This is a genomic window from Soehngenia saccharolytica DSM 12858, from assembly GCF_059568515.1.
Genome location: NZ_JCANTN010000001.1, coordinates 57672 through 151361, shown reverse-complemented (window position 1 = coordinate 151361; position 93690 = coordinate 57672). Strand labels below are relative to the sequence as shown.

General features: G+C 31.8%; 89 protein-coding genes and 3 pseudogenes (1 of these 92 cut by a window edge). 83 read left to right on the top strand and 9 right to left on the bottom strand.

Annotation, left to right across the window (positions count from 1 at the left end; genetic code table 11):
- The 49 genes and pseudogenes from BO51_RS00755 to gnd form a co-directional block, all read left to right on the top strand.
- Positions 1–888: DegT/DnrJ/EryC1/StrS family aminotransferase (locus tag BO51_RS00755; RefSeq protein WP_496483088.1), on the top strand; the 888-nt coding region annotated here is incomplete at its 5' end.
- A gap of 1 nt (position 889) precedes the next feature.
- Positions 890–1579, top strand: a complete 690-nt coding sequence (locus BO51_RS00750) for a sugar transferase (protein WP_496483087.1) — start codon at positions 890–892, stop codon at positions 1577–1579.
- Positions 1576–1725: a PglD-related sugar-binding protein gene (locus tag BO51_RS00745; protein ID WP_496483086.1), complete on the top strand. Its 150-nt coding sequence runs from the start codon at positions 1576–1578 to the stop codon at positions 1723–1725. Before BO51_RS00750 ends, BO51_RS00745 begins: the two co-directional genes overlap by 4 nt.
- Positions 1685–2203, top strand: a complete 519-nt coding sequence (locus tag BO51_RS00740) for an acetyltransferase (protein ID WP_496483085.1) — start codon at positions 1685–1687, stop codon at positions 2201–2203. Before BO51_RS00745 ends, BO51_RS00740 begins: the two co-directional genes overlap by 41 nt.
- Positions 2204–2217: 14 nt before the next feature.
- Positions 2218–3339 (top strand): glycosyltransferase family 4 protein, encoded by a 1122-nt coding sequence (locus tag BO51_RS00735; RefSeq protein ID WP_496483084.1) that lies wholly within the window; start codon positions 2218–2220, stop codon positions 3337–3339.
- Positions 3340–3345: 6 nt separating this feature from the next.
- Complete coding sequence (locus BO51_RS00730; protein ID WP_496483083.1) at positions 3346–4455, top strand: glycosyltransferase; 1110 nt, start codon at positions 3346–3348, stop codon at positions 4453–4455.
- A 715-nt stretch (positions 4456–5170) separates the two neighbouring features.
- Positions 5171–6457, top strand: a complete 1287-nt coding sequence (locus BO51_RS00725) for a hypothetical protein (protein ID WP_496483082.1) — start codon at positions 5171–5173, stop codon at positions 6455–6457.
- Positions 6458–7498: 1041 nt separating this feature from the next.
- Positions 7499–7630, top strand: coding sequence for a hypothetical protein (locus BO51_RS00720; protein ID WP_496483081.1), 132 nt, complete (start codon positions 7499–7501; stop codon positions 7628–7630).
- Positions 7631–7759: 129 nt separating this feature from the next.
- Positions 7760–7906: an IS110 family transposase gene (locus BO51_RS00715; RefSeq protein ID WP_496483091.1), complete on the top strand. Its 147-nt coding sequence runs from the start codon at positions 7760–7762 to the stop codon at positions 7904–7906.
- A 350-nt stretch (positions 7907–8256) separates the two neighbouring features.
- Positions 8257–8424: a hypothetical protein gene (locus BO51_RS00710; protein ID WP_496483080.1), complete on the top strand. Its 168-nt coding sequence runs from the start codon at positions 8257–8259 to the stop codon at positions 8422–8424.
- Positions 8420–8545, top strand: a pseudogene (locus BO51_RS00705) (IS110 family transposase); the annotation flags it as partial. The gene BO51_RS00710 and the pseudogene BO51_RS00705, both read left to right, overlap by 5 nt.
- Positions 8546–8548: 3 nt before the next feature.
- Complete coding sequence (locus tag BO51_RS00700) at positions 8549–8725, top strand: hypothetical protein (protein WP_496483079.1); 177 nt, start codon at positions 8549–8551, stop codon at positions 8723–8725.
- Positions 8726–9169: 444 nt separating this feature from the next.
- Positions 9170–10132: a glycosyltransferase family 2 protein gene (locus BO51_RS00695; RefSeq protein WP_496483078.1), complete on the top strand. Its 963-nt coding sequence runs from the start codon at positions 9170–9172 to the stop codon at positions 10130–10132.
- Positions 10107–11246: a polysaccharide pyruvyl transferase family protein gene (locus BO51_RS00690; RefSeq protein ID WP_496483077.1), complete on the top strand. Its 1140-nt coding sequence runs from the start codon at positions 10107–10109 to the stop codon at positions 11244–11246. The genes BO51_RS00695 and BO51_RS00690 overlap by 26 nt, the downstream gene beginning before the upstream one ends.
- An 11-nt stretch (positions 11247–11257) precedes the next feature.
- Positions 11258–12460, top strand: coding sequence for a Coenzyme F420 hydrogenase/dehydrogenase, beta subunit C-terminal domain (locus BO51_RS00685; RefSeq protein WP_496483076.1), 1203 nt, complete (start codon positions 11258–11260; stop codon positions 12458–12460).
- Positions 12461–12572: 112 nt separating this feature from the next.
- Positions 12573–14456: a sigma 54-interacting transcriptional regulator gene (locus BO51_RS00680; protein ID WP_496483075.1), complete on the top strand. Its 1884-nt coding sequence runs from the start codon at positions 12573–12575 to the stop codon at positions 14454–14456.
- Between the two features lie 135 nt (positions 14457–14591).
- Positions 14592–14894 carry a UxaA family hydrolase gene (locus BO51_RS00675; RefSeq protein WP_496483074.1) on the top strand — a complete coding sequence of 101 codons (303 nt, stop codon included), beginning with the start codon at positions 14592–14594 and terminating at the stop codon, positions 14892–14894.
- Positions 14891–16048, top strand: coding sequence for a UxaA family hydrolase (locus tag BO51_RS00670; RefSeq protein ID WP_496483073.1), 1158 nt, complete (start codon positions 14891–14893; stop codon positions 16046–16048). The genes BO51_RS00675 and BO51_RS00670 overlap by 4 nt, the downstream gene beginning before the upstream one ends.
- Before the next feature lie 11 nt (positions 16049–16059).
- Entirely contained in the window at positions 16060–17013 is a 954-nt protein-coding gene (locus BO51_RS00665) for a 2-keto-3-deoxygluconate permease (protein WP_496483072.1), read from the top strand.
- Between the two features lie 12 nt (positions 17014–17025).
- The gene (locus BO51_RS00660) at positions 17026–18243 is read left to right on the top strand and encodes a four-carbon acid sugar kinase family protein (protein WP_496483071.1); all 1218 of its coding nucleotides are present in this window, start codon (positions 17026–17028) and stop codon (positions 18241–18243) included.
- Positions 18240–19205 carry a 4-hydroxythreonine-4-phosphate dehydrogenase PdxA gene (gene pdxA / locus BO51_RS00655; protein ID WP_496483070.1) on the top strand — a complete coding sequence of 322 codons (966 nt, stop codon included), beginning with the start codon at positions 18240–18242 and terminating at the stop codon, positions 19203–19205. The genes BO51_RS00660 and pdxA overlap by 4 nt, the downstream gene beginning before the upstream one ends.
- Before the next feature lie 448 nt (positions 19206–19653).
- Positions 19654–19776 carry a hypothetical protein gene (locus BO51_RS00650; RefSeq protein ID WP_496483069.1) on the top strand — a complete coding sequence of 41 codons (123 nt, stop codon included), beginning with the start codon at positions 19654–19656 and terminating at the stop codon, positions 19774–19776.
- Between the two features lie 117 nt (positions 19777–19893).
- The gene (locus tag BO51_RS00645; RefSeq protein ID WP_496483068.1) at positions 19894–20265 is read left to right on the top strand and encodes a hypothetical protein; all 372 of its coding nucleotides are present in this window, start codon (positions 19894–19896) and stop codon (positions 20263–20265) included.
- A 1364-nt stretch (positions 20266–21629) separates the two neighbouring features.
- The gene (locus tag BO51_RS00640; RefSeq protein WP_496483067.1) at positions 21630–22652 is read left to right on the top strand and encodes an FRG domain-containing protein; all 1023 of its coding nucleotides are present in this window, start codon (positions 21630–21632) and stop codon (positions 22650–22652) included.
- Positions 22653–23432: 780 nt separating this feature from the next.
- A complete protein-coding gene (locus BO51_RS00635; RefSeq protein ID WP_496483066.1) occupies positions 23433–24320 on the top strand; it encodes a formyltransferase family protein in 888 nt (295 codons plus the stop codon).
- Positions 24321–25053: 733 nt separating this feature from the next.
- Positions 25054–27168: a glycosyltransferase gene (locus tag BO51_RS00630; protein ID WP_496483065.1), complete on the top strand. Its 2115-nt coding sequence runs from the start codon at positions 25054–25056 to the stop codon at positions 27166–27168.
- A 419-nt stretch (positions 27169–27587) separates the two neighbouring features.
- Positions 27588–28730, top strand: coding sequence for a dTDP-4-amino-4,6-dideoxygalactose transaminase (rffA, locus tag BO51_RS00625; RefSeq protein WP_496483064.1), 1143 nt, complete (start codon positions 27588–27590; stop codon positions 28728–28730).
- Between the two features lie 58 nt (positions 28731–28788).
- Entirely contained in the window at positions 28789–29655 is an 867-nt protein-coding gene (gene rfbA / locus BO51_RS00620) for a glucose-1-phosphate thymidylyltransferase RfbA (RefSeq protein WP_496483063.1), read from the top strand.
- A gap of 16 nt (positions 29656–29671) precedes the next feature.
- Complete coding sequence (gene rfbB, locus BO51_RS00615; protein WP_496483062.1) at positions 29672–30727, top strand: dTDP-glucose 4,6-dehydratase; 1056 nt, start codon at positions 29672–29674, stop codon at positions 30725–30727.
- A 460-nt stretch (positions 30728–31187) separates the two neighbouring features.
- On the top strand, positions 31188–34076 hold the full coding sequence (locus tag BO51_RS00610; RefSeq protein WP_496483061.1) for a DEAD/DEAH box helicase: 2889 nt from the start codon (positions 31188–31190) through the stop codon (positions 34074–34076).
- Positions 34077–34282: 206 nt separating this feature from the next.
- Positions 34283–34909: a PrpR N-terminal domain-containing protein gene (locus tag BO51_RS00605; RefSeq protein ID WP_496483060.1), complete on the top strand. Its 627-nt coding sequence runs from the start codon at positions 34283–34285 to the stop codon at positions 34907–34909.
- On the top strand, positions 34882–35187 hold the full coding sequence (locus tag BO51_RS00600) for an AAA-type ATPase lid domain-containing protein (RefSeq protein WP_496483090.1): 306 nt from the start codon (positions 34882–34884) through the stop codon (positions 35185–35187). The genes BO51_RS00605 and BO51_RS00600 overlap by 28 nt, the downstream gene beginning before the upstream one ends.
- Positions 35188–35350: 163 nt before the next feature.
- Positions 35351–35617: a hypothetical protein gene (locus BO51_RS00595; protein WP_496483059.1), complete on the top strand. Its 267-nt coding sequence runs from the start codon at positions 35351–35353 to the stop codon at positions 35615–35617.
- A pseudogene (locus tag BO51_RS00590) lies at positions 35520–35831 on the top strand (4-hydroxythreonine-4-phosphate dehydrogenase PdxA). Before BO51_RS00595 ends, BO51_RS00590 begins: the two are co-directional and overlap by 98 nt.
- Before the next feature lie 763 nt (positions 35832–36594).
- Complete coding sequence (locus tag BO51_RS00585; protein WP_496483058.1) at positions 36595–38577, top strand: hypothetical protein; 1983 nt, start codon at positions 36595–36597, stop codon at positions 38575–38577.
- Between the two features lie 432 nt (positions 38578–39009).
- A complete protein-coding gene (locus tag BO51_RS00580; protein ID WP_496483089.1) occupies positions 39010–39117 on the top strand; it encodes a GDP-mannose 4,6-dehydratase in 108 nt (35 codons plus the stop codon).
- Between the two features lie 815 nt (positions 39118–39932).
- A pseudogene (locus BO51_RS00575) lies at positions 39933–40040 on the top strand (DUF2188 domain-containing protein); the annotation flags it as partial.
- Between the two features lie 361 nt (positions 40041–40401).
- Positions 40402–41406, top strand: coding sequence for a UDP-N-acetylglucosamine 4,6-dehydratase (inverting) (pseB, locus tag BO51_RS00570; protein WP_496483057.1), 1005 nt, complete (start codon positions 40402–40404; stop codon positions 41404–41406).
- 15 nt (positions 41407–41421) lie between these two features.
- A complete protein-coding gene (pseC, locus tag BO51_RS00565; RefSeq protein ID WP_496483056.1) occupies positions 41422–42612 on the top strand; it encodes a UDP-4-amino-4,6-dideoxy-N-acetyl-beta-L-altrosamine transaminase in 1191 nt (396 codons plus the stop codon).
- 8 nt (positions 42613–42620) lie between these two features.
- Positions 42621–43355, top strand: a complete 735-nt coding sequence (locus BO51_RS00560) for a cytidylyltransferase domain-containing protein (protein ID WP_496483055.1) — start codon at positions 42621–42623, stop codon at positions 43353–43355.
- 15 nt (positions 43356–43370) lie between these two features.
- Positions 43371–44849: a GNAT family N-acetyltransferase gene (locus BO51_RS00555; RefSeq protein WP_496483054.1), complete on the top strand. Its 1479-nt coding sequence runs from the start codon at positions 43371–43373 to the stop codon at positions 44847–44849.
- Entirely contained in the window at positions 44821–45864 is a 1044-nt protein-coding gene (pseI, locus tag BO51_RS00550; RefSeq protein WP_496483053.1) for a pseudaminic acid synthase, read from the top strand. Before BO51_RS00555 ends, pseI begins: the two co-directional genes overlap by 29 nt.
- Positions 45865–45967: 103 nt before the next feature.
- Positions 45968–47491: a murein biosynthesis integral membrane protein MurJ gene (gene murJ / locus BO51_RS00545; RefSeq protein WP_496483052.1), complete on the top strand. Its 1524-nt coding sequence runs from the start codon at positions 45968–45970 to the stop codon at positions 47489–47491.
- A 10-nt stretch (positions 47492–47501) separates the two neighbouring features.
- A complete protein-coding gene (galE, locus tag BO51_RS00540; RefSeq protein WP_496483051.1) occupies positions 47502–48518 on the top strand; it encodes a UDP-glucose 4-epimerase GalE in 1017 nt (338 codons plus the stop codon).
- Between the two features lie 8 nt (positions 48519–48526).
- Positions 48527–49168, top strand: a complete 642-nt coding sequence (locus BO51_RS00535) for an L-fuculose-phosphate aldolase (RefSeq protein ID WP_496483050.1) — start codon at positions 48527–48529, stop codon at positions 49166–49168.
- Positions 49169–49254: 86 nt separating this feature from the next.
- Complete coding sequence (locus BO51_RS00530; RefSeq protein WP_496483049.1) at positions 49255–50106, top strand: MurR/RpiR family transcriptional regulator; 852 nt, start codon at positions 49255–49257, stop codon at positions 50104–50106.
- Positions 50107–50206: 100 nt separating this feature from the next.
- On the top strand, positions 50207–51730 hold the full coding sequence (locus BO51_RS00525) for a gluconokinase (RefSeq protein ID WP_496483048.1): 1524 nt from the start codon (positions 50207–50209) through the stop codon (positions 51728–51730).
- 11 nt (positions 51731–51741) lie between these two features.
- Entirely contained in the window at positions 51742–53085 is a 1344-nt protein-coding gene (locus BO51_RS00520; protein WP_496483047.1) for a GntP family permease, read from the top strand.
- Between the two features lie 36 nt (positions 53086–53121).
- On the top strand, positions 53122–54018 hold the full coding sequence (gene gnd, locus BO51_RS00515; protein WP_496483046.1) for a phosphogluconate dehydrogenase (NAD(+)-dependent, decarboxylating): 897 nt from the start codon (positions 53122–53124) through the stop codon (positions 54016–54018).
- A 23-nt stretch (positions 54019–54041) separates the two neighbouring features.
- On the opposite strand, the gene BO51_RS00510 is transcribed toward gnd, so the two are convergent.
- A complete protein-coding gene (locus tag BO51_RS00510) occupies positions 54042–55283 on the bottom strand; it encodes an MFS transporter (RefSeq protein WP_496483045.1) in 1242 nt (413 codons plus the stop codon).
- A gap of 152 nt (positions 55284–55435) precedes the next feature.
- On the opposite strand from BO51_RS00510, the gene BO51_RS00505 reads away from it, so the two are divergent.
- From BO51_RS00505 to rbsB, 14 genes are all read left to right on the top strand, one after another.
- Complete coding sequence (locus BO51_RS00505) at positions 55436–56299, top strand: ComEC/Rec2 family competence protein (RefSeq protein WP_496483044.1); 864 nt, start codon at positions 55436–55438, stop codon at positions 56297–56299.
- Positions 56300–56308: 9 nt separating this feature from the next.
- Complete coding sequence (locus BO51_RS00500) at positions 56309–56524, top strand: DUF3006 domain-containing protein (protein WP_496483043.1); 216 nt, start codon at positions 56309–56311, stop codon at positions 56522–56524.
- A 12-nt stretch (positions 56525–56536) separates the two neighbouring features.
- On the top strand, positions 56537–57523 hold the full coding sequence (locus BO51_RS00495; protein WP_496483042.1) for a D-cysteine desulfhydrase family protein: 987 nt from the start codon (positions 56537–56539) through the stop codon (positions 57521–57523).
- A gap of 136 nt (positions 57524–57659) precedes the next feature.
- Positions 57660–58145, top strand: coding sequence for a peptidylprolyl isomerase (locus tag BO51_RS00490; RefSeq protein ID WP_496483041.1), 486 nt, complete (start codon positions 57660–57662; stop codon positions 58143–58145).
- A 14-nt stretch (positions 58146–58159) separates the two neighbouring features.
- Entirely contained in the window at positions 58160–58585 is a 426-nt protein-coding gene (locus BO51_RS00485) for a PPC domain-containing DNA-binding protein (RefSeq protein WP_496483040.1), read from the top strand.
- A gap of 10 nt (positions 58586–58595) precedes the next feature.
- Entirely contained in the window at positions 58596–59474 is an 879-nt protein-coding gene (galU, locus tag BO51_RS00480) for a UTP--glucose-1-phosphate uridylyltransferase GalU (RefSeq protein ID WP_496483039.1), read from the top strand.
- 4 nt (positions 59475–59478) lie between these two features.
- On the top strand, positions 59479–60294 hold the full coding sequence (locus tag BO51_RS00475; RefSeq protein ID WP_496483038.1) for a Cof-type HAD-IIB family hydrolase: 816 nt from the start codon (positions 59479–59481) through the stop codon (positions 60292–60294).
- A gap of 71 nt (positions 60295–60365) precedes the next feature.
- On the top strand, positions 60366–61601 hold the full coding sequence (locus BO51_RS00470; protein ID WP_496483037.1) for a M48 family metallopeptidase: 1236 nt from the start codon (positions 60366–60368) through the stop codon (positions 61599–61601).
- Between the two features lie 91 nt (positions 61602–61692).
- A complete protein-coding gene (locus BO51_RS00465; RefSeq protein WP_496483036.1) occupies positions 61693–62679 on the top strand; it encodes a LacI family DNA-binding transcriptional regulator in 987 nt (328 codons plus the stop codon).
- Positions 62679–63584 carry a ribokinase gene (gene rbsK, locus BO51_RS00460; RefSeq protein WP_496483035.1) on the top strand — a complete coding sequence of 302 codons (906 nt, stop codon included), beginning with the start codon at positions 62679–62681 and terminating at the stop codon, positions 63582–63584. Before BO51_RS00465 ends, rbsK begins: the two co-directional genes overlap by 1 nt.
- Before the next feature lie 11 nt (positions 63585–63595).
- Positions 63596–65089 carry a sugar ABC transporter ATP-binding protein gene (locus BO51_RS00455; RefSeq protein WP_496483034.1) on the top strand — a complete coding sequence of 498 codons (1494 nt, stop codon included), beginning with the start codon at positions 63596–63598 and terminating at the stop codon, positions 65087–65089.
- A gap of 1 nt (position 65090) precedes the next feature.
- The gene (gene rbsC, locus BO51_RS00450; RefSeq protein WP_496483033.1) at positions 65091–66026 is read left to right on the top strand and encodes a ribose ABC transporter permease; all 936 of its coding nucleotides are present in this window, start codon (positions 65091–65093) and stop codon (positions 66024–66026) included.
- 10 nt (positions 66027–66036) lie between these two features.
- Positions 66037–66435, top strand: coding sequence for a D-ribose pyranase (gene rbsD, locus BO51_RS00445; RefSeq protein WP_496483032.1), 399 nt, complete (start codon positions 66037–66039; stop codon positions 66433–66435).
- A 53-nt stretch (positions 66436–66488) separates the two neighbouring features.
- On the top strand, positions 66489–67406 hold the full coding sequence (gene rbsB, locus BO51_RS00440; RefSeq protein WP_496483031.1) for a ribose ABC transporter substrate-binding protein RbsB: 918 nt from the start codon (positions 66489–66491) through the stop codon (positions 67404–67406).
- 20 nt (positions 67407–67426) lie between these two features.
- On the opposite strand, the gene BO51_RS00435 is transcribed toward rbsB, so the two are convergent.
- Positions 67427–67915, bottom strand: a complete 489-nt coding sequence (locus tag BO51_RS00435) for a GNAT family N-acetyltransferase (RefSeq protein ID WP_496483030.1) — start codon at positions 67913–67915, stop codon at positions 67427–67429.
- A 162-nt stretch (positions 67916–68077) separates the two neighbouring features.
- Here BO51_RS00435 and BO51_RS00430 point away from each other — a divergent pair, with 162 nt between their 5' ends.
- The gene (locus BO51_RS00430) at positions 68078–69289 is read left to right on the top strand and encodes an FprA family A-type flavoprotein (RefSeq protein WP_496483029.1); all 1212 of its coding nucleotides are present in this window, start codon (positions 68078–68080) and stop codon (positions 69287–69289) included.
- 12 nt (positions 69290–69301) lie between these two features.
- Positions 69302–70132 (top strand): ZIP family metal transporter, encoded by an 831-nt coding sequence (locus BO51_RS00425; protein WP_496483028.1) that lies wholly within the window; start codon positions 69302–69304, stop codon positions 70130–70132.
- Between the two features lie 86 nt (positions 70133–70218).
- Here the strand turns inward: BO51_RS00425 and BO51_RS00420 are convergent, their stop codons facing one another.
- Genes BO51_RS00420 through yedE form a run of 3 tightly spaced genes read right to left on the bottom strand, consistent with a single transcriptional unit; the run spans position 70219 to position 71744 of the window.
- Positions 70219–70455: a putative Se/S carrier protein gene (locus BO51_RS00420; RefSeq protein ID WP_496483027.1), complete on the bottom strand. Its 237-nt coding sequence runs from the start codon at positions 70453–70455 to the stop codon at positions 70219–70221.
- 4 nt (positions 70456–70459) lie between these two features.
- Positions 70460–70669, bottom strand: coding sequence for a sulfurtransferase TusA family protein (locus BO51_RS00415; RefSeq protein ID WP_496483026.1), 210 nt, complete (start codon positions 70667–70669; stop codon positions 70460–70462).
- On the bottom strand, positions 70659–71744 hold the full coding sequence (yedE, locus tag BO51_RS00410; protein WP_496483025.1) for a YedE family putative selenium transporter: 1086 nt from the start codon (positions 71742–71744) through the stop codon (positions 70659–70661). Before yedE ends, BO51_RS00415 begins: the two co-directional genes overlap by 11 nt.
- A gap of 159 nt (positions 71745–71903) precedes the next feature.
- Between yedE and BO51_RS00405 the strand changes: the two genes are divergently transcribed.
- Positions 71904–73052: an aminotransferase class V-fold PLP-dependent enzyme gene (locus BO51_RS00405; RefSeq protein WP_496483024.1), complete on the top strand. Its 1149-nt coding sequence runs from the start codon at positions 71904–71906 to the stop codon at positions 73050–73052.
- Positions 73053–73062: 10 nt separating this feature from the next.
- Here the strand turns inward: BO51_RS00405 and BO51_RS00400 are convergent, their stop codons facing one another.
- From BO51_RS00400 to yqeC, 3 genes are read right to left on the bottom strand one after another with little or no spacing between them, the layout of a single operon-like run.
- Entirely contained in the window at positions 73063–73845 is a 783-nt protein-coding gene (locus tag BO51_RS00400; RefSeq protein WP_496483023.1) for an XdhC family protein, read from the bottom strand.
- Positions 73835–74641, bottom strand: a complete 807-nt coding sequence (yqeB, locus tag BO51_RS00395; protein WP_496483022.1) for a selenium-dependent molybdenum cofactor biosynthesis protein YqeB — start codon at positions 74639–74641, stop codon at positions 73835–73837. The genes BO51_RS00400 and yqeB overlap by 11 nt, the downstream gene beginning before the upstream one ends.
- A complete protein-coding gene (yqeC, locus tag BO51_RS00390) occupies positions 74622–75353 on the bottom strand; it encodes a selenium cofactor biosynthesis protein YqeC (protein ID WP_496483021.1) in 732 nt (243 codons plus the stop codon). The genes yqeB and yqeC overlap by 20 nt, the downstream gene beginning before the upstream one ends.
- Positions 75354–75554: 201 nt before the next feature.
- Here yqeC and BO51_RS00385 point away from each other — a divergent pair, with 201 nt between their 5' ends.
- The 11 genes from BO51_RS00385 (at position 75555) to BO51_RS00335 (ending at position 87351) form a co-directional block, all read left to right on the top strand.
- The gene (locus tag BO51_RS00385) at positions 75555–76409 is read left to right on the top strand and encodes a MurR/RpiR family transcriptional regulator (RefSeq protein ID WP_496483020.1); all 855 of its coding nucleotides are present in this window, start codon (positions 75555–75557) and stop codon (positions 76407–76409) included.
- Positions 76410–76430: 21 nt separating this feature from the next.
- Positions 76431–77327, top strand: coding sequence for an N-acetylmuramic acid 6-phosphate etherase (murQ, locus tag BO51_RS00380; protein WP_496483019.1), 897 nt, complete (start codon positions 76431–76433; stop codon positions 77325–77327).
- Positions 77328–77348: 21 nt separating this feature from the next.
- Positions 77349–78773, top strand: a complete 1425-nt coding sequence (locus BO51_RS00375) for a PTS transporter subunit EIIC (RefSeq protein ID WP_496483018.1) — start codon at positions 77349–77351, stop codon at positions 78771–78773.
- Positions 78766–79812, top strand: coding sequence for a MupG family TIM beta-alpha barrel fold protein (locus BO51_RS00370; protein WP_496483017.1), 1047 nt, complete (start codon positions 78766–78768; stop codon positions 79810–79812). The genes BO51_RS00375 and BO51_RS00370 overlap by 8 nt, the downstream gene beginning before the upstream one ends.
- A 12-nt stretch (positions 79813–79824) precedes the next feature.
- Positions 79825–80316 carry a PTS sugar transporter subunit IIA gene (locus BO51_RS00365; RefSeq protein ID WP_496483016.1) on the top strand — a complete coding sequence of 164 codons (492 nt, stop codon included), beginning with the start codon at positions 79825–79827 and terminating at the stop codon, positions 80314–80316.
- 82 nt (positions 80317–80398) lie between these two features.
- Positions 80399–81565: an N-acetylglucosamine-6-phosphate deacetylase gene (gene nagA, locus BO51_RS00360; protein ID WP_496483015.1), complete on the top strand. Its 1167-nt coding sequence runs from the start codon at positions 80399–80401 to the stop codon at positions 81563–81565.
- Between the two features lie 112 nt (positions 81566–81677).
- The gene (locus tag BO51_RS00355) at positions 81678–83099 is read left to right on the top strand and encodes a PTS mannitol transporter subunit IIBC (RefSeq protein ID WP_496483014.1); all 1422 of its coding nucleotides are present in this window, start codon (positions 81678–81680) and stop codon (positions 83097–83099) included.
- Positions 83100–83151: 52 nt separating this feature from the next.
- The gene (locus BO51_RS00350; RefSeq protein WP_496483013.1) at positions 83152–85224 is read left to right on the top strand and encodes a BglG family transcription antiterminator; all 2073 of its coding nucleotides are present in this window, start codon (positions 83152–83154) and stop codon (positions 85222–85224) included.
- A gap of 19 nt (positions 85225–85243) precedes the next feature.
- Positions 85244–85723 carry a PTS mannitol transporter subunit IIA gene (locus tag BO51_RS00345; protein ID WP_496483012.1) on the top strand — a complete coding sequence of 160 codons (480 nt, stop codon included), beginning with the start codon at positions 85244–85246 and terminating at the stop codon, positions 85721–85723.
- Between the two features lie 16 nt (positions 85724–85739).
- Complete coding sequence (locus BO51_RS00340) at positions 85740–86993, top strand: zinc-binding dehydrogenase (protein WP_496483011.1); 1254 nt, start codon at positions 85740–85742, stop codon at positions 86991–86993.
- Between the two features lie 94 nt (positions 86994–87087).
- Complete coding sequence (locus tag BO51_RS00335) at positions 87088–87351, top strand: HPr family phosphocarrier protein (protein ID WP_496483010.1); 264 nt, start codon at positions 87088–87090, stop codon at positions 87349–87351.
- A gap of 29 nt (positions 87352–87380) precedes the next feature.
- Here BO51_RS00335 and BO51_RS00330 read toward each other — a convergent pair whose 3' ends face one another.
- Positions 87381–88058 carry a metal-dependent hydrolase gene (locus BO51_RS00330; RefSeq protein WP_496483009.1) on the bottom strand — a complete coding sequence of 226 codons (678 nt, stop codon included), beginning with the start codon at positions 88056–88058 and terminating at the stop codon, positions 87381–87383.
- 165 nt (positions 88059–88223) lie between these two features.
- Here BO51_RS00330 and BO51_RS00325 point away from each other — a divergent pair, with 165 nt between their 5' ends.
- The 6 genes from BO51_RS00325 to BO51_RS00300 all read left to right on the top strand — a co-directional run.
- Positions 88224–89366: a sugar ABC transporter substrate-binding protein gene (locus tag BO51_RS00325; protein WP_496483008.1), complete on the top strand. Its 1143-nt coding sequence runs from the start codon at positions 88224–88226 to the stop codon at positions 89364–89366.
- Positions 89367–89447: 81 nt separating this feature from the next.
- Complete coding sequence (locus BO51_RS00320; protein ID WP_496483007.1) at positions 89448–90983, top strand: ATP-binding cassette domain-containing protein; 1536 nt, start codon at positions 89448–89450, stop codon at positions 90981–90983.
- Between the two features lie 23 nt (positions 90984–91006).
- Positions 91007–92188: a sugar ABC transporter permease gene (locus BO51_RS00315; protein ID WP_496483006.1), complete on the top strand. Its 1182-nt coding sequence runs from the start codon at positions 91007–91009 to the stop codon at positions 92186–92188.
- 36 nt (positions 92189–92224) lie between these two features.
- Positions 92225–92944 (top strand): lysoplasmalogenase family protein, encoded by a 720-nt coding sequence (locus BO51_RS00310; RefSeq protein ID WP_496483005.1) that lies wholly within the window; start codon positions 92225–92227, stop codon positions 92942–92944.
- Positions 92945–93004: 60 nt separating this feature from the next.
- Positions 93005–93262 carry a hypothetical protein gene (locus BO51_RS00305; protein ID WP_496483004.1) on the top strand — a complete coding sequence of 86 codons (258 nt, stop codon included), beginning with the start codon at positions 93005–93007 and terminating at the stop codon, positions 93260–93262.
- 57 nt (positions 93263–93319) lie between these two features.
- Positions 93320–93690, top strand: the 5' end (the start) of a protein-coding gene (locus BO51_RS00300) for an NADPH-dependent oxidoreductase (RefSeq protein ID WP_496483003.1). 379 nt of this gene lie beyond the right edge of the window; only the first 371 of its 750 coding nucleotides appear in the window; the start codon lies at positions 93320–93322; its stop codon lies beyond the right edge, outside the window.

Sequence of the window (93690 nt, the reverse complement as noted above, 5' to 3'; positions counted from 1 at the left end):
ACTTTTTCTGCTTCAGCAAATCCTATCATATATGAAAATGCTATACCAGTATTTATAGATAGTGATAAAAAAACTTGGAATATAGATCCAAATGTCTTAGAAAAAGCTATAAAAACACATCCAGATGCTAAGTACTTAGTATTAGTTCATTTATACGGTTTGTCTGCCGATTTAGATCCGATAGTAGAACTATGCAATAAACATGATATAACATTAATTGAAGATTCCGCAGAAGCTTTAGGAACAATGTATAAAGGCAAATATACTGGCACATTTGGGAAATATGGGGTTTTTAGCTTCAATGGAAATAAGATAATCACTACATCAGGTGGAGGAATGCTTGTAAGTGATAATGAAGAAAGAATTGCCAAGGTAAGATTTTGGGCTACTCAAGCTAGGGACAAGGCAAGACATTATCAACATAGTGAAATAGGCTTTAATTATAGAATGAGCAATATAGTAGCTGGTATAGGTAGAGGTCAGCTAAAAGTATTAGATAAAAGAGTAGCTAAGAAGAAATATATCTTTGAATACTATAAAAGAGAATTAGGCGAACTTGAAGGTATAGAATTCATGCCTATAAATGAGTGGAATGAGCCTAATTATTGGTTATCTTGTATAACATTAAATAACTGTCATTCTGAACGGAGTGAAGAATCTTATGTTTCACCATTAGATATTATGGAAGCATTAGAAAAAGAGAATATCGAATCAAGACCAATATGGAAACCAATGCATATGCAACCTTTCTTTAAAAAATATGATTATATAGGCGGAAATGTTAGCGAAAAATTGTTTACTACCGGGGTATGTTTACCATCAGACACAAAGATGACGGATGAAGATCTTGAAAGAGTATGTGGGATTATAAAGGGGCTGTGGAGTTAAGATGCAAACTGAAACCAAAAGGGATGATTTCTCTTCAAACTCTCCAACTGACCAACTGACCATCTCAAATGGCATATATAGAAGATATTTTAAAAGACCAATTGATTTTATATTATCTCTAATAGCACTAATAATATTAAGTCCACTATTAGTAATAGTTGCAATATTAGTTAGATTAAAATTGGGTTCTCCTGTCATCTTTAAGCAACAAAGGCCTGGATTAAATGAAAAAATATTTACAATATATAAATTTAGAACAATGACAGATGATAAAGACGAAAATGGGAATCTTCTCCCTGATAGTGAGAGACTAACACCATTCGGCAAATTTTTAAGATCTACATCTATAGATGAACTTCCGGAACTGTTTAATATTTTAAAAGGGGATATGAGCATAGTTGGTCCAAGACCACTGTTAGTTGAATATCTTCCATTGTACAATGCACATCAAAGACTAAGAAATAAAGTAAGGCCAGGGCTAACAGGACTAGCACAAGTAAATGGGAGAAATGCAATTACATGGGAAGAAAAGTTTGATTTAGATGTAAAATATGCAACAAATATTACACTCAAATTGGATATTATGATAATAATTCAAACAATTAGGAAAGTAATTATTAGAGAAGGAATAAATGCTAATGGTGAAAATCCTATGGAATTGTTTAAAGGGAATGCGGAGGTTAATAAATGAAAGACCTAATTATCATTGGAGCTGGGGGCTTTGGAAGAGAAGTTGCATGGCTTGTTGAAGAAATTAACAATAAACAACCAAAATGGAACATAGTAGGCTTTGTAGATGATAGTTTGTACGGAAAATACGAATATATATGGATATAAAGTATTAGGTAATGTTGATTGGTTAATGGATAAAAACTATTATTGTGTTATAGCAATTGGTGATTGTAACATTAAGAAACAAATATATGATAAATTAAAATTGACTGACAATAAGTTTGCCACACTTATACACCCAAATGTAATGCATTCAAAATATGTAGATTTAGGAGAAGGGTGTATAATTTGTGCAGGATCAATATTAACAGTTAACATACAAATTGGGAATCATGTAATAATTAATATAGATACAACCGTAGGCCATGATGTAATAATCAGAGATTTTAGTACCATATTACCAAGTGTAAATATCTCTGGTAATGTTACAATTGAAGAACAGGTGAATGTTGGCACAGGAACTGCAATTATTCAAGGTATTAATATTTGTGACAATGTAACCGTTGGGGCTGGCTCGGTTGTAATTAAAGATATAACTGAAACTGGGACTTATGTAGGAGTTCCTGCAAAAAGAATTAAATAAATAAGGAGAAAAAAATGTCTAAAATATTATTTGTAGCAACAGTTGATTCACATATAAAAACATTTCATATCCCTTATATTAAAATGCTAAAAGAAATGGGTAACCAAGTTGATGTTGCAAGCAATGGAGAAGAAAAGATACCATATACAGACAATAAATGGGAAATATCTTTCGAGAGAAGTCCATTTAAAAAACAAAATATAAAAGCATATCATGATTTGAAGAAAATAATCAAACAGAATAACTATGATCTAATCCATTGCCACACACCTGTTGGAGGCGTAATAGCTAGATTAGCAGCAAAAGAATATAGGAAAGACAAACTAAAAGTTATATATACTGCTCATGGATTTCATTTTTATAAAGGTGCACCACTAAAAAACTGGATAATATACTACTCAGTAGAAAAATGGCTTTCTAAATATACTGATTGCCTTATCACGATAAATGAAGAAGATTACAATATTGCTAAGGCAAAATTTAAAGCAAAAGAAGTGAAACTAGTAAATGGTGTTGGTATTGATTTAACAAAATTTAGTCCACAAACAACTGACAATAAAATTAAATTGAGAGAAAAATATGGATTTAATCAAAATGATTTTATATTATTTTATGCAGGAGAATTAAACTCGAATAAACATCAAGACTTTTTAATAGAAGTTGTTGGCAGATTAAAATCGAAAATTCCTAATATAAAATTATTGTTAGCTGGAAAAGGTATAAAGTTGAATGAATATAAGAGCTTAGTTGCTAAAATGAAATTAAATGATTCAATTTATTTTCTAGGATATAGAAATGATATAAATAGTTTATTGCAAATATCAGATGTTGCAGTATCTTCATCTAAAAGAGAAGGCCTCCCCGTAAATGTAATGGAGGCTATGGTTACAGGATTACCTCTTGTTGTGACAAATTGTAGAGGCAATCGAGATTTAGTAAAAAATGGAATTAATGGATATGTAGTAGACATTGATGATATTGAAGGGTTTGCTAATTCAATTTATAAAATTTATTCAGATGATACATTGTATAGAAAATTTAGTGAAGCTAGTTTAAATTTAATAAAGAGATATTCACTTGAAAATGTATCTAAAGATATGGAAGAAATATACACTAAGTATTTAACAGGAGAGTAGAAGAACATGAGGATACTTCATATAATCAACAACTTGGGATCAGGTGGAGCAGAACGATTAATTGCAGATTTATTACCCAGACTAAATAGTTATGATGAAATAGAATGTGAGCTGTTACTTTTAACCGATGAAAAAAATGTATTTGATAAAGAATTAATAAAAAATGGAATCAAAGTAAATGTGTTACAAAGGAGAAAAATATATAATCCACTCAATGCAATAGATATTGCTAAGTTTGTCAATAAAGGCAATTATGATATATTGCATGTTCATTTATTTCCATCACAATATTGGGTTGCTTTAGCAAAACCATTATTTAGGAATAAAAGTATAAAACTTGTGACAACTGAGCATAGTTCACATAATAGAAGAAGAGAAAAATCATATTTTAAGCATATTGATAAATACATTTATAGAAAATACGATAAAATAATCAGCATATCCGAGAAAACACAGGAAAATTTGATGAACTGGCTCAAGGTAAAAGAAAAGTGTAGAGATAAGTTTATAGTTATACATAATGGGATTGATATGGATAAATTTAGTAACGCTTTACCATATAAAAAAGAAGAAATAGTTAGCAAATTTAACGAAGAAACAAAGGTTATCACGATGGTTGCTAGATTTAGTGAAGCAAAAGATCAACCTACATTAATAAGAGCTATGAAAAAATTAAATTCAGATATTCACCTGGTTCTAGTTGGAGAAGGACCACTTTTAGAAGAATGTAAAAAGTTAACAAATGATTTAGGTATATCTGAACGAGTTCATTTTTTGGGATACAGAGAAGACGTAGCACGGATTATGAAAACATCTGATATAATAGTATTATCATCAAATTGGGAGGGTTTTGGCTTATCGGCAGCTGAAGGGATGGCATCTGGGAAACCTGTAATTGCAAGTAATGTTGATGGATTAAGAGAAATTGTAAGAGATGTTGGTTTGTTATTTGATACAGGGGATGAAAAAGAACTTAATAGATTGATAAAAGAGCTATTGGATAGGCAAGAGTATTATGTGAATGTAAGTGGTGAGTGTATAAAAAAAGCTCAAATGTATGATATTGAGAATATGATTAAAAAGATTTTATGTATATATAATAGCCTCTTCAGTTAATTTACAAAGAAATGACTACTACTAGCAAATATAATAGATAAAAGGTACTAACTTTGTTTCATCAATAATTTTATGATTGTCACTATAAACAAAAAAATTGAGTTAACTATCATGAAAGATAAGACTCATAACAGAATTTGTGGTAGAGTTGATAGACTTTTATAATATTAGATTACCGCGATTAATAAAATCTGAAAATAAATAATTTGAATATATGACTTGATATTTGTAAAAGAATGATCTCTAATGGTATGTAATAATGTGAAATATCCCGAGAAGCTGAGATATATGCCAGAATTCATTTTTTAGGCTTTCATAGAGATTTACCTAAAAAACTGAAGATTTTTAATATTGTTGTTTTATCTTTGTCTGAGAAGAATTGTGTTTATTCAGATTTTTAGAGATGTTAAATGTAAATCTACTGTAGCTAATTATTTGAGATGATTAAGAGAGGCAGCTTGAGATAAAGAGTTGATTTAAATTTATGGAATGATTAAGATTTTTAGACAAGATAGTAGAGACTTTTTTGGGAAATAATATAAACCTATTACTAGGAAAGTCATTAGGGAAGTAAATCATTGAACAAGAGATTCTTATATTCAGCATAGATAACAAAGTTAGAGAACCAATAAATTTAAATTGGACATATTTTAATAATATTTAGAGATATTAATATATTTTTTATCTCAATATTTATATTTGGGAGGACAGAAGATTGATAAAAAAAAACAAATCTAGAAATGCGAAGTTGATAAAATCATACATATATTTATATTTATTTTTTATATTTTATATGCCCCGTGTAAGTGATTTGTTAATTGGAGTTAAAATTGAAGTGTTTTCAGGTTTGCTTTTAATATTTATGTTAATACCGTGGATAACTACATGTAAATCTAAAGCTAGTCTTATTAAAGTTGATAAGAATATTTTTTTACTAATAATTGGAATATTTTTATCAGCATTATATTTTGCTATAAGAGCATCGTTAGATTCTTATGATATTCGAATAATGCAAAACTTGTTTATAGTTGTTCAAATATTTCATATTATTATAGCTATTGATTTTATGAAATATATTGGATTTGATAAATATGACATGATAAGAGTCTTACTAAACTTATCTTTATTACAAGGGTTTATTACAATTCTGATGATTTTATTTCCTTCTTTGAAGAATATTGCTTTGTCGTTGTATTATTTGAATCGTGAGGAAAATATATTTATATCTAGGATGAGGATATATGGCATAAGCGGAGATTATACATTTTTTACACCTATATATCACGGAATATTAGCTTCAACAGCTTTCTTTCTATCAATATTTAAAGACAGAAAGTACTTTGTTTACTTACCATTCATTCTTGTCACAATTTTATTAAATGGAAGATTTGGGTTGCTGATTTTCGGATTATCACCAATTGCAGTAGTACTACACTTTATTTTCAGAGGTAAAATATCATTTAAAATGATGCGAATATCCATTCTAACAATTATAATTATTATCCTAGGGATATTATCTTTAAGCATAATTTCTCCATTTACATATGATTGGATTGTAGGAGGAATTAAAGACACTATAAATTTAATTATATATAATGAAAAAACAGGGAATTATGTAGCTTTAGCGGGTTATTTTTTATCAGTACCAGAGGGATGGGGAATTATTTTTGGAGAAGGTTTTAGATTGTATGGTGGGCAAGGAACAATTATAGGCTATAATCCGTCAGATATTGGGTACGTAAATGATATGTTTATGGGGGGGATAATATATTTGTCTATTTTATATGGCTCGATAATACTATTTCTGCTCAGAAAGCCTATAATGAATAATCTTACAAGTAAATTTGACAATAATCTACATATGTTAATCTCAAAGTTTTTAGTAATTACGTTACTATTATCAAATTATAAGGGTGAGGTTATGCGAGGTGGTATAGTTCTTCTATTAGCGATATTTTTAAAAATTGTTATATCATATGAACCATACATTGAAGAGAAGTGAAAACAGCGATGAGATAGTTTCTGTGATTATACCAGTAATTAATGGTGAAGAGAGTATTTCTACTTTTTTAGACTCCTTATTTAAGCAAACATACTCATATATTGAGGTGTAATAATAGGCAATAGTAGTAAAGATGATATTAGCAAAGTTGTTCAAAAGTATACTTTCATAGTTGATAGATTCGAATATTATTATCAGACAAATGGAAGTGTTTCAGCAGATAGAGATCAAAGTTTAAATTTTTCACGATTGAAATATATTTGTTTCTAGATTCAGATGATTTCTATCAAATCTCTTTTATGGGAAAAATGTTTAAATATATAGAGAAGGTATATGCTGAAGCATGCTGTTGTTGATATAATACTGTTAGTCCCATATGAAAAATTAAATAAATACTAAGTTTAAATCAGCAGATATTCTAGTTGACTGCATTTTGGTGGGAACAGCAATTCATACAACTGAATGGATGATAAAAAATGTATTTAAGAAAAAATTAATGCAAAATTTCAAAAAAAAAGAGTATCACGAAATGATGCTTTTGAGTACTTTTGTGAAATTTTGGCTAGCACAAAAGGCTAACATTCGTAAAAGACTATTTAACAAATCATAGAATAGATTTTTATTATAATCGCCTTTCAACATTTAGCATCAATAAATTCGATATTGATTTTAAGCTGATTCAGCGAATAATTAACAATACAATAACAAATAAAACTGCTTCTGCCGAAAAGACATTAATAAAATATAGATTTTCTGCTCTCTTGAATATAGGCAATTAATAGCTGTTAAAAATAATGTAGGTGAAAAGAAATTTTAAATTATTATAAAAAAATACGAAATTATTGAATAAGAATAGTTGGAATAATAATATTATAAGTTTTAATTTGAAGTTAAGTAAGGTGAAATTATAAAAATTATGGGAATTATCAATAAAACTATATAACTTTCTGTGATATGGTGAAAATAGAAAACTACACAAATAAATTAAAGTATAATTATAATTGAAAGAAAACAATTTCTCAATTTAAAGGAGGATTCACTGTGAATTACAAACAAAATGCAAGATTGAATCTATTAACAGATGAAACTTTAATTGTTGGAGTTGACATAGCAAAAGAATTTTATGAGCAAGAGCACAAGATATTAGAAGGTTTAACTGGGGGAAACGATTAAATTTATTAATTCAATCTCGGGATATCTAGAGTTTGAGAATGGGATCAACGAAATCAAATTATCCGAAAATAAAAGTCATGTGATTAGTGGCATGGAACCTACTGGACATTACTGGCTAAATATAGCTAGATATTTAAAGATAATGATTATACTGTTGTTACAGTAAATTCAATGCATGTAAAGAATCCGAAGGAGTTTGCTGATAATAATCAAACAAAAACAGATAAAAAAGATACTAAAATCATCGCTCAATTAATCAAGGATGCTAGATACTAAAAGCTAAATCTACTAGAAGGAGAATATGAAGAGTTTAGGAATGCGAAGAATTTGAGGCGGACAGTAGTTAAGGATTTAACCCGTACTAAAAATCAAATACATAATTGGCTTGATATTTATTTTCCTGAATATAAAGTAGCATATGTAAATTGGGAATCAAAATCCTTTATCACAATAATAAAGCAACATAGCCTTCCATCTGAAATTGTAAAATTATCTCCAAATCAAATATATGAAATGTTGTCTTTAAAAATGAGAATGGGTGTGGGGATTGCAAGATAGAAAAGCTCGTAATAGGAAGCAAAAGAAGTATAGGTATAAAAGAAGGACATTCATTCGCAAAACTAGAATTGAAATTTCTTTTAGATAAATATGAAGGCCGTATAAATAAAATTGAAGAAATATATGATTGCATAACTAAGCTTTGCAATCAATTAGATGAAATAAAGAAGATAGTGCAAATTAAGGGCATTGGTCTTCTAACAGCAAGCGGCATAGTTGCAAAACTAGGATATTAGACAATACAAAAATCCAAAGCAAATTATAAAGATTGCAGGTCTTTCTTTAATAGAAAATAGCTCTAGGGAAAAGAAACTACAAACATCAACAATCAAAAAATGGTGCAAAGATCTTCGGAGATTATTGTATCAAGTAATACTCGGTATAATAAGAACAAATATTGCATTTAAAGAAAGGTATATCTACTATACCACAAGGCGAAAAAATCAGCTTACTGGGAAACATGCTATAATAGCACTATGCAGGAAATTATTAAGAATAATTCATACAGTAATTGTAAAAGAGATCGATTATGATTGAAGTAAAATGATGTCACAAATAAAAATCTAGAGGAGTTTTTAAATCTAGCTGTTTAATCCTATATTCTTCAGAGATTAAATTACTTATGAATTACTAGTCTTAAAGATTCTATTTGAAAATCTAGCTAAGATAGAATCAAAATTTACAAACTAAAATAATATAAAATATCGAAAGTGGCAATCCTTTAATTCCTCCATTAGGGTATAATCCTGTATACGAGCATGGCGGGACTCACATATAGATTAAGTTGGGCGAAGGAAGTTTGGGAGATAAATCCTGTTAAAAAGAAGCGAAAAGTTACTGTTAAAAAATATATATGTTACTTTTATTAAGTGAGGATTAAAATAGATATGAGCGTATTTTACTTTAAACAATCTATGAAAACAATAAAAATTTAAACACTAGTATTGAAAAATAATACTTGATTTAAAGAAGGGTGATTAAATGTCAAATGATAGTAAAGCAATTATTAGCATAATAATACCAGCTTACAATGCTGAAAAGACAATAAAAGACACAATTAATTCTGTTCAACAACAAACTTTTGATCAATTTGAAGCTATAATAGTAAATGATGGCAGTAAAGACCACACAGAAGAAATAGTAAAAGAAATAATTTCATATGATAATAGAATTAAATATTTTTTTCAAGAGAATTCAGGCGTTGCAGCAGCAAGAAATGCTGGGATATCTAATGCTACTGGAGACTACATATGCTTTCTAGACTCAGATGATTATTATGATAAATATTATTTAGAGAAGATGTATAAACAAATTATTGCCGAAGGAAGTGATATTTGCTATTGTGGCTATAATTTAATAAATGGTTCAGTTAAAAAGTGTAAGTCAAATTTTGGAACAAATGAATTACTGAAAAATTTTATACTAGGTAGAACAAGAATACATATATCATGTTTATTAATAAAAAAAGATTTTTTAAAAAAACAAAGCTTATTATTCCCTCTAGGTGTGCAATGGGGAGAAGATTTTGAATTCATCTGTTTATTATTATCAACAAAAGCAAAAATATCTTTTGTAAATGATTATCTATCGTATTATAGAGTTTCACATGATGAGAAACAGCTTTCAAGTTTTTCATTAGACAAAATAGATCTCGATTTCCATTCGATAAATCGACTTCTGTTAGAAGATCGAATTAATAAAAATACTGATATACTAGATGCTTTAATAAAATATAGGCTTAGAGCTCTGATAATTTATAGACTTTGCGATGCGGTAAATAGAAAGGCAAATAGTAAAGATATTATTGAATATTTCAATAAGTATAAAATCTATTTCAATGAAAAATATTACGGAAACGGATTACGAAGTTTAAAGTTAGAATTATATACTTTAAAGTTAAAACGATGGATGAAAAATTATGAAAGAAGGAAGTATAATGACTAAAGTAGGTATTATCACAATAATTGATTACAATAATTATGGAAACAGGTTACAAAACTATGCAGTTCAAGAGACTGTTAAATCTTTAGGGTATGATCCAATTACAATCATTAATTTTCCAACTTCAAGTAATAAAAACATTATAAAGAGAATTCAAAATAAAACTTTAAAAGATATTTTTAAATTTGGAATTATTAAAGCTAAAAACACATTATTAACAAATAAATATTCAGAAATCCAAAAACAAAGAATTGAAAATTTTAAAGTATGGAGTAATAAATACATAAATGAAACTGATTATATGATCAATAAAGATTTTTGTGATGTACGAGAAGAAGATTTTTCATGTTTTTTAGCTGGAAGTGATCAAATATGGAATCCAAACTTTAGAAGTGGATTTTGTGTTGACTTTCTAAAATTTGCTCCTATTGAGAAAAGAGTTGCGTATGCTCCTAGTTTTGGAATTGAAACTATTCCTGACCAATATGTGTCTATTTATAAAGAATGGCTTAGTGAATTTAAGGCACTTTCAGTAAGAGAGAAATCTGGAGCTGATATTATATTTGAATTAACAGGTAGAAAAGCGGAAATTTTATTAGACCCAACTTTAACTTTAAATAAAGAAAGTTGGATAGAAATATCTTGCAATGGTGAAATTCTACCTGAGAAAGATTTCATTATGACATATTTTCTTGGAGAAATGGACAATAATGTGAAAAAATATATAAATAAGATAGCAGAAGAAAATAATCTAGAAATTATAAACTTTGGGGATGTAAAAAATAAAGATACATATATATTAGACCCAAGTTCATTTATTGCACATATTAGAGAAGCAAAAATCATATTTACTGATTCATTTCATGGGGTTGCATTTTCGATTATATTTAATAAACCCTTCTTAGTTTTCGAGAGACTTAGTGAGGGGCCATCAATGTACACGAGGATCGATAATATCCTTAGTATATTTGGATTGCAATTTAGAGAATTCAAGGGAAATTATGATATTGATGATATTTTAAACGTAGATTATTCTGCTGTAAATGATATTTTAGAACACGAAAGACAACGTTCAATAAATTATTTACAGAAAGCTTTAGATTCTACTAGGAATTAGTGGGTGATAATATGATAGAAGATAAACTAACAAATAAGAATTTGTGTACTGGTTGTCATGCATGCATGAATATTTGTCCTCAAGATTGTGTTGAAATGAAATTTGATGAAGAAGGGTTTTTATACCCTAGAGTTAATATAGAATATTGCATTCAATGTAATAAATGCGTAAATATTTGTCCTTCACTTAAAAAATTGCCTGAGGCAATGGGTAACGAAATGTTAATAGCTTATGCATGCCAAGCAAAAGATGATAAAATAAGGTTAATTAGCTCTTCGGGAGGCATATTCTCTTTAATTGCTCAAGAAGTTATAAGTAATGAAGGAATAGTATTTGGAGCAGGTTTTGATAAAGAATTTAATCTTAAACACTTTTATTCTGATGATATGAATGTAATTTTAGATAAGTTTACTGGCTCAAAATATGTTCAAAGCAACATTGGTACTACATATAAGCAAGTTAAAGATTTTTTAGATAATGATCGTTTGGTCTTGTTTACTGGCACTCCATGTCAAGTAGCTGGACTAAAAAGTTATCTTGGTAAAGACTACGATAACTTAGTTTGTGTAGATTTAGTTTGTCATGGTGTTCCATCGCCATTTATGTGGAATAAATATAAAGAATACAGGGAAAGAGAAGCAAAATCAACAGCTAAGAGAATCTCTTTCAGACATAAGAAATATGGATGGAAGAGATACTCTGTATTATTTGAGTTTGCAAATAATACAGAGTATCTCCATACATTAGATAAAGATATGTACATGAGAGCATTTCTAAAAGACATAGCACTAAGACCATCGTGTTATAACTGCAAGTTTAAAGGATATAAAAGATATAGTGACATGACTCTAGCTGATTTCTGGGGCATAGAAGAAGTAACTGATTCATTTAAGGATGATTTAGGGACTTCACTAATAACATTGAACAGTCTTAAAGGCAAAAAAATATTTGAAACTTTAAATGACAGTGTGAAATCCGAAGAAGTGGATATAAAAAAAGCCCTAGAATATAATAAAGCTGCTCTAAAGTCAGCAGAAAAACACCCTTCAAGAGATGAATTCATGAATAGATTAAAGACAATGGAATTCGATGAATTGGTCGATTTGTACTGTAAAGATTCTTTTTCTTTGAGATTAAAATCAGTTATGATAAATTTACTTATTAAAACAAATACTTTTAATCTAGCAAAGAAAGTTCTGAAACGTAATAATTGATGACATATATTCATATCAATTCATCACAAAAATCCCTAATAAATATAGGGGTTTTTATTATTTTCTCCCATCATTTGATATAATACATATAGTATGTGAAAGTGGTGATTTAATGAAAGATATAGTGATTATTGCTCCTTTTATGGAGCTTTATGAGCTGGCGAATAAAGTAGTTGAAGATAAAAACTATGAAGATGTAGAAGTTATTTTTGGAGATTTGAGTCAAGGTGTGGTTGAGGCGAAAAAAGCTGTAAAAGAAGGTGCAAAGATAATCATATCTAGAGGTGGAACATACAGCATGATAAAAAAAGAGGTAGATATACCTGTTGTTGAGATTGCTGTGACTTCTTTTGATTTATTGAGAGGCTTCATTGAGCTTAAAGACTACAAAGGCAAGATCGGGCTTGTAGGTTATGGCAATGTAATATGGGGTTCGGATTTAATTAGCGAATTGCTAAATCTAGATATTGTAAAGATTGAGATAAATAAAGAAGAAAAAGCTGAAGAAGTCATAAAACCATACATTGACCAAGGTATAAGAGTGTTTGTCGGAGATACCATAGGAAGCAGAGTCAGCAGTAAGATGAATTGCAAAAGTTATGTGATTAAAACAGGGATAGATTCGCTTATCAGCGCTATTAAAGATGCACAAAGAGTGCTTATGCTGTCCAAGGCTGAACAAGAGAGAAATGAGAGGTTTAGAGCAATTGTTGATTTTGTACACGATGGCATAATCTCTATAGATGAAGATGAAAAAATAACTCTTGTAAATAACAAGGCTAAAGAAATGTTTAAGCTTGAGGAAAATGTAATTGGGATGAAAATTAAAGATGTCATACCATCTACTAGATTAGATCAAGTTTTAAAAAATAAGACAGCTGAGTTGGGCAAATTGCAAGATGTGAATGGTTTAAAAATTGCAACCAATAGGGTGCCAATCATTGTTGATAAAAAAGTAAAAGGAGTCGTAGCTACATTCAATGATGTAACTGAACTGCAAGAACTAGAAAACAATCTAAGGATGATGCTGTCAAATAAAGGATTTGTGGCTAAATACAATTTTTCAGATATAGTATATCAAAGTGAAATCATGAGAAACGCTATAGATATAGCTAAAAGATATGCTAAATACGATTCGCCAATTCTAATAACAGGATCTACTGGAGTAGGCAAAGAGCTATTTTCGCAGAGCATTCATAACTTCAGTGTGAGAAATAAAGGGCCTTTTGTAGCTATCAATTGTGCAGCATTGCCAGCTAACTTGATAGAAAGCGAGCTGTTCGGATATGTTGAGGGTGCATTTACCGGAGCAAGGAAGAAAGGAAAGCCAGGGCTGTTTGAGTTAGCGCATAAAGGCACGATTTTTTTAGATGAAATTAGCGAGCTGCCGATCGAACTTCAAGGAAGGTTGTTGAGGATTTTACAAGAAAAAGAGGTTATGAGAATTGGAGATGATAAAGTCCTTCCTGTCGATGTGAGAATTATATGCGGAACAAATAGAAATTTAAAGGAATTGGTACATGATGGCAAGTTTAGAAAAGATCTGTATTATAGAATCAACATATTGCCTCTTAATATACCGGATTTAAAAGAAAGAAGAAAAGATATAGTTGTATTATCTAAGCACTTTTTGGAGAAGTACTCTAAAAAGTACCATAAAAATATACGGTTCATCAATGACGATTGTTTGAATTACTTGCTTGATTATGATTACCAGGGGAATGTAAGAGAACTAGAAGCAATGATAGAGAGAGCTTGTATATTGACAGATACTGATGAAATAGATCTGACTCATATATGCGTGGAAAGTACAGACAAAGACTTAATTAGCGAAGAAAAAAGCGATAAATTTGTAGTCGACGAATATCTTAATTTAGAAGAGCTTAACAAGGAATACATGAAATACGTACTTTCTTCTAAAAATGGAAGTGTTAAGGAAGCTTCAAAAATACTCGGGGTAGATAGGACTACGATATGGAGAAAATTAAAAGAATAGTGTTATTTTAAAACATGTATGTTGCAAACTGCAACCTATATGTTTTTTTATTTTTATGATCCTCTTAATTTCAATATGCACTGATTGGCACGATAATTGCAATAATATATTGCAAAAATAAAAGGTGGTGTTTATATGTTAAAATTGGCAGTGGTTGCTCATAAAGATGACAATGTAGCTACTACAGTAAAAGATTTGTCGAAAGGAGAAAACGTTTTAGTGGATATCTTTGGAACTGAAAAGAATATCACGCTAAAAGAAGACATTCCATTTGGGCATAAGTTCGCTATAAAGGACATAAAAAAAGGTGAGGAGATTTTCAAATATGGCGAAGAAATAGGGCAAGCGACACAAGACATAGAAGAAGGAGAATACGTTCATGTACACAATGTAGTCAGTGAAAGAGGAAGAGGAGATTTGGAGGTTGATGCAAAATGAAATTAGAAGGATATAGAAGAGAAGATGGAAAAGTAGGTATAAGAAATCATTTGCTTATCATACCCGCATCAGTTTGTGCAAGTGAAGTTGCTAAGGCGATATCAGAGAGAGTAAATGGAGCGGTGTACATACCAAATCAACACGGGTGTTGTCAAATCGGCCCTGACTTAGAGTTAACTACAAAAGTACTTGTAAATTTTGGGAAAAATCCAAATGTAGGCGCTGCATTGGTTGTTGGATTGGGCTGTGAAGGGGTACCTACAAAAAAGGTAAGTGAAGAAATAGCTAAGACTGGGAAAATGGTTGATTATGTTGTCATACAAGAAAACAAGGGGACTGTAAATACTATAGCAGTTGGTGTAAAAAAAGCGAGAGAGATGGCTGAAAAATTGAGTTTGATGAAAAAAGAAGAGATTGATATATCAGAGATTACCATTGGGATAGAATGCGGTGGATCTGACACTACTTCTGGTCTTGCATCAAATCCAGCTGTAGGGTATGTGTCAGATAAATTAGTGGATTTAAATGGGACATCTATATTTTCTGAAACAACTGAATTTATTGGAGCAGAACATATATTAGCAAAGAGGGCTAGAAATGAAGAAGTAGCTCAAAAAATCATGAAGATAGTGCTGGATTGTGAGAAAAAAGCAAATACTATGGGAGTTGATTTAAGGAGTGGGCAACCCACACCAGGAAATATTGAGGGCGGATTAACTACTATCGAAGAAAAATCATTAGGTTGCATTTATAAAGGTGGTACGAGAACAATTGAAGATGTATTAGCATATGGAGATATGCCAAGTGGCAAAGGATTGTATATAATGGATACTCCAGGACAAGATATTGAATCAATCACGGGAATGCTTGCAGGTGGAGCTGTTCTTATAATATTTACCACAGGCAGAGGAACTCCTACAGGCTCAGCTATTGCACCGGTTATAAAAGTGTGCGGAAACCCAGAGTCTTATGAAAGAATGAAAGATAATATAGATGTAAATGCTGGGACAATCATTGACGGAACAAAGACAATTTCAGATGTAGGAGAAGAAATATATTCTCAAATGCTAGAAGTAATTAACGGAAAATTCACTAAAGCAGAATCACTTAATCACAGAGAGTTTGGCATATATAAGATGATATCTACATTTTAGGAGGGTAAGGGATGAAAATTTTAAAAAACATTCAAAAAATACCTGGTGGATTGATGGTTGTTCCACTGCTATTAGGCGCTACTATCAATACTCTCACACCACAAGCATTAGAAATAGGAGGTTTTACTACAGCTTTATTTAAAAATAGTGCAACTGCGTTGATTGCTTTGTTTGTATTGTGCAACGGTGCTCAGATAAATGTAAAGCAAGCAGGAAAACCTTTGTATAAAGGTGTAGTTTTAACAGCAGTCAAATTTATAGTAGGCGCTGTCATAGGGTGGTTTGTAGGTAAGACTTATGGCAATGCCGGAGTATTGGGGCTTACGCCGTTAGCATTAGTTGGAGCTATCACAAATTCAAACGGAGGGCTTTATGCTGCATTAGCAGGGCAATATGGAGATTCGACAGATGTAGGTGCAATATCTATATTGTCATTAAATGACGGACCTTTCTTTACAATGCTTGCCTTTGGCATAACTGGACTAGCACAAATACCTTTTATGGCATTTATAGCTGTATTAGTTCCAATAGCCATAGGATTTATATTGGGAAATTTAGATGAAGATTTAAGAGAATTTTTAGGGAAGGGCACAACTTTATTGATACCGTTTTTTGCTTTTCCATTGGGTGCTGCATTGGACTTTAGAACTATAATTGAAGCAGGATTGCCAGGACTGGTATTGGGTGTTATGGTTACAGTACTGACAGGGCTTGCAGGGTATTTTGCATCAGGATTATTTGGAGAAAGAAAAGCAGTCGGAGCAGCTATAGGTACTACAGCTGGAAATGCAGTTGGTACGCCTGCGGCATTAGCATTAGCTGACCCAAGTCTTGAAGCATATGTGGCTACATCAACAGCTCAGATAGCTGCCGCTGTCATAGTCACTGCGATTTTATGTCCACTGTTAGTGTCTTATCTTGATAAGAGAAAGATAAAAAAACAAGAGGCTCTTGTTAATAACTAAAGGTGGTGTATGATGGGCGAAATACTGATAATTGCAGATGATTTTACTGGTGCTAATGACACAGGAGTGCAGCTAAAAAAAAGAGGTATAAAGACTAAAGTCGTATTAAATGGTGCACACATCAAAAATGATGGGTATTCGTATGTTTTAGATACTGAATCTAGACCATTAACAGCAGGAGAAGCTAAGGATGAAGTTTTTTATGAATTAAAAAATGTAAATTTAGATGACTATGATTTAATTTACAAAAAAGTAGATTCTACTTTAAGGGGCAATATATCTAGTGAAATAAAAGCAATAGATGAGATCTGTTCTCCAGATATAATAGTATTTGCACCGAGTTTTCCAGACATTGGGAGGACAACTATAGGGGGGATACATTTAGTCAATGGAAAGAGAATCACCCAGACGGAGTTTGCAAAAGACCCTAAAAAACCTGTTTTAGTAGATAACTTAGAGGATTTATTTACTGATTTTGATAAAGAAGATATACAGGTAAATAGTTTAGATAAACTTAGAGCACATAACTTGAATTTGAGTGAAAAACGCATTCAAATATTTGATATTGAAGAAAATGACGATTTTCATTTATTAATTGATGAAGTTTTTAAAAGCCAAAGAAAAGTTTTATGGGTAGGCTCAGCAGGTTTAGCAAACGAGCTATTTAAGAAATTATATCCTCAGAAAAGTGCCATCGCAGTCGTAGGAAGTTTAAGTGATGTGAGTAAAGCACAAGTAAACTATGCTCTTAAAAAAGGAATAGATATCGTAAAAATAGAGATAAGTAAACTATTAGAAAATGGAGATATAAATAGTTATGTAGAAAAAATAAGGGAATTGATATCTTTAAATAAAGATCTAATAGTGACAACATCATATTCAGATGAATACTATATAAATGCTTTAAAAAAGGGAGAGGAGCTTTCTATGACAAAAGAAGAGATAAGTAACTTCACTCAAAAGATATTGAGTAAGATAGTTATCTCAGGCATAATGGGTTTAGACATCAGTGGATTATTTATAACAGGTGGAGATACGGCTATAGAATTTATTAAAGCTTTAAATGCTAGAGGGTCAATCATTGAAGAAGAAGTGATTACCGGCATACCATTGATGAGATTAGACGGTGGAGTGTATGATAAGATGAAAGTTATTACAAAAGCTGGTGCATTTGGAGATGAAAAGGCTATAGTTTATTCATTAGAAAAAATCAAGGAAGTGAGAGAATGAAATTTATTGGGATAACGATGGGAGATCCCGCAGGAATTGGGTGTGAAATAACTCTAAAAGCACTAAAAAATGATGATTATCGAAAAAAATCTATCATATTTGGAAGTGAAAAAATTGTTAACCACTTCATCAAATTATTAGGGATAAATAAAGAGGTCAATTTGATTAAAGATACTCTTGATTTTGATGAAGAAAAAATCAATGTGGTAAATGTAGTCGATATTGATTTAAATGATTTTGAGTTTGGGAAAGTATCAAAGTTGTGTGGTGATGCAGCATATAAATACGTAGAAACTGCAATCAAATGGGCATTAGATGGGAAAATTAAAGCTGTAGTCACGGCTCCTCTTAACAAAGAAGCACTCCATTTAGCAGGATACAATTACGATGGGCATACAGAAATATTCGCGCATCTTACCAATACTAAAAAGTACGCTATGATGCTTTGGAGTGAAAAACTTAAAGTGATTCATGTTTCTACGCATGTATCGCTGAGAGAAGCATGTAACAGAGTGAAAAAAGATAGAGTATATGACACTATAGTATTGGCAAATGACACATTAAAAAGAATGGGTATCGAAAACCCAAGTATCGCAGTTGCAGGGCTCAATCCTCATGCAGGAGAATCTGGCATATTTGGAAATGAAGAGATAGAAGAAATTTCACCAGCTATTTTAAAAGCAAGAGAAGAAGGAGTAGATGTAACAGGACCAGTCGCTCCAGACACAGTATTTTTAAAAGCCTATAAAGGTGAATTTGATATAGTGGTTGCCATGTATCACGACCAAGGGCATATATCTATGAAACTATTAGCATTCGACGAAGGGGTAAATATAACAGTAGGATTACCTATTGTAAGGACATCTGTTGACCACGGAACAGCATTTGGCAAAGCAGGAAAAGGCACAGCAAATGAATCAAGTATGATAGAAGCGATAAAAGCTGCAGATTATTTCGATTGATATTTTGATAAAAAGCATCCAAGTGAATTACTTGGATGTTTTTTATCGATTTCTTTTATATATTTAAAATTCAATAAAATATACGATATTATAAATATAAAAATATGCTTAGAACAATTAGTAAAAAGTGATTCTAAGCATATTAGACTTTGTAAACTAATATGATATAGAAATCCCAGTGCATATACAAAATAATTTGCAGTTATTGTTTGAAAAATTGAAGCAGTAGGTTAGTATCAAATTATGCGGTATACATATCAGATTTCTGGAAGGTTTGAATTTTACCATGCTTATTAACATATGTTGAGGATATAGAGAGAGGAGTTTTGTAAGAAAGACAAAGTTCTGCATCCACTGGAACTATTAACGCATCTAGTGTAAATATTGTAATAGGGTATGCGATTAATTCATCTTTAAGTGTTGATATTCGATTCATAATATTAAAGTAATGATAGATGAGAAGGATGGAGTTGATAAAGAAGAGCTTACTGCGTTATTGTATGAATTTAAAGAGTTTCTTGGTGATATAGAGGATTCTCATCATATTTTCCTAAGAATAAAAGATTTATAAATCGGGTTTTAGCTCATTTTAGATAAGCATGGTTGGTTTTATGCTGAAATAGTGGGTTTTATTGGAATGTAGCAATGAAAATATAAATTGGTAGTTGAGGAAAGGAAATGGTATAGAATGAATAAAGAAAAAAATGAAAAAAGTATATTAATGGAATATTACTCAAATGTTTTTAAAAAGGCTAATATAACATTTGTAATTAGCTGTTTTGGAGTTGTTATTGGCATTGCAATAATATTCAAATCTGTTATTTCTGGAGATCTTAATTGGCATAGTTTATCATCAAGTGTTATTATTGAAGCAGTATCATCATTGCTTTTTGTATTAGAAGATAGAATGAGAAAGACTGCACATGAAACGATGAGGCTTATTAGATTAGATAATAATAATTTGTATTGTGAAAGAATATTAGAAAAAATTCAAGATAAAGAAGTACGAGATGAGGCTATTTGTGACATCATTGAGGTAGTGATTGGAAAGACTAAGTAACTAATTATAAATTACATTAAATTATTACATATTGAAGGCTTAAAGAAATTCATTAGTAGGATCAGGGAAAAGTGCACGTGGATGTCACATGAATATTAACTTATTTAAATATTGGAATATCAATGGGTACAGTTGTAAAAAAAGAAATATTCAAAGAAAATTAAAAGTTCCGTGCTTGTCGCTTGAGTTAATGAGTTAATTGTAATCTAAGAAATTCGACTAGAACAGGCTTTTGAAGAATAAAAAAATCGTGAAGAATAGGAAAATGTGTGTTTGGCACCAAAAACTTGTTAGGTATGAGATTTAAATGAGCATTTCCTGGTATATTTTTGGGTAACTTGAGATTACTGGCATTTTGATAATGGGATCGAGTAATGGAGCATTAAAGATATTGGTGGGTAAAAGAGACATATTTATTTTAAGCCAGAAGGATATGAATTGTTTGAGTCTGCTTTGAAATATAAATTATAGATGATTACATCTCATAAACATAGTGTGTGAAGGGCAAGACTATAAAAAAGTGGCATACCTATGGAGGCTGAAGTGATATGAAAAAAAATAGGGAGCAATGAATATGACTTAATACTCATAGATACCAATATAATAAGAGAATTATTGAATTTCCAATCAAATACGAGAAAAGGATTTTTTCATAAAGCTTTTTTATCAGAAAATAAATATGCACCTTGTTCTTACATTTACAATGTTATTGAACTAATACCATAAAACGATTTATTTGAAAAATTTTTAGACATATTTTCTGAAATACCTTGTTTGATGCTATTTACGGCTAAACAGTTTATCAAGGCAGAATATGATGCTTTTATAAATGGAGATAGTTTGCAAATTAACTGCAAATTGGCTAATGCCTTTACGCCAGTTATTGATAATGAAAGTTATAATTTAAGGAAGTTTATTAATAAATTAAAAAAGACTCATCACTTATAACAGCTATCCAAAATGAAGTTTACAACCTGCCAAGTATAGCTAATGAATGGGAAGAAGGTAGACGCTTTAACAGTACAATAAGTGATCGTTTAAATGAAAAAGATTACTTAAAAAATGAAGCAAGGACTCTTCTGAAAGATATAACTAATTGGGGTATCAATCCCAAAGTAGAAATAAATGTTGAAAAACTTCCTGTATTAAGGATGAGGGCATATTCGCAGTTCATGAGAGTACATTTAACCCAAAAAAATTAAGCCAAATGATGTGATGAATGTGCACATAAGCTCAGCAATTCCATATGTTGATGCTGTCCTTACAGAGAATTACGCTGAACAACAATAACTTTACATTAGAAGAACTCAAGATTTAGGATATTTTCGTAAAAAATAATCCAGTTATGCGGAGGTAACACACATATGAGTGATAGAATGATATATGAAGATATCTTCGAAGCTATCCGAAAGCTTGAAGATGGGAATCCAATTATCAACCTCAAAGATAAATCATTTGGGTATTTAAAAAGAAATCTCCATTTTAATATAATGGAAATGCCAGATGGAACAATAGGTGCTTTTCCTCATAATATGTTTATCGGATATTTCAGAGGAGAGAACAATGACTATGATGATCTTTATCCCTGTGTCCCAAGCATATTCCGAATTAAAAGGCCAGAAGATGCTGGAAAAGATGGATATCGCAAACAAGATTTAATTGTTATTGATGAATTAAAAATATTAGAATTCGAGCTGATAATCAAACAATTTCCACAAGTAAATTATGCACTTCAAGATTATTGTGATGTTGACTTCATTGCACTCGCTCAGCACTATGAATTAAATACAAATTTACTTGATGTTACAAGTGATATTGCAGTAGCGGCATTTTTTGCAACTCATTATTATGATTCAGAGAAGAATGATTATTTGATAAAAGAAGATGGTATAGGGTGTTTAAGAGCTTATTATAATATTATGATTGAATATGATGAAAATCAACCATTTAAATTGATTGGATTACAACCTTTCAAAAGGCCAGGATTACAGTGTGCATTTGCGGTTAAGATGGGCAAAGATGAAAATTTTGCGAATTTTTCTAATAAGGTTCTATTTAAACAAAGTCCTAAATGGAATCAAAAAATACATGATTTATTTTATAATAATGGTAAAAATATATTATTTCCAGATGAAGAGATAGTTGAAGCTGCAAGAAAGGTAAAAGAATCAATGAAAATTTCAAAATACACAATTGAAAAATATTGTAATATTAATCAGAAATCAATAGAATATGTAAATAAAATACTCAACAACTATGGATATGATATTGTAGAGAACTTGAATTATAAATTATCAAGGCAGCAACGAAGAAAGCTTCAAAGAGAATATAAAGGAAGACCATATGGAGATGCGGTTGTGAGATCAAGACTAACTTATATACCGTAGTATATTTTAAAATCTAATAAATTAAAGGATTAAAATTTTATGAAATCATATAAATATCTATGTTAATTACTGAAATATAAAATAAGTAGGTCTAATTTAATATAATTGTTCATTTGAATCTCTATGTTAAGTAGCTTAGTGTAAAATAATTGTTGGACAAAAAACAAAAAAATATAGAGAATAATCCTCAATTTGATATAATGCAATTGCCCAAAAAACATAAAAAAACCTTAATCACTAGATTTGGGGAATTAGAATTTGAAAAGGTTTATTATAAAAACATAGAAAAAATAATTATGTATATATATTTGATGAATTACTAGGCATAGAGAAATATGAAAGGATAGAAAGTAATCTAAAAGGAAATATTTTAGATAAGTCTGCTGAAGTGAGTTAGAAAAAAAGCAGCAGTACTATCAATACCTGTGGATATTAGTAGAGAAACAGTGAAGAAAATCATAAGGGAAAATGGTGCAATAGATAACCTAGAACTAATAATAGGAGAGAAATAAAGAATAAATACAATATAAATATGTACAAAATGGTCTATTAACATAGATTCATTAAGATTAAGTAAAATTAAAATTACAAAATGGGATTATTATTTTAATATCATTTAGAAATTTATTTAATCATTAATTGACACTATCATGGTGCTTGCTCTACCTCACAATAAAAAAATTTGATTTAGAAAAGAATTATTGGGATGAATTTAAAATATTAAAAATGATGGATTTTTAAAGGAAAATAAATAGAATTAAACAATGGAGGTAAATACAGATGCATAAAGTAGTCTTATACTTAATGAATAAAAGAGGACTTGAAGTATTAAAAACATTAATAGAAAAATATTCAGCTGATATTATTGAATACGTGGTACTATCAAGAGATCCAGCAGTTCAAAATGATTATTTTGATGAATTATCGCTGCTGTGCGTTGAATCCAGGATAAAACATTTTAATAAAGATGACAATTATCCCAAATATGATGGCTATAAATTTGCAATTGGCTGGCGGTGGATGATTTCTGATTGCAAAAAACTAATAGTCCTTCACGATTCTATTTTACCTAAATATAGAGGTTTTTCTCCTCTCGTGAATATGTTAATTAACGGGGAAAGAGAAATAGGAGTTACAGCATTTTTTGCAAATGAAGATTTTGATAGGGGACCAATCATATTACAAAATAAAATGGAAATTCGATATCCCATTAAAATTTCGGAAGCAATTGATTTGATATCAACATTATATCAAAAAATCGTCTGTGAAGTTGTTGATAAAATACTTAATGAAGAGAGTATAATAAGAAACACTCAAAATGAGGATGAAGCTTCATATAGTGTATGGAGAAATGAAGAAGATTACTTCATAGACTGGTCGCAAAATGCTGATGTCATTAATAGGACAATTGATGCTTTAGGATATCCATATAGTGGTGCGAAAACAAATATTAAGGATGAAATTATTGTTATTGAAGAGGCAGAAGTTATTGAAGATGTTGTTGTGGAAAATAGAGATGTAGGAAAAGTTCTTTTTATACAAGATAGTTATCCAGTTATAATATGTGGAGTTGGATTACTCAAGTTAAAAAAAGCAAGATCAATTGATGGAAATTTTAACTTGTCTAAAATAAAATTTAGAACGAGATTTGGAGGAAAGCATTATTAGCTTTGATAAAACTTTGTGTATTTGGAGAAAAGGGTTAATAATCTTCTTTATACAATTTACAAAGAAGTAACTTCGTAAAGATAAATTTTTTATTAATCGATGCAACATTATTATTACTATATTGAAAAGAACTTTATCATATATTTAAAGTATTGTTAAATTTTTTTGTCACATTCACGAGAAACATTATTTAGCGTTAAATAATTGTTGGATAAAAAATATAGAGAATAATCCTCGGTTTGATATAATGTAATTGCTAAGAATATAAAAGATGGTGGAAAATGTTTTGCGAAAAATATTATGCAATTTAAAACAGAGAAAGTGAATAGATAAATTGTAAGGAAATTAATTACTGTTTTTTAAGGTGATTAAAAGATGAATTCATTAACAACTATAGGTTGAAAGATTATAGAATTAGGAAGCTATGTTAGCTAACTATGCCAGCTTGTCTAACAACATTAGAATCAAATTAAAAATTGGGATATTTTAATCATAAAAATATATACTAGATAAACTTAAACAATCTTAGAAGATCAGTGGATACGATCCAAGTGGATATTTTAAAATATTAGCTTTTATTACAATTTATTTACATATTTATTTTTAAATATAATATAGAATCTGGACAATAATTTCTTTTTATATAAAAATAGGAACTACTTAACTATCCTGTACTTAATCTAAAGATTTGTTTTATATAATGATAATTATTTTTTAAGGTGGTATGATTACGATGAAAAAGAAGGCTATTTTATGGTTTTATAAGGGGATAACAATAGAGGAAGACAATGACATTTTAGACGTTTTTGATTCTCAAGATTATGAAATACATATTTTTAACGATGTTAATGAGAATAATTTGTTATTCGATAACATATTTTATATAATAAATATTTTATTTAACAATAATTTAGATGATTATGAAATCTATATTGCTAGTAATGTTAAAGAATTTATATTAATTGAATATATTCTATATAAGCAGTGGATAAATGGTTTTTTATATTTAAACAATAATGGTCAACACATAAATACAAATAAATTTTATTCTTCAATATTAGACGAAACGATAAACAAAACAAATGGCAAAAATTTCTATGTAATAAAAAATGAGGAAGGATTATTTGAGGGTTATAGTGTTTTAAAGGATCCTTATGAATTCAATGATTCTGACAATAACTTTGAAAATGAGATTTACTATATAAATGGAGAAAACCATATTTTTTCATTTAAAACCAATATAGAAACAAATATTATAAAAATAGATAATTCGGATATTGATAAATGTAATAAATATGTTTTCCATTATAATATAGATTATGTTGACGATATAATAAATAAAATAAAATATTATTCTAGTATTTCAACAAAAGAATTTGCAAATAATTTTGGACATATTCAACAACTGTGGGAAGAAATTTATGAAGTACTAAATATTAAAAATTTATTTGAATTGAATCTTGCCAAGTTTAAATTAGAAAAGAGCCTATATGATTTTAATGAAAATGATAGATTCATAATATTATTATGTTCCGCATTAATCAACATATATCATGAATCAAAATATATAGATTTTTTTGTAGAAACATTAGTTAACAGTAAAACTCTTAGTAAAGAAAATAAATTTTTTTGTTACTATCAACTAAAAAGATATAATTTCCTAAATAAAAATGAAGATAATAAGATTTATAAATATCTTAAAATATTGTATGATAACATATATGATGACTATTTAGCACATAGAGCATTAGAAAGAGTACAAAAAAATCAAAGAGATGATCAATTTATATATGTATTTACAAGTCAATTTTTAAGTGAACACCATTCACCTACTAAAGTTGCACTAGACATATGCTATAATTTAATCAAGCATTTCAATAAAAAAGTTATTTTAATTAACACAAAAGAATGTTTAACTTTAGAGGGAATGATCCCAATGTTTAATATCACAAGAGGAAATGTAGTTGAACAATTCAGTTCAATAAATAGTATAAATTGGAAAGATACAATAATTCCATTTTATCAACCTTATGTTAATATGCCAGATGATCAAGAAATAGATATTATATTAAATTCTATACAAAAAAACAAACCATATTTAATTATTAACATTGGTCAGTCAATAGTTGGAGATATAGCGTCGAATATTATACCTGCAGTTACAGTACCTTTAGGGATGTATGAATATTCAAGATCTAATTTCTATGCTGTTAATAATGAACATGATAAAGAATTATATACTAAGCTTTATGATTTTAAGGAAGAAAATATGATTACTTCAAAATTAGCATTTGAGTTAAAAAATCAAGTTGAAAAATTTAATAAAAAGCAATTAAACATACCAAACAATAGATTTATATTAACCGTAGTAGGTAATAGGTTAAACTTTGAATTAGATGATGATTTTCTAAGAGTATTAGACATATGTTGCAATGAGTTAAATGCTTTTGTAGTCTTTATTTCGAATTACGAATTTAATAATGAGCAGAAAAAACAATATGAGTATTTGTTTAGAAATTTTAAAAACATGGGATTTCAAAAAGATCTATTAGCTATTATGGAACACGTTGATTTATTTATCAATCCAAGAAGGAAAGGTGGAGGTACATCAGCTATTTATGCACTGTATAAAGGTAAGCCGGTAATTACATTAAATTACGGAGATGTTGCAAAAAACGTAGGGGATGAATTTTGTTGTGAAACATATTCAGAGATGTATAATTTAATAAAAAAATATTATTTAGACAAAGATTTTTATATGAACCAAAGTAAAATTGCCAAAGAAAAAGCTCTTCAATTAACTAACACAAAAGTATTTATTAAAAATATATTAGATTTTTTTGAATAAAAGCAATTTATAAATTAACAGATTCAATTAAGGAAGAAGGCAGTATAAGCTAAAATTTTAGTAATTGTGTGTTCTTTCTTTTTCTCATAATAACTAATAAATACCCAATCTGATGATTACACTGAAAGAGTTTAACTAATCCGACTGTTCCTGATAAGTATAAACTTGAAACAAAAAAACAAGCAGTAAAAAAAAGCATGTAATAGTTGGTGCTGGTAGTATAATTTGCCCTGGAGTGATATTAGAAGAAGGGTGCTCTGTTGGCGCAATGTCTTTGGTAACAAGAAGTACTGAACCATGGAAGATTTATTCAGGTATACCTGCAAAACAAATTAAAGATAGAAGAAAGGATTTGTTAGTTTATGAGAAAAAATATTTGGAAGAGATTGAGTAAAAAGTGAGTGAAGGTGAATCTAAAGATGATTGATTTTAATGTACCACCCTATATTGGAAGAGAAATAGAATATATCAAAGAAGCAATAGAAAACAATCAAAAACTATGTGGAGATGGACCATTCACTAAAAAGTGCAATAATTGGATGGAAGAAAATTTCAATGTATCAAAAGTTCTGTTAACAACATCATGTACTCATGCATTAGAAATGGCTGCTATCTTAGCTGATATTCATCCGGGGGATGAGGTAATTGCACCATCATATACTTTTGTTTCAACAGTAAATGCTTTCGTGCTAAGGGGAGCAACCATAGTATTTGTGGATATAAGACCAGATACCTTAAATATTGATGAAAATTTGATTGAAGATGCAATAACTGAAAAGACAAAAGTTATCATTCCAGTTCATTATGCAGGCGTTTCATGCGAAATGGACAAAATAATGGATATAGCAAAAAAATACAATTTAATTGTTATAGAAGATGCAGCACAAGGAGTAATGTCAACATATAAGGGGAAAGCTCTTGGTGCAATTGGTGATTTAGGTGCATACAGTTTTCATGAAACTAAAAATTATTCAATGGGAGAAGGAGGAGCTTTAGTAATAAGGAACTCAAAATTTATTGAACGGGCTGAGATAATTCGCGAAAAAGGAACTGATCGAAGTAAATTTTTTAGGGGACAAGTCGATAAATATTCATGGGTAGATGTGGGAAGTTCATATTTACCTAGTGAATTAAATGCAGCATATTTGTATGCTCAACTTGAAGAAGCTATAATGATTAATGATAATCGACTTAAAACATGGGTCCAATATTATATTGGGTTAAAAGAATTAGAAGATGAAAAGTTAATTGATTTACCAGTAATACCTGAATATTGTACCCATAATGCCCATATGTTTTATATAAAATGTAAGAACCTTGAAGAACGAACATCATTAATTAATTACTTAAAGGAAGAAGGTATACATTCGGCATTTCATTATGTACCTCTCCATAGTTCTAAAGCAGGATTAAAATTCGGACGTTTTCATGGAAAGGATAACTATACTACTAGAGAAAGTGAAAGGTTAGTTAGATTGCCAATATATTTCGGATTAGAAACTGAGAAAACTAAATATATTATTGATATGATTCATAATTTTTACCAAATTAAGTCTAGATGAACTTAGAGTTCATAATAAATTATAAAATAAGAATTAGCAAAATTTAAGGAGAAAAATGATGAAAGGTATTATATTAGCAGGAGGGAATGGTTCTAGGCTTTATCCTATAACACAAGGAATTAGTAAGCAATTACTTCCAGTATATGATAAACCTATGATATATTATCCATTATCTGTCTTAATGTTAACAAAGATTAAAGATGTTTTACTTATATCCAATTCAGAGTACATACATTTATTTGAAAATTTATTAGGAGATGGGAATAGACTTGGAATGAAAATTCACTATAAAATTCAGGAAAAACCAAAGGGATTAGCAGATGCATTTATTTTGGGTGAAGAATTTATTGGTGAAGATGATGTGTGTTTAATACTCGGAGATAATGTATTCTATGGACAAGGGTTTGTTGATAAACTCATAAAAACATCAAAAAACAACAAAGGGGCAACTATATTTGGTTATTACTTAAATAACCCGAGTGATTTTGGGGTTGTTGAATTTGATGACAAAGGTAAAGTTGTTTCACTGGAAGAAAAACCAGAAAAACCTAAATCACATTATGCAATTCCAGGACTTTATTTTTATGATAACTCTGTAATTAAAAGAGCTAAGAGACTTAAACCATCTGCACGAGGAGAACTAGAAATAACAGATCTGAATCGAGATTATTTAGAGGAAGGCAGACTTTATGTAGAATTACTTGGAAGAGGTTTTGCCTGGTTAGACACAGGAACATATGATGGACTTGCAGATGCCTCTGATTTTGTAAAAACTATTCAAAAGAGGACAGGATTGTATGTAGCTTGTATTGAAGAAATAGCTTATAAAAATGGCTGGATTACTGAAGAAGAATTAATAAATATTGGAATACAATATCAAAAAACAGAATATGGGAAGTACATTCTTTCTCTAATTAGTGATTAAAGAAGGGAGAGATAATTTGGAAACTATTTTAGTCACTGGTGGGGCTGGGTTTATTGGAAGTAATTTTATTAAGCACATGTTATGTGAACATCAAGATAGCTACATAGTCAATTTGGATTTGCTAACATATGCTGGTAATCTAGAAAATTTAAAAGACATAGAAAACAATGAAAATTATACTTTCATTAAAGGAGATGTAAGAGACAGAGAATTAGTTGATAGTATTTTTGATAAATTTAGTATAAACAAAGTTGTTCATTTTGCTGCTGAATCTCATGTTGATAGAAGCATAGAAGATCCTGAAATATTTTTAAGTACTAATATTTTAGGTACTCAAGTGTTGCTTGATGCAGCAAAAAAACATTGGAAGATTAATCCAGATGATAAATATTGCAATGAATACATTGATAATGTAAAATATTTGCAAGTTTCAACAGATGAAGTATATGGTGCTTTGGGTAAAGATGGTAGGTTTAGCGAAGATTTACCATTGTTGCCAAATAGTCCTTATTCAGCATCAAAGGCAAGTGCTGACTTAATTGTAAGAGCGTACAATAAAACATATGGGTTGCCAATTAACATAACTAGATGTAGCAACAATTATGGACCATATCAATTTCCTGAGAAGTTGATACCTCTAATGATAATAAATTGTCTAAATGATAAAGAACTGCCAGTTTACGGTGATGGCATGCAAATAAGAGACTGGCTACATGTAAAAGATCACTGCAGTGCTATAGACACAGTATTGTACAAAGGAAAGAACGGAGAAATATACAATATTGGAGGAAATAATGAGAAAGCAAATATTGAGATAGTAAAATTAATCATCAGTAGATTAGGAAAATCAAGCAATCTCATTAAATATGTTAAGGACAGACCTGGACATGATAGGAGGTATTCCATTGATAATACAAAGATCATGACTGAACTTGGTTGGAAACCTTCTTATACATTTGAACAAGGTATGGAAGAAACTATAGATTGGTATTTAAATAATACTGAATGGATTAATAATATAATTTCTGGTGACTATACCAACTACTATGATATGATGTACACATGGGTTTAACTTGTTGGTGATGCATTGACTTATTTGTTTCTCAACCCATTAACCATCAAAAACTGTAGAACCTCATATAAGCATAAATGTGATCAGGATGGGTAGACGGTAAGGCTGTATAGTGAGATATTATGTTGGCGATGAAAGTGATGATTCATGTGATAGTTGATGTGATTGATTCCATGTGAGAGCTGATATAACAAACTCAGAGCTGATGAAATAAACTTTATGTGAGTTGCTGTGATTGGTTCACATATGCTGTGATAAACTTTATTTGTAACAAAGAGTATTGAATTAAAACGGGAATTTAAGATATGTAGAGTTGCCCATTTTATTTCTATATAGAGGTGTCAGAGTATTGTATTAATGGGCGAGATGTGGAATAGCTGATAAGTTTGTTGTATCGAGAATTTGTGAAGCCATATAAAAAAGTTAATTAGAACAGGAGCATACATGGGTGGGAATTAAGATGAATAGTTATTTTTCAAAAAATTACAGGAAAATAGAATATCCTAAGGCTGATGGGATGAATAGTGGATTAAGGAATGCACAGTTAGGTGCTATTCATTCAATTTCATCATTTTTTACACTGAATAAAGCTAAAGCAGCTATCGTTGTAATGCCTACCGGTTCTGGGAAAACTACTGTTTTGATGATGACTCCGTACGTTTTAGAATCCAACAAAGTTTTAGTTATTACCCCAAGTAAGTTAGTGCGAAGTCAGGTCTCTGAAGAATTTTCAACATTAAAAATACTGATTAAAGTAAATGTTTTTTCTGATAGAATAAATAAGCCAAGAGTATTTGAGATGAAAAGTCTTTACAAAGAAGATCATGATAATCAAATTGAAAATTCAGATGTAATTGTTGCAACACCTCAAGTTGGATTGAGCTTATCCAGAGCGGAGAATATTAGAAATAAATTTGATTTAGTATTGATTGATGAGGCACACCATGTCCCTGCAAAAACATGGACCGAAATATTAGAAAACGTAAATGAAGCAAAACACGTCTTATTTACTGCAACTCCATTTCGAATGGATAATAAGAGAATAAGAGGAGATTTTGTTTATAATTATCCACTATCTCAAGCTTATAAAGATGGTATTTTTGGGGAAATACAATACATACCTATATCAAATGCCCAAAACAAAGACTATCTTATTGCTAAAAAAGCAGAGTCAATTTTCCTTCTTGACCGTGAGAAGGGATATGAACATTTTTTAATGGTGAGAGCGAGCAGCAAAGATAGAGCTAAAAAATTACAAGGCTTATACAACTCTGAAACAATATTAAATTTACAAAGAATTGACAGTTCTATGAGTTCCAAGACAGTACATAAAATTATAGATCAGCTACGTAGTAAAGAGCTAGATGGAATAATATGTGTTGATATGCTTGGAGAAGGCTTCGATTTCCCAAATCTAAAAATTGCAGCAATACATGATCCGCATAAATCTTTAGCAAATACACTTCAATTTATTGGAAGATTTGCACGTACAAATGCTGATAATATTGATGTAGCAAAATTTATAGCAATGAATGATGAGGAGTTAGTAATCGAAAATAAAGCACTTTATAAGAGTGATGCTATTTGGCAAGAAATAATAATTGACTTAAGTGAAAATAAAATAAATAGTGAAGAAATAGAAAAAGAATATATTGGTGAATTTTTGGCTGATAATAATAATCAAATTGATCCAGACATGGATTTATCTCTGCATACTATTAGGCCTAATTGTCATGCGAAGCTATACAAGGTGACTGGTTTTGATATTCATGGGAATTTTCCAGAAATCTGCAATATCGATTATGGTCCATTTTTGAATAGCGAAGATAATACTATCGTTGCTATAGGGAAGGATTATGCAAATCCGAAATGGTATACTGGTAATAATGTAAAAGATGAAGAAAATATTTTATTTATAGTACACTATCAAAAACAGACAGGAATCTTATTTATATACTCACAAGTTAAAAGTGAATTTATCTATGACCAAATAGTAAAATCATTTTCTGATAGTTATGAGAAAATACCAAAGCATGAAATGCATAGGGTGCTAGGAAACTTAAAAGAATTCGAAATTTTCAACTCCGGAATGCAAAATAGATTTAATGAATCTGGAGAATCTTACAGGATATCTGCTGGATCTGATGTTAGCCAAGCAATCGATCCAAGTACAGGTAGGCTATATTCTGCAGGGCACGTGTTTTGTAAGGCAACACAAGAAGAACAGCAAGTTACTATTGGATATAGTAGTGGTTCAAAAATCTGGAGTAGTGCATATGCCAACTTAAAAGATTTTGTGTCTTGGTGCGATTTAAATGGTGTTAAAATATTTAATTCTGAAATGGTGGTAAAAACTAATACAAATTTTGACTTTTTATCTATTCCCAAAAAACTTGAAGAGTATCCCCAAAATATTTATTTTGCAGATTTTTCAGGAGAATCTTATACTAATCCTTCATTAGTGTATGATAATACTGGAAGTAAGCTCGGCATCATAACTGATCTTGAGATTAAGATAACGAACATAGAAAAAGATACAATTACTACACAAGCGTCGATTGACGAGATAGGGCAGAGTCTCATTTGTGACAAAGATGGTAATTACCTATCCGTAGAAGAAAAAATATTAATTTTTGAGGGGAGACAGAAAATTGGTTTATCTTCGTACCTATCAAATTATCCGTTGATATTCCGCACTACTGATGATGTTATGATTCAAGGGAATGAAATCAGCGAGGGAGATCCAAAAGCTATTGTTTTCACTAATGATAATATCGTGACAATCCCTTGGAAAGAAAAATTTAAAACGGATGTGAGTATTGAAATTAGAACAACAGAAACTAGCAAGATAGGTAAATCAATTCATGAGACACTCAAAGAGCTTCTTTCTGAGAATGTAGAACTTGATTACATTATATACGATCATAGTTCTGGAGAAATGGCAGACTTCATTACAATTCAAAGTAAAGAAATGGAGTATGAAGTTATTTTTTATCATGTTAAGGCAATGAGTGCAAAAAATTATAACTCAAGCATAGGAGATATATATGAAGTAGTGGGTCAGGCTATTAAGTCAACAATATGGCTAAAAACTAAGTCAATTTTTCTTCAGAAAATAAGGGATAGAAGAAAATCTGATCATTGTAAATTTATTAAGGGAGAATATGAGAAATTCCTGGAGGATATGAAAAAACAAGATAAAGTGCTGAGAGGTAAGATAATAGCAGTTCAGCCATCTATATGCAAGAACATGGACATGCCAGATAAGATCCAAGAAGTATTAGCGGCAACAAATTATTATATTAGAAATTCCGGCAAATTCAAATCATTTGAGATATGGGGAAGTTAAGATACCAGTCTATAAAAGTAGACATTGAAAATATGGAGAAACACATATTCATAGAAAACATAAACTAAATTAGATTGCAGAACAAAATGGAGCCAATTTATTTTTGCAATTAAATAAACAATTAATTTACACTACCGCTTTTAGTGACTTATTTTTTTCACCTATTTTTTGATATAATACATATAGTATTTGAAAGCGGTGATTTTATGAAAGATATAGTAATCATAACTCCATTTATAGAGTTATTTGAATTAGCAAAAAAAGTTGTTAATGAAAACGATTATGAAAATATCGATGTCATATTTGGGGATTTGAGTCAAGGAGTAATTGAAGCTAAAAGAGCTGTTTCATCTGGTGCGAAGATAATCATTTCTAGAGGTGGAACATACAGCATGATAAAAAGAGAAGTAAATGTTCCTGTTGTTGAAATTGCAGTGACTTCATTTGATCTTTTAAGAGGCTTTGTCGAGCTTAAAGGATACAAAGATAAGATTGGGCTTGTCGGATATCAAAATGTCATATCAGGTAGTGATTTAATAGGTGAATTACTTGATTTAGATATAGTTAAGATCGAGATAAATAGAGAAGATAAGGCAGAAGAAGTTATCAAACCATACATAGATCAAGGAATAAAAGTATTTGTAGGAGATACCATAGGCAGCAGGATAAGTAATATAGGAGTTGATGACAAAGCAAAGGTAGCTGTAGCTACATTTAATGACATAACAGAGCTTCAAGAGCTTGAAAATAATTTAAGGTTAATGCTCTCAAAAAAGAGAAGTACTCAGAAAAATACAATAAATCAATCAAATATATTTCAGAGGATTCTTTAGATTACTTAACTAATTATGATTACGATGGAAATGTCAGAGAACTTGAAGCAATGATTGAAAGGGCGTCTATCCTTACAAATACTGATAAGATTGAAAAAAATGACATATTCATTGAGCCAGAAAATACTGGTATACATGAGAAAAAAGATTTAGAAAAACTTTTAGTCGATGACTACTTAACTTTGGATGAATTAATTCAGCATTGGTGTAGTCAAATCGGTCCTGACTTAGCGGTGGATCCGGCACTACATCTGGTCTTGCAACAAATTCAGTTGTAGGGTATGTGACAGATAAATTAGTGGATTTAAATGGACATCTATATTTTCTTAAACAACTGAATTTATTGGAGCAGAACATATATTAGCAAAGAGGGCTAGAAATGAAAAAGTAGCTCAAAAAATTATGAAGATAGTGCTGAATTGTGAGTAAACAGCAAATACAATGGGAGTTGATTTAAGGAGTGGTCAACCTACACCAGGAAATATTGAAGGCGGGCTAACTACTATCGAAGAAAAATCATTGGGCTGCATTTATAAAGGTGGTACGAGAACGATTGAAGATGTATTGGCATATGGAGATATGACAAGTGGCAAAGGATTGCATATAAGATATAGAAGATATTTCAGCAGCTATTTTAAAAGCAAGAGAAGAAGGATTAGATGTAGCAGAACCAGTTGCACCAGACACAGTATTTTTAAAAGCCTATAAAGGCGAATTTGATATAGTGGTTGCCATGTATCACGACTAAGGTCATATACCTATGAAACTATTAGCATTTGACGAAGGGGTAAATATAACAGTATAATTACCTATTGTAAGGACATCTGTAGACCACAGGACAGCATTTGGCAAAGCAGGAAAAGGCTCAGCAAATGAATCTAGTATGATAGAAGCGATAAAAGCTGCAGATTATTTCGATTGATATTTTGATGGAAAACATCCAAGTGATTTACTTGGATGTTTTTAGCTTGATTTTATTTGCTCAAAGTATAGTAAGAATATAATGAATGCATATTATTAGATGTTGATTTTATCCTTCATATATATTAAGAGAACATCATAATACTTGTGAATTGAAAATAATAATTCATATTGCAATATTTATCATAAAAAATGAATATAATATTATGAGAGAGATTATAAAAGTAAATTAGCTAAAACTCAGTATATTGTGATTTAATAACAAATAAGCGGGAATAACTAAAAGAAAGAAAAAAATGTTTTAGAAAACGATGAAAAAGTTTATAAATAAGATAAATATAACATATTATTTTAGAAGTTACTTTATGTTTTTTTATAATTAATTGACTTTATCGAGGATAATGCCAAGATGGATATTATTACAATGTTTTGGTATAATACCTTTATCGTCAGTACAAAACTGTGCAGTTTAATAAACTATTATATTTTTTAGTTATGACACAATTACAGTAATTATTATCCACCTAAAAGAAATAAAAATTTTAAAAATGGGAATTTAAAATAAAATATAAAATAAATTTTCAAAGCTATACTATAGGTTATTCAGGGATATGCCATCCCATTCATATATCAATTAAGAGATGCTATTAATAACTGTAGATTTTTAATCGATAGCTGGATAATTGGAGAATTTTAACTAACGTTAAATGATAAAAGATATAAACTTGTTTCAAGAATTTAATTTATGAGGTGAAATAATAAATATGGTCTCAAATTATAACAATATAGATATTAGAAATCTGAATCTATTTATTAACAATGAGATAAAAAATAACAATGTTAACAATCTCGCTTTGATAGCTGTTAGGGATTTAGATGATGATCTATCTGTTATTCTCGAGCCTAATTTAGCATATAAAGACGTATATCATGGGTTGCATCCTAAATTTAATGTAGAGACGTTAAAAAAATTCATTTCTGATCTTAAAAATAATGATTATAATAGCTTTAAGGCTGAAATCAAACAGAGAAATAAAGAATTTAATTATATGAATCTCATTATAGATGAAGATTATCATGACGTATTTTTTACAAAAATATTTAATAGTATTGAATTTAATAATATTGATGAGAGAGAATCACTTGAGGAAGCATTGCTAGGCAAATGTATATTACAAATGTCTACTCACTACGGATATATAGTGAATACAAGAAATAATGAATCCATGTACAATTATGTAATATCGTTTTTAATCCTTAAAAATATAGAAGAAACTATATATTGGTCAAGGAATGATAAAGATTTACAGATAAATATTTTCAATATATGGCCAGAGGATTATATTAAAATACTATCTGGAGAATTTTCTTTTGTTGTTGAAAACAATTCATTGTTCATTGAGAAAGCATCAAACTGTTTTGATAATAAATTGATTATGGACTTTCTAAAGCATGACGGTGAAATTTGGGAAAAATATTATAAACTGATAGATACTGATACTTATTATTCTGGAGTAATGCCTTGCGTTAAAAGTATTAATTATGATATTAGCCAAATTCATAGTTTACCAACCAAAATCCTCACTTTTAAAGTTGTTAGAACAACTTATGCTACTGTAGATGCATTTGATAACTCTCTTATCAACAAACATGAATTTTTAAAAGGAACTGAATATGGGAGCCTAATTAACTCTTTCGACACATATGAGGATAAAATTCAAGACTCTATTTTACATAATGATATTTTAGATTTAATAGAATTCTCAAATAATTTTGATTATGAGAAAAAGCACATACATATAATTAATGAGTACTTGAAAACTTCATTGAATACTCATACTATAGCAGTTTCATCAAATTTAGTCACTACAGATGATTATTTAATAGTTGCAATAAGAGGAAATAAAAGCATAGACTCTGGAGAAATATATTGTTCTGTTAATGGACAATCAGAATTTGTTGACGAAAATGTACCATTCTATAGACAATCTGTATATGAGGACTTACCTACAATGGACTATTTTTCAAAAACAAGAGTAGACTTAAATTATGAAATACAGAGGGAATGTATAGCAGAATTAGGAATAACATCTTTCAACTATGGATGGAAGTATAATGGAGTTTCATATTTAAGTATTAATAATAGATCTGATTTATACATGGATATTAATTCAAAATCGAAGAATAACGGCCCAAATGATAATAATTATCCATATGTTAAACGAAGGATGCACTTCAATGTGTTATTAAATAATAGGGTGCCGTATACATTTTTTGAAGTGAAAAAAGCTTATAAAACAGCTACTGAATGTTTTGAAAATAAGTCATTAATTGGGATAAAAATAAATATTCATGAAAGTAAAATTAAATACCTGTTACAAAAGTCAATAAATTTATATAATTTTATAAGAAAAAACAAATCTGAGATTCTGATATTGGGTGTATTTATTTCTTTAATTTTAGGTAAAACCAATAAAAATAATCTGGGCAATAATTTTTATTTTGACTTAGTGATCTTTATTTTATACATAATAATTTTGATTAATGATAATGTAAGAAGTTTTAAAACGAAAAGAAATACATTATATGAAAAAAATGTATTTTTATTTAATACTAATAATAGTATTATTAAATATCGCAAAATACTTAATAAAATAAAAAAGATTAATGATAATTTTAAATTCAACGGTATTTTTTTAGTGCTGTTCTATTGGTATATAAAAGATTTATCAAATGATAATCAATGATGTTCACAAAATATTAATATTACTAGTTAGTTGTGTAAATGCAATAAGTAGTCAAAACTTTAAGAATGACAGGAAAACAGAGTAAAAATCAAACGCAAAATCTCGTATTAATATATTCAAATAATAAGTTATAGTTCTAACATATTAGTTTTTTTATCATTCTATAATCTTTTTAGATATTAATTTGAAATAAAATGATGAACTTGGACAATGATTTTATTATTATTTTTTACGAAAATCAATCTTAATTATAAATTCAGGATTTAATTTCAAAATTTATTTTATTATAATTATTATTTAAGTTGATGTGCTTAAAATGCAAGAAAATAATTGGAGAAATATATAATGTTGGAAGAAACAATAAGAAGACAAGTGTCGAGATAATGAAATTGATTATTAGTACATTAGGAAAATCACACAATCTTATAAAATATTTATTACAGACCTGGACATGATAGAAAATATGCAATTGACAATACAAATATAACAACAGAGCTAGGTTGGCAACCTGCTTATACTTTTGAACAAGGGATGAAGTAAACTATTGAATGGTATTTAAATAACGTTTAATAGATCGAAAATATGTTATCTCACGATTACATGAAGCATTATGAAGGATGAAGGCATGTATTCTGGAATAGAAGAAACTTCTGTTTTCAAATAAGAATTTTAATTTTTAAATATAAGCCTTTGCTTTAAAAGACAACATAGGTTGTGCATATTATTATAATATTTATCTAATGAGAATATGAAGACATTGAGAAATACAGAGTATGACTTGCGAAAGGTACTGAATCAGTAGTGCTATAATAAACTATATATCCATATAATAAATGGGCATTTTAAGATTTTAAGAATTGCCCGTTTAATTTATAGGAGTATATGTCAGATATTATATCAATAGTAGGAGAGAGATATGTAAAGTGAAAGATGTCATCGTTGATAACTGGATTTCAGTATGGGACCTTTACAATGAACCTATTAAATATTACAAATCAACTAGACTTAAACTTATTGAGGCACCACTATATTTAATGTTTCATCTCATTGGAAACTGACGACATGATAGATATAAGATTATAAATAAAGAAAATACATCTATACTGGCAGCGATATTTATGTTTTGAAATTTTACGTTATACACTATAAAATTGTAAATTGCATAAAGAGAGTCCTATTCTCAAACTCGAATGTAATAATCAAATTGCATACATTAAAATGGATTTGCTGATTAGCGTCATTGGAGCATTGAGAAAAAGATGAATAATAGCAAAAAGAAGATAATAATAAGGTAAGTGCATATCTCAAATTATAGGAGGTTTTAATGGGGAAAACAAGATTCACATCATGTATTACCAAATAAAGATGGCGGATGGGATGTTAAAAGGAGTGTTTCACAGAGAGTCAGTTACAATGCTGACACAAAAGCAGAAGGAATTATATTAGTAAGAGAGATGATCTGATGTAATGCTAGTTAGATAGTATTTAAAAAAAGATATTGAAGTAAAGGCTTTTATGAGATTATTTTTACTATTAATTCTATAACGAAAATTTCGAGAAGTAATTTTTGATATATATATCTAGGAACTTATTTTTAATTAATATCAATAGGCGAAAGGTAACTTAGAATAAATAGGGCACAAAATATATAAAATGAAAAACGTTTATTTATTTTAATTAATAAGTTGGAAGTGCTATATATAATATAATATAAAAAATACGATATAATAAGTAAATAAGCATTGAAATAAATGATATAATTATGTGCTTAAATATAATATATATTTATTTTATTCGAATTATAATTATAAGCGGGTGATAAATTTGTTAGAAGGGAAAACAGTATTAATAACAGGAGGAACTGGTTCATTTGGTAGAAAATTTACAGAGATTTTATTGGAGAGATATGACCTTAAGAAAATAATAATTTATTCTCGAGATGAATATAAACAAGATATGATGAGAAAAGAACTCTCATATAAATATGCAGATTCAATTTCAAAATTAAGGTTTTTTATTGGTGATGTTCGCGATAAAGATAGAATGTATAGAGCTTTTAAAGATGTAGATTATGTTATTCATGCAGCAGCTATGAAACAAGTCCCTACATGTGAGTATAATCCGTTTGAAGCTATAAAAACTAATATTCATGGAGCACAGAATATAGTAGATGTAGCCCTAGATTGTGAAGTAAAAAAAGTGATTGCCTTGTCAACTGATAAAGCAGTTAATCCAATTAATTTGTATGGTGCAACAAAGTTGGTTTCAGATAAATTATTTGTCTCAGCAAATTCATATCGTGGAGGAGAAGGCACTGTATTTTCTGTTGTTAGGTATGGCAATGTATCTGGAAGTAGAGGATCTGTAATCCCTTTCTTCAGAGAGTTACTTAACAATGGGGTTAAAGAGCTTCCAATTACAGATCCGAGGATGACAAGATTTTGGATGACTCTCGACGACGCAGCTGATTTAGTAATAAAAGCTTTAGAAGAATCCAAAGGTGGAGAAACATACGTATTCAAAAATCCTTCTTATAAAATTACTGATATAGCTAATGCTATGAATCCAGGTGGCAAGATTAATGTTGTTGGAATTAGAGAAGGAGAAAAACTGCATGAAGTTATGATAACTAGTGATGATTCTAGGAACACATATGATTATGGAGACCACTATATAATTTATCCGAACTATATTTGGTGGTCAATGGATCATTACTTTAAAGAAGGAGGCACTTTAATTGAAGAAGGCTGGGAGTATAATTCTGGAACAAATTCTGATTGGTTAGATGTAGAAACCTTAAGAAAGAAGATAGAAGAGTTAGGGCTATAAATTGGAGGAATGCATATGGATAAACTTGCTATATTTGGAGGAAGACCAGTAAGAGATACCTACTTACCATACGGAAAACAAACTATTGATGAATTAGATATTAAAGCCGTCATTAATGTATTAAAAGGGGATTATCTTACTACTGGCCCGGTAGTAAGAGAATTTGAACAATTAGTAGCTGACTATGTAGGAGCTAAATATGCTGTTGCTGTTTCAAACGGTACCGCTGCTCTTCATATGGCTTGTTTTGCAGCTGGGATAAAAGAAGGTGATGAGGTCATTGTCAGCCCTATGACTTTTGCAGCTTCGTCTAATGCTGTATTATACTGTGGAGGCACTCCTGTTTTTACTGATATTGATCCAATGACTTATAATATTGATCCGCGTAAAATTGAAGAGAAAATCACAAATAAGACTAAAGCAATTATCCCAGTAGATTTTTCAGGACAATCTGTTGACATGGATAGTATTAAAGAAATTGCAAATAAAAATAATTTAATCATAATTGAAGATGCTGCTCATGCATTAGGTAGCGAATATAAAGGGGAAAAAGTCGGAAGTCAAGCGGATATGGCTGAATTCAGTTTTCACCCAGTAAAAACTATAACAACTGGCGAGGGTGGAATTGTAACTACAAATAGTGAAGGCTTATATAAGAAAATGATGATTTTTAGAACTCATGGAATCACAAGAGATCAAGAGAACTTTAATGAAAATCATGGACCTTGGTACTATGAGCAACAATATCTTGGATATAATTATCGACTGACTGATATTCAAAGTGCACTTGGCATAAGTCAAATGAGTAAAATTGATAATTTTATCAATCGAAGAAGAGAAATTGTTAAACTATACAATGATGCATTTAAAGATCTAAAAGAAATTGCAACTCCATTCGAAGAAGAGTTTTCTAATTCAGGTTGGCACATTTATGTGATAAAAATTAAGCCTGATTTATTAACTACAACTCGGAAAGAAATCTTTGAAGCACTACAAGCGGAAAATATTGGTGTTAACGTTCATTACCTTCCTGTTTATCTTCATCCTTATTACAGAGACTTAGGATATGAAAAAGGGCTGTGTCCAAATGCCGAAGAATTGTATCAAAACATGATAACTTTACCCCTATTTCCCAGCATGTCAAATGAAGATGTTAGTGATGTTATAGCAGCCGTGAAAAAGGTAATTGATTTTTATCGAAAGTAGGGAAGAATATGAAAATAGGTGCAATTATCCAAGCAAGAATGGGCTCAACTAGACTTCCAGAAAAGGTTATGAAAAGAATACAAGGGAAAACTGTGTTGGGACATGTTATAGAAAGAGTTAGACAATCTAAACTTATTGATGAAATAATAATTGCAACAACAACTAATGAACAAGATAGAATAATAGAATCTGAGGCTTTAGGATATGGTGCAAAAGTTTTTAGAGGTAGTGAGGATGATGTTCTATCAAGATATTATTATGCTGCGAAAGAGAATAATATTGATATTATTGTCCGAATTACTTCAGATTGTCCATTGATAGATCCAATGATTGTAGATGAGATTATAGAATTTTATAACGATCATGATTTCGATATTGTTACCAATGCTGGTAATGATTTGTCAAACCGTACATTTCCGAGAGGATTAGATACTGAAGTATTTTCATTTCATTTTTTAGAAAAAGCATATAACAATGCTACTGAAAAATATCAGAGGGAGCATGTTACACCATACATCTATGAAACCTCAACTAATGTCTTTTATTACAAAAACAAAACTGATTATTCAAAGTATAGATGGACTTTAGATACTGAAGAAGACTTTGAATTAATTAAAAGAATATACGATAACTTATACCACGGAGTCCATGATTTTTATTTAAATGATATCATTAAATTATTTGATAAAATGCCAGAACTTTATGAAATAAATGCTCATATAGAGCAGAAGAAAATAAAGTAAGTAGGATTGATATCGATGAAAGTTATAATTTTAACTGAAGGTGGAAAAAACATAGGATTAGGACATTTATCCAGATGTATCGCATTATATGATGAAATTCAAAGTAGAAATATCAAGGTTGAATTAATAGTACATGGGGAAGTGAGCAACATACGAATATTGGAAGGAAAAGCATATAAAAATGTTGATTGGGCAAACATTGAATATTTAGATAATACCATATCCGATGAAGATTATGTCATTGTAGATTCATATTTGGCAAATTACGTATGTTATGAAACAATATCTTTAAAGTCTAAAAGAGCTCTATACATTGACGATATTGGTAGATTAAGTTATCCAAAAGGAATAGTGCTAAACCCATCTTTGGATTCGAGCCACATAGATTATTCTTATAAAACCGAGGCAGAGGTTCTTAAGGGAGCAAAATATGTAATTTTAAGATCGGCTTTTTGTGTTGATGATGAGAAGATTCTGAATAAAAATGTGAGTAGAGGATTAATCATTATGGGGGGAACAGATATAAGAAATTTAACGCCAATATTGATTAAGTATATATGTGAAAAAAATCCAGATATAAATTTTGATATTGTTGTGGATGCGTTTCAATATTCAAAATTAGTTTCATTAAATAAAATTAATAATGTATTATACCATAAAGATTTAACAGAAATTGATATGTATAAGATTATTTATAATGCAGACATAGCTATATCTGCTGCAGGGCAGACAATATATGAACTCCTTTCAACAAGAACTCCATTCATAGCAATTCAAGTTGCTGAGAACCAAAAAAATAATTTTGAATCACTTAAAGAGTATTTGAATTCTGAAATATTATTGAATTATGATGAAGATAATTTTATTATGAAACTTCAGGAAAAATTTTTTTATTTAAAAAAATATGAGAACAGAAAAAAAATATCAAAAGATATGGAGTATGTTATAGATAAAAAAGGGAGAAAAAGAATAATAGATGCTCTCTTAGGCAATATAATAAATACTGAGGAAATCTTTTTAAGAAAAGCACAAAAAAAAGATGTAATAGATGTTTTTGAGATTTCAAATGAGGATTTAGTGAGACAATATTCAATAAATAAAAATAAGATATCATGGAAAGATCATGTTGAGTGGTTTTTTAATGTATTAGAAAGTGAAAATACAGTTTTTTATGTTGTAGTCGATAACATGAATTCAGTACTAGGACAAATTAGATTTAAACTTGAAGGAAATAGTGCAATAATTAGTATAAGTTTAGCAAATAAACTTAGAGGGAGAGGATATTCAAAATCTATCCTAAAGCAAGGGATTGATAAATTGCTTTCAGAAAACAATCAAGTAATGGATATAATCGCTTATGTTTTAGAAAACAATATCGTTTCAATAATGTTATTCACAAGTTTAAATTTTGAAGAAATTGATAAGAATGGTAATGTGGTTAAATTCATACTCAGGAGGGTGGATTATGAAAATAAAGCACTTCAATATAGGTGAAGAGGTTTTTATCATAGCAGAATTATCTGCAAACCATGGCAATGATATTAATATCGCAAAGAAAACCATCGAAGCTGCTAAGGAAGCTGGTGCAGATGCAATAAAAGTACAAACATATACACCGGATACATTGACAATTGACTGCGACAATGAATATTTTAAATTAAATAATGGAACTATTTGGGATGGTAGAACTTTATATGATTTATATAATGAGGCATACCTGCCTTGGGAATGGCATGAAGAATTAAAAAAGCATGCCAATGATTTGGGTTTGGTTTTCTTTTCAACACCATTTGATAAAACAGCTGTTGACTTTTTGGAAAGTTTAGATGTTCCAGCCTACAAAATAGCATCATATGAAATTGTGGATATACCATTGATTGAATTCGTTGCTTCAAAGGGAAAACCAATAATTATATCTACTGGTGTTGCTTCCTTAAGTGATATTGAAGAAGCAGTGGATGCATGTAAACGTATGGGGAACAACCAGATTATTTTATTGAAGTGTACATCTGCTTATCCAGCAAAAATTGAGGACGCAAATTTGAGAACTATACCAAATATGAAAGAAACATTTGGAGTTGAGGTGGGATTATCAGATCATACGCTTGGAATAACTGTACCAATTGCGGCAGTTTCTTTAGGAGCAAGAGTAATAGAAAAGCATTTTATACTTGACAAATCAATCGGAGGGCCTGATTCTAGTTTTTCGCTAGATCCATATGAGTTTAAACAAATGGTTGATTCGATAAGAGATGCAGAGAAGGCATTAGGAAATATTGATTATAGTATAAACGAATCAAAAAAAGCAAACAGGTTATTAAGTAGATCTTTGTTTATTGTTGAAGACATAAAAGCAGGAGAAAAATTTACAGAAGAGAATGTGAAGTCTATAAGACCTGGGTATGGACTACCACCTAAATATATTAATGATGTGATTGGAAATTTGAGTACTTCTGATTTGAGAAAAGGAACTCCGCTAAAATGGGAACATATAAAGTTTGTAAAATGAAAAATTCAATTAACTTCTAATTAAAATCCTTCTCCTCAATTAACCATCCTTATGATATAATCTACTAAGTAACTTAGTAGATTATTTTAGATTGGAGCAGATTATGAAAAAAACAGCAATAATCATCATGATTATAACAGTGGTTTCAAAAGTATTTGGTTTTTTTAGAGAGTTAGTTTTGTCATATTTTTATGGCGCTTCAGCGATATCTGATGCTTACCTTATATCGCTTACTATACCTGCTGTGATATTTTCTTTTGTTGGGACAGGGCTTTCAACTGGCTTTATTCCCATGTTTAGCCAAATAAGAGAAAAGCATGGAGATAGTGAGGCAAATAAATTTACAAGCAATATCGTAAACATCTTATTGTTGATTTCTACTGTACTGGTAGTATTAGGGCTTATTTTTACTGAACCTATCGTAAAGCTTTTTGCATCAGGCTTTAAAGGACAAACCCTTGCCATGGCGATAAGATTTACTAAATTGAGTTTAGTAGGTATATATTTTACAGGCACTACATATATTTATAGTGCATATTTACAGCTTAACAATAGATTTCTAACACCTGCTTTGATAGGTGTCCCATATAATATAATTATCATCATAGCGATAGCTGTCAGTGCAAATAAAGATCCTCTGTTTTTGATATTGGGAAGTGTATTGGCAACAGCATCACAGCTATTTATTTTAATTCCTTCTATCAAGCGGTCTGGATATAGGCATAAATTCAGCATAAATTTTAAAGATGAACATCTAAAAAATTTAATGTTCATAGCTTTACCGGTAATTGTTGGAGTATCTGTAAACCAGATAAACACCTTAGTAGATAGGACTATAGCTTCGGGGCTAGTAGTTGGAGGGATATCTGCATTAAATTATGCAAACAGATTAAACGGCTTTGTTCAGGGACTTATAGTTACACCTGTCGCTACAGTACTTTATCCAAGTATCTCTAAGATGGCTGCAAATGATAATATAAAGGGATTAAAGGCTGCTATAAACGAGGCAATAAACTCAATTAGCATATTGATCATGCCTATTACAGTTGGGGCAATGTTATTTGCAGAGCCCATAGTTAAGCTGCTCTTTGGCAGAGGAGCATTTGATGCAAATGCAATTACATTGACCACAAGTGCTTTAGTGTTTTATTCAATCGGCATGATTGGATTTGGACTTAGAGATATCCTATCTAGAGCTTTTTATTCACAGCAAGATACTAAAACTCCAATGATTAATGGCTCAATTGCTGTAATTATGAATATCGTGCTAAACATTATTTTGTCAAGATATATGGGTATAGGTGGTCTAGCTTTAGCTACGAGCATTTCAGCTATATTTTCAACAGGTTTGTTGTTTGTTAACTTAAGAAAGAAAATAGGAGCTCTTGGCCTAAAGAAAATTGCGATAACTCTTGCAAAGATAACTTTTGCATCACTTGCTATGGGGGCCATTGCGTGGTTTATTTATCAAATGCTAATCACAAAGACAATAGAAGAGATTGCACTCATAGTGGCAATTATCATAGGAGCTATAGCATATTTTGGGATTATATTGACACTAAAGATTGATGAAGTCGACAGCATGATTAATTTAATTAAGACGAGGCTAAAAAGAATGATGAATTAGGAGGGATGAGATGGCACTTCTTGTTACTGGTGGGTTAGGCTATATCGGGAGTCATACTTGCGTAGAACTCTTAAATGCAGGGTATGAGGTAGTTATTGTAGACAATTTAAAAAATAGCAAAATGGAAGTATTAAAAAGAATTGAAGAGCTGACATGGAAAAAGCCAAAGTTTTATAGGGAAGACTTGCTCTATAAAGATGGATTAGATAGAGTCTTTAGCGAAAATAAGATCGATGCTGTGATACATTTTGCTGGACTAAAAGCAGTCGGAGAATCAGTAGAAAAGCCTCTTATGTACTATCAAAACAATGTCATAGGGACTTTAAATTTACTTCAAGTGATGAAAGGGCACAATGTGAAAAAAATAGTATTCAGTTCTTCAGCAACAGTGTATGGAGATGAAAATAAAGCTCCATTTACTGAAGATATGAGACTTAAGGCTACAAATCCATACGGTTGGAGTAAATTTATGATTGAGCAGATCTTAAAAGATCTATACGCAGCAGATAATTCATATAGTATATCAATTTTGAGGTATTTTAATCCAATCGGTGCACATAAAAGTGGAAGAATTGGCGAAGATCCAAATGGCATACCAAACAATCTCATGCCTTATATAACACAAGTAGCTTTGGGGAGAAGAGAGAAGCTGTATATATTTGGAAATGATTACAACACTCATGATGGCACTGGAGTAAGAGACTATATACATGTAGTGGATTTAGCTATAGGACATTTAAAAGCATTGGAAAAGATAAATAAAGAGGCTGGACTTTTTATATACAACCTAGGAACAGGAATAGGCTATAGTGTGCTAGATGTAGTCAAAGCCTTTGAAAAAGCCAATGGAGTAAAAATTCCATATGAAATAGTGGATAGAAGACCTGGAGATATTGACGTTTGTTTCGCAGACCCTACTAAAGCAAAATTAGAACTTGGATTTGAAACTCAATTTTCTTTAGAGACTATGTGCAGAGATTCGTATAACTGGCAGTTAAATAATCCAAATGGTTATGAAAGCGTGTAGGTGATAAAATGCTTTTATTGAATGAAAGAGAGCTGTTAGTTGAATACGGGAAAAAACTTATCGACAAAAACTTAACCAAAGGCACAAGTGGCAATCTCTCGATTTTTAATAGAGATAAAAAAATGTTTGCCATAACCCCAAGTGGGATTGATTACTATAATACTAAGATAGAAGATATAGTGATCATGGATATAGATGGAAATGTAGTAGAAGGCAGTAAAAAGCCGTCGAGTGAGCATAACTTACATAGGATTTTTTATGCAAATAGAGAAGATATAGGTGCAATAGTACATGCACATACTATTTATTCTACTGTTCTATCTTGCATGAATATGAGCTTACCTGCTGTCCATTATATGATAGCATCAGCGGGTAAAGATGTAAGATGTGCTAAGTATGCAACTTTTGGCACTGAAGAATTGGCAAAAAATGCTTATGATGAAATGAAAGATAGAAAAGCAGTTTTATTAGCAAACCACGGTGTACTAACGGGAGGAAAAGATATCTTTGAAGCTTTTAGCATATTAGAAGATGTGGAGTATGTGTCTGAACTTTATATAAAAGCTAAAAATATTGGTGAACCTGTAATAATAGATGAAATAGAGATGGAAAAAATAATAGAAAAATTTAAAAGCTATGGTCAAAAATAAGGGGATGAAAAATTCATCTCCTTTATTTTACTTAAGCTTTAGTTTTATGATAAAATAAAGAAAATATTTTTTATTGAGGTGCAAAAATGGCAAATGAAAAAGGCAGTTTAGAAAAAATAGTTCAAATATACAATGATTTAAATAAAGCTGAAAAGAAAGTAGCTAAATATATTTTAGAAAACCCGAGGGATATTATTCATTTCTCAATCACAGAGCTAGCTGAGTCAAGTGGAGTTAGTGAAACAACAGTATTTAGAGTGTGCAACAAACTTGGATATAAAGGATATCAAGATCTAAAGATAAACCTAGCTGGGGAGATCATAAAGCCGATAGAAAACATACACGAAGAAGTAAAAGAAGGGGATGATACATATTTAATAATGCAGAAAATACTAAAATCTAACATAAATAGCTTAGATAACACATTGAGATTAAATGAGCCTGAGAAAATAGCAGAAGCATCAAAAATTACATTAGAAGCTAAGCAACTTATGTTTTTTGGCATGGGCGGATCATTTTCACTAGCAGAGGATGCACATCATAAGTTTATAAGACTAGGGAAAACTTGCAGTGCTACATCTGATTCGCATTGGCAAGCAATGTTAATTTCTTTAGCTTCTAAAAATGATGTAGTGTATGCTTTTTCAAATTCCGGAAGCAACAAAGAGCTGCTTGATAATATTAGATTGGCTAAAGAAAACAACCTGAAAATCATTTCCATAACTGCAAATGCCAAATCACCAATCGCTAAGGAATCAGACATTTCATTGATTGCATATGGGAAAGAGTCATTATTTAGATCAGAAGCTATGGAGTCTAGGGTGTCAGCTTTGATGATAATAGATTGGATATATGTAAACAGTGCCATGACAAGTAAAGATGAAGCATTGGGCAATCTAGAAAAGATAAGAAAAGGAATAGCTTCAAAGCGATTATAAAAATAATTTTTATTTTACTTGATTAAATATTATATTATGCTATAATAAAGAAAATATCTTTTATAGCGTAATATAATATTTTTTTATTGGAGTGAGGAAAATGTTTTACATAGGAATTGATATTGGCACTACGAGTACAAAAGCAATTTTGTATGACGAATACGGAAATATTAAATCGAAATCATCTGTGCTTTATCCCATTTATTCTCCAAGACCAAATATGAGAGAGCAAGATCCTGAAGAAATTTTTAATGCGGTTTTAAAAACCTTAAAAGAAGTGAACTCTGAGGCGAAGAAATTGGGAGAGAAAGTTGAGTTTATCTCATTTTCATCAATGATGCACAGCTTGATATGTGTAGATAAAGAGGCTACTACTTTGACTAATTGCATCATATGGGCTGATAGCAGAAGCAGCGACTATGCAGAAAAATTTAAGGAAAATGGCATTGGGTTAGAAGTTTACAAACGAACAGGTACACCTTGTCATTCAATGTCACCTCTATATAAAATCATGTGGCTTAGAGACAACGAAACTGAGATATTCAATAATACTTTTAAGTTCATATCTATAAAAGAGTATGTCATTTACAAGTTGTTTGGTGAATATTTAGTAGATTATTCGATAGCTAGTGCTACAGGATTTTTCAACATTTACGATTTAAAATGGGACGATGAAGCATTGAACTTATGCGGCATAGATGAAAGCAAACTATCTACACCTCACCCTACAACATACATCGTAGAAGGGATGTTGAATCAATACCGCAAAGACTTAGATTTTAGCGAAGACATAAAAGTTGTGTTAGGTGCTAGTGATGGATGCCTTGCTAATCTTGGTTCAAACGGAATCGATTTTGGCACTGCGGTTGTTTCGATTGGGACTAGTGGAGCGGTAAGGACAGTTTCTGACAAACCAATTATTGATGATAAAGGCAGAACTTTTTCATATATATTAACAGACAATATGTATGTATCAGGTGGCGCTATTAACAATGGCGGAATAACTTATAGGTGGTTTAGGGATACATTTTGCAGTGAAGAGATTGAAATTGCATCAAAAATGAACATTGAAGCATATGATTTAATAAATGAGATGATTGAAAACGTTAAACCTGGTAGCGAAGGACTCATATTTTTACCTTTTCTTACTGGAGAAAGAGCACCATACTGGGATTCGAATTTGAGAGGTTCATATATAGGTATTTCGGATATGCATAAAAGAGAGCATTTCGCTAGATCAACTATCGAAGGTATATGTTTTGCAATAAATGATGTCTTTGAAGTATTAAAAGAAACAAACGACCACATTAAATGTGTGTATGTTAATGGTGGCTTTACAAAATCAAAGTGTTGGGTACAAACACTGACAGATGTAATGGATAAACAGATTATCATATCAAATAATTATGAAAGCCCAACTTTAGGAGCCTTGATGTTGGGACTATTAGCAATAGGAAAAGTAAATAGTTTAAAAGAACTTGATTTTATGTTGGAAGATGGAGAAGTGTATTTACCAACTCAAAATAAAGATAAGTATAAGGAGTTGTTTCAGATATACCAAAACGCTGTAAGTAGTATGAAAAATGTGTTAGGAGATTTAGCACATTTTCAAAATAAATTATAGGAGGTATTAAGATGTACGGTCAATTTTATTATGTTGCAGTATTATTGATTTCTATTGCATTGTTGCTATTTTTAATCATGAAGCTTAAACTCCATGCTTTTGTGGCATTGCTCATTGTGAGTATGGGGACGGCTGTTGCCGCTGGTATGCCTATAGAAAAAATAATGGGCACTATACAGAGCGGCATGGGTGGTACATTAGGTTTTATAAGTGTAGTGGTTGGGCTCGGTGCTATGTTTGGGAAAATGCTTGAAGTTTCAGGCGGAGCAGAAAGGCTTGCAAGGACATTGATAAGGAAATTTGGCAAAGATAAGGCTTCATGGGCTTTAGGGTTAGCCGGATTTATAGTTTCTATTCCAGTATTCTTCGACGTTGGGTTTATTATTCTTGTTCCTCTAGTTTATTCACTAGCGAAAGAGACTAAAAAGTCATTGTTACACTATGGCATACCATTGTTGGCTGGACTTGCGGTAACTCACGCATTTGTTCCACCAACTCCAGGGCCAGTTGCTGTAGCACAATTAGTGGGAGCAGATTTAGGTAAAGTCATATTATTTGGTATAATTATAGGACTACCTTCTATGATTGTTGCAGGGCCGATATTTGGGAAGTATATAGGCAATAAAATATATGCAGGAGTTCCTGATTATATGGAGCTTGATGAAAATGTAATTAAAGCAGAAGAGAAGGATTTGCCAAGTTTTAAACTGATAATTAGTTTAATTTTAATTCCAATTGTTCTCATACTATTAAATACTACTGCAGGGGTATTTTTAGAGGAAGGAAGTAGTATAAGAAATATATTGACTTTTATTGGACATCCATTTTCAGCTTTGAGTATATCAACTATATTAGCTTTTATAACTCTAGGAAAACACAAAGGTTTGACTAGAGATGAAGTAAACAATGTTGCTACAGCTGCGTTGGCGCCTACTGGTCTAATACTACTAGTTACAGGTGCTGGTGGTATATTTAAACAGGTTCTTATAGATAGCAACATAGGTACTGTCTTAGCTGAGGGGTTAGCTGATTCTAGTATGAACCCTATAATTCTAGCGTTTATAATAGCAACTGTAGTAAGAGTTTCAGTAGGGTCTGCGACAGTTGCAATGATGACTGCTGGAGGAATAATGGCACCACTATTGCCAGCATTTAATGTGGAACCAGCTTTGATAGTAATTGCAATTGCTGCAGGATCTACAGTGTTATCTCATGTTAATGATAGTGGATTCTGGCTTGTAAATAGATATTTTGGTATATCTGAAAAAGATACATTAAGATCATGGACTGTGATGGAAACGATAATTGGAATAGTTGGGTTAATAACTACACTTATTGTCAGTATTTTTGTATAATATAATGTGGTTACTTAACAAAAGGAGTGGTGACATATGAATATTGCTTTAGTAGGTCTTGGCAAAATGGGGTATAATCTTGCATTAAACATGCTTGATAAAGGCTATAAAATAAATGCATATGATATTTCAACGGAAAACATCGAAAGAGCACAGAAAGCAGGAGTAAACGGAGCAAAATCTATTAAAGAATTGATTGATATGACTCCGAAAAAAAGAACAGTATTTCTATTGCTGCCAGCTGGAAAGACAGTAGATGATACTATTGAAGAATTGATAGATCATCTTGATGAAGGAGATATAATTGTTGATTCAGGGAATTCACATTATAAGGATTCTATCAGGAGATATGAGTATTTAAAACAAAAAGGCATAGAGTTTTTAGATTGTGGAATTAGTGGCGGACCAAAAGGAGCATTAAATGGTGCCTGTTTAATGGTTGGCGGAGAAGAAGAAGTTTTTAAGTGTTGCGAGAAACTTTTTAAAGATATATCAGTTGATGAAGGAGTTCTTTATACTGGTAAACCAGGCAGTGGACATTTTGTAAAGATGGTGCACAATGGAATAGAATATGGAATGATGCAATCAATTGCAGAGGGATTTGAAGTCCTTTATAAATCGGATTTTGACCTTGATTATGAGAAGATTGCTCATGTATACAATCATGGTTCAGTCGTTAGATCTTGGCTGATGGAGCTAGTAGAATCTGCTTTCAGCAAAGACAAAGAATTAGATTCAATAAAAGGGATAATGTATTCTTCCGGAGAAGGCAAATGGACTGTTGAGACTGCTTTGGATCTAGGAGTACCTGCTCCAGTGATAGCTTTATCAGTTTTTATGAGGTATAGATCATTAGAAGATGATACTTTTTCAGGGAAAATTGTTGCAGCTTTGAGAAATGAATTTGGTGGACATGAAGTAGAATTAAAATAAAGAGAGGCCATCCTCTCTTTATTTTAATTCTTTTCTCTTGCTATTCCTCTTGATATAAACATAAAACTTGCTATAAATCTCAATATCGCTATTACTATAAGCGCTATTGCAATATTTGACATATCTTTTATAGCTACTCCCATTATTGGAGCTACTGCTGACACTATTGCGGTTATTGTGTTGTATATAGCTATGTAAATTGTCCTATTGGTTGAAGGGGTTACTTCTAGGAGCATATTAAACAAAATCAGATTTGTCCCAGCGACAGATATTCCTATAACTATATTAAACAGCACCAACATAAATATATTTGTCGATAGCACATAAAATATAGGGGTGATTGCCATCCCAATAAGCGCTGTGCCAAGTGCTAAGTTATTGCCTTTTTTATCTGCAAATTTTGCCCATCTTGTAAATGAGAGTATAGATGAAAGACTGCTTGATATAGATATAGCGCTTAGCCAAAACTCATTTGCGCCCAACACTTTTATAGTGTAGATGTTAAAGAGCGGTTGAGCCCCCATCCAGCCTATATAAAAGAATGCTGATATCATAGTGAATACGAGAAAATTCTTTTCTTTTGGCAGATTTTTAATTGTCGATTTTAATGAGTCTATGTAGTTTGCTGTTTTCCTTTTCTTTTTCATGCCTCTGAATTTCAAAAAGCTTATGACTTCTCCGAGTGAGAAAATGAATGCTGAAAAGAAAAATACCTGATAGAGCCTTATAGAACCTTCATTGGTCTTTGGAATATATGTAAGCAATTGCCCTGAGATGAAAGTTACAGCTAATGCAAATATAGTGGAGTACTTATTTCTAAGCCCCATTGCATTCCCTCGATCTTCTATAGAGAATACATCTCCGATGCTAGATTGATATCCCATGGTTGCGATAGCTCCGGGCAAGTTCATCAAGCCTATTATGGTTACAAATAGACTCGCTTGATTGATTCCCTTCAAGAATGGCAATAAAGCTAAAACAAGATAAAATAATTTATGCATAAACATGATAGTTCCGGTGGTTTTCTTTTTGTCACTCAGACTTTCAATGAGAATTGCGCCTGGAATATATGCAAATATGCTTACAAAGTACGGAAAACTAGTTAGATAAGCTATTTGATAGTCCGTAGCTCCCAATCTTTCAGCAAACTTCGCTAAATACGGATTTACTAAGTTGAAAGCAATAGCTGCAAATACTCCATTAATAATATTCACTTTTATGTTGTACGAAACTAATTTTTCTTTAAGCGAAAGTTTTTCGCTCATATTATTCCTCCACAGGACAAATTTAGAGACACAAATTATTATACATTATATTCGTTCCTTTTACTATATGTTATATAAATATTGCCAAAATATATTCATAAATGTTTAAATTGTGATAGAATGGATATAAATACTGACATTTGAGGTGGATTGTGAAAAAATTTCTTTCTTATTTAATCATTTTAACAGTTGTAATTGTTTCGTTGCTATCTTTGCAGTCAGAAGACAGCAATTTCTCATTGGAATCGTTGTTTGGCTCGGATGATTTTGAGGTTCATTTCATCGACGTTGGCCAGGGCGATAGCTCTTTGGTTATAACGCCAAATAAAAAAGTGATGCTAATTGACGCAGGGACTAAAGAAAGCTTTAAAGGTTTAGTTGACTATTTAAAGAAAGTAGGAGTGGATACAATAGACGTTTTTGTATTGACACATCCCCATTCTGATCATATAGGTGGAGCTGTTGATATAATGAACAACTTCGAAGTAAAACAAGTTTTAGACAGTGGATTTGTCCATACTAGTGTTACATATGAAAAATACTTAGACAAAATTGATGAGAAGAACATTTCGTTTAAAGTTGTGAAAGCAGGTGATGAGTTTAATTTAGATGGTGTTTTAGTTTCTATATTAAGTCCTGACAAGCCGAAGGAAGATGCGAACAACAGCTCTGTCGTAATGAGAGTTGAGTACGAAGATTTCTCCTGCATGTTTACCGGTGATGTGGAAGCACAGACGGAAGAAGAGATAATAAATAGTTATCCTGATATCCAATCAGTTTGTTTAAAAGTTGCTCATCATGGAAGCGATACTTCCAGTAGTAAAGAATTTTTAGATAAAGTTAGGCCATTGGTTTCAGTGATAGAGGTGGGGAAGGACAATCCTTATGGGCATCCAACCAAAGCTGTTTTGAAGAGATTAAATAGCATTGGCTCGAAAGTTTATAGAACTGATTTGAATGGCACAGTTATAATCAAGTCAGATGGCAGCGATTATTCCGTAGAGACTACAAAGTAGGTGAATTATATGAAAACTATTGGCATTGTCGATAGATTTGAAGGAGATTTTGTTATAGTGGAACTATTTGAGGATTTCTACTCATTTCCTAAGAGATTGTTTCCTGAGGATACTTCTGAAGGAGATATTGTCACTATTGACATAGAAATCGAAAGAGAATCTACAGATGACAGGAAAAAGAAAATGGAAGAGAAACTAAGAAAACTAATTGAAAAAAATAATTAATGGGGGATCTTTATGCTATATGGTATTGAAAAACTAAACTTAGCTAATTTGCCTACACCAATTGAAAAATTAGAAAAAGTCTCGTTCTGTTTAAATAAAAATGTGTACATAAAAAGAGATGACTACACAGGGTTTGAGTTTTCTGGAAATAAGATAAGAAAACTCGAATTTAGTGTTAATGAGGCACTTAAAAAAGGTGCTAATCATTTGATTACTTGTGGAGCTATACAATCAAATCACGCAAGGGCAACGGCGGTTGTTGCTGCAAAGATAGGGCTTGGATGCACACTCATTTTAAAGGGAAATGATAGGGATGAAGTGGACGGAAATTATTTTTTAGATAAATTATTTGGTGCTGAGATTGTATTTGTATCATCTGATGATTATGCATTTAGGCGAAACGAAATAATGGAAAACACTAAAGAAGAGTTGCGAAAAAAAGGACTAAAGCCATATATCATACCAGAAGGTGCTTCAAACGGCATAGGGTCACTAGGTTATATAAATTGTTTTGAGGAAATTTTAATTCAGGAGAAAGAATTGGGCATAGATTTTGACGCAATTGTAGTTGCAGTTGGATCAGGAGGCACATATACTGGTCTGTATTTGGGCAATCAATTGCACAAGTCAAATAAAGAAATAATCGGATTTAATGTCTCTAGTACTGCTGAGCATTTTACTAAAAGGATTTGTGAACTTGTAGATGAAACATTGCAGTTGTTGGATAAATGTTATGATGTAAATAAAGTGGATGTAAAGATAATCGATGGCTATGTAGGCAGAGGCTATGCTATTAGCAGAGTGGAAGAATTAGAATTCATTGAGAAAATAGCTCAAACTGAAGGGATTATCTTAGATCCAGTTTATTCAGGCAAAGCTTTTTATGGACTTTTTAATGAAATCCAAAATGGAAATTTTAAGGATTTAAAAAGCATTTTATTTATTCATACTGGCGGGCAGTTTGGGATATTTCCAAAGAGATCTTTATTTGAGCTATAATAAACTAAGCTTTAAATTTCTTCTAATACCTTTCAGGATAAATTGGCGTATGGATAGTCACATAAAAGCAATAGTTTATAATCTTCATTTAATATGGTACAATTTAATATATAGATTCACGAAAGGATGTGCATTTATGGTAAATCCAATAGCGACAATTGAAATGGAGAACGGCAAAAAAATAAAATTAGAGCTTTATCCAGATATTGCTCCTATAACAGTAGAAAATTTTATTAAATTAGCAAAAGAAAATTTTTATGATGGAGTTATCTTTCACAGAGTGATAAAGGGATTTATGATACAAGGTGGAGATCCTGAAGGCACTGGAATGGGTGGGCCAGGTTACAGCATAAAAGGCGAGTTTAAAGAGAACGGTTTTGAAAATAACTTAAAGCATGAAAGAGGAGTCATTTCTATGGCAAGAGCGAGTGATCCCAACTCTGCTGGGTCCCAGTTTTTTATCATGCATCAAGACGCGCCTCATTTAGATGGTTCATATGCTGCTTTTGGCAGAGTTATTGAAGGGATCGAAGTAGTTGATGAAATTGCGAATGTAAAAACAGATTTTAGGGATAGGCCAATCGAAAAACAAGTAATAAAGACAATAACAATCGAAAAATAATTGGAGGTTTTAAAATGGAATATAGAGCTTTTGGGGATAAATACATCGCAAGGATTAACATAGGGGAAGAGATAGTTCAAAAGATCAAAGAACTAGTTGAAAAAGAGAACATCAAACTAGGCTCAATCATGGGCATTGGAGCAGTGGGTTCCGCTACTATCGGATTATTTGATACAAACACAAAAGAGTATCACTCGACAAAATTAGAGGGTGATTATGAAATAACAAGCCTTATAGGCAATATTTCAACAAAAAACGGCGAGACTTATCTTCACATGCATATAGCTTTAGGAGATGAAGAATACCACGTTCATGGTGGACACTTGAATGAGGCTGTTGTTAGCGCAACTTGTGAATTGGTTATTGAAAAAATAGATGGAGTTGTGGAAAGAGAGTTTGATGAAAATTCAGGATTAAACCTATACAAATTTGTCGATTAGGAGGGATTACATGAGAGTCAAAAAGGCTGTTATACCTGCAGCAGGTCTTGGGACTAGGTTTTTGCCAGCTACAAAAGCACAACCTAAAGAAATGCTGCCTATAGTTGACAAACCTACGCTTCAATACATCATAGAAGAAGCTGTGGAGTCTGGGATTGAGGAAATACTCATTATTACAGGTAGAAATAAAAAGAGCATTGAAGATCATTTTGACAAGTCGATAGAGTTAGAACTAGAGCTTGAAAAAGCAGGAAAGTCGGACCTTTTAGAAGAAGTGAGGAGAACTTCTGATTTGGCTGATATTTACTATATAAGGCAAAAACAACCTTTGGGGCTTGGACATGCTATTTATTGTGCCAAGACATTTATTGACAATGAGCCATTTGCAGTCCTTTTAGGCGACGATGTTGTTTACAATCCTGAGAAGCCTTGTTTAAAGCAGATGATAGACATTTATGATGAGTACAAAACCACTATTTTAGGTGTTCAGCAAGTAGATTATGAAGATGTAAGTAAATATGGCATTGTGGATGGGAAACACATCGAAGATAGAGTGTATAAAGTTAAGGACTTAGTAGAAAAACCACCTAAAGAATCAGCTCCATCAAACATTGCTATTTTAGGCAGATACATCATAAGCCCTTCTATATTTGAAGTGTTGGAGCATACAAAACCAGGGAAAAATGGCGAGATACAACTGACTGATGCATTAAAAGAACTGGCTAAAAGAGAAGCAATGTACGCATATGAATTTGAGGGCAAGAGATACGATGTGGGTGATAAATTGGGATTTTTACAGGCAACTGTTGAATTTGCATTGAGAAGAGATGACCTGAAAGAAGATTTTTTGAAGTATTTAATAGAATTAGTGGAAAGTGAGAGAGAGTAATTTAATGATTAAGCTTATAGGTTTGGATTTAGATGGAACATTATTGAATGATAATCACGAGATTTCAGATGAAAACAAAGTGATAATAGAAAATTTAAAGGAACTTGAAGTTAAAGTGGTGCTAGCTTCTGGCAGGGAAATAGAGTCGATGATTTGGGCTAGCAATGAGCTAAAACTTGACACGCCACTTATTGCGCTAAACGGAGCGATAGTAACTGACAATAAAGGGGAGAATGTCTTATTTGACAAACCTTTGAATTTAAAGAAAATAAAGGATTTGTTCATTGACTTATATGACAATGGAAGGTTTATGCTTATATTTTTTAAAGATGAGGTCATAGCTACTGACAACAATGATGAGTACTACAACATATTTACAAAATACAGCAATGTAATACCAAGAAGAGTAAACAACGTGGTTAAATACCTAGATGACAACAATCTATGGAATTCTGTGTATAAGATTATCTTTTCTGATGAGGAAGAAGTGCTTATAAAATTAAGAGATGATCTGAAAGGAAAGATAGATGAAGAATACACTTTAGCTTTTTCAATGCCGTTTTACTTGGAACTTTATGATTCAAATGTTTCAAAGGGAAAAGCGTTGGAATATGTAGCTAATATGTACGGGATTAGAAATGATGAGATAATGGCCATTGGAGATGGAGAAAATGACCTATCTATGATTGAGTTTGCAAAGATAGGCATAGCAATGGATAATGCACCAGACTTCATCAAAGAAAGAGCAAATTATGTCACAAGTTCAAATATTGAAAATGGAGTTTTTCATGCGATAAAGAAGTTCATATACAACGAATAGCCCGAGATTTCGGGCTATAATAATATACAGAATTATGTTCGACTAAATTATAAAAATTGGAGTGAGCAAATATGACATATAAATTAAAAACAACAATCGTTGTGTTTTTTATTGTATTGTTGGCGTTTATATTTCTTATGTTCAAGGCAGAGCTTAACAACATAGAATCTTTAAAGAGAGATTACCCTGAACTAGAAGAAACAGTATATAGCTATAGAATTGACTTGTTAAAGGTGTGGGCAGTTAGGTTAATAGCTACTTTTCTTTTGCCTCTTATATTTTTAGTAAGTGGACTATCGCAAAAGATAAGTATATTTGCACAAAACAAGCACAGTCTATTTGCGAGTGGGATAATTTATGGGCTAATTTTCTTTGGAATGATGTTTTTAATTAATTTGCCGATCAATTACTATGGCTCATACTATCTAGGGTATAAGTATGGGCTTTCGAATCAGACACTACTTAGATGGCTTGAATTAAATATAAAGTCATTTTTAGTAAATGATGCTGTTATTTCTTTGTTTTTATTCATTCCATTTCTGATTATATATAAAAGCCCAAACATGTGGTGGTTTAATCTCTGGCTTATTTCAATACCTGTGATTGTGTTTATTGTCTTTATATCGCCATTTGTTATAGACCCTATTTTTAACAACTACAGGCCGTTGGAGGATGGAGCGCTGAGGGATGAAATAACTGAAATTCTTGAAAAAGCAGACATAGAAGATGCTTCGATTATGGTAGTGGATAAGAGCAAAGACACAAAAGCTATGAATGCATACATGACCGGGATATTTAGTGCAAAGAGAATTGTTCTTTGGGACAATACAATAAACAATTTAGAAACCAAAGAGGTAGTGAGCATAACTGCGCATGAAATAGGGCACTATGTTAAAGGACACATTTGGAAAAACATATTGTTTGGGATAGCAGGAAGCTTTGTAATTCTATATTTATTAAATATTTCAGCCAATTGGGTGCTTGCGGAATCAAAAGGAGCATTCGGCTTTAAAAATATGACAAATCTTGCTGTGATTCCTTTGTTTTTGATTCTGATAAACTTGTTTAATTTTTTTGGAAGTCCTATTCAAAATGGGCTTTCAAGGGAATTTGAAAGACAAGCAGACAGGTTTGAAATTTCGCTCACAAAAGATAGAGAATCAGCGGTATCCGCATTAAAGAAAATAAACTACACAAATTTAGGGCTTCCAAGACCTTCAAAGTTCTATGAATTCTGGTATTATTCGCACCCTTCATTAGAAGAACGCATTGAATTCTATATGACAGAAGATTTCGAAGAAATTTAAAAAAATTTGTTGATTTATATTGAAGAAGTGATATTATTATATTAGGTAAACGATTACCCAATTAAACGATTAACTGACAAGTGGTGATAATATGGGCATAACAATAAAAGAGATTGCAGAGCTAGCAAACGTTTCTAGCGCAACTGTTTCCAAAGTACTAAATGACAAAGCTCCCTACATTAGTGAGGAAACAAAAAAGAGAATTTTCGACATAGCTAAAAAAGAGGGTTATATACCTAATGCAGTTGCTAAGAGCTTAAAAGTAAAATCGACGAAGACTATTGGAATTATAATTCCTGACGTGATGAATCTTTTCTTCTCTGAATTAGCGAGGGGAATAGAAGATGCTGCAGAGAAAAGAGGTTATTCAGTGATACTATGCAACTCTGACAATAACGAGGAAAAAGAAAAGAAATACATACAAGTGCTGCAGGAAAAGATGGTAGATGGTATTATCCTAACAGCATCTGAAAAAAGTGTGGAGAGATCACTCAATATGCGAAAAATTCCGATGGTTCTTTTAGACAGAGACATAAACACAGATGTAAAAGTTGGCAAGATCTTTGTCGACAACGAAACTGGGGAATATGAGGCATGTAAATATTTAATAGAAAAAGGCATAAGAGATATAGCATTTATTTCTTCTAATGTAATAAGTAAATCATCTAGTCAAAGGCTAAATGGATACAAAAGAGCTTTATCGGATTATGGAATAAAAATAGATGAGGACTTGATATATTTAGACAGCTACACAATAGAAACAGGATTTAATGGGGTTATAGAGATATTAAAGAAAAGAAAATTTAAAGGGATCTGCTGTGGAAATGATTTGATTGCGATAGGTGCGATAAATGCACTCAAGCAAAAACAGTTTAGAGTACCAGAGGATGTAAAAGTAATTGGATTTGATGATATTCAAATTTCTAAATACATCAATCCGCCACTTACTACTATAAAACAGCCAATTTACCAAATGGGTAAAGAGGCCGTAGACATGCTAGTCAACATGATTAATGGCTATGATATGGATTATGAGGTCATTCTAAGAACAAGTTTAATTGAAAGGATGAGTTGTTGATGGGCAATATTGTCGTCATTGGAAGTATCAATTTAGATTTAGTTGTTGAAGTCGATGAAATACCTAAAATAGGGGAAACGGTAACGGGGAATTCTCTTTCTCAAATACCTGGAGGAAAAGGCGCTAATCAAGCTGTTGCGATGGCAAAATTAGGCTGTGATGTGGACTTCTTAGGGAAGGTAGGCAATGACAGTTTTGCCAACATTGTTTTAAATTCAATGAAAGAATCAGGTGTAAATATAAAAAACATAAAGAGTGAAAGCACATCTACTGGAATTGCGGTTATAAATGTAGATAAAAATGCACACAACAACATCATAGTTATTCCAGGAGCAAACGGCAAAGTTGATGAAGCATATCTACTGGAGAATGAAGGGATTATCAAAAATGCGGAAGCTGTAGTTTTTCAACTAGAGATTCCAATAGATACGGTAAAATTTGGATTGAAACTAGCTAAAAAGCATGGCAAACTGACGATACTTAATCCAGCTCCAGCCTATGAATTGGATGATGAAATCATAGAAAACGTAGATATCATCATACCGAATGAGCATGAGATATCGAGGATAGCCCACATAGAAATCAAAGAAGAGGCAGACTTGATTAAAGCTAGTAAGCTGTTGATAGAGAGAAATGTCAAAAAGATAATAGTCACATTAGGTGAAAAAGGCGCGCTCTATGTAGATGAAAATACTTGTAAAATGTATCCTTCATACAAAGTGAAAGCAGTAGATTCAACTGCTGCAGGAGATGCATTTATAGGTGGTTTTGTAGCTAATTATATAAAGACGAAAGACATAGATAAAGCGATCGACATGGGACAAAAAACTGCAGCTATTTCAATTCAAAGGTTTGGCGCACAGACTTCATTGCCTACATTAGAAGAAGTAATAAATTTTAAATAGGAGAGAGTTTTATGGGTAGAGAAATACTGAGAATGGAGAACATTTCAAAGAGTTTTCCCGGTGTTAAAGCATTGGACGATGTTAGTTTAAAGGCATATGAAGGGGAAGTAATGGCGCTTTTAGGTGAAAACGGAGCAGGTAAAAGCACTTTGATGAAGATTTTATCGGGAGTATATACAAAAGACTCAGGGCGAATATTATTAAACGGAGAAGAAATAAATGTACTCAATCCTAGAGATGCAGCTGAAAAAGGAATCGCTATCATCCACCAAGAACTCAATCTAATACCAAATTTGACCGTTTATGAAAATATATTTTTAGGTAGAGAAAAGGTTAATTCCTATAAAGTACTAAAAAAAGATTGTATGATAGATGAATCTAAAAAGCTCTTGGAAAGGCTGAGAGTTGACATTGATCCTACGCTTAGAGTAAATGAGATATCGATAGCAAAACAACAGATGGTTGAAATTGCAAGAGCTTTATCTTTGAATGCTTCGGTAATAGTCATGGACGAACCTACGGATACACTAACCGACAAAGAAGTGGATAGCCTATTTGATGTTATAAGAGAACTAAAAACAGAAAACAAAGCGATTGTATATATTTCCCATAGACTTAAAGAAGTGTTTGAAATATGTGATAGAGCTACCGTTCTGAGAGATGGAAAATTAATTGACGAGCGGATGATCAGCGACTTGGATGAAGATGAGATAATCAAGTTAATGGTAGGCAGAACTTTGGATGAACAATTTCCATATTTAATGACACAGGTTAGTGAGAATGTGCTTGAAGTTATAAATCTGACAAATAAATACGTAAAAAATATTTCTTTTAGCCTAAAAAAAGGTGAAGTGCTAGGCATATCAGGGTTAGTTGGAGCTGGCAGAAGTGAATTGGGGAAAACCATATTTGGTTTGTATCCAATAGATGAAGGGGAGATTTTTCTAGAAGGGAAAAAAGTAGAATTCAAATCACCAAAAGAAGCAATTGAAAACGGAATAATGTATGTATCTGAAGATAGAAAATCTGAAGGATTAGTTCTTTCGATGGATGTAAAGTCTAACATAACACTTTCCTCACTCGACAAATTTAAAAGAGCGATTGGTCTTGACAAGAAAAAAGAAGAAAGAGTTACACAGGAGTATAGAGAGAAAATTAAAATCAAAACTCCTTCCTTGACGCAGAAAGTAAAAAATTTAAGTGGTGGCAATCAACAAAAAGTGGCGATTGCAAAATCCCTTTTAACTGAGCCAAAAGTGCTCATACTAGACGAACCAACCCGGGGGATAGACGTCGGGGCAAAAAGAGAAATTTATGATCTATTAAATGCAATTAAGAAAGAAGGCCATTGTGTGATCATGATATCTTCTGAAATGCCAGAAATCTTAGGGATGAGCGACAGAATAATAGTAATGCATGAAGGCGTAATAAAAGGAGAATTGACAAGGGAAGAAGCCACTTCTGAAAAGATAATGAACTATATCATTAAAGGGGAGGAAAACTAATTTGAAAACTAAATTGGGTAAAGCAAAGCCACTTTTAGGGCTTATATTAATTATTGTGGTTGTCAGCATTATTAGTCCAAACTTTTTATCAAAGGGCAATTTACTTACAGTTTTAAGACAGACTTCAATCAATGCAATTATAGCTGCAGGTATGACTTTTGTAATATTGACTGCAGGAATAGATCTTTCAGTTGGGTCTATATTAGGTTTTTCTGGAGCTATATGTGCGTATTTACTTACAAATGGGACAAATGTATTTATATCTTTTTTAGCTGCAATTTTAGTAGGTGCATTATTTGGGCTGTTTAATGGAGTGGTCATAACTAAAGGAAAAGTTCAGCCCTTCATTGCCACTTTGGCTACTATGATCCTTTTAAGAGGCGCGACAATGGTATTTACAAACGGCAAGCCAATTGCAGTAAAAGGAGAAAGTGCTACTAGAATGCTTAGGTATATAGCAAGAGGAGAGATACTAGGAATTCCAGTTGCAGTTATAATGATGATAATTATCTTTGCGATTTGCTACCATATTCTCCATAACACAAAATACGGAAGGCATATATATGCAGTTGGCGGAAATGAACAAGCAGCTTTACTTTCTGGAGTAAACACAGATCGAGTTAAGATGTTAGCATATATGATAAGTGGAATTTTAGCATCAATTGCTGGAATTATAGTTTTAGCAAGGCTTTCTTCAGCTCAACCTACAGCAGGTGATGGATATGAGTTAGATGCAATTGCAGCAGTAGTATTAGGAGGAACATCTCTGGCAGGTGGACAAGGTGCGATATTGGGAACTATCGTAGGGGCTTTGATCATTGGGATATTAAACAACGCTTTAAATTTACTTGACGTTCAATCATATTATCAAATGATTGTTAGAGCGATTGTAATACTGATTGCGGTATTACTAGATAGAAAAGATAAAAACAAATAGAGGTGATTGAATGAAAAAAAGAGGGATATTGAATGGAGAACTTTCTAAATTAATTGCAGAAATGGGGCATATGGATATGATCTTAATCGGAGATGCTGGCATGCCTGTGCCTAAGGGAGTTAAACTTATTGATTTAGCAGTAGTTGAAGGGATACCTGGCTTTATAGATGTACTAAAAGCAGTATTAGAGGATTTAAAAGTAGAAGAGGCTTATATAGATGTAGAGTTAAAAAGCATAAGCCCACAAATGAAAGAGAGACTTGATTCTGTTATAGATAACCAATTTAGAGTTAATGAAATTGAACACGAGAAATTAAAAGAGTTGTCCAAGGACTGTAAAGCTGTAATTAGAACAGGAGAATTTACTCCATACTCAAATATAATTCTAAAGTCTGGAGTTGTATTTTAAGTTTATAACAGTGTTAGCTGTTAGAATAAAAAATTAATGGGAGGTTAAAAAAGATGAAAAAATTAATTACAATGTTGATGGTACTAGTACTTAGTATCTCTCTTGTTGCTTGTACATCTAGTACAGATGAAGGAGAAGATACTACTGGTGGAAACACAGAAACAAAAAAAGTTGGTTTTGTTATATCGACACAATCAAATCCATTCTTCGTAACACTTAAAGAAGGAGCAGAAAGAAAAGCTAAGGATTTAGGCGTAGAATTGATTGTATTAGACTCACAAGACGATCCAGCAAAAGAAGCTTCTAATGTTGAAGACCTAATTACTAAGAAAGTAGATCTTATCGTAATCAATCCTACTGACTCTGATGCTGTTGTAAATAGCGTACTTGCTGCTAATGATGCTGGTATACCAGTAATAACTGTTGACAGAGCATCAAACGGCGGAGAAGTAGTATGCCATATTGCATCTGACAATGTCGCAGGTGGTAAAATGGCAGGAGAATTTATAATTGAACAACTAGGCGGAAAAGGCAAAGTTGTAGAGCTTGAAGGAATAGCTGGCACTAGCGCAGCTAGAGAAAGAGGAGAAGGCTTCAACGCTGCTTTAGAAGGCACAGAAATTGAAGTAGTTGCTAGACAAACTGCAGATTTTGATAGAGCAAAAGGCTTAGATGTAATGGAAAATATCCTTCAATCTCAACCTGAAATAGATGCTGTATTTGCTCACAATGATGAAATGGCTTTAGGCGCTTTAGAAGCAATAAAAGCAAGTGGAAGAGATATAATCGTAGTTGGCTTTGATGCAACTGACGATGCAGTAAAAGCTGTAGAAGCTGGTGAAATGGCAGCAACAGTTGCTCAACAACCTGGTTTAATGGGTGAAATCGCAATTGAGACAGCAATCAAAGTATTAAACGGAGAACAAGTTGACGCAAATATACCTGTTGAATTACAATTAGTTACAAAATAAGCATTAAAATAAGTGGTGAATTATTCACCACTTATTTTTAATCTCATGTAAATTGAATTTCCCATCGGATTGTCATTGAATGGCTCTGTTTCTTCAAATCCGTATTCTTTATACAGTTTTAATGCTGTTTCTAAATATGGGAGTGTATCTAAAATTATGTATTCATACCCTATTTCTTTAGCTGACTCAATAACTTTATCAACGAGTAAATGCGAATACCCATTTCCCCTGTACTCAGGTTTTATGTAAAGCCTTTTCATTTCACAAGCTGATTCATTTACTTTTCTCAAAGCTACACAACCAATTGGGATTTTATCTAATTTCAAAAGAAAAAGTCTTCCATAGGGGAGCCCATATTTTATTTTGGGATTTTCAAACTCTTCATCATAGTTTTGCTCAGATAAATAATCCCTAAACTTTTCATCCTTTTGTATGAGCATATTTGTATATTCTTCAAATAAATCTCTAATCGTTTCAAGCTCATCATAAGCTAATATAATTTCTATCATATGATCACCTCTTAATTCTTACATATTTAATTTACCATTTTATAGCTGCAATTACAATGTTATTGAAAATAAGGGCAGCATTTGATAAAATGTTAAATAGATAACATATTTTAATAATATTTCAAGAATGAAAAAGTTACAGAAATGATAAGGAGGGGTAGAATGGATGTAATAAAATTAGGTGATAGAATAACTAAATTGTCTGCAAGTTTAGATGGAATATTGTTTGAGGGAATGTGGGAGATACCAAATGGAGTATCATTGAATTCTTATATTGTAAAGGGAGAAAAAACAGCCATAATAGACGGCTTTTGTGATTGGGATGGAGTCCCTGAAAAATTATTTGAGCTATTAGACAAAGCAGAAGTTAAGTTAGAAGATATAAAATACTTAGTGATAAATCACATGGAGCCTGATCATTCTGGATGGATTAAGGATTTCAAAAAACTCAACACAGATTTTGAAGTGGTTTGTACTAAAAAAGCAGCAAATTTAATGAAAGCATTCTTCGACCAAGAAGAAAATGTAAGGGTAGTACAAACTTTGGATACGCTTGATTTAGGGGATGGAAAAGTTTTAGAGTTTTATGAAGTACCTAATGTGCATTGGCCTGAAACTATGATGACTTTTGAAAAATCTACAAAAACAGCATTTACTTGTGATTTGTTTGGAACATTTGGAAAGACAGACTATGATTTTGATGACGATTTAACCGATGAGGATTTGAGATATTTAGATGATGAGGGCTTGAGATATTATGCAAATGTAATGATGACCTTTTCACAACAAGTAAAAAGGGCAGTTGATAAATATGAAGAATTAGGGGCAAAGACAATAGCACCTGGGCATGGGATAGTTTGGAGAAAAGACCCAAGCAAGATAGTGCAGATGTATAGAAACTACATTGACTATGCTCTAGGGTATGGCAGAAAAGAGATAACCATATTATGGGGATCAATGTATGGAAGAACTGAAGAAGCAGTCAAAGAGATTGAAAAATATATCACTGAAAAGAACATAAAGCTAAATGTTCATAGACTGCCTGAGACAAATTGGGGAACTATGCTTAAATCTGTATTGAGCTCGTCAGGAGTAATAATAGCAGCTCCAACATATGAATATCAGATGTTTCCACCTGTTGCCTGTGCATTAGAAGAGATAGGCAGGAAGAAAATACTTAAAAGACATGCACTTGCATTTGGGTCTTATGGATGGACTAGTGGATTACAGAAAGAATTAGATGACATAATGAACAGATATAAATTAAATTGGGACTTTGTAGATACCTATATATTCAATGGCAGAGCAAGAAATGAAGATATAGATGTGATTAAAAAAAGAGTAGACGCATTGATAAATAATATTGGAATTTAGGGAGAGAAAAACATGCTAAATTTCTTGGATTCATTTTCACCAGTTCAGCAGGCATTCTTAGCAACTCTTTTTACTTATGGAGTAACAGCATTAGGTGCTGCGTTAGTGTTTTTCTTTAAGACTATAAATAAGTCTGTTTTAAATGGAATGCTGGGATTTGCAGCAGGCGTTATGATAGCAGCTTCATTTTGGTCATTGTTAGAACCAAGCCTAGAAATGGCGGAGAATTTAGGACAAGTGCCTTATTTGACAGCAGCTATAGGATTTTTATTAGGTGGCGGTTTTTTATATTTAGTTGATACACTGATGCCTCACTTGCATATGGGTCTTGAAAGCTCGAAAGCTGAGGGGCCGAAGACATCTTTGCAAAGGAGCATACTTTTAGTGCTAGCAATTACATTGCACAATATACCTGAAGGTTTAGCTGTTGGTGTTGCTTTTGGAGCAGCGGCTTTAGGAGATGCATCGGGAGCAACTATTGCAGGGGCTAGTGTATTGGCACTTGGCATAGGGCTTCAAAACTTTCCTGAAGGAGCAGCAGTGTCCATTCCGTTGAGAAGAGAAGGTTATTCAAGGGGAAAATCATTCTTTTTAGGTCAGGCATCTGGAATTGTTGAACCAATAGCAGCAGTTTTGGGCGCTTATGCCGTTGTAGCTATTCAACCAATGCTGCCATACGCTTTGGCGTTTGCAGCAGGAGCTATGATATATGTAGTAGTGGAAGAGCTTATTCCTGAAGCTCAGATGGATTCAAAACTTGGAAAGTCAATTACAGATATATCGACGATTGGATGTATGATTGGGTTTACGGTAATGATGGTGATGGATGTAGCATTAGGTTAGATGAATTTTCATCTAGCCTTTTTTAATATGTTTTTAATTAAGGCTAAGCATGAATAAATAAGGGGAAACAAAATGTTTGTTTACCCTTATTTACTCTGATAAATTTTCTTGTATTCGCCATCACTTAACATAAAAATACTTTCTATATCATTACTGACTATAGTCCTGATGTCAATTGTCGTAGAAAACTTAACACATATGCCGCAGCTTGAGCTTAAAGCTCTTGGAACAGGCATGATTTCATTTTCTACATTCTTTGATTTGAGAAATTTTGAGTACTTTATTGCTCCATAGTGCGTATAAAAAAGTGCTATATATTCCATATCATCACTTTGTAAGCGTCAATATATATGAATCTTTTTCTTCTTTAACCTCAACTTTATAGCCTGAGTTGATGGCAAATCTAGTGACATTCTCTTTAGCTACATTGCTGTCTACTAAAACTTGTACATTAGAATTATCCTTTATTGCATTTTTTGTCATCAAAACTGGCTCAGGACACGATCTTCCTCTGGCGTCTACTACTTTAAATTTCAATCTCAACACCCTCCTTAATCTCAACTTCAGTTGATTTTTCAATATTAAAGTATCCAATTAAAAATACTACTATAAAGCCGATTACTACAGCAACCTTTCCATTCAATGTAGGACCTTGAGCAGATGATGCGAGATTAAAATTATGAGCAAAGGCAGCACCGAAGACAAGCCCTAAAACCGTTATTGCTGAATCAATATTTCCTTCAGCTGATAAAATAAGTTGTCTTAGTGGGCATCCACCTAGCAGAACTGAAGCAAAACCAACTAGCCCCATTCCTAAGAAATTCCACAGACCATCAGTATGAGCAATAGGTTGATCAACAAAACCCAGTTTAAATTGACTTAATAATAAGTTCCCGACTAGAGCAGCAACAAAAATAGCCAAAAACCCTGAAATTAGATGAAAGTCTTTAAACATAATTACATCTCTTATACCTCCAGCACAGCAGAGTTTATTTTTTTGAGCTAACACTCCAACTATTAAGCCATCAACTAGTGAGAAATAAATTGGAGCATGGCTTGCTCCTGCGCCTTTTTCACTGAACAACAATAAACTTGGGAATGCCACTAAAAGAATAAATAAAACAACTGTTACACTTGGCATAATAAATCCTTCAAACTTTGGCAATTCATAAGTTCTTCTTAGACTAAAACCTTTATTTAAAAATAGCACACCAACAAATATACCGCCTGCAAATCCTAAAATACCAAAAATTGCATTTAAATCTCCACCAGCTAATCTTAAAATCATTCTAAGTGGACATCCTAAAAACATTAGCGCTCCAATCATGACAAAAAAGCCTAAAACAAATCGAGTAAGTGGGGCTGAACCACCTCTTACTTTAAATTCTTTACCTGCAATGCTCATCAAAAATGCTCCGATTACTATTCCGATTATTTCAGGTCTAACATATTGCACAGCTTCTGCCCTATGTAATCCTAAAGCTCCTGCTGTATCTCTTATAAAACAAGCGATACAAAAACCCATATTAGCAGGATTTCCAAATTTAACTAATAAAACTGAAATTAGTCCAATTACTAGACCTGTGAAAATAATACCTTTGTTCTTTTTCATCAACAATCTCCTCCCTTCTTATTTAATTTTAATATACAACAATTGTTAAAAAATAAACATTTTAATTCGCAATAGATAATCATTATCTATTGAAAAAAATAATAGTGAATATAGAATCTAATGATATATTTGATGTATTATAGTTATGGAGGGATAAATATGAACAAAATATATTTAGATAATGCTGCTACGAGTTTCCCAAAAGCGCCTGGAGTTAGTGATAGCATGAAGTACTATATTAACAATATAGGAGCCAACATAAATAGAGGAGGGTATAGCGAACAATATAAAGCCGAAGAAATTGTATTTGAGACAAGAGAAATGTTAAGAGAATTATTTAATGGAGAAGACAGTGCAAATTGTATATTTACTCAAAATATAACACAAAGTTTAAACACTGTAATCAAGGGATATTTAAAGCATGGTGATCATGTAATTGTTTCTTCAATGGAACATAATGCTGTTATGAGGCCTTTAGTTCAATTAGAAAAATGCGGAGTGGAGTTTACAAGAGTTAAGTGTGATGAATTTGGGCGGCTTAATCCATATGATATTGAAAAGTCTATAAAGGAAAACACTAAATTAGTAGTGATAACACATGCGTCTAATGTATGTGGTACGATTCTACCTATAAAAGAAATTGGAGAAATATGCAGGAGAAATGGAGTGAAGTTTGTTGTTGATACAGCCCAAACTGCGGGCAGTATAATGATAGATATGAGAGAAAACAATATCGACTTTCTCCCATTTACTGGGCATAAGGGTTTAATGGGTCCACAAGGCATTGGAGGTTTTTTAGTTTCAAGTGATATGATAAATGAGATTGAGCCACTTATTGTAGGTGGAACAGGCAGCATGTCAGATACAGAGGAAATTCCTCCATTTATGCCAGACAGATTTGAAAGTGGCACGTTAAACTTGCCTGGTATATTTGGATTAAGTGAAGCTTTAAAATTCATAAAAAAGACCGGGATAGACAATATTTATAAAAAAGAAATGAATTTGGCACAAAAGCTCATAGACGGATTAAATGACATAGATAAACTTAAGATAGTTGGATTAAAAGCTACTGAAGGCAGAGTTAGCACTATATCTGTGGATTGTCTTCACCATGACAATGCTTCAGTGGCCCATGCACTTGATTCAGAATATAATATCATGACAAGGTGCGGACTGCATTGCGCTCCATCGGCCCACAAAACTTTAGGGACATTCCCTCAGGGGACGATTAGATTTTCTATAGGGTATCATAATACTTTAGAAGAAATAAATTATACCTTAGATGCTTTGAGAAAAATACTATATTAGAAAATTCCCCTTAATTTTTAAGGGGAATTTTATTGTTTTTTACAGCTAGTATTTCTGCTATTATGCTAATTGCTAATTCTTCAGGTGAGTTTGTAGCAATATTAAAACCTATTGGAGCTTTAACTTTTGACAATTTGATCTCATCTATTCCGTTAGACAAGAGCTCATCAAATATTTCTTTTACTTTTTTCTTACTGCCCATTAGACCTATGTAATTTGCGTTAGAGTTTACCACGGATTCTAATGCTTCATAGTCTTCTCTATGGCTTCTTGTGACAATACAGATATAAGTATTTTCATCAATATGGCAATTGATCAAAGATTCATTTATTTTCCCTAAGATCAACTCATCTGCATCAGGAAATCTCATTTCATTTAAGTATTCTTCTCTGTCATCTAAAACAGATATTTTAAAGTCCAGTGTTTTTGCTATATCATAGAGAGCTTTTCCCACATGACCAGCACCGCATATGATTAATTTAGGTTTTGATTTGAAGGTTTCGATGAAAACATCAACCTCTCCGCCACATATCATGCCGATGTCTGGCGAATTTAGAGGAAGATTAAATATGCTGCTTTTTTGCGACTGAATGCACTCCTTTGACAATTCTATGACTTTAAGTTCCAATGCTCCTCCGCCAATTGTCCCGACTGTTTCACCATTTTCTAAAATAAGCATATCAGCGCCAATTTCCCTCGGCGTAGAGCCTTTTGCATTTACAACAGTTGCATGTGCAAATACTTTTCCTTTATCTAGAAGCTCAATAAGTTCTTTTAAAACATTAACATTCATTTTTATCACCCTTTGATAATCCATGTAATAGTGCTTCTAAAACTCCTCCAGCCACAGCTCTTGCTTTATCAGAAATAGTGTAAATATAATCTATGTCTGATCTAGGATCTATATCTCCTATTTTTAACCCTTTTTCAATATAAAGGTTTTCTCTTATAAGTCCTCGAATAACTCCGCTTATTGGAGCTTTTACTTTTTCCTCTCCTACAAAGCTGATGACATCGCCTTCATTCACTAAATCACCAATTTTTCTCACGTGCCTAATTAAACCATCGCAAGGTGACTTTACAACCCTTTCTTCTCCATATCCCATGATAATTCCTGGAATCCCGGTGTTTGCAATCGCACATCCTTTATATATTACTCTTCCGAGATAATGCCCTCTCTTTGTTTCAATTACATAATCAACATCATCACCCGCACAAAATCCTGGACCTACACCAATAGTAATAGGAGCCATATTTTTATTGGTTCCGATATTTCTTTTAGCCAAGATTGCATCAACAACTGCTATTGGCTTTATTTGACTTATGCTTAAGCCCTCTTCGTCAATTAAAACTGGAACATTTCCATCTTCCAATATTGATAGAGCAGCCTTTACGTTATCTGCAAATACAGCTTTTACACCTTCAACGGTTGTTTCTCCATCGTATATGGCTTCCGAAAATGACACAGTTCTTCTGATAGAAAGCGGTTTTTCAATTTCCAGAGCAATCACTTTAAATCCAGACTTAAAAAGCCTATGTATAATACCTGACGCAATATCTCCTGCGCCTCTAACTATTACTATTTGCATTGACTTTCCTCCAATCATACATTTCACCAAAAACTACCTTAAGGCCTGGAACATCTTTTAAACTACTCTTGATTTCGATAGCATCAGAAATTTCTATAATTTTATTTATATATAAAATCTTCTCTCCAACGGCATTTTTAAATAATCCTAGGGGACTTTTCACTAATTCGGTTATAGAATTGATGTCAACCGAATCATCAATTAATTTATCTGTCAATTTGCAAAAGATTTCAGGCCTATGGCATATTTCTTGAATTGGTTTTCCTAATGAATCTAGACCTATTACTCCTACGGTCTTTGTAGTGTAGTTTGTTATTACGGGTTCAGTTTCATTTGGAGCTTTAATAGGTTTTTCTCTTGAACCGTCAGCTTCAATGAGTATGTAGTCAAAGACATCTCTTTTTATTATCTCATCAATATTATTTAAATCTAAGCATTTCACTTTTTTACCTATAGAAGTGTCTGCATAAAATGTAATTGAACTGTCTTTAGGTACATAATCTTCAGGGAATGAACCAATGAAGATAATGTCATATATGTCCATATTTGGATTGAACATAGCGGTTGATGTTGTTACAAGAACTTTTTTGTTTAGTGAAGACAACTCTTTTGAAAGTTTTTCAATTGTAGTAGTCTTTCCTCCGGCACCGACAAAAGAGATGATATCGCGATTTGATAGATCAATATTAAATTTTTGATATATATAGTCCATAATATTCTCCTAAAGTTATTATCATTAATTATAGCATAAAGTGAGTTAAGTATTAAATATATGCAAATAAATTAGCTTATTAAATATAAATCATTCATAATATGAAATATAATTTCATTATATCATTAATCAGTTTATAATTTAATTTCAAATGGTATAATATTCATAACACTTTGTTAAGTTATTCCATGGAGGCAACTTATGAAAAGTACATTTGTTAGAATTCAAGAGTATAAAGCTAATGCAAATGGCGCAGATAAGAAGATAATTGATTTTCTGCTTGAGAAACCTGAGGAAGCAGCAAATTTTACTATTCATGAACTAGCTGAGAAAACGTATTCTTCTGCTTCTACCATAGTGAGATTATGCAAGAAATTAGGGTTTAAAGGCTACAAAGATTTTCAGAAATCTTTGGTTTATGAGCTGGCATTAAAAAAAGAGGTATTAGACGAAAAAAGCCAAGAAATAAATCGGGAAGATTCGTTAGAAAGCATTATTGAGAAAGTAACATACAAGAATGTTGTTTCATTGGAAAATACTATGAAGCTTATTGATTTAGAAATACTAGAAAAATGTGTTGATTTGTTGGACAAGGCAAATACAATTCACCTATTTGGAATGGGCTCATCGCTTTTAGTGGCAAAAGATGCCTATCTTAAATTTTTAAGAGTGAATAAACCATGCTTGATTAGCGATGACTGGCATGCTCAGTTGCTTCAAGCCCGAAACATCACTAAGGATGATGTTGCAATTGCGATCAGCTATTCAGGAATGACAGAAGAAGTTCTTAGGTGTGTGCAAACAGCCAAAGAAAATAATGCACCAATTATAGCTATAACGAGATTTGAAGAAAATCCATTGTCTGTAATTGCGGATTATAATCTTTATGTTTCAGCGACAGAATTTATATTTAGAAGCGGTGCAATGTCTTCTAGAATATCTCAATTGAATATAATTGATATTTTATTTACGGCATTTATAAATAGAAATTATGAAAAGTATTTAAAGCAATTTGAAAAGACGCATATACAAAAACCGTATAAACCAGTTGATTAATAAGAAGGAGGAGATAAAAACATGACAAATATAGAAAAACTAACAACAGAAGCAAGGAATCCAAAGACATATAATTTAGATGAGATGTCACCATTGGAAATCGTTAGAGTTATGAATGAAGAAGATGAAAATGTAGTCAAGGCTGTACGAGATGAGCTTGAGAATATTGCAAAAGCAATTGAGACTTGTACTAAAGCTTTAGAAAACGGTGGAAGGCTAATTTACATGGGAGCAGGAACTAGTGGAAGACTTGGACTATTAGATGCTGTAGAATGTCCACCAACATTTGGAACGCCTGATGATTTAGTAATTGGACTGATTGCTGGAGGTGAAAAGGCATTCATAAAAGCAGTAGAAGGTGCTGAAGATAGTACGACATTAGGTGAAGAAGATCTAAAATCAATCGGTGTGAATAGTAAAGATGTTGTTGTTGGCATAGCTGCAAGTGGTAGAACTCCTTACGTAATATTTGGGTTAAAATATGCTAAGTCAATAGGTGCACATACAATTGCGATTGCATGTAATAAAGATTCAGAAGTTGGCAAAGAGGCGGATTTAGCAATAGAAGTTGTGACAGGTCCTGAAGTATTGACTGGATCAACTAGATTAAAAGCAGGCACTGCACAAAAAATGGTTTTAAATATGATATCAACAGGGACAATGGTTGGAATAGGTAAAGTGTACCAAAACTTGATGGTAGATGTAGTCCAAACAAATGAAAAACTTAAAATTAGAGCTGAAAATATTGTTATTTCTGCAACTAATTGTACTAGAGAAGAAGCCAAAAAATATTTAGACTTGGCAAATGGCAATGCTAAAACTGCAATAGTTATGATTCTTAAGGGATGTACATTTGAAGAAGCGACAGACAGATTGTTAAAAAGTAAAGGACATATTAGACTAGCTCTATTAAATTAATATATAAAGGGGAGGAAAAGTATGGATAATAAGGAACTCGCTAAGAAAATTGTTGAACTTGTTGGTGGCAAAGAAAATGTTTTAAAAGCAGCTAATTGTATGACTAGACTTAGAATTACAGTTAAAGATCCTAGTCTTGTAAAAGAAGAGGAGCTAAAAAACACTGAGGGTATACTTGGAATTGTTTTAGACGGTAATTATGCACAAATTGTTTTGGGGCCAGGCAAAGCTAAGAAAGTTGCGGATATCTGCATCGATGAACTAGGGATTCCTAGGGATTTCTCTGTAGATGAAGATTGGATAGAGAACAAAGAGGAAATGAAAGCTATGCAGAAAAAAAGCCCTATGAAAAATGCAATAAAGACAATTGCAGATATTTTTATCCCTCTTATACCTGCAATTATTGCAGCAGGGTTATTTAACGGTCTTGCTAGTTTAATTTCAACACTACAAGGTCAAGCAATATTACCGGCTGAAGGAACATGGAAAGCCATCCAACTTTTATTTGCTCTTATCGGTGGAGGATTCTTAAGCTATTTTGCAATTTATACAGGCATTAATTCAGCAAAACAATTTGGGGCAACTGAAGGTCTAGGAGGAATGCTTGGCGCAATCTCAATAAGCCCAAATATTGTTGCTATTTCTACAATCTTTGGATTATATGATGCCGATGTGCCATTAAATTCTATATTGACAACTGGCAAGGGTGGAATAATAGGAGTAATATTAGGTGTCTGGATATTATCTAGGATAGAGAAATGGATAAGAAAGAGAATACCTGATGTATTAGATTTAGTAGTAACTCCATTTTTAACATTACTAATAACTTCAGTGCTATTTGTTTTTATCATTATGCCTGTTACAGGTTACATTTCCGACTTGTTAGTAAAAGGTTTGAGTTTAATAATTGGTTCTTCTAATTCGATTGTCAATATTATTAGTGGATATATCTTGGCTGCTATATTTTTACCAATGGTATTGTTAGGGCTTCATCATGGATTAATTCCTATATACGCTATTCAATTAGAAAATTTAGGTGGAGTATCTTTGTTCCCTGTTCTTGCTATGGCTGGAGCTGGTCAAGTAGGTGCTGCTATTGCTATTTATATCAAAGCTAAAAGAGTGGGAAATCATAGAATGCAAAAGATTATAACAGGTGCATTACCTGCTGGATTTTTAGGAGTAGGTGAACCACTTATTTATGGAGTTACATTGCCATTATTTAAACCGTTTATAACTGCAGGGCTAGGGGCTGGATTTGGTGGAGCATATGTTATGTTTAGTAAAGTAATGGCAAATGCATGGGGTCCTTCAGGATTAGTAGCTATACCAATAATGAAACCTGAATCGATGTTAAACTATTTTATTGGCTTAGTTATTTCATATATTGCTGGATTCATAATAACTTATTTCACTATGAAAGATGAAGATGTTAAAAATGTCTAGTAATATTGGTTATTCAATTTATGTTTCCTCATGGAGAGAAAATATAGAAGCTCTATCCTCTGTATACACAGAGGGAGCTTCTGTATTTACATCACTACATGTGCCGGAAGAAAACAAGAACAATTTCATAGACGAGTCAATTGAAATGATAAAGAATATCAAAGACATAGGATATAAAGTAATAGCTGATGTTTCAACAAGAACTCTGTTAAACTTTAATGTTAATAGTCTTGACGAATTAATTGATATGCTAAAGTTAGATGTGATACGAATAGACTACGGTTTTACTGATGAAGAGATAAATCGAATAAAAAGTCAATGCTTGATAGCTGTAAATGGATCAACAATAAGTGAGTCAAGTGTAGTGAAATTAATTAATTCAAATAAGAACATTATTGCTATACACAACTATTATCCAAGAACAGATACAGGACTAGATGATGAGCAATTTAGATATATCAATGAAATGTTATCTTCTAAAGGACTTAAAGTGTATGCATTTATACCAGGAGACATTAACCTAAGAGGTCCAATTTATGAAGGGTTACCAACTATAGAAAGCCATAGAAGAAATTCACCTTATGCTTGTTATGTAGATATGGATAAAAACTATTCTGTAGATGGAATAATAGTTGGCGATGGTATATTGTCTGATTTTGAGAATGAATTGATTTATAACTATAGAAAAAGCGGCATTATCAGTATTCCCATAGTATTAGACGATAATTATAAGTATCTAAATGGTGCTATTTTTAGTATAAGAGAAGATTCTCCTTATTCTTTAATGAGATTAAAAGAGTCGCGAGAATATTCCACTATCGGGGAAAGTATAAGAGATTATAATTGTATAGAAAGAAAAATCGGAAGTTTGACCATAGATAATTATAAATATGCTCGTTATTCTGGAGAAATACAAATAACAAAAAAAGATTATGATAAAGACGAAAGGGTAAATGTAATTGGGCACGTAAAAGATGAATATAAGTTGCTTTTAAGGTGCATAAGAAACAGAGATAAAATTAAAATCATTGATATTTAGGAAGTGAATTAGATGTTTGATATATTTAAAAGGAATACAAGTGGGGAGATAATAATAAAATCACCAATAACTGGGGAAATTATAGGCATTAATGAGGTACCAGATAAAGTATTTTCAGGAAAGCTAGTTGGTGATGGAATAGGTATATTGCCTCAAGATAGTTATGTTTATTCACCTGTTAATGGAGAGATAGTTCAAATAGCACCACAAAAGTATGCTATAGGATTTAGAACTAAAGAAAATGTTGAAATACTAATACATTTAGGTATTGATACAGTTAAGCTAAAGGGTAAGGGATTTGAAGTTTATGCAAGTAAAAATCAAAGAATTAAAACTGGAGACAAACTTATTAAAGTCGACTGGGATTTTGTTTCTGAAAATGCAAAATCAATTATATCACCGATAGTCATAACAAACATGGAGGCAATTAAAGAATTAAAAATTATTCCTGATGGACGAGTAAATGCAGGAGATGATTTGTTTTCAATTATCTTAAATAATTAGCTAAAAACCGAGTAGGTAATTCACTTACTCGTTTTTTTATTTATTAAAATAGGGTATCATTAATCTGAAGGAGGCAATGCAAATGAAATTGTTAATAAGAAATGCAAAAGTGATCACACCTTATGAAATTTTGGATAATAAAAATGTAATAGTTAAATATGGGAAGATAGCGGAAATTACTTCTGATGAAGTATCTCCAGATGGGTTTTTAGAAGTCATTGATGCTAAATCAAATTATCTTTCTCCGGGATTTATAGATATACACAATCATGGTAATTCTGGTTATGATTTCATGGATGCAAATTTTGATGCTTTTGATGAAATTTCGAAATTCCACTTAAAAAATGGGGTTACTTCATATCTGTTAACTACTATTACATCGAAGCATGAAGATTTAATCAATGTATTAAATGCGGGTAGTGAATATATTGACTCTGATATGAGGTATTCAAATATGGTTGGCATATATTTAGAAGGACCATATTTTTCTAAAGAAAAGAAAGGTGCTCAACCAGAAAAATACCTTAAAAATCCAACAATAGAAGAAATAGATGAATTCATAAAAGCTTCAAATAATCACTTGAAAGTTGTTTCAATTGCACCCGAGATGGAAAATTCATTTGGTGCAATTAGATATTTGAAAGAAAAAGGAATTAAAGTAGCTTTGGGGCATACAAATTCAACTTTCGACATCGCAAGAAAAGCTATTGATTCAGGAGCAACCATAGCCACGCATCTTTACAATGGGATGAGATCATTTAGCCATAGGGAGCCTGGAATAATCGGTGCTGCTTTAACTGATGAGAGAGTCAAATGTGAATTAATAGCCGATATGATCCATATCCATAAAGCAGCCTTAAAACTTGCCATAGATGTGAAAGGTTTTGACTCTATAATTCTAATATCAGATGCAATGATGGCAGCAGGCAAAGCTGATGGAATGTATAAATTGGGTGGACAAGATGTTACAGTCAAGGAAGGAAAGGCTATATTGAAGGATGGCACGATTGCAGGTTCTACTTTGACACTAGATAGAGCAGTGTTTAATCTTGTGCATCATGTAGGTATAAAATTAAGCGATGCTGTTCGAATGGCTAGTTTGTCAGCTGCTAAAGCGATCGGTATGGATGATAGGAAGGGAAGTATAGAGATCGGAAAAGATGCCGATATGATTGTATTTGACGAAAAATTGAACATTTTGAACACTATTGTGAATGGCGAAATCCGATATTATAGGGTGATGCAATAGGATATTTAATTTTGGCAGTAATTATTGTAGACTAAAACATGACTACTTTTGATTGAAATTAATCGTTTCTATTAATATAATTATATTAAAGTAATGAAGAGGAGGTACCAAAATGTCAGATATGTCTAGTAGTCTACAAAATTCAGCTGGTGGGAAAGGACAAAACATTCAAAGATTTGGCAGAGTTTTAAGCGGCATGGTAATGCCAAACATAGGTGCATTCATCGCTTGGGGTTTAATAACGGCGATATTCATTCCTACTGGTTGGTGGCCAAACGAAAAATTAGCATCACTAGTCGGACCAATGATAACATATTTGCTTCCATTGCTAATTGGTTATACTGGAGGTAAAAATGTTGCAGGACAAAGAGGTGCAGTTATCGGCGCAATAGCTACTATGGGCGTTATAGTAGGTGCAGATGTGCCAATGTTTTTAGGCGCTATGTTAGTTGGACCTTTGGCAGCTTATTTAATAAAAAAATTCGATAAAGCTATTGAAGGAAAGGTAAGAGCAGGATTTGAGATGTTGGTTGACAATTTCTCACTGGGTATCTTAGGGGCAATTCTTGCAATTTTAGCTTATTTAGCAATCGGACCATTAGTAGAAGGACTAAATAATATTTTAAAATCTGGTGTAGAAGCAATAGTAAATGCTGGATTGTTGCCTTTAACATCTATTTTCATTGAACCGGGCAAAATTCTTTTCTTAAACAACGCTATTAATCATGGAGTATTGGGACCTATTGGTATTCAAGAAGCAGAAGAAGTTGGCAAGTCAATATTTTTCTTGCTTGAAACAAATCCTGGTCCTGGATTAGGCATATTGTTAGCATATTGGGTATTCTCAAAGGGATCGGTTAAACAATCAGCTCCTGGAGCTGTCGTAATTCACTTCTTAGGTGGAATACATGAAATTTATTTCCCATATGTATTGATGAATCCAATATTAGTGTTAGCAGTAATAGCAGGGGGAGCTAGTGGCGTATTGACATTTTCAATATTTAATGCAGGCTTAGTTGCAACTCCTTCACCAGGCAGCATAATTGCTTTAATGGCAATGACACCAAAAGGAAACTATTTAGGTGTATTAGCAGGGGTTGCTATATCTACCGCTGTATCATTCTTGGTAGCATCATACTTTGTAAAGAGAAGTTCAGATAAAGTAAGTGAGGAAGATTTATCTGGAGCAAAAGAAAAAGTAAAAGAGATGAAATACAAACCACAAGATAATACAGCTTCAAACGGTGCTTTGACAAATGTCAACAAAATAGTATTTGCATGTGATGCTGGTATGGGCTCAAGTGCAATGGGTGCGACCACTTTAAAAAACAAGCTCAAAAAAGCTGGTTTAGATATTGAAGTTATGCATTGTGCAATTGAAGAAATACCATCGGATGCGAAAGTAATAATAACACACAAGAGCTTGACAGAAAGAGCTAGAGCAAAGGCACCAAATGCATATCATGTTTCTATTGACAATTTTATTAACAGCCCAGAATACGACAAACTGGTCGACAGACTATTAGGCAAATAATTGTGTAAGCAGCGGATTTTATTTCGCTGCTTACTTTAAAGAGGTGATAGTAGTGATTTCAATTAAACTCACCCAAAGGCAAAGAGAGATTATAGAACTCTTAATCAAGGAAGATAGATTTTTTACTGTATCCGAGATAGGTAAGAAAATGAATGTGAGCAATAGGACAGTATCTAGAGAAATTAGGGATTTAGATTCATATTTAGACTACTTTTCGTGCTCGATTGATAGCCGATCGGGGAAGGGCATTCGATTTGTTGGAAGCGAACAGAGTAGAGGATTACTTTTGGAGAATATTAAAAAAAGTGGAGAAATCAAAAACTACACACAAAATCAAAGAATAGTTTATATATTGACTGAACTCTTGAACGCAAGTGAACCATTAAAAATCAACAATTTTACTACTGAATTAAATGTTACTGAAGGAACAATAAGCCACGATTTGGATAAAGTCAGTGAAAGATTAGAGAAATATGGATGCAAGTTAGTTCGCAAACCTGGTGTTGGATTCTATGTAGATGCAAATGAATCTGACAAGAGGAGGGCAATAGTTGATTTAATATATGAAAATATAGAAGAGACGGAACTGATTGATGTTATTAGAAATAAGGATAGATTGAGTGTAGAAACAAGGGAAAATCTTGTAAACTTGATAAGCAAAAACATATTGTATGAATTAGAGAAGTTATTAATTGACAATGAAAACAAACTAAAAACAACTTTAAATGATAGGGCATATATTGGTTTGCTCATACATTTAGCAATTGCAATAGATAGAATAAATAAGGGTGAAAATATAATCATCGACAAAGATTATTTAAATATATTAAAAAAATGTGATGAATATATAGAAGCAGAGAAACTCTCAAAGGCAATTGGAGAAAAGTTTAACATTTCCATGCCTGAAGATGAAATAGGATATATCACAATGCACATAATAGGGAATGCGGGGACTAAAACTTCCCAGATAGATGATGAGATAATTAAAATCAGTTCGAGAATCCTGTCAAATGCTTATGGTGAATTGGGATTGAATGTAAAGATTGATAGGCAGTCTATAATTTGGTTAGCAACACATTTGCAGACAGCACTATATAGGATCAGAATGAATATGGAAATAAGAAATCCTCTTTTAGAGGAAATAAAAAACAATTACACAGAGATTTATAAGGTTGCAATAAAAGCAGTTAAACCTATTGAGATAGAACTTGGCACAAAGATACCTGATTCTGAAATAGCATATATAGCAATGCATATTGGAGCATCGGTCGAAAGAAACAGAAAAAATACAATCAAATACGATGTACTTGTAGTATGCGCAACTGGAATGGGGACAGCTACACTTCTTTCTACAAGATTACAAAATGAATATCAAAATTTAAATATAGTAGATGTGGTTTCTTCATTGAACATTGAAGAAGTGCTAGAAACAAATAAAGATATTGATTTTATCATATCCACTATTCCAATTGACTATGGGAAAATACCTTTAGTAGTGGTTAATCCGCTTTTACTTAGTAATGATAAAAAGTTAATCGATGAGTTTTTAAAGGATTTCAATATAATCGACAAAGCTAAAGAGACAAGAGCACCAAGGCCAATAGCCAAAAAAGATCTGAATAGCTTAAAAGACTATTTGGATGCAATACTTGAAATGCTTAACAATCTTTTTGTAGTAGACATTCTAGAAGTAGAAAACTTAAATTTATTGATTGATCATATAAGTAATACAATTGGTAGAAACGATACTGAAGTTTCAAATATAAAGGAAGGATTGCTTAAGAGAGAAAGCTTAGGCAGTACGGTATTAGATCAATATAATGCAATTTTGCTTCATGCGAAAACAACAGGAGTTGATCGGCTTATATTTGGGGCTATAAGGCTTTTAAAGCCAATATATATAGAGAACGATGGAAATTCAAGTAAAATAGATTTAGCGATAATAATGCTTGCGCCTAAAGATATAAATAAGAATAAGCTAAGCGTGATGAGTTTTCTAAGTTCAAAAATTGTTGAAGATGAAAATTTTTTATTTACTTTAAGAAATTCCGAAAAAGACATGATACATGAGTTGTTAGAAGATTATTTAAATGAATTTTATGAAAAAGTTCATTATGAAAATTAGAAATTTGGAGGTCTAAAAAATGGGGTTAAATCTGTTTTCTAGTAAAAGCAAAAGAGCAGATGAGGAAAATGCAGATGTTTTATTGAAAGAGAATATTTTGTTAAATTTACCAAATATGGATAAGTATGACGCTATTAGGTTTGCAGGAGAACTCTTAGTCAAGAGTGGCTGTGTTGATAAACCTTATATTGATGCTATGATAGAAAGGGAAAATGATTTAACCACATATATTGGTAGTGGAGTGGCTATACCCCATGGAGTTGGAAAAGCAAAGGAATTTATTAAGAAATCAGGCATAGTTATCCTACAATTTCCTGATGGAGTTGACTTCGATGGTGAAAAAGCATATCTGGTGATTGGAATTGCTGGGAAAGGCGATGAGCATTTAAGCATTTTAGCCAACATCGCAACTATTATAAGCGAAGATGAAGAAAAGTTAAAAGAACTCACAAAAACTAATGATGTAGATTTTATTTATTCTACTTTTACAGCTAAATAAAGAGGGAGGAAAAGAAATGAAGACAAAAGCAGTAAGATTATACGGGGCTAATGATTTGAGATTGGAAGAATTTGAACTTCCTGAGATAAAAGATGATGAGATATTAGTTGAGATTATCTCTGACAGTATTTGCATGTCAACTTATAAATGTGCAATTTTAGGAGAAAAACATAAAAGAGTGCCTAAAGATGTATCTGAAAATCCAATAATTATTGGACATGAATTTGCAGGCAATATAGTAAAGGTCGGGAAAAAGTGGCAAGATCAATTTAAACCGGGTACTAAATTTGCGCAACAACCAGCTTTAAATTACAAAGGGAGCATGGCTTCTCCTGGATATTCATATATGTATTTTGGTGGAGATGCAACTTATGCGATAGTGCCGCCTGAAGTAATGGAATTGGGTTGTTTGATCAACTACAAAGGCGATGCATATTATGAAGCAAGCTTAGCTGAACCTATGTCATGTATAATAGGTGCATATCATGCAACATATCATACAGAAATGGGAAAATACACTCATTTTATGGGAATAAAAGATAAAGGTAATTTAGCTATACTGGCAGGCGCAGGTCCAATGGGTCTTGGAACTATTGATTATGCTTTACATGGAGATAAAAATCCTAAGCTTGTTGTGGTTACAGATGTAGACAGCAATAGGCTAGAAAGAGCAAGGGAAATTTTTGAGGATGAGGCCAATAAATGCGGAATCAAGCTTATTTTTGTAAATACAAAAGAAATAGCCGATCCTGACAATTATTTAATGGAAATTTCTGAAGGACATGGGTATGACGATGTATTCGCCATGGCACCTGTGAGAGAAGTAGTAGAACAGGCTGACAGAATTCTCGCTAGAGATGGATGCTTGAATTTCTTTGCAGGACCTACTGATACTAATTTTAAAGGCGAAATCAACTTTTATAACGTCCACTATAATTCAACTCATGTTATGGGGACAACAGGAGGAAATACAGACGACTTAATTGAGTCTTTAAAGCTTACTGAAAATAAAAAAATTAATCCAGCTTGTATGGTTACTCATATAGGCGGATTAGATAGTGTAATTGAAACTACCTTAAATCTACCAAAGATTCTAGGAGGCAAAAAATTAATCTATACTCAAATAAACATGCCATTGACTGCCATTGAAGACTTTAGGGAGAAAGCAAAAGAAGACAAGAGATTTGAAAAGCTTGCAGAAATAGTGGAAAACAACAAGGGATTATGGAGTGTTGAAGCAGAAAAATATTTGCTTGAAAATTTTAGATAGATATATTTAAATAGTGGTTGCTCTTTTATCACTAAAAGGTTAGAATATTTATTGAATGGATAATAAGCAAATATTTAATAGAGAGGGTTATGGTATGAAGAAATTAGAAGTAACACTTGAAAATGAAACCGGGTTACATGCTAGACCTGCAAGTCTTTTAGTTAAAGAGGCTTCAAAGTACAAGTCTAACATTACTATTGAATTAGATGGACAAGAATATGTTGCTAAAAGTATTATGTCTGTTTTAAGCATGGGAGCAGGGAAAGGTACTCATTTGGTTTTTAAAGCAGAAGGTGAAGACGAAGAAGCTGCAATTGAAGGCATTAAAAATTTAATCGACCAAAATTTTGGAGAATAAGAAAACGCACGATTTGTCGTGCGTTTTCTTTAAAATAAATAACTTTCACCAACATCTAGGATCTTTGTTTCACTGTAGATATTTTTCTTTTTAAATTCTAATGGGTCTGCTTTTATAAGTGGAAATGTATTGTAGTGCATAGGTATAGAAAGTTTAGGTTCAATAAGCTTGACCGCTTTTACTGCATCGTCGATATCCATTGTATAATTCCCACCGATTGGCAGAATTGCAATATCAATTCCGTCATCTCTTAATAGTTTCATATCCATTGAAAGCCCAGTGTCTCCAGCGTAATATATTTTTTTGCCGTTTATTTCCAATAGAAAACCACATGGATTGCCGCCATATAATACACCTTTTTCTGTTTCAATAGATGAGCCATGAAGCGCTGGCGTTAGTTTAACAGTTCCAAAATCAAACTTGTAGCGACCTCCTATATGCATTGGGTGCGTATCAACACCAAAAGTAGAAAGATACCCAGCAATTTCTGCATTTGTAATTACCAAGGCATCATTTGCATTAGCTATGTCTATTGTATCGCCTAGGTGATCTTGATGGCCATGTGATACGAATATATGGGTTATGTTGTTGATGTCAGTGGGTAGAACTTTAGCTAAGGGATTGCCTGTTATAAAAGGGTCAAATATAGCCTTGAACCAGTCTGATTCTAATATAAATACCGAATGACTTAAATATGTTAGCTTCATATCTATTACCTCCTTAGGAAATTTATACCCTTAAATTTTCTCATTAATAAATTTTTTGAATATATCAAATATTGACATCAAGAATTTAAAGGAATATAATAATAGAGTATTTAGTCAAACGTTTGCACTTAAGGATGAAATCGGTTACAGAAAGGGGAGGAAAAAATGCAAAAAAAGAAATTTTTTGCTATTGCAGCTGTTATGTTATTGGTATTAGCTACTTTAGCGGGATGTACTTCAGGCGGAAATAATGAAGAAAACACAGGTGAAAACAACGGAGGGGAGACATCGACAGGCCCAACTATTGGTGTTGTACTACCAACTAAAGATGAACCAAGATGGGTACAAGACGAAACTAGATTTAAAGAGGCATTAGCTGATACTGATTATTCAGTTGAAATTTTATTCAGCCAAGGTTCTTCAGCAAAAGAAAAAGAAAATGTTGAATCTTTGTTGACTAAGGGAATCAAAGTATTAATTATTTGTCCACAAGACGGCGAAGCAGCTGCAGCTGCAGCTGAAGCAGCTAAAGCTGAAGGCGTAACTGTAATTGCCTACGATAGATTGATAACAGGTACTGACGCTGTTGACTACTATGTAACATTCGATTCCGTTGCAGTTGGTCAAGCTCAAGGGCAATATTTAATAGATAAGGCAACTGGAACTGGTAATCCATTATATCTATATGCTGGAGCAGCATCAGACAACAACTCTTTCTTATTCTTCGAAGGAGCTTGGAAAGTTCTTCAACCTAAAATAGCAGATGGAACTTTTGTTATTAAGAACTCTTCAGAAGCTGTTGCTTTACAAGATAAACAAGAATTAACAAGAGACGAAATGAGCAAAATCATCAGTCAAATAACTACTAACTGGGATTTTAATGAAGCTAAAAACAAAGCTGAAGCAAATCTAACAGCTGTTGGAAAAGCTGACAAAGGGAATGTATTTATACTAGCACCAAATGATGGAACTGCAAGATCAATTGCAGATGTATTTGCTGCTGATTCAGATGTCACTAGCTACGTGATTACTGGACAAGATGCTGAAAAAGCATCAGTACAATACATTATTGATGGCAAACAATCCATGACAGTATTCAAAGATGTTAGAACTTTAGTAAAAGATTCAATTGCTATGGCAGTTTCAGTTCTTGAAGGTAAAACACCTGAAACAACTGGATCATATAACAATAATGTTAAAGATGTTCCAGCAAAACAAACAGAGGTTATAGTAGTAGACAAAGAAAATGTAAAAGAAGCATTAATTGATTCTGGCTACTATGATGCATCTGAATTTACAGGACTATAAAATTTAATATTTGTTAGGTATAGTGAAAGTCTATGACTTTCACTATTTCCTTATTGACTTATTAAAAGAGGAGTTGTTTTTATGGACAGTGTAAATAATTCAGATTATATACTTGAAATGAAAAATATAACGAAGGAATTTCCCGGAGTCAAAGCACTGGATAACGTGAATTTTAAAGTAAAAAGAGGAGAAATACATTGCCTTGTTGGAGAAAATGGAGCGGGCAAGTCTACTTTGATGAAAATATTATCTGGCGTGTATCCTTATGGAACTTATGATGGAGAAATTATATTAAACGGTGAAGTACAGAAATTTCAGAGCATTCAAGACAGTGAAAAAGCTGGTATTGCTATAATTTATCAAGAATTAGCATTGGTGCCCGAGATGACTGTATATGAAAATATATTCTTAGGACATGAAATAAAAAATGGAATTAATATAGATTGGAATGAAACTATTGTTCAATCTAAAAAGATGCTTGAGAAAGTAAGATTAAACATCAATCCTGAAACGAAAGTGAAATACCTAGGCGTTGGCAAAATGCAACTTATTGAAATTGCAAAAGCATTCAGCAAAGATGTTAAATTGCTTATTTTAGACGAGCCTACTGCAGCATTGAATGATGATGATGCCGACAATTTATTAAAATTATTAGTCGACCTAAAAAAAGAGGGGATCACCTCAATAATGGTTTCGCATAAACTTAAAGAAGTAATTCAAGTTGCGGATACGGTAACTGTATTAAGAGATGGGAAGACTATTTGCTCTTTAGATGCGCATAAAGATGAGGTTTCTGAACCGGTTCTAATAAAACACATGGTTGGAAGAGAAATAACAGATGTATTTCCAAAGAGAAAAGTTAAAAATATCGGCGATACAATATTTGAGGTAAAAAATTTAAATGCATATGACACAGCCACTTCTAAACAGATACTAAAAGATGTAAATATATATGCTAGAAGAGGTGAAGTTGTTGGAATTGCTGGGCTTATGGGCGCAGGAAGGACTGAACTAGCTTATAGCATTTTTGGAAATCCAAAAGGCTACAAAGTAAGTGGTGAAATTTATGTAGATGGAAAACTCATGAATTTTAAGACACCATCAGATGCGATTAATGCTGGTATTGCATATGCCACTGAAGATAGAAAAGGTGAAGGATTAATTCTAATACAAGATGTGAAAGAAAACACTACCCTTGCTAATTTAAGAGCCATCGCTAAAAGTGGTGTTATTGATGATAACAAGGAAATAACTGTAGCAGATGAATACAGAAAATCTCTAAATATAAAGACTCCTACAATAGAACAAAAAGTTCAAAACCTTTCAGGAGGTAATCAACAAAAAGTATCTTTGGCAAAATGGTTGTTCACAAAACCCAAAATTTTGATTTTAGATGAACCGACGAGAGGGATAGATGTAGGTGCTAAGTTTGAAATTTATAACATCATAAATGAATTAGTAAGTCAAGGAATGTGCATTATAATGATATCTTCGGAATTGCCAGAGATACTTGGAATGAGCGATAGAGTATATATTATGTCTCAAGGAAAGATAACTGGTGAACTGCCAATTGAAGAAGCAAATCAAGATAAGATAATGGAGTATGCAACAATTTAATATACGCATGAGGAGGAAAGCTTATGGGTTTTTTTAATGATTTGAAGAAGATGCTAAAAGAGAATATAAGAGATTACGGTATGTTCATAGCTCTATTTGCAATAATAATTGGCTTTACATTTTTAACAGATGGCGTTTTCATATCGCCTAGAAACATTAGCAACTTAATAAATTCAGTAGGATATATAGCGGTATTAGCAGTAGGCATGACTTTGATCATCGTAATAAGACATATAGATTTATCTGTTGGTTATTTAGCAGGTTTTGCTGGAGCAATTGTAGCGATACTGCTGACTAGGTATAATATGTCTGTATTTGTTGCAATACCAATAGTCTTGATTCTTGGAATTGTCGTAGGTTTGTTTAATGGATTTTTAGTTGGTAAAGTTGGAGTCCCCGCTTTTGTTGTTTCACTTGCAGGAATGATGATATTCAGAGGAGCTTTATTGCAAGTTACAAATCAAACGGGAACAATAATAATCAAGAGCAAAACGTTTAATGACATAGGAAATGGATTTATTCCTGATTTCCCTTTTATTAGTATTGAGGGACTTCATGTTGCTACGTTGGTTATAGGGATTCTAGGAATATGTTTGTATATTTTAAGCGAATTTAGGAATAGAAATAAAAAGTTAAGCTATCATTTTGAAGTACCTTCAATGCCGATATTTTCCTTAAAGTTAGTTTTAGTTTCAGCGATGATTGCATATATTACTTGGATACTTGCACAGTATAATGGACTTTCTTGGACTGTTGTAATAGTTCTAATAGTTACAGCTTTATATAATTATTTAACGAACAAAACAGTTTTAGGAAGGCATATTTATGCCGTTGGAGGAAATCCTGAGGCAGCAGCTTTGAGTGGAATAAACGTAAAGAATATAACTTATTTTGTATTTGCATCGATGAGCATGTTGTCTGCTCTATCTGGAATACTTTATACATCTAGATTGCAATCAGCTACTACTACAGCTGGTATGGGTTTTGAACTAGATGCCATAGCAGCAGCATATGTTGGCGGCGTTTCTGCTGCTGGTGGAGTTGGTAAAGTTACTGGCTCGATAATAGGTGCACTCGTTATGGCTTCATTGTCAAATGGCATGAACCTAATGGGTGTAGGTATTTCCTATCAATATATAATTAGAGGGGCAATACTAATATTAGCAGTAGTATTTGATGTAATGACGAGAAACAGAAATTCATAACAGGGCCTAGGCCCTGTTATTGTTTAGAGGGAAGAAATGATTAAGAGAACATATATAAAGATAAAAACAATTTTAATTATATTATTTGTACTATATGTTAGCTTTATGACTATAGATATATTTTATAGTGATCTATTTATTTATTCAAACTGGCTTAAATTCATATCTATTTTTTTAGTATTGTTAATGACTTTTGTTGAAAGAAACGCTTCAATTTCAAAAAGAGATATTACTCTATTGAATATAGCGATGGTTTTAACTTTGATATCCGACTATTTTTTACTCATAAGAGGAAGACATTATTTAATCGGGATTAGCATTTTTACATTAGCACATTTGTTGCACGGGATCAGGATGGAAAAGAACAAAGTAAAGATTATCATAATTAGGTATATAAGTTATCTAATCGTTACCATAGCTATTTATTCTATTTTTCTTGATACACCATATGAAATTGATTTAACTATCTTTATGAGTTTGTTTTATTTTGCCAATTTATTGTCTAATCTTTTCAGAGCGTTGGACGTATATAAATATGATAAATTTCCACTAGTAAATAGCTCTTTACTTGTGGCAGGTTTTATACTCTTTTTATTATGCGATATAAACGTGGGAATTTACAATATTTTATCTTTCAATTTGACTAATATTAATTTTAATGTATTAAGAAATTTGTCGCTTAGACTTATGTGGTTTTTTTATTTGCCTTCACAGATTTTTATTGCTTTAAGCGGAATTGATTTTGAAAAGCAGTAGAAGATGTGATAATTTTATCGAATAGGGTATGTATAAAGAAATATATCTAGGAGGTAAAAAATGGATAATCAAAATGCTTACTCGGTAAAAGATGATGTGGTAACTGTCAAAGAATGGATTATAACAATGCTCATACTATTGATTCCTGTAGTTAACATAGTCATGACATTTGTTTGGGCATTTGGAAGCAATACTAAGCCTAGCAAAGCTAATTATTTTAAAGCTAGCATCATATTATGGCTAATTGGAATTGCACTTTATTTTATTCTTATGATTATGGGTATTTTTAGCTTTGGTATGTTGAATTCATATATTTAAGGGTATTATAAATAAGGAGCTATGCTCCTTAAGATAATTATATACGGAGGGATTTTTATGAATGAAACAATTAAAACTCAACTAAATCATAGAACAATTAGGGAATTTAAGGATGAAAGAATTCCTGAAGAGATATTCAAGACTTTAATGGAAGTTGCAAGAAGAACACCTACTTCAAATGGAATGCAGTCTTGTTCGATTATTAGAGTTAAAGACAACAATAAAAAGGCTGTAGTTTCTGAAGTTTGCAATCAGGAATATGTCAAAAGAACCCCTGAATTGCTTATATTTATTGTAGATCAATTTAGAAACATGATGATTGCGAAAGAAAAGGGCGGAAATGTCGATAATTGTAGAGATATGGATAGATTTTTTCAAGGATTTACTGATGCGTGCTTAGCAGCTCAAAATGTTGTTGTAGCGGCTGA

Coding starts and splice junctions, on each gene's coding strand:
- BO51_RS00635 (WP_496483066.1), top strand. CDS start 23,433: ATGCATAAAGTAGTCTTATACTTAATGAATAAAAGAGGACTTGAAGTA.
- BO51_RS00535 (WP_496483050.1), top strand. CDS start 48,527: ATGCTTTTATTGAATGAAAGAGAGCTGTTAGTTGAATACGGGAAAAAA.
- BO51_RS00735 (WP_496483084.1), top strand. CDS start 2,218: ATGTCTAAAATATTATTTGTAGCAACAGTTGATTCACATATAAAAACA.
- BO51_RS00610 (WP_496483061.1), top strand. CDS start 31,188: ATGAATAGTTATTTTTCAAAAAATTACAGGAAAATAGAATATCCTAAG.
- rbsD (WP_496483032.1), top strand. CDS start 66,037: ATGAAAAAAAGAGGGATATTGAATGGAGAACTTTCTAAATTAATTGCA.
- BO51_RS00420 (WP_496483027.1), bottom strand. CDS start 70,455: ATGGAATATATAGCACTTTTTTATACGCACTATGGAGCAATAAAGTAC.
- BO51_RS00315 (WP_496483006.1), top strand. CDS start 91,007: ATGGGTTTTTTTAATGATTTGAAGAAGATGCTAAAAGAGAATATAAGA.
- murQ (WP_496483019.1), top strand. CDS start 76,431: ATGACAAATATAGAAAAACTAACAACAGAAGCAAGGAATCCAAAGACA.
- BO51_RS00665 (WP_496483072.1), top strand. CDS start 16,060: ATGAAAATTTTAAAAAACATTCAAAAAATACCTGGTGGATTGATGGTT.
- BO51_RS00560 (WP_496483055.1), top strand. CDS start 42,621: ATGAAAATAGGTGCAATTATCCAAGCAAGAATGGGCTCAACTAGACTT.
- BO51_RS00595 (WP_496483059.1), top strand. CDS start 35,351: ATGGGAGTTGATTTAAGGAGTGGTCAACCTACACCAGGAAATATTGAA.
- BO51_RS00425 (WP_496483028.1), top strand. CDS start 69,302: ATGCTAAATTTCTTGGATTCATTTTCACCAGTTCAGCAGGCATTCTTA.
- BO51_RS00555 (WP_496483054.1), top strand. CDS start 43,371: ATGAAAGTTATAATTTTAACTGAAGGTGGAAAAAACATAGGATTAGGA.
- BO51_RS00345 (WP_496483012.1), top strand. CDS start 85,244: ATGGGGTTAAATCTGTTTTCTAGTAAAAGCAAAAGAGCAGATGAGGAA.
- BO51_RS00650 (WP_496483069.1), top strand. CDS start 19,654: ATGATAGATGAGAAGGATGGAGTTGATAAAGAAGAGCTTACTGCGTTA.
- BO51_RS00365 (WP_496483016.1), top strand. CDS start 79,825: ATGTTTGATATATTTAAAAGGAATACAAGTGGGGAGATAATAATAAAA.
- BO51_RS00500 (WP_496483043.1), top strand. CDS start 56,309: ATGAAAACTATTGGCATTGTCGATAGATTTGAAGGAGATTTTGTTATA.
- BO51_RS00305 (WP_496483004.1), top strand. CDS start 93,005: ATGGATAATCAAAATGCTTACTCGGTAAAAGATGATGTGGTAACTGTC.
- galE (WP_496483051.1), top strand. CDS start 47,502: ATGGCACTTCTTGTTACTGGTGGGTTAGGCTATATCGGGAGTCATACT.
- BO51_RS00465 (WP_496483036.1), top strand. CDS start 61,693: ATGGGCATAACAATAAAAGAGATTGCAGAGCTAGCAAACGTTTCTAGC.
- BO51_RS00690 (WP_496483077.1), top strand. CDS start 10,107: ATGAAAGAAGGAAGTATAATGACTAAAGTAGGTATTATCACAATAATT.
- BO51_RS00485 (WP_496483040.1), top strand. CDS start 58,160: ATGGAATATAGAGCTTTTGGGGATAAATACATCGCAAGGATTAACATA.
- BO51_RS00740 (WP_496483085.1), top strand. CDS start 1,685: ATGATAGTTTGTACGGAAAATACGAATATATATGGATATAAAGTATTA.
- pdxA (WP_496483070.1), top strand. CDS start 18,240: ATGAAATTTATTGGGATAACGATGGGAGATCCCGCAGGAATTGGGTGT.
- BO51_RS00310 (WP_496483005.1), top strand. CDS start 92,225: ATGATTAAGAGAACATATATAAAGATAAAAACAATTTTAATTATATTA.
- BO51_RS00475 (WP_496483038.1), top strand. CDS start 59,479: ATGATTAAGCTTATAGGTTTGGATTTAGATGGAACATTATTGAATGAT.
- BO51_RS00730 (WP_496483083.1), top strand. CDS start 3,346: ATGAGGATACTTCATATAATCAACAACTTGGGATCAGGTGGAGCAGAA.
- BO51_RS00660 (WP_496483071.1), top strand. CDS start 17,026: ATGGGCGAAATACTGATAATTGCAGATGATTTTACTGGTGCTAATGAC.
- rbsB (WP_496483031.1), top strand. CDS start 66,489: ATGAAAAAATTAATTACAATGTTGATGGTACTAGTACTTAGTATCTCT.
- BO51_RS00325 (WP_496483008.1), top strand. CDS start 88,224: ATGCAAAAAAAGAAATTTTTTGCTATTGCAGCTGTTATGTTATTGGTA.
- BO51_RS00355 (WP_496483014.1), top strand. CDS start 81,678: ATGTCAGATATGTCTAGTAGTCTACAAAATTCAGCTGGTGGGAAAGGA.
- pseC (WP_496483056.1), top strand. CDS start 41,422: ATGGATAAACTTGCTATATTTGGAGGAAGACCAGTAAGAGATACCTAC.
- BO51_RS00530 (WP_496483049.1), top strand. CDS start 49,255: ATGGCAAATGAAAAAGGCAGTTTAGAAAAAATAGTTCAAATATACAAT.
- murJ (WP_496483052.1), top strand. CDS start 45,968: ATGAAAAAAACAGCAATAATCATCATGATTATAACAGTGGTTTCAAAA.
- BO51_RS00405 (WP_496483024.1), top strand. CDS start 71,904: ATGAACAAAATATATTTAGATAATGCTGCTACGAGTTTCCCAAAAGCG.
- BO51_RS00750 (WP_496483087.1), top strand. CDS start 890: ATGCAAACTGAAACCAAAAGGGATGATTTCTCTTCAAACTCTCCAACT.
- BO51_RS00370 (WP_496483017.1), top strand. CDS start 78,766: ATGTCTAGTAATATTGGTTATTCAATTTATGTTTCCTCATGGAGAGAA.
- BO51_RS00745 (WP_496483086.1), top strand. CDS start 1,576: ATGAAAGACCTAATTATCATTGGAGCTGGGGGCTTTGGAAGAGAAGTT.
- rfbA (WP_496483063.1), top strand. CDS start 28,789: ATGAAAGGTATTATATTAGCAGGAGGGAATGGTTCTAGGCTTTATCCT.
- BO51_RS00645 (WP_496483068.1), top strand. CDS start 19,894: ATGAATAAAGAAAAAAATGAAAAAAGTATATTAATGGAATATTACTCA.
- BO51_RS00680 (WP_496483075.1), top strand. CDS start 12,573: ATGAAAGATATAGTGATTATTGCTCCTTTTATGGAGCTTTATGAGCTG.
- rbsK (WP_496483035.1), top strand. CDS start 62,679: ATGGGCAATATTGTCGTCATTGGAAGTATCAATTTAGATTTAGTTGTT.
- BO51_RS00605 (WP_496483060.1), top strand. CDS start 34,283: ATGAAAGATATAGTAATCATAACTCCATTTATAGAGTTATTTGAATTA.
- BO51_RS00585 (WP_496483058.1), top strand. CDS start 36,595: ATGGTCTCAAATTATAACAATATAGATATTAGAAATCTGAATCTATTT.
- BO51_RS00525 (WP_496483048.1), top strand. CDS start 50,207: ATGTTTTACATAGGAATTGATATTGGCACTACGAGTACAAAAGCAATT.
- pseI (WP_496483053.1), top strand. CDS start 44,821: ATGAAAATAAAGCACTTCAATATAGGTGAAGAGGTTTTTATCATAGCA.
- BO51_RS00640 (WP_496483067.1), top strand. CDS start 21,630: ATGAGTGATAGAATGATATATGAAGATATCTTCGAAGCTATCCGAAAG.
- BO51_RS00520 (WP_496483047.1), top strand. CDS start 51,742: ATGTACGGTCAATTTTATTATGTTGCAGTATTATTGATTTCTATTGCA.
- BO51_RS00320 (WP_496483007.1), top strand. CDS start 89,448: ATGGACAGTGTAAATAATTCAGATTATATACTTGAAATGAAAAATATA.
- BO51_RS00670 (WP_496483073.1), top strand. CDS start 14,891: ATGAAATTAGAAGGATATAGAAGAGAAGATGGAAAAGTAGGTATAAGA.
- BO51_RS00455 (WP_496483034.1), top strand. CDS start 63,596: ATGGGTAGAGAAATACTGAGAATGGAGAACATTTCAAAGAGTTTTCCC.
- gnd (WP_496483046.1), top strand. CDS start 53,122: ATGAATATTGCTTTAGTAGGTCTTGGCAAAATGGGGTATAATCTTGCA.
- BO51_RS00335 (WP_496483010.1), top strand. CDS start 87,088: ATGAAGAAATTAGAAGTAACACTTGAAAATGAAACCGGGTTACATGCT.
- BO51_RS00400 (WP_496483023.1), bottom strand. CDS start 73,845: ATGAATGTTAATGTTTTAAAAGAACTTATTGAGCTTCTAGATAAAGGA.
- BO51_RS00685 (WP_496483076.1), top strand. CDS start 11,258: ATGATAGAAGATAAACTAACAAATAAGAATTTGTGTACTGGTTGTCAT.
- rffA (WP_496483064.1), top strand. CDS start 27,588: ATGATTGATTTTAATGTACCACCCTATATTGGAAGAGAAATAGAATAT.
- BO51_RS00490 (WP_496483041.1), top strand. CDS start 57,660: ATGGTAAATCCAATAGCGACAATTGAAATGGAGAACGGCAAAAAAATA.
- BO51_RS00340 (WP_496483011.1), top strand. CDS start 85,740: ATGAAGACAAAAGCAGTAAGATTATACGGGGCTAATGATTTGAGATTG.
- BO51_RS00695 (WP_496483078.1), top strand. CDS start 9,170: ATGTCAAATGATAGTAAAGCAATTATTAGCATAATAATACCAGCTTAC.
- BO51_RS00385 (WP_496483020.1), top strand. CDS start 75,555: ATGAAAAGTACATTTGTTAGAATTCAAGAGTATAAAGCTAATGCAAAT.
- BO51_RS00630 (WP_496483065.1), top strand. CDS start 25,054: ATGAAAAAGAAGGCTATTTTATGGTTTTATAAGGGGATAACAATAGAG.
- BO51_RS00495 (WP_496483042.1), top strand. CDS start 56,537: ATGCTATATGGTATTGAAAAACTAAACTTAGCTAATTTGCCTACACCA.
- yqeB (WP_496483022.1), bottom strand. CDS start 74,641: ATGCAAATAGTAATAGTTAGAGGCGCAGGAGATATTGCGTCAGGTATT.
- BO51_RS00375 (WP_496483018.1), top strand. CDS start 77,349: ATGGATAATAAGGAACTCGCTAAGAAAATTGTTGAACTTGTTGGTGGC.
- BO51_RS00675 (WP_496483074.1), top strand. CDS start 14,592: ATGTTAAAATTGGCAGTGGTTGCTCATAAAGATGACAATGTAGCTACT.
- BO51_RS00330 (WP_496483009.1), bottom strand. CDS start 88,058: ATGAAGCTAACATATTTAAGTCATTCGGTATTTATATTAGAATCAGAC.
- BO51_RS00435 (WP_496483030.1), bottom strand. CDS start 67,915: ATGATAGAAATTATATTAGCTTATGATGAGCTTGAAACGATTAGAGAT.
- yqeC (WP_496483021.1), bottom strand. CDS start 75,353: ATGGACTATATATATCAAAAATTTAATATTGATCTATCAAATCGCGAT.
- BO51_RS00430 (WP_496483029.1), top strand. CDS start 68,078: ATGGATGTAATAAAATTAGGTGATAGAATAACTAAATTGTCTGCAAGT.
- BO51_RS00470 (WP_496483037.1), top strand. CDS start 60,366: ATGACATATAAATTAAAAACAACAATCGTTGTGTTTTTTATTGTATTG.
- BO51_RS00510 (WP_496483045.1), bottom strand. CDS start 55,283: ATGAGCGAAAAACTTTCGCTTAAAGAAAAATTAGTTTCGTACAACATA.
- nagA (WP_496483015.1), top strand. CDS start 80,399: ATGAAATTGTTAATAAGAAATGCAAAAGTGATCACACCTTATGAAATT.
- galU (WP_496483039.1), top strand. CDS start 58,596: ATGAGAGTCAAAAAGGCTGTTATACCTGCAGCAGGTCTTGGGACTAGG.
- yedE (WP_496483025.1), bottom strand. CDS start 71,744: ATGAAAAAGAACAAAGGTATTATTTTCACAGGTCTAGTAATTGGACTA.